Source organism: Burkholderia sp. LA-2-3-30-S1-D2, from assembly GCF_001523915.2.
In the GTDB taxonomy this organism is placed as follows: Bacteria; Pseudomonadota; Gammaproteobacteria; order Burkholderiales; family Burkholderiaceae; genus Burkholderia; species Burkholderia diffusa.
Genome location: NZ_CP013383.1, coordinates 1 through 115,040, shown reverse-complemented (window position 1 = coordinate 115,040; position 115,040 = coordinate 1). Strand labels below are relative to the sequence as shown.

General features: G+C 66.5%; 105 protein-coding genes and 2 pseudogenes (1 of these 107 running past the window's edge). 43 read left to right on the top strand and 64 right to left on the bottom strand.

Features of this window, described 5'->3' with window-relative positions; genetic code table 11:
* Positions 1-71, top strand: the 3' portion of a protein-coding gene (gene ispH / locus WS66_RS00535; RefSeq protein ID WP_059598904.1) for a 4-hydroxy-3-methylbut-2-enyl diphosphate reductase. 871 nt of this gene lie to the left of the window's left edge; the window shows 71 of its 942 coding nt (coding positions 872-942); its start codon lies beyond the left edge, outside the window; it ends in the stop codon at positions 69-71.
* A 12-nt stretch (positions 72-83) separates the two neighbouring features.
* A complete protein-coding gene (gene hpnH, locus WS66_RS00530) occupies positions 84-1,244 on the top strand; it encodes an adenosyl-hopene transferase HpnH (RefSeq protein WP_044844979.1) in 1,161 nt (386 codons plus the stop codon).
* A 150-nt stretch (positions 1,245-1,394) separates the two neighbouring features.
* On the opposite strand, the gene WS66_RS00525 is transcribed toward hpnH, so the two are convergent.
* The 4 genes from WS66_RS00525 to WS66_RS00510 all read right to left on the bottom strand — a co-directional run bounded on the left by WS66_RS00525 (position 1,395) and on the right by WS66_RS00510 (position 2,920).
* Entirely contained in the window at positions 1,395-1,655 is a 261-nt protein-coding gene (locus WS66_RS00525) for a hypothetical protein (protein WP_059598903.1), read from the bottom strand.
* A 181-nt stretch (positions 1,656-1,836) separates the two neighbouring features.
* Positions 1,837-2,316 (bottom strand): hypothetical protein, encoded by a 480-nt coding sequence (locus tag WS66_RS00520; protein WP_059598902.1) that lies wholly within the window; start codon positions 2,314-2,316, stop codon positions 1,837-1,839.
* Complete coding sequence (locus WS66_RS00515) at positions 2,313-2,528, bottom strand: hypothetical protein (RefSeq protein WP_059598960.1); 216 nt, start codon at positions 2,526-2,528, stop codon at positions 2,313-2,315. Before WS66_RS00515 ends, WS66_RS00520 begins: the two co-directional genes overlap by 4 nt.
* Before the next feature lie 14 nt (positions 2,529-2,542).
* Complete coding sequence (locus tag WS66_RS00510; RefSeq protein WP_059598959.1) at positions 2,543-2,920, bottom strand: hypothetical protein; 378 nt, start codon at positions 2,918-2,920, stop codon at positions 2,543-2,545.
* A gap of 492 nt (positions 2,921-3,412) precedes the next feature.
* On the opposite strand from WS66_RS00510, the gene WS66_RS00505 reads away from it, so the two are divergent.
* The gene (locus WS66_RS00505; RefSeq protein ID WP_059598901.1) at positions 3,413-3,766 is read left to right on the top strand and encodes a DOPA 4,5-dioxygenase family protein; all 354 of its coding nucleotides are present in this window, start codon (positions 3,413-3,415) and stop codon (positions 3,764-3,766) included.
* A 118-nt stretch (positions 3,767-3,884) separates the two neighbouring features.
* Entirely contained in the window at positions 3,885-4,316 is a 432-nt protein-coding gene (locus tag WS66_RS00500) for a nuclear transport factor 2 family protein (RefSeq protein WP_059598900.1), read from the top strand.
* 33 nt (positions 4,317-4,349) lie between these two features.
* Here WS66_RS00500 and trhA read toward each other — a convergent pair whose 3' ends face one another.
* The 5 genes from trhA to cblR all read right to left on the bottom strand — a co-directional run bounded on the left by trhA (position 4,350) and on the right by cblR (position 9,245).
* Positions 4,350-4,970 carry a PAQR family membrane homeostasis protein TrhA gene (gene trhA, locus WS66_RS00495; protein ID WP_059448906.1) on the bottom strand — a complete coding sequence of 207 codons (621 nt, stop codon included), beginning with the start codon at positions 4,968-4,970 and terminating at the stop codon, positions 4,350-4,352.
* A gap of 217 nt (positions 4,971-5,187) precedes the next feature.
* A complete protein-coding gene (locus WS66_RS00490) occupies positions 5,188-5,394 on the bottom strand; it encodes a YbdD/YjiX family protein (protein ID WP_059598899.1) in 207 nt (68 codons plus the stop codon).
* Between the two features lie 12 nt (positions 5,395-5,406).
* Positions 5,407-7,485, bottom strand: coding sequence for a carbon starvation CstA family protein (locus WS66_RS00485; protein ID WP_059598898.1), 2,079 nt, complete (start codon positions 7,483-7,485; stop codon positions 5,407-5,409).
* Between the two features lie 283 nt (positions 7,486-7,768).
* Positions 7,769-8,197, bottom strand: coding sequence for a PRC-barrel domain-containing protein (locus WS66_RS00480; protein ID WP_059598897.1), 429 nt, complete (start codon positions 8,195-8,197; stop codon positions 7,769-7,771).
* 292 nt (positions 8,198-8,489) lie between these two features.
* A complete protein-coding gene (cblR, locus tag WS66_RS00475; RefSeq protein WP_311767583.1) occupies positions 8,490-9,245 on the bottom strand; it encodes a cable pilus system response regulator transcription factor CblR in 756 nt (251 codons plus the stop codon).
* A 235-nt stretch (positions 9,246-9,480) separates the two neighbouring features.
* Here cblR and WS66_RS33990 point away from each other — a divergent pair, with 235 nt between their 5' ends.
* The gene (locus WS66_RS33990) at positions 9,481-10,215 is read left to right on the top strand and encodes a hypothetical protein (protein ID WP_179955244.1); all 735 of its coding nucleotides are present in this window, start codon (positions 9,481-9,483) and stop codon (positions 10,213-10,215) included.
* Complete coding sequence (locus tag WS66_RS34725) at positions 10,215-10,418, top strand: ATP-binding protein (RefSeq protein ID WP_059598894.1); 204 nt, start codon at positions 10,215-10,217, stop codon at positions 10,416-10,418. Before WS66_RS33990 ends, WS66_RS34725 begins: the two co-directional genes overlap by 1 nt.
* Here WS66_RS34725 and WS66_RS00465 read toward each other — a convergent pair.
* The 12 genes and pseudogenes from WS66_RS00465 to WS66_RS34805 form a co-directional block, all read right to left on the bottom strand.
* Complete coding sequence (locus tag WS66_RS00465) at positions 10,393-12,771, bottom strand: ATP-binding protein (RefSeq protein ID WP_082728797.1); 2,379 nt, start codon at positions 12,769-12,771, stop codon at positions 10,393-10,395. The two genes, WS66_RS34725 and WS66_RS00465, sit on opposite strands and share 26 nt — an antisense overlap.
* A 493-nt stretch (positions 12,772-13,264) precedes the next feature.
* A complete protein-coding gene (locus tag WS66_RS00460; RefSeq protein ID WP_059528867.1) occupies positions 13,265-14,395 on the bottom strand; it encodes a 3-deoxy-7-phosphoheptulonate synthase in 1,131 nt (376 codons plus the stop codon).
* 141 nt (positions 14,396-14,536) lie between these two features.
* A protein-coding gene (locus WS66_RS00455; protein ID WP_108064600.1) for an IS3 family transposase occupies positions 14,537-15,759 on the bottom strand; the annotation gives its coding sequence in 2 pieces (ribosomal slippage) (positions 14,537-15,391 and positions 15,394-15,759; 1,221 coding nt in all).
* Between the two features lie 116 nt (positions 15,760-15,875).
* A pseudogene (locus tag WS66_RS00450) lies at positions 15,876-16,745 on the bottom strand (lipase family protein); the annotation flags it as partial.
* Entirely contained in the window at positions 16,724-16,888 is a 165-nt protein-coding gene (locus WS66_RS34810) for a DUF6531 domain-containing protein (protein ID WP_442859289.1), read from the bottom strand. The pseudogene WS66_RS00450 and the gene WS66_RS34810, both read right to left, overlap by 22 nt.
* Positions 16,878-17,396: a hypothetical protein gene (locus tag WS66_RS00440; protein WP_159086497.1), complete on the bottom strand. Its 519-nt coding sequence runs from the start codon at positions 17,394-17,396 to the stop codon at positions 16,878-16,880. The genes WS66_RS34810 and WS66_RS00440 overlap by 11 nt, the downstream gene beginning before the upstream one ends.
* Positions 17,397-17,422: 26 nt before the next feature.
* Positions 17,423-17,674, bottom strand: coding sequence for an RHS domain-containing protein (locus WS66_RS00435; protein ID WP_236872938.1), 252 nt, complete (start codon positions 17,672-17,674; stop codon positions 17,423-17,425).
* A gap of 164 nt (positions 17,675-17,838) precedes the next feature.
* On the bottom strand, positions 17,839-18,930 hold the full coding sequence (locus tag WS66_RS00430) for an IS5 family transposase (protein ID WP_108064599.1): 1,092 nt from the start codon (positions 18,928-18,930) through the stop codon (positions 17,839-17,841).
* 370 nt (positions 18,931-19,300) lie between these two features.
* Positions 19,301-19,630 (bottom strand): hypothetical protein, encoded by a 330-nt coding sequence (locus WS66_RS33490; RefSeq protein ID WP_159086496.1) that lies wholly within the window; start codon positions 19,628-19,630, stop codon positions 19,301-19,303.
* A 566-nt stretch (positions 19,631-20,196) separates the two neighbouring features.
* The gene (locus WS66_RS33485; RefSeq protein ID WP_159086495.1) at positions 20,197-20,610 is read right to left on the bottom strand and encodes a hypothetical protein; all 414 of its coding nucleotides are present in this window, start codon (positions 20,608-20,610) and stop codon (positions 20,197-20,199) included.
* A 4-nt stretch (positions 20,611-20,614) separates the two neighbouring features.
* Positions 20,615-25,288 (bottom strand): RHS repeat-associated core domain-containing protein, encoded by a 4,674-nt coding sequence (locus tag WS66_RS00420; protein ID WP_159086494.1) that lies wholly within the window; start codon positions 25,286-25,288, stop codon positions 20,615-20,617.
* Positions 25,289-25,714: 426 nt separating this feature from the next.
* A complete protein-coding gene (locus WS66_RS34805; protein ID WP_442859288.1) occupies positions 25,715-25,903 on the bottom strand; it encodes a hypothetical protein in 189 nt (62 codons plus the stop codon).
* Between the two features lie 121 nt (positions 25,904-26,024).
* Between WS66_RS34805 and WS66_RS00410 the strand changes: the two genes are divergently transcribed.
* Together WS66_RS00410 and WS66_RS00405 are read left to right on the top strand one after the other, a co-directional pair.
* Positions 26,025-26,558 (top strand): IS110 family transposase, encoded by a 534-nt coding sequence (locus WS66_RS00410; RefSeq protein WP_059604808.1) that lies wholly within the window; start codon positions 26,025-26,027, stop codon positions 26,556-26,558.
* A gap of 220 nt (positions 26,559-26,778) precedes the next feature.
* Positions 26,779-26,994 carry a hypothetical protein gene (locus tag WS66_RS00405; protein WP_236872907.1) on the top strand — a complete coding sequence of 72 codons (216 nt, stop codon included), beginning with the start codon at positions 26,779-26,781 and terminating at the stop codon, positions 26,992-26,994.
* An 85-nt stretch (positions 26,995-27,079) separates the two neighbouring features.
* Here the strand turns inward: WS66_RS00405 and WS66_RS00400 are convergent, their stop codons facing one another.
* A complete protein-coding gene (locus WS66_RS00400) occupies positions 27,080-27,790 on the bottom strand; it encodes a YceH family protein (protein ID WP_059604805.1) in 711 nt (236 codons plus the stop codon).
* 410 nt (positions 27,791-28,200) lie between these two features.
* Between WS66_RS00400 and WS66_RS00395 the strand changes: the two genes are divergently transcribed.
* Positions 28,201-28,965 (top strand): SDR family oxidoreductase, encoded by a 765-nt coding sequence (locus WS66_RS00395; protein WP_059604802.1) that lies wholly within the window; start codon positions 28,201-28,203, stop codon positions 28,963-28,965.
* 44 nt (positions 28,966-29,009) lie between these two features.
* Entirely contained in the window at positions 29,010-29,747 is a 738-nt protein-coding gene (gene hutC, locus WS66_RS00390; RefSeq protein WP_059604799.1) for a histidine utilization repressor, read from the top strand.
* 106 nt (positions 29,748-29,853) lie between these two features.
* Here the strand turns inward: hutC and WS66_RS00385 are convergent, their stop codons facing one another.
* Both WS66_RS00385 and WS66_RS00380 read right to left on the bottom strand, forming a co-directional pair.
* On the bottom strand, positions 29,854-30,702 hold the full coding sequence (locus WS66_RS00385; RefSeq protein WP_059604797.1) for a phytanoyl-CoA dioxygenase family protein: 849 nt from the start codon (positions 30,700-30,702) through the stop codon (positions 29,854-29,856).
* 45 nt (positions 30,703-30,747) lie between these two features.
* Entirely contained in the window at positions 30,748-31,533 is a 786-nt protein-coding gene (locus tag WS66_RS00380; RefSeq protein ID WP_059604796.1) for an ABC transporter substrate-binding protein, read from the bottom strand.
* Between the two features lie 592 nt (positions 31,534-32,125).
* Here WS66_RS00380 and WS66_RS00375 point away from each other — a divergent pair.
* On the top strand, positions 32,126-32,992 hold the full coding sequence (locus WS66_RS00375; RefSeq protein WP_059604793.1) for a LysR family transcriptional regulator: 867 nt from the start codon (positions 32,126-32,128) through the stop codon (positions 32,990-32,992).
* A gap of 67 nt (positions 32,993-33,059) precedes the next feature.
* Here the strand turns inward: WS66_RS00375 and WS66_RS00370 are convergent, their stop codons facing one another.
* The 3 genes from WS66_RS00370 to WS66_RS00360 all read right to left on the bottom strand — a co-directional run bounded on the left by WS66_RS00370 (position 33,060) and on the right by WS66_RS00360 (position 36,053).
* A complete protein-coding gene (locus tag WS66_RS00370) occupies positions 33,060-33,533 on the bottom strand; it encodes a nuclear transport factor 2 family protein (RefSeq protein ID WP_059604790.1) in 474 nt (157 codons plus the stop codon).
* A 67-nt stretch (positions 33,534-33,600) separates the two neighbouring features.
* Positions 33,601-34,785: an amidohydrolase family protein gene (locus WS66_RS00365; RefSeq protein ID WP_059604787.1), complete on the bottom strand. Its 1,185-nt coding sequence runs from the start codon at positions 34,783-34,785 to the stop codon at positions 33,601-33,603.
* 68 nt (positions 34,786-34,853) lie between these two features.
* Positions 34,854-36,053 (bottom strand): amidohydrolase family protein, encoded by a 1,200-nt coding sequence (locus tag WS66_RS00360; protein ID WP_059604784.1) that lies wholly within the window; start codon positions 36,051-36,053, stop codon positions 34,854-34,856.
* 430 nt (positions 36,054-36,483) lie between these two features.
* On the opposite strand from WS66_RS00360, the gene WS66_RS00350 reads away from it, so the two are divergent.
* Positions 36,484-37,098: a glycine zipper 2TM domain-containing protein gene (locus tag WS66_RS00350; RefSeq protein WP_059604781.1), complete on the top strand. Its 615-nt coding sequence runs from the start codon at positions 36,484-36,486 to the stop codon at positions 37,096-37,098.
* Between the two features lie 492 nt (positions 37,099-37,590).
* Positions 37,591-38,097 carry a GNAT family N-acetyltransferase gene (locus tag WS66_RS00345; protein WP_059604778.1) on the top strand — a complete coding sequence of 169 codons (507 nt, stop codon included), beginning with the start codon at positions 37,591-37,593 and terminating at the stop codon, positions 38,095-38,097.
* 59 nt (positions 38,098-38,156) lie between these two features.
* Here the strand turns inward: WS66_RS00345 and WS66_RS00340 are convergent, their stop codons facing one another.
* Positions 38,157-38,336, bottom strand: a complete 180-nt coding sequence (locus WS66_RS00340) for a twin-arginine translocation signal domain-containing protein (protein WP_059604775.1) — start codon at positions 38,334-38,336, stop codon at positions 38,157-38,159.
* 365 nt (positions 38,337-38,701) lie between these two features.
* Here WS66_RS00340 and WS66_RS00335 point away from each other — a divergent pair, with 365 nt between their 5' ends.
* The gene (locus WS66_RS00335) at positions 38,702-40,060 is read left to right on the top strand and encodes an aspartate aminotransferase family protein (protein ID WP_059604772.1); all 1,359 of its coding nucleotides are present in this window, start codon (positions 38,702-38,704) and stop codon (positions 40,058-40,060) included.
* Positions 40,061-40,327: 267 nt separating this feature from the next.
* Here the strand turns inward: WS66_RS00335 and hydA are convergent, their stop codons facing one another.
* The 3 genes from hydA to WS66_RS00320 are packed head-to-tail and all read right to left on the bottom strand — an operon-like array spanning position 40,328 to position 43,832.
* Entirely contained in the window at positions 40,328-41,743 is a 1,416-nt protein-coding gene (gene hydA, locus WS66_RS00330) for a dihydropyrimidinase (RefSeq protein WP_059604766.1), read from the bottom strand.
* 10 nt (positions 41,744-41,753) lie between these two features.
* Complete coding sequence (locus tag WS66_RS00325; RefSeq protein ID WP_059604763.1) at positions 41,754-42,482, bottom strand: maleate cis-trans isomerase family protein; 729 nt, start codon at positions 42,480-42,482, stop codon at positions 41,754-41,756.
* A gap of 51 nt (positions 42,483-42,533) precedes the next feature.
* Positions 42,534-43,832, bottom strand: coding sequence for an MFS transporter (locus tag WS66_RS00320; protein WP_059604761.1), 1,299 nt, complete (start codon positions 43,830-43,832; stop codon positions 42,534-42,536).
* A gap of 172 nt (positions 43,833-44,004) precedes the next feature.
* On the opposite strand from WS66_RS00320, the gene WS66_RS00315 reads away from it, so the two are divergent.
* Positions 44,005-44,718 carry a GntR family transcriptional regulator gene (locus WS66_RS00315; RefSeq protein WP_059604759.1) on the top strand — a complete coding sequence of 238 codons (714 nt, stop codon included), beginning with the start codon at positions 44,005-44,007 and terminating at the stop codon, positions 44,716-44,718.
* 103 nt (positions 44,719-44,821) lie between these two features.
* A pseudogene (locus WS66_RS34245) lies at positions 44,822-44,944 on the top strand (AsnC family transcriptional regulator); the annotation flags it as partial.
* A 9-nt stretch (positions 44,945-44,953) separates the two neighbouring features.
* On the opposite strand, the gene WS66_RS00305 reads toward WS66_RS34245, so the two are convergent.
* The 16 genes from WS66_RS00305 to WS66_RS00230 form a co-directional block, all read right to left on the bottom strand.
* Positions 44,954-45,571 (bottom strand): 3'-5' exonuclease, encoded by a 618-nt coding sequence (locus WS66_RS00305; protein WP_059604755.1) that lies wholly within the window; start codon positions 45,569-45,571, stop codon positions 44,954-44,956.
* A gap of 227 nt (positions 45,572-45,798) precedes the next feature.
* A complete protein-coding gene (locus tag WS66_RS00300) occupies positions 45,799-47,523 on the bottom strand; it encodes a tannase/feruloyl esterase family alpha/beta hydrolase (RefSeq protein ID WP_059604752.1) in 1,725 nt (574 codons plus the stop codon).
* 28 nt (positions 47,524-47,551) lie between these two features.
* Positions 47,552-48,700, bottom strand: coding sequence for a porin (locus WS66_RS00295; RefSeq protein WP_059604750.1), 1,149 nt, complete (start codon positions 48,698-48,700; stop codon positions 47,552-47,554).
* A 66-nt stretch (positions 48,701-48,766) separates the two neighbouring features.
* The gene (gene mhpT, locus WS66_RS00290) at positions 48,767-49,972 is read right to left on the bottom strand and encodes a 3-(3-hydroxy-phenyl)propionate transporter MhpT (RefSeq protein WP_059604748.1); all 1,206 of its coding nucleotides are present in this window, start codon (positions 49,970-49,972) and stop codon (positions 48,767-48,769) included.
* A 142-nt stretch (positions 49,973-50,114) separates the two neighbouring features.
* A complete protein-coding gene (locus WS66_RS00285) occupies positions 50,115-52,022 on the bottom strand; it encodes a feruloyl-CoA synthase (RefSeq protein WP_059604745.1) in 1,908 nt (635 codons plus the stop codon).
* Positions 52,019-53,467: an aldehyde dehydrogenase gene (locus tag WS66_RS00280; RefSeq protein WP_059604742.1), complete on the bottom strand. Its 1,449-nt coding sequence runs from the start codon at positions 53,465-53,467 to the stop codon at positions 52,019-52,021. The genes WS66_RS00285 and WS66_RS00280 overlap by 4 nt, the downstream gene beginning before the upstream one ends.
* Before the next feature lie 47 nt (positions 53,468-53,514).
* Positions 53,515-54,345, bottom strand: coding sequence for a p-hydroxycinnamoyl CoA hydratase/lyase (locus WS66_RS00275; RefSeq protein ID WP_050013424.1), 831 nt, complete (start codon positions 54,343-54,345; stop codon positions 53,515-53,517).
* A gap of 232 nt (positions 54,346-54,577) precedes the next feature.
* Positions 54,578-55,093: a MarR family winged helix-turn-helix transcriptional regulator gene (locus tag WS66_RS00270; RefSeq protein ID WP_059604738.1), complete on the bottom strand. Its 516-nt coding sequence runs from the start codon at positions 55,091-55,093 to the stop codon at positions 54,578-54,580.
* 171 nt (positions 55,094-55,264) lie between these two features.
* Positions 55,265-56,164, bottom strand: coding sequence for an SMP-30/gluconolactonase/LRE family protein (locus tag WS66_RS00265; protein ID WP_059604735.1), 900 nt, complete (start codon positions 56,162-56,164; stop codon positions 55,265-55,267).
* A 51-nt stretch (positions 56,165-56,215) separates the two neighbouring features.
* The gene (gene araH, locus WS66_RS00260; protein WP_059604732.1) at positions 56,216-57,235 is read right to left on the bottom strand and encodes an L-arabinose ABC transporter permease AraH; all 1,020 of its coding nucleotides are present in this window, start codon (positions 57,233-57,235) and stop codon (positions 56,216-56,218) included.
* 32 nt (positions 57,236-57,267) lie between these two features.
* Entirely contained in the window at positions 57,268-58,809 is a 1,542-nt protein-coding gene (araG, locus tag WS66_RS00255; RefSeq protein WP_059604820.1) for an L-arabinose ABC transporter ATP-binding protein AraG, read from the bottom strand.
* 20 nt (positions 58,810-58,829) lie between these two features.
* A complete protein-coding gene (locus WS66_RS00250) occupies positions 58,830-59,843 on the bottom strand; it encodes an arabinose ABC transporter substrate-binding protein (protein WP_059604729.1) in 1,014 nt (337 codons plus the stop codon).
* 83 nt (positions 59,844-59,926) lie between these two features.
* Positions 59,927-60,856, bottom strand: a complete 930-nt coding sequence (locus tag WS66_RS00245; protein WP_059604726.1) for a Gfo/Idh/MocA family protein — start codon at positions 60,854-60,856, stop codon at positions 59,927-59,929.
* A 24-nt stretch (positions 60,857-60,880) separates the two neighbouring features.
* Entirely contained in the window at positions 60,881-61,810 is a 930-nt protein-coding gene (locus WS66_RS00240) for a dihydrodipicolinate synthase family protein (RefSeq protein WP_059604723.1), read from the bottom strand.
* A 50-nt stretch (positions 61,811-61,860) separates the two neighbouring features.
* Positions 61,861-63,219: an MFS transporter gene (locus WS66_RS00235; RefSeq protein ID WP_059604721.1), complete on the bottom strand. Its 1,359-nt coding sequence runs from the start codon at positions 63,217-63,219 to the stop codon at positions 61,861-61,863.
* Positions 63,220-63,403: 184 nt separating this feature from the next.
* A complete protein-coding gene (locus WS66_RS00230) occupies positions 63,404-65,155 on the bottom strand; it encodes an IlvD/Edd family dehydratase (RefSeq protein ID WP_059604718.1) in 1,752 nt (583 codons plus the stop codon).
* Between the two features lie 114 nt (positions 65,156-65,269).
* Between WS66_RS00230 and WS66_RS00225 the strand changes: the two genes are divergently transcribed.
* On the top strand, positions 65,270-66,220 hold the full coding sequence (locus WS66_RS00225; RefSeq protein ID WP_059604715.1) for a LysR family transcriptional regulator: 951 nt from the start codon (positions 65,270-65,272) through the stop codon (positions 66,218-66,220).
* A 117-nt stretch (positions 66,221-66,337) separates the two neighbouring features.
* Here the strand turns inward: WS66_RS00225 and WS66_RS00220 are convergent, their stop codons facing one another.
* Positions 66,338-66,814, bottom strand: a complete 477-nt coding sequence (locus tag WS66_RS00220) for an OsmC family protein (protein WP_059604712.1) — start codon at positions 66,812-66,814, stop codon at positions 66,338-66,340.
* Positions 66,815-66,949: 135 nt separating this feature from the next.
* On the opposite strand from WS66_RS00220, the gene WS66_RS00215 reads away from it, so the two are divergent.
* Entirely contained in the window at positions 66,950-67,591 is a 642-nt protein-coding gene (locus WS66_RS00215; protein ID WP_059604709.1) for a GntR family transcriptional regulator, read from the top strand.
* Positions 67,592-67,696: 105 nt separating this feature from the next.
* Here the strand turns inward: WS66_RS00215 and WS66_RS00210 are convergent, their stop codons facing one another.
* Complete coding sequence (locus tag WS66_RS00210; protein ID WP_059604706.1) at positions 67,697-68,731, bottom strand: LacI family DNA-binding transcriptional regulator; 1,035 nt, start codon at positions 68,729-68,731, stop codon at positions 67,697-67,699.
* A gap of 191 nt (positions 68,732-68,922) precedes the next feature.
* On the opposite strand from WS66_RS00210, the gene WS66_RS00205 reads away from it, so the two are divergent.
* From WS66_RS00205 to WS66_RS00170, 8 genes are all read left to right on the top strand, one after another.
* Entirely contained in the window at positions 68,923-70,071 is a 1,149-nt protein-coding gene (locus tag WS66_RS00205; RefSeq protein ID WP_059604703.1) for an ABC transporter ATP-binding protein, read from the top strand.
* 9 nt (positions 70,072-70,080) lie between these two features.
* Positions 70,081-72,072, top strand: coding sequence for a beta-galactosidase (locus WS66_RS00200; protein ID WP_059604700.1), 1,992 nt, complete (start codon positions 70,081-70,083; stop codon positions 72,070-72,072).
* Between the two features lie 63 nt (positions 72,073-72,135).
* The gene (locus WS66_RS00195) at positions 72,136-73,395 is read left to right on the top strand and encodes an ABC transporter substrate-binding protein (RefSeq protein WP_059604697.1); all 1,260 of its coding nucleotides are present in this window, start codon (positions 72,136-72,138) and stop codon (positions 73,393-73,395) included.
* Positions 73,396-73,449: 54 nt separating this feature from the next.
* On the top strand, positions 73,450-74,394 hold the full coding sequence (locus WS66_RS00190) for a carbohydrate ABC transporter permease (protein ID WP_059604694.1): 945 nt from the start codon (positions 73,450-73,452) through the stop codon (positions 74,392-74,394).
* A 17-nt stretch (positions 74,395-74,411) separates the two neighbouring features.
* Positions 74,412-75,263, top strand: a complete 852-nt coding sequence (locus WS66_RS00185) for a carbohydrate ABC transporter permease (protein WP_059604691.1) — start codon at positions 74,412-74,414, stop codon at positions 75,261-75,263.
* A gap of 341 nt (positions 75,264-75,604) precedes the next feature.
* Positions 75,605-76,351 carry an SDR family oxidoreductase gene (locus WS66_RS00180; RefSeq protein ID WP_059604688.1) on the top strand — a complete coding sequence of 249 codons (747 nt, stop codon included), beginning with the start codon at positions 75,605-75,607 and terminating at the stop codon, positions 76,349-76,351.
* A 152-nt stretch (positions 76,352-76,503) separates the two neighbouring features.
* Positions 76,504-77,358, top strand: a complete 855-nt coding sequence (locus tag WS66_RS00175) for a DJ-1/PfpI family protein (protein WP_059604685.1) — start codon at positions 76,504-76,506, stop codon at positions 77,356-77,358.
* Positions 77,359-77,480: 122 nt separating this feature from the next.
* Positions 77,481-77,963 carry a YybH family protein gene (locus WS66_RS00170; protein ID WP_059604682.1) on the top strand — a complete coding sequence of 161 codons (483 nt, stop codon included), beginning with the start codon at positions 77,481-77,483 and terminating at the stop codon, positions 77,961-77,963.
* A 92-nt stretch (positions 77,964-78,055) separates the two neighbouring features.
* On the opposite strand, the gene WS66_RS00165 is transcribed toward WS66_RS00170, so the two are convergent.
* The 3 genes from WS66_RS00165 to glcC form a co-directional block, all read right to left on the bottom strand.
* Positions 78,056-79,003, bottom strand: coding sequence for a GlxA family transcriptional regulator (locus WS66_RS00165; RefSeq protein ID WP_059604679.1), 948 nt, complete (start codon positions 79,001-79,003; stop codon positions 78,056-78,058).
* Positions 79,004-79,147: 144 nt separating this feature from the next.
* Entirely contained in the window at positions 79,148-80,623 is a 1,476-nt protein-coding gene (locus tag WS66_RS00160; RefSeq protein ID WP_059604677.1) for a nitronate monooxygenase, read from the bottom strand.
* A 196-nt stretch (positions 80,624-80,819) separates the two neighbouring features.
* Positions 80,820-81,590: a transcriptional regulator GlcC gene (gene glcC / locus WS66_RS00155; RefSeq protein WP_059604673.1), complete on the bottom strand. Its 771-nt coding sequence runs from the start codon at positions 81,588-81,590 to the stop codon at positions 80,820-80,822.
* Positions 81,591-81,822: 232 nt separating this feature from the next.
* On the opposite strand from glcC, the gene glcD reads away from it, so the two are divergent.
* The 8 genes from glcD to WS66_RS00115 all read left to right on the top strand — a co-directional run bounded on the left by glcD (position 81,823) and on the right by WS66_RS00115 (position 92,564).
* Positions 81,823-83,322, top strand: a complete 1,500-nt coding sequence (glcD, locus tag WS66_RS00150; protein ID WP_059604671.1) for a glycolate oxidase subunit GlcD — start codon at positions 81,823-81,825, stop codon at positions 83,320-83,322.
* The gene (gene glcE / locus WS66_RS00145; protein WP_059604667.1) at positions 83,322-84,404 is read left to right on the top strand and encodes a glycolate oxidase subunit GlcE; all 1,083 of its coding nucleotides are present in this window, start codon (positions 83,322-83,324) and stop codon (positions 84,402-84,404) included. Before glcD ends, glcE begins: the two co-directional genes overlap by 1 nt.
* Before the next feature lie 24 nt (positions 84,405-84,428).
* A complete protein-coding gene (glcF, locus tag WS66_RS00140) occupies positions 84,429-85,649 on the top strand; it encodes a glycolate oxidase subunit GlcF (protein WP_059604665.1) in 1,221 nt (406 codons plus the stop codon).
* 22 nt (positions 85,650-85,671) lie between these two features.
* Positions 85,672-86,076, top strand: a complete 405-nt coding sequence (locus WS66_RS00135) for a GlcG/HbpS family heme-binding protein (RefSeq protein ID WP_059604661.1) — start codon at positions 85,672-85,674, stop codon at positions 86,074-86,076.
* A gap of 36 nt (positions 86,077-86,112) precedes the next feature.
* Positions 86,113-88,287, top strand: coding sequence for a malate synthase G (locus WS66_RS00130; protein WP_059604658.1), 2,175 nt, complete (start codon positions 86,113-86,115; stop codon positions 88,285-88,287).
* 551 nt (positions 88,288-88,838) lie between these two features.
* On the top strand, positions 88,839-90,401 hold the full coding sequence (locus WS66_RS00125; protein WP_059604655.1) for a sensor domain-containing diguanylate cyclase: 1,563 nt from the start codon (positions 88,839-88,841) through the stop codon (positions 90,399-90,401).
* Between the two features lie 107 nt (positions 90,402-90,508).
* Positions 90,509-91,888: a cache domain-containing protein gene (locus WS66_RS00120; protein WP_059604652.1), complete on the top strand. Its 1,380-nt coding sequence runs from the start codon at positions 90,509-90,511 to the stop codon at positions 91,886-91,888.
* 31 nt (positions 91,889-91,919) lie between these two features.
* Positions 91,920-92,564 carry a response regulator gene (locus tag WS66_RS00115; protein WP_059604649.1) on the top strand — a complete coding sequence of 215 codons (645 nt, stop codon included), beginning with the start codon at positions 91,920-91,922 and terminating at the stop codon, positions 92,562-92,564.
* A gap of 127 nt (positions 92,565-92,691) precedes the next feature.
* On the opposite strand, the gene WS66_RS00110 is transcribed toward WS66_RS00115, so the two are convergent.
* The gene (locus WS66_RS00110; protein WP_059467381.1) at positions 92,692-93,288 is read right to left on the bottom strand and encodes an MlaC/ttg2D family ABC transporter substrate-binding protein; all 597 of its coding nucleotides are present in this window, start codon (positions 93,286-93,288) and stop codon (positions 92,692-92,694) included.
* A gap of 327 nt (positions 93,289-93,615) precedes the next feature.
* Here WS66_RS00110 and WS66_RS00105 point away from each other — a divergent pair, with 327 nt between their 5' ends.
* Both WS66_RS00105 and WS66_RS00100 read left to right on the top strand, forming a co-directional pair.
* Complete coding sequence (locus WS66_RS00105) at positions 93,616-96,249, top strand: MMPL family transporter (RefSeq protein ID WP_059604646.1); 2,634 nt, start codon at positions 93,616-93,618, stop codon at positions 96,247-96,249.
* Positions 96,242-97,243 (top strand): MlaA family lipoprotein, encoded by a 1,002-nt coding sequence (locus WS66_RS00100; protein WP_059604643.1) that lies wholly within the window; start codon positions 96,242-96,244, stop codon positions 97,241-97,243. The genes WS66_RS00105 and WS66_RS00100 overlap by 8 nt, the downstream gene beginning before the upstream one ends.
* Positions 97,244-97,363: 120 nt before the next feature.
* Here the strand turns inward: WS66_RS00100 and WS66_RS00095 are convergent, their stop codons facing one another.
* From WS66_RS00095 to WS66_RS00075, 5 genes are all read right to left on the bottom strand, one after another.
* On the bottom strand, positions 97,364-98,020 hold the full coding sequence (locus WS66_RS00095; RefSeq protein WP_059604817.1) for a phosphorylase: 657 nt from the start codon (positions 98,018-98,020) through the stop codon (positions 97,364-97,366).
* 54 nt (positions 98,021-98,074) lie between these two features.
* Complete coding sequence (gene shc / locus WS66_RS00090) at positions 98,075-100,048, bottom strand: squalene--hopene cyclase (protein WP_059604640.1); 1,974 nt, start codon at positions 100,046-100,048, stop codon at positions 98,075-98,077.
* 11 nt (positions 100,049-100,059) lie between these two features.
* Entirely contained in the window at positions 100,060-101,313 is a 1,254-nt protein-coding gene (gene hpnE, locus WS66_RS00085; protein ID WP_059604637.1) for a hydroxysqualene dehydroxylase HpnE, read from the bottom strand.
* Positions 101,314-101,317: 4 nt separating this feature from the next.
* Entirely contained in the window at positions 101,318-102,166 is an 849-nt protein-coding gene (hpnD, locus tag WS66_RS00080; RefSeq protein ID WP_059529130.1) for a presqualene diphosphate synthase HpnD, read from the bottom strand.
* A 257-nt stretch (positions 102,167-102,423) separates the two neighbouring features.
* Positions 102,424-102,756, bottom strand: a complete 333-nt coding sequence (locus WS66_RS00075) for a hypothetical protein (RefSeq protein WP_059604635.1) — start codon at positions 102,754-102,756, stop codon at positions 102,424-102,426.
* A gap of 206 nt (positions 102,757-102,962) precedes the next feature.
* Between WS66_RS00075 and WS66_RS00070 the strand changes: the two genes are divergently transcribed.
* The gene (locus WS66_RS00070) at positions 102,963-103,847 is read left to right on the top strand and encodes an alpha/beta fold hydrolase (RefSeq protein WP_059604632.1); all 885 of its coding nucleotides are present in this window, start codon (positions 102,963-102,965) and stop codon (positions 103,845-103,847) included.
* Positions 103,848-103,885: 38 nt separating this feature from the next.
* Here the strand turns inward: WS66_RS00070 and WS66_RS00065 are convergent, their stop codons facing one another.
* From WS66_RS00065 to WS66_RS00055, 3 genes are read right to left on the bottom strand one after another with little or no spacing between them, the layout of a single operon-like run.
* A complete protein-coding gene (locus WS66_RS00065; protein ID WP_059604628.1) occupies positions 103,886-104,836 on the bottom strand; it encodes a GGDEF domain-containing protein in 951 nt (316 codons plus the stop codon).
* Positions 104,833-105,459 (bottom strand): chemotaxis protein CheC, encoded by a 627-nt coding sequence (locus WS66_RS00060; protein ID WP_059604625.1) that lies wholly within the window; start codon positions 105,457-105,459, stop codon positions 104,833-104,835. Before WS66_RS00060 ends, WS66_RS00065 begins: the two co-directional genes overlap by 4 nt.
* Entirely contained in the window at positions 105,452-105,820 is a 369-nt protein-coding gene (locus tag WS66_RS00055; RefSeq protein ID WP_040138947.1) for a response regulator, read from the bottom strand. Before WS66_RS00055 ends, WS66_RS00060 begins: the two co-directional genes overlap by 8 nt.
* Positions 105,821-106,287: 467 nt before the next feature.
* Here WS66_RS00055 and WS66_RS00045 point away from each other — a divergent pair, with 467 nt between their 5' ends.
* Positions 106,288-108,531, top strand: a complete 2,244-nt coding sequence (locus WS66_RS00045; RefSeq protein ID WP_059604621.1) for a hybrid sensor histidine kinase/response regulator — start codon at positions 106,288-106,290, stop codon at positions 108,529-108,531.
* 45 nt (positions 108,532-108,576) lie between these two features.
* On the opposite strand, the gene WS66_RS00040 is transcribed toward WS66_RS00045, so the two are convergent.
* A complete protein-coding gene (locus tag WS66_RS00040) occupies positions 108,577-109,131 on the bottom strand; it encodes an NADPH-dependent FMN reductase (protein WP_059604618.1) in 555 nt (184 codons plus the stop codon).
* A 373-nt stretch (positions 109,132-109,504) separates the two neighbouring features.
* Between WS66_RS00040 and WS66_RS00035 the strand changes: the two genes are divergently transcribed.
* Together WS66_RS00035 and WS66_RS00030 are read left to right on the top strand one after the other, a co-directional pair.
* On the top strand, positions 109,505-110,101 hold the full coding sequence (locus tag WS66_RS00035; protein WP_059604613.1) for an RNA polymerase factor sigma-70: 597 nt from the start codon (positions 109,505-109,507) through the stop codon (positions 110,099-110,101).
* The gene (locus tag WS66_RS00030; RefSeq protein ID WP_082728993.1) at positions 110,082-110,321 is read left to right on the top strand and encodes a zf-HC2 domain-containing protein; all 240 of its coding nucleotides are present in this window, start codon (positions 110,082-110,084) and stop codon (positions 110,319-110,321) included. Before WS66_RS00035 ends, WS66_RS00030 begins: the two co-directional genes overlap by 20 nt.
* A gap of 215 nt (positions 110,322-110,536) precedes the next feature.
* Here the strand turns inward: WS66_RS00030 and arsC are convergent, their stop codons facing one another.
* Positions 110,537-110,893: an arsenate reductase (glutaredoxin) gene (arsC, locus tag WS66_RS00025; RefSeq protein ID WP_059604814.1), complete on the bottom strand. Its 357-nt coding sequence runs from the start codon at positions 110,891-110,893 to the stop codon at positions 110,537-110,539.
* Between the two features lie 362 nt (positions 110,894-111,255).
* On the opposite strand from arsC, the gene WS66_RS00020 reads away from it, so the two are divergent.
* From WS66_RS00020 to WS66_RS00010, 3 genes are all read left to right on the top strand, one after another.
* Entirely contained in the window at positions 111,256-111,612 is a 357-nt protein-coding gene (locus WS66_RS00020; RefSeq protein WP_159086493.1) for a hypothetical protein, read from the top strand.
* A 225-nt stretch (positions 111,613-111,837) separates the two neighbouring features.
* On the top strand, positions 111,838-112,500 hold the full coding sequence (gene parA / locus WS66_RS00015) for a ParA family partition ATPase (protein ID WP_040138954.1): 663 nt from the start codon (positions 111,838-111,840) through the stop codon (positions 112,498-112,500).
* Positions 112,501-112,523: 23 nt separating this feature from the next.
* Positions 112,524-113,585 (top strand): ParB/RepB/Spo0J family partition protein, encoded by a 1,062-nt coding sequence (locus tag WS66_RS00010; RefSeq protein WP_059604607.1) that lies wholly within the window; start codon positions 112,524-112,526, stop codon positions 113,583-113,585.
* A 90-nt stretch (positions 113,586-113,675) separates the two neighbouring features.
* Here WS66_RS00010 and WS66_RS00005 read toward each other — a convergent pair whose 3' ends face one another.
* The gene (locus tag WS66_RS00005; protein WP_059604605.1) at positions 113,676-115,040 is read right to left on the bottom strand and encodes a replication initiation protein; all 1,365 of its coding nucleotides are present in this window, start codon (positions 115,038-115,040) and stop codon (positions 113,676-113,678) included.

Sequence of the window (115,040 nt, the reverse complement as noted above, 5' to 3'; positions counted from 1 at the left end):
CGGGCCGTGAGGAAAAAGTCGAATTCAAGTTGCCGGCGAAGCTTACGCAAGCTGTCGCCCGCGAAGTTTAAGGAGGACAACTCTTGTCTATTCCGCTGCTCCAGCAAGTCCGCGTCGGCGCATACATCATGCGCCAACACCTGTCCGGCAACAAACGCTATCCGCTCGCGCTGATGCTCGAGCCGCTGTTCCGCTGCAACCTCGCCTGTAACGGCTGCGGCAAGATCGACTATCCGGACCCGATCCTGAACCAGCGCCTGTCCGTCGAGGAATGCCTGGAAGCCGTCGACGAATGCGGCGCGCCCATCGTGTCGATCGCCGGCGGCGAGCCGCTGCTCCACAAGGAGATGCCGGAGATCGTCAAGGGCATCATGAAGCGCAAGAAATTCGTGTACCTGTGCACGAACGCGCTGCTGATGGAAAAGAAGATGGACGACTACCAGCCGAATCCGTATTTCGTCTGGTCGGTCCACCTCGACGGCGACAAGGAGATGCACGATCACTCCGTGTCGCAGGACGGCGTGTACGACAAGGCCGTCGCCGCGATCAAGGAAGCGAAGCGCCGCGGCTTCCGCGTGAACATCAACTGCACGCTGTTCAACGATGCGATCCCCGAGCGCGTCGCGAAGTTCTTCGACACGCTGGGTCCGATCGGCGTCGACGGCATCACCGTGTCGCCGGGCTATGCGTACGAGCGCGCGCCGGATCAGCAGCACTTCCTGAACCGCGACAAGACGAAGAACCTGTTCCGCGAAATCCTGAAGCGCGGCGAAGGCGGCAAGCGCTGGTCGTTCAGCCAGTCGTCGCTGTTCCTCGACTTCCTGGCCGGCAACCAGACGTACAAGTGCACGCCGTGGGGCAACCCGGCGCGTACGGTGTTCGGCTGGCAGAAGCCGTGCTATCTGGTCGGCGAAGGTTACGTGAAGACCTTCAAGGAACTGATGGAAGACACGAACTGGGACAACTACGGCGTCGGCAACTACGAGAAGTGCGCGGACTGCATGGTCCACTGCGGCTTCGAAGCCACCGCCGTGATGGACACGATCGCGCATCCGCTGAAGGCGTTCGCCGTGAGCCGCAAGGGCATCAAGACCGAAGGCGCGTTCGCGCCGGATATCTCGATCGCGAAGCAGCGCCCGGCCGAGTACGTGTTCTCGCGCCACGTCGAGATCAAGCTCGAGGAAATCCAGCGCGCCGGCAAGGGCAAGCTGCAGAAGCCGGCGAAGCCGGCAACGGCGGCTTAAGCGCGTATCGCCTCACGGAGGTTCGCGCCTCCGCTGCGGCCCGCATCGAAGAAGCGCCACGGAGTTCGCTCCGTGGCGCTTTTGTTTGTCGGGCGTCGTCGCAAGGCCGCGCGCATTCGTGCGCGCATGAGCCTGCGAACGCCCGCACGCCTAGTGTTTCGACTCCGCCGCCGCGATCAGTTGCCACGCGGTCGGCCCGCGATCGAGCAGCGGGTCGGACGGCGGATCGAGATCGTGCCGATGCGCGTCGTCGGACGGCAGCGCTTGCGACTTCGCGATGCCGATCTCGTCGCCGCATACGGTGCATCGATAGATGCCCGCAACCGTCGTCTCGCTTCCCGGCGGCAGGTTCTCGCTGAATGCGCGGCCGCTTCCGCACGTGAAGTAGCCACCGATCCTGTATAGCGCCATCGCGCCTCCTGACTGAAACGGATGCATTCGCGGCGACACGCACGATCGCCGCGAACGCGCGGATGGATCGTCATCGACCGAACCCGTTCGGTTCGTGTCGTGACATTGGCCGGCGAGCGTCAGCCCCGGGGACCGGAACACGCATGAAACGCAGCCAGGGTGCCGGTCGCGTTGCCACCGCTCAATGCAGGACGGCCGGTTCCCGCATTCGGGCCGCCGCCTGCGCGACCAGCCCCGCCTGCTCGCTGGACGCGAACGCGCACACGTGGCGCCACAGCTCGGCGAGCCGGTGCCGCGTGAGCGTCGCGACGCACGCGTCGTTCGCGGCGAGCACACGCTCGAGTGCCGCGCACTCGTCGTCGTGCAGCGTCCATGCGCCGCTTTGCGCCGCGCGCGCCATGCTCGCGTCGAGCACGCGCTCCGCGTCGACGCACAGGTCGATGCTCGCATCCGGGGATACCGCGTCGTCGAGCGCGAGGAACACCAGGTAGACGCTCGTGCGCAGCCGCATCAGCAACGTTTCGCTGCCGTGCTCGCCGCGCAGCGCGACGAGCGCCATGTGGCATTTCAGCGAGATGTCGCGCACATGCGCGGGCGGCAGCGGCAGCAGCCACTCGCGCGTCAACGGTCGGTGGCGACGGCCTTTTCGAGCGGCCTTCATGATCCGCCCTCGGCTGCCGCGTCGTCGTCCACGTCGAATACCGGCCACGCGGTGCGGCACGCGACGGTGCCGCGGCTCGCGTCGCGATGGCCGTTCGCGCGGCGTCGCGCGCCGCCGCACACGTCGCCCCGCCGCCGCGTCGCGCACGCCTGGGGCAGCCGGCGCATCGCGGATGCGCGCAACACGTCGGGGAGTCGGTCAAGGCATGCCATGCTCTGCTCCTGCATCAGAACGTGTTCTCGCCCTTCAGGTAATACGCGGTCTTCACGAAGAACGCCTTCACCGGATGGCCGCTCTGCGCTGCGCTGGCCGCGCGCGCTTCCATCGCGGCCTTCTCCTCGCGCGAGCGGTCGGGCACCGGGTACCTCACGCGTTCGAGCGCACGCTGCATCGCGAGCGGATAGTTCTGGTTGCCGGCTGTCGTCGCACGATAGCCGGCGCGCGTCATCTGCCTCAGTTGCACATCGGTTTCGGCACGCGCCGCCGACCAGGTCAAAGGCGCGACGTTCGACTGCCACTCGGTATCGACGGACTGCGCGAAGCTCGCGACGGGCAGCACGGCAAGCGCGCCGGACAGGACAGCAAGGGAAACAACGGATCGCATCATGGCCTCCAGATGGTTGTTTCCGCATCGATCGTCGTCGATGCGGTGCAATCATCGTATGTCGCGTGACCACGCGCTTGAATAGCCGATTCCGCAATGGATATTTTCAGCACCGACGGACGGGGTGCGATCCACGCGATTCGCCAATGCTGCCTGAGCGGAATTTCTTTATTTCATTCAACTACCTGATCGCGTTTTTGCAGACGAATCGACGAGGCACGTCAATCGCTTTTGCAGTTTTTGAAATGACGTATTGCAGATGCGATTTCGGCGCAAGCCCTGCCTGGCGCGGCTTTCGGCACGATGCCGCACATGCCGGCACAACCGGGAAACGATTCGACGAATGCATCGGATTTCCTGACACGCGACAAATCCACCGCGCCGATTGACCGCTTCGCGACGAGACGTGTCCCGCGAGGACGCGAGATAATTGCGCATCGCGCCGTCAGGCACGGCTCTTATCCGTTCCCTATTCTTCTCTCGAGTTCCACCATGGCTGCCATCGACACCACCTCCATCGACAGTTGGCACGCACACGTCTACTTCGACGCCGCGAGCCGCGACGCAGCATGGGCGTTCCGCCTCGTCGTCGAAGAACGATTCGGCGCGATCATCGAGCTCGGCCGCTTTCACGAGCGTCTCGTCGGCCCGCATCCGGCCTGGTCCTACCAGATCGCGTTCGACGCCGCGCAGTTCGACACCATCGTGCCGTGGCTCGTGCTGAATCACGGCGCGCTCGACGTCTTCCTGCATCCGAATACCGGCGACGATCTGCGCGACCACCGCGACAGCGCGGTGTGGATCGGCAAGTCACATGACCTGAATCTCGGCGCGCTGGCCGGCTGACGGGCGGCACGCGGTCGCGTCCGGCATACGCGACATCCACGTTTTGGCCTGGGCTGAAACGTCCGGCGGCACGGCGTCGATACAGTGGTTCCGTTACCCACGTTTGCCGGAAGCTGCCATGACACAAGCCGACACCGATGCGCAACGCGTCCATCAAGACTGGCACGTCGCCGTCGTCGCGCGCGACCTCGACGCATTGATGTCGCTGTACGCGGACGACGCGATACTCGAAACGCCGCTGATCGTCGTCACGCTGCCCGATCACGGCTCCGGCGTGCTGCACGGCAAGGCCGCGATCGGCGCGTTCTTCGCGGCTGGCCTGCGCAATTCCGGGAACAAGCTCGGACGCTGGTATCGAACCGGGCTGTTCTTCTCGAACGGCCGGCAACTCACGTGGGAATATCCGCGCGAAACGCCGGAAGGCGATCAGGTCGATCTCGTCGAGGTGATGGATCTGCGCGACGGGCTGATCGCGCATCACCGCGTCTACTGGGGGTGGGTCGGGTTCATGGCGCTGCGCGGCGCGGCACAGGCGGCCGGGCACGCATGACGCGCGCCGCGCCGCCCGCGTTCACGCTCACGCTCACGCGACATACATCGCCACGCTGACGAACTGGCACAGGCTGCCGGCCAGCACGAAAAGATGCCAGATACCGTGCCCGTGGCGGATGCGTTCGTCGTTGATGAAGAAGTAGATCCCCGCGCTGTAGATGACGCCGCCGGCCACGAGCCATGCGGCACCCACCGGCGGCAGCGCGTGAATCAGCGGGCGGATCGCGACGAGCGCGAGCCAGCCCATCAGCACGTACAGCACCATCGACACGATGCGCGTGCGCCGTCCGAGCGTGAGTTCCTGCGCAATCCCGAATGCGGCGAGCCCCCAGCTGACACCGAACAGCGACCAGCCCCACGGACCGCGCAGCGTGACGAGCGTGAACGGAGTGTAGCTGCCCGCAATCAGCAAATAGATGGCCGAATGGTCGCACTTCTGCAGGATCGCCTTCAGGCGCGGGTTGCGCACGCTGTGATACGCCGTCGAAATCCCGTAGAGCAGGATCAGCATCGCACCGTACACGCTGAAGCTCACGATCTTGTAGGGATCGCGGTCGAGCGCGCCCATCGTCACCAGCGCGACCAGCCCTGCCACCGACAACACCGCGCCGACGAGATGGGAAATGCTGTTGAATCGCTCACCGACATGCACGACGGGTTCTCCTGCGCAGATTCTTCTGGGGAAAAAATGATGCCTCATATGATACCGGCGCCCGGACTTTGCCGCGCTGAACGACGTCAAACGCCGCCGTGACGCGCGCCTCGCGCGTACCGCACCGGCCCGCCAAAGAAAAAGCGCCGCGAATGCCTTCGCGGCGCTTCCCGGTCCGTCACCGGACCGCCTCACGGGCCGGCTGCGCCGGCTCAATTCAGCAGCACTTCCCTGCCCCCGACCCGTACCGCGCATTCTGACGCTCGCGGAAGAACGCCTCGTACGTCATCGGCTCGCGGTCCGGATGGGTTTCGCGCATGTGCGCGACATAGGTGTCGTAGTCGGGCAGGCCGACCATCAGCCGCAACGCCTGCCCGAGGTAACGCCCCGCACTGCGCAGGTCGCTGCCGAGATCGGTGAACATCGCGGCCTCCCGTTATCGTCCGCTGCCGAGCGCCTGCGCGGTCGGCATCGCTTCGTACGGCGTCTCGCGCACGGTCGGCTTCGACTCGCGACGCGCGCGCAGCACGGCGAGCAGGCCATACCCCGCGATCGCCACGACGACGAAGATGAACAGGCCGGCCAGCGCCGCATCGATGTAGTCGTTGAAGATGATCCGCTGCATCTGCGCGATCGACTTCGCCGGCGCGAGCACCTTGCCTTCGTCCACCGCGGCCTGCAGCTTCGCCGCGTGCGCGAGGAAGCTGACCTTCGGATTCGAGTCGAAGATCTTCTGCCAGCCGGCCGTCAGCGTGCAGACCAAGAGCCATGCGGTCGGCACGATCGTCACCCATGCGTAGCGCTCGCGCTTCATCTTGAACAGCACGACGGTGCCGAGCACCAGCGCGATCGCGGCGAGCATCTGGTTCGAGATCCCGAACAACGGCCACAGCGTGTTGATGCCGCCGAGCGGATCGACCACGCCCTGATACAGGAAATAGCCCCACGCGGCCACGCACAGCGCCGTGGCGACGAGGTTTGCCGGCAGCGACTCGGTGCGCTTGAGCGCCGGGTGGAACGTGCCGAGCAGGTCCTGCAGCATGAAGCGGCCCGCGCGCGTGCCGGCGTCGACGGCCGTCAGGATGAACAGCGCCTCGAACAGGATCGCGAAGTGATACCAGAACGCCATCATCGCTTCGCCGCCGATCACCTGGTGCAGAATGTGTGCCATGCCGACGGCCAGCGTCGGTGCGCCGCCCGCGCGCGCGATGATCGTCGTTTCGCCGACGGCCTTCGCGGTCTGCGTGAGCATGTCGGGCGTCAGCACGAAGCCCCATTGCGTGACCGTGTTCGCGACAGCTTCGGGCGTCGAGCCGAGCACGGCGGCCGGCGCGTTCATCGCGAAGTAGATGCCCGGCTCGATCACGCAAGCGGCCACCAGCGCCATGATCGCGACGAACGATTCCATCAGCATCGCGCCGTAACCGATGAAGCGCGCGTTGGTTTCGTTGTCGATCAGCTTCGGCGTCGTGCCCGACGAGATCAGCGCGTGGAAGCCCGACACCGCGCCGCATGCGATCGTGATGAACAGGAACGGGAACAGGTTGCCCGACCACACGGGGCCCGTGCCGTCGACGAACTTCGTCAGCGCGGGCATCTTCAGTTCCGGCGCGACGACCAGGATGCCGATCGCGAGGCCGAGGATCGTACCGATCTTCAGGAACGTCGACAGGTAATCGCGCGGCGCGAGCAGCAGCCACACCGGCAGCACCGATGCGACGAAGCCGTAGCCGATCAGGATCCACGTAAGCTGCGTGCCGCTGAACGTGAACCATGCGGCGAGCGCCGGCGAATCGTGCACGGTCTGGCCGAACGCGATCGACGCCATCAGCAGCACGAAGCCGATGATCGACACTTCGCCGATGCGGCCCGGACGGATGTAGCGCGTGTAGACGCCCATGAACAGCGCGATCGGAATCGTCGCGGCGACGGTGAACGTGCCCCACGGCGAATTCGTCAGCGCCTTCACGACGATCAGCGCGAGCACCGCGAGGATGATCACCATGATCAGGAATGCGCCGAAAAGCGCGATCACGCCGGGCACCGTGCCGAGCTCCATCTTGACGAGGTCGCCGAGCGAGCGACCGTCGCGGCGCGTCGAGATGAACAGCACGATGAAGTCCTGCACCGCGCCGGCGAACACGACGCCGGCCAGGATCCACAGCATGCCGGGCGTGTAGCCCATCTGCGCGGCGAGCACCGGTCCGACGAGCGGCCCGGCGCCGGCGATCGCGGCGAAGTGATGGCCGAACAGCACGTACTTGTTGGTCGGCACGTAGTCGAGGCCGTCGTTGTGCCGGACGGCCGGCGTCATCCGCAGCCCGTCGAGTTGCATGACCTTGCTGGCGATGAAACGGCTGTAGAAGCGATATGCGATCAGATATACGCAGACTGCGGCGATCACGATCCAGAGCGCGCTGACGCGTTCGCCGTGCGCAAGTGCGATCGTCCCGAACGCGAACGCGCCGAGCAGCGCGACCGCAATCCAGAGCAGGGTACTGGAAGCCCGATTCATGGCGTCTCCTGGTCTCCAATGTGTTTTTGAGTGGATCCGGCGAGGCGCCGGACCCGCGTGACGTCGATGCGTCGTGCCGCGTCTCGCGGAAGACACGGCGGTGGGCCGTAGTATTCCGCGCGACGGGGGAGGCTTACAAGCGCACAACTACGTATGCGTGGCTACGTAGAATTACGTAGCCGCGGGGGCGAGAACTCGGGTTGAGGCCGTGATTGACCGACGCGCGACCGAACACGCCCCGCGGTTGGCCATGCCCGGCGCATTGCGCGCCGGGCCGCATGCATCAGTGCTTGTCGTCGAGCTTCTTCGGCTTCGGCGGCGACGGCACCTTCGCGTACTGGAACGCCGGCGTCGCCTTCAGCGCGGCCTTCGTCGCGCCCGGCAGGTAGATGTTGCCATTGCGCACGTCGAGCGATGCGATCGGCACCGCGACGTCATGCGCCGCGACGCCCAGGAAACCGCCGGCCGACACGATCGCGGCCGACACCGAGCCGTCAGGCGCGACGATCAGGTCGCGCACCGTGCCGACTTTCTGGTTCTGGTCGTTGTACACGGCCTTGCCGAGCACGCTCTTCTTCACGCTCCAGCCTTCGAGCAGCGCCTGCGATTGCTCGACGGTGACGCTGAGTGGCTGGGCGCCCGCGATCTGCGCATGAACGTTGATGCTCGATACGAGAACGGCGGCTGCGACGATTGTCTTGGTGAAAGCCATGCTGATTGCACTCCGGTTAGGTTGTAGTTGGTGCCGGGAGCGAAGCGGCGCAGGTGCGGTGGTGAATCGGTGAGCACCCCGCGCTTCGTCGATGCAGCAGCGGCCGGCCGCGCCGCCGCTGCGTGTGCGCGCAACGGGCCCGGACGGGCGCGTCGGGTAACGCAACACGGGTCATGGTATCGCCAGTCGAGAAGTGCTGCCATCAGGCTGCATTACACAGCGGCGTGCGGAAATGAACGAAGATCAATGTCGGCGTAGAAAATGCCGAGCGAGATTCGGAATCAGACGACATTCACTGCTTCTCGAGCAGCTTGCGGGACGCGAACAATTCGGCATCGCTGCGGATGCCGAGCTTGCGATACGCCGATTGCTTTTGCGCGCTGATCGTCTTGCGGCTGCGGGAAAATTTCAGTGCGATATCGGATACCGACATGCCCGCCAGATAACAGCGCAGCACCTCGTGCTCGCGCGGGCTCAGGCGCAGGTCGGCGGATGATTCCGATTCGGCCGCCGGTGCGTCTTCGCTGACCGCCGGTTTCGGTGCCGCCACACTCTGGACAGGCGTCGCACTCGCCATCACCCTGCCTGCCAATTCGGTGCTGATATACGAGCGTCCCTCTGCGACCACACGGATTGCATGTACCAGTTCGCGAAGATTTTCGCTCTTGCCGAAGAAACCGAGCGCGCCTGCGCGCATGGTCATGTTGACGGTTGCGGGCGTATCGCTGCTCGACGTCATCAGGATCCTGCAATCCGGGAAGCGCGTACTCACCAGCTTGACGAGATTGAGGCCGTCGATTTCGTCCGGGCCCAGCGTGTAGTCGAGCAGCACGACGTCCGCGTGATTCGACTCGAGCCAGCTGATCAGGTCGCGCGACCTTGCAAAGCTCGCCGCCACTTCGATGCCGGTCCTCTCCGTCAAATAACTGGCGATCCCGTGCTGAACGACGGCATGGTCGTCCAGGATCACGACGCGGATCGGTTGGAGCTCTGGTCTCATTGCTACCCCTTTTCTTTCTGGCGATACGGCCATCAACGGTTGGCGCATTCTTGCCATCGCAAACCGGAGCGGATTATTCGAATTAGCTTACCGGCTTTCTGGATAATTTTTAACCCCGCCAGCTAAACAGCCTATGTGCGAGCAGTCGTGGCGGGCACCATGCAATCTGATTCGGCATTCGCGGTAGCGATAGCATGGGGAACGGCCCGCGCGCCCCGTCTCCGCCGCCAGAACGGCGTATGGCGCCGGGCGCTGGCCCGACCCGCAACGAATCGCCTAGACCTTGGCGCTCGCGTCGTCGAAAGGCACTGTTGACGCCGTTGCTCTCGTCCGCACCGCGTTGCGTCGACGCAACAGACCATCTGTGATGACGCCCTCGCGCTGCGCATTTCTCACGCCACTGCAGCGCCTGATACAGATCATCCCACGTGCAAAGTTGACGCCTGAGGAGAAAGCATGGATCGCCGCGCATCCGGTCGTGTACACCTATGCCGACACGCATTGGCGTCCGTTCGAATTTCGCAAACGCGGGAAGGTCGTTGGCGTCGTGCCGTCATGTCTCGATGCGATTTCGCGAATCGACGGACTGCGCTTCGAGTATGTCGACAACGTATCACGGGCCAATTCATACCAGGCTCTCATGTCGGGGAAGAGCGACATGGCGCCGGGCGCGTCAAGAAGCGCCGACATCTCGCAATACCGCAGCGGCACCATTTGCCAGCCTGCCGTACTTCGTCGGCACATTGGTGGTGGCCACACCGGAGCGCTTGAATCCCTTTCCAGCCACGGGATCCGCGCGCTGATCGTACGGTCCGGTCGTCGCTCGAGCTTGCTACAGCGCTCGCAACTGGCACCGAAACAGGCTGGCCGTGCGGATGCGGCGGTTGCTGCTTCGGAATCGCTGCTGATGCTGCTCGACGACGTCCTCGAATATTCGCGTCTCGAGTCTCGAAACGTGACGCTCGCGCCCGAGTCTGACGGCACATCCACGCATGGACGTAGCGCAGCGCCGACATAGTGCGCTGGCGCGTCGACGAGAAAAACCTGAGCCTGGCGCTCCAACTCGCGTGCCAGACCGAGCTGTGCGTGCTGATCGATCCGGTGCGCACGCGGCAGATCGTGCTGAACCTGCTTGTCAACGCCATCAAGTCCACGTCCGCCGGCTCGCCACCGCGTGAACGGCAGTGGACTGGGTCTATTGATCTGTCGCGAACGGGTTGACTTGATGAACGCCGTGGAGTTCGCGAAGCCGCGTTTCGGCTTGCAACGCGACATCTGCGATATCGCCCAGTTTGGTCAGATGCGACGCCCCCGCAATCCGGTGCGCGGCCCGTGCGGCTGCGGCGAAATCGCGCGATAGCAATCCGTTGACAAGGGCATCGAGATCCTTCGCCACTTCGCGGTCATAGACCGCGCTGAGATCGGCGGCATGCGGCGCCGCCGGTTTGGTCTCGGCATACGCTGGGCACCACATTGCGATCAACTCCCGCAATGTTTCGAGCCGCAGCGGCTTGCCCAGCACGCCGTCCATGCCGCTGTCGAAGCAGCGCTCGCGATGCGCGTCGCCGGACACCGCCGAAATCGCGATGATCGGAACATGTCTGGCTTCGCGTGCCGACTCATCCTGACGGATCATCTTCGCGAGCGCATAACCGTCGAAGTCCGGCAGATCGCCGTCGAGCAGCACGAGGTCGACACGGTCGTGCGCCAGTTGACGCAGCGCGTCCTCGCCGGTGCCGGCGACGATGCCGACGCAGCCGAGCTCGTCGCATTGCTGCTGCAGCGCCAACTGCACGGTTTCGTGATCGTCGACAATCAGGATACGCGGCGAGTCGGGATGAGCGTGTCCAGGCTGTGCGTCGACCGGCACGGGCATCGACGCGGCAGGCCGCACCGGCAACGGCTCGTCCACTGCCGTGACGGGCAATCGCACCGTCATCGTCGTTTCGACGTGCGGCAGGCTTTGGACGGTGATCGTGCCATGCATCAATGCGACCAGTTCACGGCAGATCGCGAGGCCAAGCCCGCTGCCGTTGACGTCCTGGTGAAGCGAGGCAGGCCCCTGCCAGTATGCGTCGAAGATGTGTTCGAGCCGCTCGGGCGCAATGCCGATGCCGGTATCGCGCACTTCGAGGGTCAGCGTGCCATTTTGCCCGTGGCGGCTCGACACATACTCGACGCGCAGCGTCACCGAGCCTGCGGATGTGAACTTGATGGCGTTGACGAGCAGATTCAGCACGATCTGGCGCACACGGACCGGATCGATTGAAACACGCACCGCCGGCGGACAAGCAAAGTCGAGCACCAGCTCCACCATCTTCTCGTCGGCGCGCCAGCGCACCATGTCGACCGTATGTCGCGCCCACGACTCAAGCTCGACTGCCTGCGCGGCAAGCTGGACCTTGCGCGATTCGAGGCGAGAATATTCGAGGATATCGTCGAGCAGCGTCAGAAGCGTCTCGGATGCCGAAATCGCCGCATCCGCGCGATTCGCCTGTTGCTCGGTCAACCGCGAGCGCTGCAGCAATTCCAGTGACGACAGGATCGTGTGCATCGGCGTGCGGATTTCGTGACTGACGAACGCGAGAAACGTCGCCTTGTCGCGCTCGCTACGGATCGCGGCCAGGCGCGACTTCCACGACAGGAATGCGAGCATCGCGAACGCCAGCAGCGCGGCGACAATCGCGACCACCTGGGGCGCCCGGTAATGCAGGATCGAACGGATCGTCGGCTTGCCGTAATCGGCCATCTCGACCCAGTCGCGGGTGAGCTCCGCCGTCTTGCTCACGGGAATGGCCGCGAGAGACTTGTCGATGATCGATGCGAGGATCGGCAGGTCTGCCCGCGTGAGCATCGCCAGCGATACGGGACGGTCTGCAAGCATCCCCGACATATAAAGCTGCCCGGGAAACTGCCGCTGCACGATCGGCAGAACCGTGACGTCGACGCCGAGCGCGGCATCAGCCTCGCCGTTGGCAACCGCGGCGAGCGCGAGTTCCTCGGTGTCGAACGTAAGCACGTCGAGCATCACGCCGCTGTTGCGCGTGAAATACTCGACCGCGCCTCGCCCCTTGATCGCGACGCGCCGGCCTTCGAGCCGCTTCAGGTTGAAGATCATCGCGGAGTCGTTGCGCGTGACGGCGGTCAGCCGCCCGACCAGGTAGGGCGCACTGACGAGAGCACCGGTGCCGGCGCGGTCCGGCACCAGTTCGCGCCACACGCCCGGCAGCAGATCGACCTTGTGCGCCGCAAGCGCAGCGTACGCGTGACCCCATTCCGTGCCCGGCACTGTCTCGAACGTCAGCCCGGTCATTTTCGAGATTGCGTTCAGGTACCCCGCGACAAGGCCGGCGTGGTTGCCGTTGCGCATGTATTCGATCGGATGCCAGTTCGCCTCGACTGCGATATTGACAACCGGGTGCGCGCGCATCCACTGCAGCTCCTCGTCAGTGAAAGTGGGCTTCCAGCAGGCGGTCGCGCCGTTCGCAGGGAGCGACGAGGCAACGAGCAAAAGGAACATTGCGCGCAGGAGCAGGCGCGGTGCGGTGCGATACGCGATAGGACGTCCTTCCATGTACGATGGGGCGGCCGGAGCAGGTGCATCGGAGACCATGCACGGCATGCGCCGTCGGTTGAGGTTTGCAGATGTGTCGACTCTATCCGACGATTCGCAAATCAACCGTCCATCCAATCCTATTTCAGACAGATGCCTTAAGAATTGGCCTAAATTTTGCCGCCGGCAATCGGGTTCGTATCAGCAGGATCGCCCACAGCGCGGCCGCACGCGGCACGGCGGCTCGGGCGCACGCGCCTGGCAATTTGCACCGCGTCGGTGAGCGGTCGGCGCAACGGTCACGGCACGACTGGACGTATGTCTCGCCAGCGTCGCCGCGATTCAAGTAGTTCGGATGGATACCGCCGATATGCGACGTGCCGCGGGCAGAACACGCGCGCGCGAGGTTTCCGCGTGGCGCGGCACACGGGAAAAATGAAACAACTTGCTCGGCACCCGTCTTCGTCGATGGGCCAACTATGACGGCGGCAGGCCTCAACCCGCCGCCGTGACCTCACGCATTGCGCGAATACACGCGCCGATGCCGCACCGCTTCCGCCAGCACGTCCAGCACCGGCTCCGTCTGCGTCCAGCTCAAACATGCATCCGTAATCGACACGCCATACTGCAACGGCACGCCGGGCTTCAGATCCTGACGCCCGGCCTCGAGATGACTCTCCACCATCACGCCGACGATCCGGTGCTCGCCCTGCGACAGTTGCCGCGCAAGATCCTGCGCGACTTCGATCTGCCGCTCATGCGACTTGTTCGAGTTCGCGTGCGAGCAATCGACCATCACCTGCTCGCGCAACCCGCTCTTGCGCAGCACCGCGCAGCTCGCCTCGACGTGCTCCGCATCGTAGTTCGGCCCGTTCTTGCCACCGCGCAGGATCACGTGCGCGTCGTCGTTGCCGCGCGTCTCGAAGATCGCGGCCATGCCCATCTTCGTCATCCCCATGAACGCGTGGCTCGCGCGCGCGGCGACGATCGCGTCCGACGCGACCTGCACGCCGCCGTCGGTGCCGTTCTTGAAGCCGATCGGGCAGCTGAGCCCCGACGCGAGCTGGCGATGACTCTGGCTCTCGGTCGTGCGCGCGCCGATCGCGCCCCACGCGATCAGGTCGGCGATGTACTGCGGGCTCAGCAGGTCGAGGAATTCGGTCGACGCGGGGAGGCCGAGCGCATTGATGTCGAGCAGCAGTTGCCGCGCCGCGCGCAGCCCTTCGTTGATGCGGAAGCTGCCGTCCAGGCGCGGATCGTTGATGTAGCCCTTCCAGCCGACGGTCGTGCGCGGCTTCTCGAAGTACACGCGCATCGTGATCAGCAGGTCGTCCTTCAGCGCATCGGCGGCGGCCTTCAGGCGACGTGCGTAGTCGAGCGCCTGGTCGTGGTCGTGGATCGAGCACGGGCCGACGACGAGCAGCAGCCGGTCGTCGCGGCCGTGCAGGATGTCGCCGATCGCGCGGCGCGTGTCCTCGACGAGCGTCTGCGTGGCGGCCGGCACCGGCAGTTCATCCTGCAGCAGCGCGGGCGAGATCAGCGGGCGCACGGCGCCGATGCGGACGTCGTCGATGCGCGTGGTGTCCTGCGTCGCGTCGGCGCTGCCTACCTCGCGATCGTGGGAAGGATTGTCGAGGTTCTGCATGGGGATTCTCCGGGGACGTCTGGAATGATGTGCAGGCTCGATTATGGCACTCGCGCGTGGCGGCAGCGAGGCGCGGCGGGGGACGGCGACCGGCGTCAAGGCGCCTGTCAAGTCCTGGAATAGGTTGACAGTATCCAGGCGCTAGAACGCCCGATGCACCGCATCGGGCGTTTTATATTTCAGCGCGGCATGTGGCCGTTCATAGTTGTAGATGTGTACCGACTGTTCGACCATCTTGGCGGCCTGTTCAAGGTCAGCAGGACGTTGCAACAGGAACTCCCCCTTGAGAATGCCGTTGACCCGCTCAGCCAGCGCATTCTGATAGCAGTCGTAGCCGTCCGTCATTGAACAGCGCAGGCCGTGATGCCGATGGATGTCCTGATAGTAGGTCGAACAGTACTGGACCCCGCGATCGGAGTGATGGATCAACGGCTGCCGGCTCCGGCGCTTGCGCAACGCCTTCTTGAGCGCCTGACTGACCTGCTCGGTTTGCAGGCTGTCGTGAACGTGATGACCGACGATCTTGCGCGAGAACGCATCCGTGACGAGACTCAAATACACAAACGGGCCAGCCGTCGGCAGATACGTGATGTCGGCCACCCACACTTGTTCGGGGCCGGTCGGCACGATTTGATCCGGCCCGGGTTTCAGTAGATTCGGATGACGCCGGAAGCGGTGATGGCTATGGGTGGTCTTGTGATACGCCCGGTGCGGTACGACCAGTAGGCGCGCGGCACGCAGCACGTCGAACAGCCGATCTCGCCCCAGCTTGATGCCGCGCTCGACCAACGCTGGCCCGAGCAGATGATGGAGCTTGCGTGTGCCCAGCCTCGGCTGGCGAAGCCGCACGTCTCGCACCAGCGCAGTGACGGTCTCGCTCTGCGAGCAACGGTGTTCCTCGCTGCGGCATCGCTTGTAATACGCTTGGCGGCTGATACCCATGTATCGGCAGGCCCGCTCGACGCTCAGCTTTTCGATCCGCTTTTGCGCGACGACCTGCCTGAAGGCTTTTTTACGGTGATCCCGTAATCCTTGCGCATCACGTCGATCACGGCTTCGAATAGCGCGGCTTTCTCCTGCGCCTGTCGCAACTGCGTCTCCAACTCCTTGATGCGCTGCTCCGGTGTGAGCGGCTTTGAGTCTTGCTTTGACATGGTGGAACCCGATCGCGCACGGCCGGATGGATCGGCCCAATCCTGCAAGCCGTGCTTACGTAACCATACCAGCACGGTCGAGCGCCCCTGGATGCCGTAGCGTCGCTGTGCCTCTTTGTACGTCAGTTCGCCTTTTTCGACCTCCGCCACCACCGACAGTTTAAAAGCCAGGCTGTAGTCCCGCTGCGTCCGCTTGATCCCTTGCTCCATTTGGCACCTCTTCGTTTCGGCGAAAAAGTGTCAACCTATTTCAGGACGGGTCAGCCGAATGAAAAAAGGCGATCCGCGAAGGATCGCCCGGCGATCGATGTCGATGCGCGTGGCGGCTAGTGCAGCGTCTCGGGCGCGAGCGAATTGCTCGGCAACAATGCCGTCAGCGCGCAATTGCTCGGCGCGGCCTTGCCGCCGAAGCGGTCGTAGAGCCAGGGCAGCATCCCGGCCACCCAAGGCGCGATCGCGCCCGCATGTTCGAGCGGATATTCGGTGTACACGACCGGTACGCCGCTGGCACAGAATTTCTGCGCCAGCGCGCGTACATCGTACGCAAGCATCACGCCGTCGCCCACCTGGCTGCCGAAGGTGCCGTCGAGCACGCCGGCCGTGCCCTGACCGATATACATCGGAATCGTCGGCGACGCGGCCAGCCCGGCATTCACCTTGTTCGCGTAGGTCACGTACGCCGGAATGCCGTTGATGTCGTTCGCGTATCGCGGCTTGAACAGCGTCGCCCAATGGAGCCCCGTATACTTCGGCAGGATATAGGCGAGCGACTGGTTCTGGATGTCGCTGAACACGGCGATGCCGCTGTCGCTCAGATACGGCGTCAGATCGAAGCCGAAGCCGCGCGACAGCCCGGCGAGCGCAGCCGCCGCGACGCCGCCCCAGACGATGCTGCCGTCGACGTAGCGCAGGTTGTGCGCGGGATCGACCAGCACGCCGCCCTCGGCCGCGCCGACGAGTTGCTTGTTGATGTCCGGCGCATAACTCGGCGCGAGTTGCGCGGCCCAGTTCGTCGCAATCGCACCGCCGGAATAGCCGATCATCGCGACCTTGCTGGTCGGCGCGAGGCCCGTCGACGGTGTGTTGAGCGCCGCGCGGATCGAATCGAGCGTCGTCATCCCGTATTCGGGGCCGGCGGCGAAGTCCGCCGTCTGGCCTTCCGTATCGGGCACGATCACGTTGTAGCCGAGCAGCAGCCCGATGCATCGTGATACAGGAGTTCATCGCCCTTCGCCTCGAACGCAACGTGATACGGCGTCGTCCAGCGCGGCACGAGCGGCCCCTGCCCGTCATGCGCGCCGAAGTTCGAGCGATATGTGCGCGCCCATTCAACCGGCACGATGCCCGGCAGCACGAAATCCGTGTGAGTGAAGGACTCCTCGCCAAGCGCGAAGCCGATCGAGCCGACGGTGCCTTCGGCCCAATCTCGCAGCCCATGCACCGCGACGTGCCGGCTTTTGGGCCTTCGCCTCGTCCGCACGCACTTCGACCTCGCCGCCGCCGTGCTTGAGTTTCGCCTGATTGGGGGTGGAGGAACTGACAGTCGCCTGCACGACATGCTTCCTGTGCTCGTAGACCTGCATCGCGCGAATCAGGAGATTGAGCATGTCCATCAGCGTGGCCGGGTCACTACGCGACAGGCTGTGCAGTTTCTCTTTCATGACCGGAATGAAGCCGCGCAGCGTTGTCGCCAACTCGCAAATCTTCTCGCGCGCTTCCTGCGTCGTCAGCAGCGCCGCAGCAGCGTTCAGATGCGCGTTCACGCCGGCCTTGCTCACTTCCTCCATCGCGCCATACAGGTTGACGACCACTTGGAACGGGCTATGCACGAGGGCGCTGACCAACACCTGCGAGGCCTTCCTCCCCGCTGCCTTCAGGTTGGCACGCGGAGCCGTGAACTGGCCCGCGGCAAGCTTACGATGACCTCGTTCGCGTCACCCCACGCACGATAGCGTGCCGACCACGCAATCTCCCCCGCCTCGTCCGTCAATTCCTGCGGCGTACCGATCTGATCGCAATGATAGTACGCGATGCTCGCAAGCACGGCACGTCGCCACCGGCGTCGTTCAACACGGCCGCCCCCTTCGCCTGCGCCAGCGGCGTAACTCAAGCAGGGCAGGCTCATCATTACCGCCGCTTAACAGGCCGTTGAAATACCCATCGACCGGATTCAGACCACTCTCGCAAATGACATGAATTCGCTCAACGGCTCGGCAATTTTTGTTGCGTCACGCCGGGTTCAGCGGTAGAGCCCGGCCGGCGAAGGTATTTCCCGCCAGATTTCCTGCATTACGCGCCCTGCGGACGCACGAATCCCAGCGTTCTCAGCCGCGTCAGGTTGTAGGCCGCCATCGTCAGCGTGAGCAACTGATCAACTTTCTCCAAGCCTCTCACCATCACCTGCCGGATCGGCCCGATCCGTTTGCCCCAGCCGAAGCACTGTTCGATGCATTTCCGTTTGCGCTGGCTCAGCGCGTAACCGAGATGCCGCGTCGTCCGACCATCGATTGCACTTCCGCCGGTGCGCTTCGTGTTGCGTGCGACGTGCGGCGTCACGTTGTATTCGCGGCAGGCCTTCACAAATCCACGCGTGTCGTACGCCTTGTCTGCGCCCACCGTAATACGCACGTCCGAACCCGACACATCGCGCAGCATGTCCGTCGCCACTTTGCGTTCCGCTCGGCCATTCGCCTCGCTGGCCTGAACGTTCACGACCAGACCGTGCCGGTTATCCGTCAGCACATGGCCCAGGGAACTCGGCAAGGCTGGCGCGGCATTGCTCTTGCGATAGAGCCGGCTCTCACCGTCGCTCTTCGATTCGTGCGTTTCATTACTGCGCGATTCGCCATGCCAATTGTCAGGCGGACGATCATCGTCCCCGCCATCCTTGCGCCGGATGCTCTTGTGGCTGGCCCACGCATGGATCAAGGTGCCGTCCACACTGAAGTGCTCGCCCGACAGCAAGCCGCGTTTATGCGCCGTTTCCACCGTCGCGTTGAACAGGTCAGTCACTGCGTCGAACTCGATCAGTCGATCCCGGTTCTTGCTGAACACCGAGTGATTCCACACCGCGTCTTCGATCGACAGGCCGACGAACCAACGGAACAAAAGGTTGTACGAGATCTGCTCGACCAGTTGCCGCTCGCTGCGAATGCTGTATAGCACCTGAAGTAGCATCGCCCGCATCAACTTCTCCGGCGCAATGCTCGGCCGACCGCCTTTGATGTCCGCTTCGTACATCGCCGAGAACTTGGCATCCATATTCGACAGCGCCTCGTTCATCCAAGTCCGGATCGGGCGCAGCGGATGCGTTTGCGGTACGAACTCCTCCAGTCTGACTGTACTGAACAGGGATTCGTTGTAGCTGTCGGTGCCTCGCATGCTGCCTTCGTGCCTTGGGATCGGGTTCGCTACATCGTGACGGATCGGCGGGGGTATTTCAACGGCCTGCTAACGATTGCCCATAATCTCGTGCGCTGACGCTGAGTGCACTCGTCGTCGTAACGCTATCGAGTGTTGACCGACTCTCCGCCTCGCCTTGTGCTACGTAGCATATCGGCGTCGCTCGGCAGTATGCAGAAGTTGGTCCGCTACTCAATCGTAGTCGTGCCACAACCAAGTACAGCGGATTCACGACCTCGGCCTTGCGAGCCACATCGCTGATCGCCTCCTCCGCGTCATCCCAAGCGCCGAAGCCGGGAAGACCCGCTCATTAGCAGCCCTTCGGGTTAGTGACGCACATCCAGCCCACTTATATGGTTGTCGCGTGCAGATTCATATAGAAATCCCAATGAATAATGAGCTTGCCAGATTTCGATAAAAATATCGTATCTACAAAATCCAGCTCACTCACAAACCTCAGCCATTCTGACAAGCTTGTCTTAAGTGCCGGGACAGCATCGTCCAAATTGAAGACATAAAAAACATCAGTTATCGCCGCCCCCATAGAAGTCGAAATAACTTTCAGCTCGTTACTTAACCGCGCTCGAACAACATCATTTACCTCTTTCTTCTTAATAATGCGACTCCAGTCGATAGACGACGAACTCGCAGGAAGAGATTTCCTGAGCATATCAAGCATCTGCCTTTCTTCACCCTGAGCACATGAGTGGGCGGCAATATAATTAGCACATTCACTAGAGAAAATCATCTATTGAACCTCTTGACTATCTTGGCAACCGTCTTTCCAGATGCATTAAAGCAGATCGTTTTTTCGTTCCCTTTCCCGTTGAAGACGTTGATGTGAGCACCATGCCTTTCATCGTGCTCAACACGAAATCCTCGATATTCATCGGGAGCACGCCTTCCGTTAAAGCGCTGAGAGCCGAATTTGGCTGGATTTTGAATAGCTCTCTTTGCTGTAATCTTCGTAAAATCAAGGGCACTATTCATCGCTTGATTGTAGTCATCGTGCACTTCATCGCATTGGCGGTCATCCTTACCCGGACACGAATTACACTTTCTCGCTAAACCAAGAGGATCGGTCCAGAGCGTCGGATTCGGCGCGTACTGGAAAACGTTGATGCCGCCGGCGAGTCCGATCAGGTTTCGTACGAATCTGCCGCTCTGCAGGTCGCAGTGCCGATGCCGACAGCGCAGCCCCGTCTCAGGGAGGCAGTGTCCGCACTGCCATCGGCACTGCTTCCATCAGATCGACGTTCGCCATGCCTCCATCAAGCCCACTGCAAGGGTCCGGTTGGCCTTCCCGTCCTCGATTGTTCCTACATACGTACCATCAAGCTCGACCTCAAATTCCAATACATGGTCTTGACTGTAGCGTTCCAGAAGACCTATCAGCGAAGATACGTCAGCATACGAGGCCTGTTCAACACTGCGATCGCGTTCATCGTTGGCCGGAAAGTTAAGAACACATCCAACTGACCTCACCGGAATGTCCTCCGGTCGGTAGCAACCTTCCTCATCAACTTCGTCGAAGAACAGCGGTGCACCATGATGCCACTGCTGGTTATGGAGCGATTCAATGAACGCCTGAAAGCTCGATGCTGAATCGTCATCGAAATCGCTACTGATAACTGCTACTAGTTGTTTGCACGAGTCCATGACGTCACCCACAGGAGCCTGGCCCACCCGGATTGTTTCTAAAGCCCCCGGGCATATGGGCCTCTAAATGCCGCGATTCTGGTAACGGGACCGTTACCGGTGCGCCGCCAATATGGTGCATTGGAATCTTTTCACCTCTCAACTGCTCGTCACCGGGGAAAGCACTGATCCAAGCGTCGTCGACAACTGGCGTCTTCCCCTGAGCAATTTTGTCCCGATTCCCCGGGCTGAGAATATTGTCGTATCCAAGGTCATCCCACAAATCACGCAGCCTACGCCAATCGCGGGGATTGTTCCGCTTCACACCGAGACGCGTTGTACAGCTGAGACCGAGAGGGTCCACCCACCCAGTTGGAGCTGGAACATACTGATAGGCGTTGACCCCGCCCGCCAGCCCGATCGGATCCTTCGATACGAACCGCCCCGTAGCCGGATCATAGTACCGATGCCGGTTGTAGTGCAGCCCCGACTCATGGTCATGGTACTGCCCCTGGAAGCGGATGGGGTTGGCGATCGGTGCCTTCTCCGAGGCCTTTCTGATTGCCTCCTGCGCGACGCCCCACGCGCGGTACTCCGCGCTCCACGCAATCTCGCTGTGCTCGTCAGTCAGCTCCTGCGGCGTGCCGAGGTGATCGCACTGGTACCACGCCAGGCTGTCGATGGCTGGTGCGGGCGGCGGCGGCAACCACAGCGGGTCTTCGTCCTGCCGGTAGTAATCGCCGTACTCGGGCTGGTCCAGCAATTCGATGGCGTCGTCGCGCACCGCCTGCGCCACCGGCACAAAGCTGCCGGGCTCGTACACATAGTGCGTGGTGCGCGCACCGAAGCCATCCTCGTCGGCGATCTTGCTCTCCCACGCCAGCGTATCGCCGTCCCAGCCATACAACGTGAAGCCGCATTGCAGCTCGCGGTTACGCTTGACCCGCTCGGCGCGGTTCCAGTGTGGCCCCGCTTCGCTTCTTTCCTCGTAGTGCGCCTGGCTGTGCTTGGACAGGCGCCGGCCGAGGGCGTCGTAGGTGTAGTCGACCTTCAGACGCTCGTCTTCGTAGTGCGTGAGGCGGTCGAACAGATCCCAGGTGAAGCGGCCTTCCTTGCCGTTGTGCCAGCGCTGCGTGAGGTTGCCCCGCGCGTCGTACTGGTAATGGGTGTCGGCGTATTGTTTGAGCAGGTTGTCCAGCGCCTTGATGCGCGGCATGCGCTGGCGCTCGGCTTCGCGCTGCTCGGCCGGGGCGATCAGGTTGCTCGCCGGGTCGAAGTCAAACGTCTCGTGGCCGAGCCGGCTTTGCGCTTCGAGCAAACGGCCCACCGGATCGTAGCGGTAGGCGAGCTGCCCGCGCCGCGTGTCGTTGATGTCGGTGAGCTGGCCGCTGGCGTCGTAGCGGTAGCGACGTACCAGCAGACGGTTACCGCCTGCGGTGTGTGTGGGCGCAGGCGTGTCGCGCGTCAGCACCTGCTCGCTCAAGCGCCCCATGGCGTCCCACTGCTGCGTTTGCAGCAGGCGGTTGCCTTGCAGGCGCGCGACCTCGCGGTGCAGGTCGTCGCGCTCGTAGCTGACGAGCTCGCGCTCATCGAGCTGCAGCGCCAGCAGGTGGCCGCTGCCGTAGGTGAGCCAGCTGACGCGGTGACCATCCGGGCGCACGGTAGCGATGCGCTGGTTCAGCGCATCGTATTCGTGCTGCCACACGCCCACCAGCGGCTGGCCCAGGCGGGTGTAGTGCTGGTGCTCGCGCACCAGGTTACCGGCCGGGTCGTGGAACCATTGCAGGCGACTGTCGGCATTGCTGGCCAGCGCCAGGTTGCCGTTGAGGTCGTAGGCGAAGGTCTCGATCTGCCAGTCGGCCTTGCGCGGGGCTGCGTCGCCGGTTTGCAGCGCAGCGCGCCGCTCGGTGAGGCGACCCGTCGGGTCGAAGGCGTAGGCGGTGATGCGCTGCCCGTCGATGGCGCGCGCCAGTTTGCCGGTCTCCTCCTCGTACTCGTAGCGCGTGATGGCACCGTCGAAGCCGGTTTCCGCCAGCAGGCGGCCCACCGGGTCGTAGTGGAACTCGGCATCGCGGCCGTTCTCGTTGCGCAGCGCGGTGAGCTGGCCGAGCTTGTCCCACTGATAGCGCAGGGACTGGCCGGCGGCGTCCACCCGCTTGGCCAGCAGCCCGGCTTCGGTGTAGTCCCATTCGGTGCGCCGGCCCAGCGCATCGATGTGAGTCAGCAGCCGGCCCTCTGCGTCGCGCTCGAAGTGCTCTTCGGTATCGTCCGGGTAGCGGACGGCGGCGAGCCGGCCGGCCTCGTGGCGGTAGCAGGTGACCTGGCCCGCTGCGTCGGTGAACTGGATGAGCTGGCCGCGCGCGTCGTAGGCCCATTCGCTGGCCTTGGCCGAGCAGTCCACGTAGCGGGTGAGCTGGCCGCTGCTGTTGTACTCGAGCTGCCTGGTCTTGCCGCTGGCATCGGTGATGCCGATCGGCAGGCCCATCAAGTTGTACGCATACTCCGTCTTGTTGCCCAGCGGGTCGATGGCCTCCGTCAGGCGGCCGCGGGTATCGTAGTCGCGCAGCCAGAGGCCGCCTTCGGCGTCGCTGATCTTGATGAGCTGGTCTTTGCTATCCCACGCGTAATGCACGGTGGTGCCGTCCGCGCGGATGTGCTCCAGCAGGTTGCCGTTCTCGTCATAGGCGTAGCAGTCCTCGCTGCCGTCCGGGTGGATATGCTGGACGACGTTCTTCGCCTCATCGCGGAACAGCCATTCCTCACGCTGATCGGGATGGATGATGCGGTACGTGTAGCCCAGGTGATCGTAGTAGTGCCAGGTCTCCTGGCCATGGGCATCGGTGACGTAGGTGAGGCGGATGTTCTCGTCCCACTCCAGGCGGGTGTCGAAGCTGCCGTCGTCGGCCCATTCGCGCACGGCCTTGGCGTCCGGCCCGTCGCCGTGCCATTGCAGGTTCATGCCGCGGCCGGTGCGGTCCGTGTAACGGGTGATCAGGTGGTGCTGGTACTGGTAGGTCCACGCGGCGGCATTCTCGTCCTGGGCCAGCGTGAGGTCGCCCGCTTCGTCATAACGGTACAGGCTCAGGCGGCGCAGGGGTTCGTCCTCGCCCATCAGCCACAGGCCGGTGATGCGGCCAGCCTCGTCCACCAGCGTGCCCAGGTGGGTATGCGGCTGACTGGGATCGTCCTGGTAGGTGATCAGGTCCGACAGCACCGCGCGATTGCCAACGCGGTGGTCGTAGCCGAGCAGCAGCCCGGCACCGCCGCGCAGTTCGATCCGCACCAGCAGGTAGCGGTCGCCGTGGCGCTGGTAGGTCTCGCGGCGTTCGTAGCCACGACACAGCACCAACTCGTGATCGCGTACACGAACCAGCGTGAGGTCTTCGATGCGATCTTCATGGAACTGTCCGACCTTGGGCAGCGGGTAGTCGTGGCTGCGCCCGTCGGCGCCATGGTAGCGCAGGCCTTCGCCCCGCACGTCGAAGCGCGTGGTGTATGGCGTGATCCAGCGCGCGCCCAGCTCGCCATCATCGAAAGCGCCCTGGCTGGAGCGGTAGGTGCGGGTCCATTCAATGGGGAACGGACCCGGCAAGGCGAAGTCGGTATGCGCGATGGTCTCGCTGCCCATGGCGAAGCTGATGCTGCCGCAACTGCCGACACACGTGCCGTTTTTCTGGGGCTTGGCATCGCCCTGGGCCCTAAGTTCGACGGGGCGCGGCTCCAGCGGCTGCCCCGGGTGGCTGGCCTTGCTGATGCTGGTGGTGCCCGACTTGACGTTGGCGCCATGTCCCCGGCCGGGTCTGCGCGCGAGGACGGCGCGGGCCAGGCCCGCGATGATCCAGCCGATGCTCTGCTCAATGTTTTCGTCGGCCAGACGGCGAATCTGCCGACCGAGTTCGGGCGACAGCCGACGAAGTGCTGCGGTCTCCCGCAGCACTGCTTCGCAGGCGCGCTTCGGTATCGCCATTGTCGCCAGGTTGAGGCTGGCCTTGGCCACGCTCGCCTGGAATTGCGTGGCGGCGCCATACACATTGGTGAATACGCCGAGCGGGTCACGCCAGAGTTTACCCGTGGCCTCGAACAGTTCCGCCTTCGCCGCCTTGAGATTGCCCTCGGCATCCAGCTCGCTCAGCACGATCGCGTCCAGGCCGTTGGCCAGGTCAACGATCAGCGCCTCTCCATACTGGGCGGCCGCTTCGATGAAACCGGACAACTCGGCCCTTGCCCTCGTCACGAAGTCTTCCAGGCTGCCCTTGATGCTGGCGTTCAAACTGGTAGCGAGCACCGTGAGCATCGCCTCGCCGACCAGTTGCTTGCCGCTCTTGCGCAACTCCTGACGCACCAGGAACAAGCCTGGGCGCAAACTCATGCGGGCAGCCGCTGTGCCGGGCAAGGGCACCACGCCCATCAGGTTGATGCCCAGGCTCACCCAATCGAGCGTATGGCGCTCTTTACTCTTCGCGAGGGTGACGATATCGCCGAACACGTCCGCCAGTGCGAGGATGTTGCCCAACACCGGCAGCGCACCGGCCATGGTGGAGATACGTTCCAGCGAGATCGTGCCGTCGCTGATGCTGATCAGCCAGTCGTCGAAGGCACTGATGCTCTGCCCCACGTCGGCGGGTTGGATCAGATTCACCGGGACGACGGCTACTTGCTTTGCTCGAGGTACTGCGGCGTTGCTGTTGTTGCTATCCATCGCGGGTTAATCGGAATGTGAAATTGGAATCGATGAGCCGCAATCCGATGCGGCTTCTTGTGATGGGAGCGCTGCGTCCGGGACCGAGCCTTGTTTAGGGGGCAAAGGCGCCCCTCTGTCGCGCCCGGTGCCTCTTGACGCTCGCTAAGGCGTCAGTTGTACGGGGGCCAGCACGCGGAGATCGAGTCCACTCGCCTCGAATCGCTGCATGACTTCTCTTAAAAGGCCGTCATCGCTGGTCAGGATAGAAGTGCACGGCAAGCACGTCCTCCACTGCTCCGCCCTTGGCCTTTGCCGCGGGAAATTTGACCTCGGTTTTCGTATGGATCTTCTTGATCGGCGCATACGGATTTTCTACGAATTCGTCTTGGTCATATATCTCCCAGTCGACCGTGAAATCCGTTCCCTTCAACTTGTAGCAACAGCTCAACCTTCCAGCGCCAGCGCCCGGCGGTGAGTCGCCCCTCCGCTCGCTCGGTTGCCGTATTTGTCACGAATCGTGAAATCGCTCAGATTGAACGGTGTGTAGTTGAGCCCCATGATGCTGACACCACGGTAGGTCGGTTCGGAAGAAAACGCGTCGCAGCCGGCTAACGTCACTACGACGGCAAGCAAGGTGACAAACCGCTTTATGATTGATGAATCACATCAAACTCAACAACCCAAGGCTTCAGCGCTAATAGGATGGCCCGCCCCTCCCTGAAGGGGGATACTGAAGCCCCGAAACCGTCGGAGAATGATGCGTATCGTTCCTCACAGCTGCGCCGTCTACGGTGTTGACCTGGGCAAGACGACGATTCACATCGCCGGTGCCGACCAGCACGGACAGCCCACACTGAGAATCAGGCTTCGTCGCGACGCCTTGCTACAGTTCTTTGCGACGGCGTCTCCCGCGCGCATGGGCATGGAAGTTTGTCCAGGAGCGCATTGGCTGGCAAGGAAACTGATCGCATTCGGCCACGACGTAAAGTTGATACCAGCCCAATTCGTCAAGCCCTACCTGAAGTCGAACAAGAAAGACACGCTCGACGCCTCGGCAATCGCCGAAGCTGTAACGCGACCAATGATGCGTTTCATCCCTGTCAAACGCCACGAGCAACTTGACATGCAAGCGCTACATCGCGTGCGAGCCCGATTCATTCACCAGCGCACGGCTCTCGTGAGCAGTTTCGCTGCTTTCTGCTCGAATACGGCATCGCAATCCACGCCGGCGTCGGCATGTTCCGATACGATGCCACTCGCATTCTCGCGGATGATTCCAACGATTTGACGCCGACCATGCGACAGCTGCTGACGGATCTGCGGTCGGACTTCCTGCGCATAGACGAGCGCGTCACTGCACTTTCCGGTCAGATCGACGCGTCCGCCAAGCATGATGACGTTGTACAGCGGTAATCCCCCCGAAAAACCGGTGTGATCAGAGGAAGTGGCAAGGTGGTGTCGTCCGCTACGCGAAATCGAAGGCGGCGATTCCGCTGCTGTTCAAGCACGTGGATCAGGAAGAACTCGCGGAAGGCCGCCCGTACCAGTTCACGACGACGTGGTGGGAAATGGTCGACGGCAAGATCAACGGTGAATACGAAATGATGAGCCAGGGTGCGATCGTCTATTCGATGACGTACACCAATGCGCGCACCGGCAAGAAGACCGACTTCGCGTGGGCGCAGGACGTCGATGCGTCCGAGAAGACGGGGTGCCGCTGGTAGCGCGGATTCGAGCGGTGCCGGGAGGCGCGTTCGTCACCCGGCGCGCCCTCGGCCGCGCCGGTGTCGAGTTGGCTCGGGCGGGCGGTCAGCCGGCGTCGCCTGGGGTGTCGACGTCGATCCCGAGTTCGGTCGCCATGCGCTGAACGAGCGCGTTCAGCCGCGCCACCTCATCCGCAAGCCGCTTCTGTTCGGCCTTCAGCGCCTCGAACTCGGACGGCGGAACGGAGTCCGCGCCGCCGCCCGCATCCGAACCGGCGAATTCGGCGATGTTCACCTCGCCGCACATCAGGTGCATCCAGCGATTCTCGCGCGCACCGGGCGCGCGCGGCAGCCGGATGACGAGCGGCTGCGCACGCGCCGCGAGTTCGTCGAGGAACGCCTCGACCGACGAGATGTCCGCGAAGCCATGCAGGCGTGCGCTGTTCAGGCGCAGTTCGGCGGCCGTCTGCGGGCCGCGCAGCAGCAGGATCGTCAGCAGCGCGATCGCCTGACTCGGAATCCCGAGCACACGGTTCATGTTGTGCTCGAAACGCGGCACGCGGCTGCTGCTCCCTTCCATCACGAGGCTCAGATGCTTGAGCCCGTCGAGCGCGGTCGTGACTTCGTCCTCGCTGACGTTCATCACCGGCGAGCGCGCGGTTTTCTGGTTGCAGCCCGAGGTCAGCGCATTCAGCGAGAGCGGATAGGTGTCGGGCACGGTGTGCTGCTTCTCGACGAGCACCCCGAGAATGCGGGCCTCGAGAGGCGTAAGTTCGCGCAGGGCGCGTGGCGTGGGCATGTCCGGCGTGGTGTTCATGGATGCGTCGCAGCGTGCAGCAAGTGAAGGGAAACGGTCGCGCCCCGTCCGGCGTCGCGATCGGGCGAGCCATATGATAGCTCGCGACGTGGGGCCCGGCGCCACTCGCCGCCATGGCGTGCGGACTTGCCGCAGCCCGGTTTCGTCCAACGTATCGGCCACGCGGCGGTGCGCGGCGGCGCATGCGTTCGACGTCCCGAATTCACGCACCGCGCCTGCGCGCGGCGTCGCCCCGCGTTTGCGCGTCGCGCGGGCCGGCGGTACGATACGCGTTCACTTGGGGATGCGGTGCCGCACGCGGCCGATTTCGCACGCCACGCCAGCACCGCGCATCGCCCGTCCCGCCCGCCGTGCCGCCGCGCATGCGCGCTACGCGTCGACACGGTTCATCCGTTCACTCGTTCACCGCCATGACTGCATCCATCTCAGCGCCGCCCGTGCGCGCCATCGTCACCGGACACACGCGCGGCCTCGGCGCGTCGCTCGCCGAACAATTGCTGCAGGAAGGCATTGCCGTGCTCGGTGTGTCGCGCAGCCGTCATCCGTCGCTCGCCGCGCAGGCCGGCGGCCGTTTCGCCGAAATCGAGCTCGACCTGTCGGACACGTCGGCCATCGCGACGTGGCTCGCCGGCGACACGCTGCGCCGCTTCGTCGACGGCGCGTCGATCGTGCTGCTCTTCAACAACGTGGGCATCGTCGATCCGATCGGCCCGCTCGACGCGCAGGACCCGGCGCTCGTCGCGCGCGCGGTCGGCGTGAACGTCGCGGCGCCGCTGATGCTGTCGGCCGCGCTCGTACAGGCGGCAGCGGCGCCGACCGAATGCCGGATCCTGCACGTGTCGAGCGGCGCCGCGCGCAACGCGTATGCGGGCTGGAGCGTCTACTGCGCTACAAAGGCGGCGCTCGATCATCACGCGCGCGCCGTCGCGCTCGACGCGAACCGCGCGCTGCGGATCTGCAGCGTCGCGCCGGGCGTCGTCGATACGGGCATGCAGGCGACGATCCGCTCGACCAGCGAAGCGAACTTCCCGATGCGCGAGAAATTCGACCAGTTGAAGTCGAGCGGCGCGCTGTCGACGCCCGAAGCGGCCGCGCGGCAATTGATCGGCCATGCACTGAGCGACGCGTTCGGTTCGGCGCCGACGGCCGACGTTCGCGAACTGTCCGCGACCTGATCCGGGATAGAATTTCGCGGTTGCCTTTCCCCGAGGATCCCCCGATGGTCACGAAGACCACCGCACCGTTCCAGCAGATCAAGACACTCGTCCGCCAGCATGTCGATGCGGGCGACTGGCGCCCGGGGGACCGCATTCCGTCCGAACTCGATCTTGCCGCGCAGTTCGGCGTCGCGCGCATGACGGTCAACCGCGCGCTGCGCGAGCTGACCGAGGAAGGCGTGCTGAAGCGCATCGCGGGCGTCGGCACCTTCGTCGCCGAGGTGAAGCCGCAGTCGAACTTGCTGATGATCGCGCATATCCGCGACGAGATCCGCGCGCGCGGCCACGAGTACCGCTGCCGCGTGCTCAGCCAGTCGCGCGAGCCTGCATCATTCGACGTCGCGGCCGCGTTCGGGCTCGCGGTCAACACGCCGGTCTTTCACGTGGTGTGCGTGCACGAGGAAAACGGCCGCCCGATTCAGCTCGAGGATCGCTACGTGAACCCGGCCGCCGCGCCCGAATTCATCGATCAGGATTTCCAGGCCGAGCCGCCGTCCGAATACCTGTTCAACAACGTGTCGCACTACGAACTGGAGATCGAGCACGTGGTCGACGCGTCGCTGCCGACCGGCGAACAGGCGCGGCTGCTCGACATGCGCGCCGACGAGCCGTGCCTCACGCTCACGCGCCGCACCTGGACGAACGGACTGCCAGTCACGTTCGTGCACTTCCTGCATCCGGGCAACCGCTACCGGCTCGGCTCGCGCTTCAAGCCGGGCGCCGGGCGGCACCAGACCTGAACCTTCCCCGACACTCGAAAACGACCACGCGCGGCGGCCGCTTCATCGCAAAACGGACGCCGCACGCGTGATCTCACCCGATGGCGTCGCTCTGCGTCGCTCACGCTCAGATCGCCCCGACCTGCCCCGCGCCACGCGACCACACGACCGGAAACAGCGCATGCTCGAGCGGCGCGCCGTCCGGCAGTTCGTCCGCGAGCCCCGGGAAATCGGGCGACGTCTTCCAGCGGCGCGGCGCGTGACGGATGTCGTCGCCGACGAAGCGGATCGAGAACGCGCGCCGGCGATTCTGCGTGCCGCCCGATGCATGCAGCGTGAGCATCCGGAAGCACACCATGTCGCCAGGCTCGAGCGCCCAGTGGCGAATCGGGAACGCCGCGCGGTCGGCTTCGATGTCGGGCAGGTCGGCGAGGCTGCCTTCCGGGAACCACTTCGCCTCCTTGTCCATGAACGTGCGCGGCATCAGCCACGGCCCCTGGTGCGAACCCGCGACGAATTCCAGCGTCGATTCGAGCGGCACCGGATCGACCGGAATCCACATGCTGACGTTGTCGTCGCCTTCGATGTTGTAGTACGGCTGGTCCTGATGCCACGGCGTGCGCTGCCGCGTGCCGGGCTCCTTCACGAGCAGGTGGTCGTGATGCAGCCGCACCGTCTGCGTGCCCATCAGCGCGGCGGCCACCGACGGCGCGGGCGAGCGCACGATGAAGTCGCGGTACGCGTCGTTGTGCTGCCAGTTGCAGAAGTCCTCGAAGAACCAGCCCGGGTCGTCGGGCCGGCTCGCGACCTTCGCGCGCGCGCTGGGCTGCGCGAGGTTCGCGTCGATGCCGGCACGCAGCGCGGCCACTTCGTCGGGCGAGAAGATGCCCTTGATGCAGACCGCGCCTTCCTCACGGAAGGCGGCGATCAGCTCGGGCGTCACGGCTTGCGCGACGCGCTCCTGGATACTCGTCATGGTTTGCCTGTCGATGGAATGAATCACGGAGTCACGGTGCGACGCTCACTGCTTCGCACCGTAGATGTCGAAGTCGAAGTATTTCGCGGCGATCTTCTGGTACGTGCCGTTCGCGCGGATCGCGACGATCGCGTCGTTCAGCCGCTTCTTCATCTCGGCGTCGCCCTTGCGCACGCCCATCGCGACGCCGTAGCCGGTGATGCGCACGTCGGTCACGTCGGGGCCCGCGAACGCATAGCCCTTGCCGCGCGGCGTCTTCAGGAACGAGTAGCCGGCCTGCGTCTTGTCCTGGAAGGTCGCGTCGAGGCGGCCGTTCACCAGATCCTGATACACCTGGTCCTGGTTCTGGTACGACACGATCGTCACGCCCTTGGTCGCCCATTCGGCCTTCGCGTACGCCTCCTGCGTCGTGCCCTGGTCGATCCCGATGCGCTTGCCGGCGAGCGACACGGCGGTCGGCAGCAGCTTCGAACCGGCCGGCGCGACGAGCGCACCCGGCGACGCGTACAGCTTGTTCGAGAAGTCGATTTGCTTGAGTCGCTCGTCGGTGGCCGTCATCGCGGACATGATCACGTCGAACTTGCGCGCGCGCAGCGCCGGAATCATCCCGTCGAAGCCCTGCTCGACCCACACGCATTTCGCGCGCAACTGCTCGCAGATCGCGTTGCGCAGGTCGATGTCGAAACCGGCGAGCGAGCCGTCGGGCTGCTTCGCCTCGAACGGCGGATAGGTGGGATCGATGCCCCAGCGAATCGTCGCCGTGTCCTGCGCGAACGCGACGAGCGGCGCGAACGCCAGCGCGGAAACGACGAGCTTTGCAGTGCGGTTCATGGTGTGTCCTTGTGGTCTCGACGCGGCGGGCGAGCGCCGGGCGTCCGTTGGGGAGCGTCGTGCCGGCAGGCCCGGCACGGTGCGCGAAAGACTGGGACTTCGATGAAACTGCGATGCAGTCTAGACCGCGAAATTTTGGAGCGCAAGCCGAGCGAATGAACGTGGAGCCCACGGGCGGGAATTGCATGGAGAATTCGCGCTGAAAGAGCGATGTAACATGCAAAGTATAAAAATTTACCTGAAATTCACGGGCGTTCACGCGTTTACCCGGTAATGCGCACAGTCGGCGGAGAGTGTATTTGATTGAATATCCACAAGCCGGGACGATCGGGAATCACCCCTCGCGATTTACCCGGTCCAGGTTCTGACCTATACCGCATTGATGCTACGGTCGAACCGATTCATGTGATCGGCGTCCATGTCCGCGCGCGCCGCCTCCACATGATTGCCGTGCACCGCGATCGGCCGCGCCGCGCAGCAGCGCCTCCGGCGCCGGGTCCGGCGAAACCGCGATTGCCCATGGGCTCGGGCCATGTTAAAAGTCGTCGCATGTATTTGTGAATGAAATGCTCGACGCCGGAAAAGTGCAGAAATGAATAGACCTTTGTTCGACCTCGACCTGTTGCGCGCGCTCGTGATGGTCGCCGACTGCGGCAGCTTCACGACCGCGTCCGCGCGCCTGCATTCAACGCAGTCGACGGTCAGCCAGAAGGTGCGGCGGCTGGAGGAGATCGCCGGGCATCGCCTGCTCGACCGCGGCACGCGCGACGTGCGGCCGACCGACGCCGGCGTGACGGTGCTCAGCTACGCACGGCGCATGATCGCGCTGAACGACGAGATGCTGGAAGCGCTGTCGGGCGCGACCGTCGCGCTGACGATCCGGCTCGGCGTGCCCGACGATTTCGCGGCGGGCCGCACGACCCATGCGCTCGCCGCCTTCAAGCGCGATCATCCGCAGGTGAAGCTTGAGGTGATGTGCGGGTTGAGCCGCGATATCTGCGCGGCCTACGATCGCGGCGAGCTCGATCTGGTGCTGATCAAGCAACGGCGCGACAGTCGCGAGGCGGTGGTGCGCTGGCCGGAGAAGCTGCGCTGGATCGACAGCGCACAACATCCGACGATCGAGCTCGATCCGGTGCCGATCGTCGTGTTCCCGCCGCGCGGGCTCTATCGCGACGACATGATCAAGGCGATCGAGGAACGCGGCCGCCGCTGGCGGATCAGCTTCACGACGTCGAGCCTGAGCGGCATCCAGGCGGCCGTCGCGGACGGGCTCGGCATCAGCGTGCTGCCCGCGCGCGTGGTGACCGACGAGCACGTGGTGCTGACCGAGGAACACGGCGGCTTCGCGCCGATCGAGAACATGGACATCGCGATCCTGCATCGGCCGACGGCCGATCCGATGGTCAGCGAACTGACGAAGGCGCTCGCGGCGATGCTGGAGCAGGAGGAGGAATGAGCGCGGCGATGCCGGTCGGCATCAGCCGAGCAACCGCGTGACCACGTAACCGGGGAATGCACGCGCGTCAGAACATCGTGTTCCCGTTCGCCGCCTGCTCCGGCACCGGCTGGTTCACGTCCCAGTGCTCGACGATCTTGCCATGCTCCAGCCGGAAGATGTCGATGATCGCGCTGCCGCGCGTGCCGGGTTCGCGCACCGCGTGCACGTGCAGGATCACGTAGTCGCCGTCGACGAACGACCGCTCGATCTCGCTGTGCGACTGCGGATACTTGTCGCGCAGGAACGCGACGAACTTGCGGAAGCCGTCGCGTCCGTCGGCCGCGTTCGGGTTGTGCTGCACGTATCGGTCGCCGACATACGCGAGCGCGGCATCCGCATCCTTCTCGTTCAGGCCTTTTTCGTAGAACGCGAGCACCGTCCGCCGGTTGGCTTCCTGCTGCGCGTCGGTCGGGCCGGCCGCCACCGCATGCGCGGCGCTCGCGGCGACCAGAGCCGCCGTCATCCATCGTGCGGCCCGTGCCGCTGTCGTGCGTCGCATCGTCGTCTCCCGGGAAATCCGGCTGAAAACCGGATCATACCGGGGCGACGCCGCGCTCACGCTTCACTCAGACCAGCGCGCCGTTGCGCGCGACGATCTTCCCCGACGACACGACAAGCCGCCGCGTCGGCCGCGCGACGACGGCCTCGGCGAACGTCAGCGCATCGACGAGCACGACGTCCGCACGCTTGCCCACCTCCAGACCGTAGTCGGCGAAGCCGCAACCGCGTGCCGCGCCGTGCGTCACGCAATCGAGCGCGACTTCGAGTGCGTCGTCACGGCGGAAATCGTTGCGCATGCCGATCAGCATCGCGCGTTCGAGCATGTCGGGCGACCCGTACGGCGTCCACGTATCGCGCACGCCGTCGTTGCCGCCGATCACGGTCACGCCGGCCGCACGGCACGCGGCGACCGGCGGCACCGGCACCGCGGCCGGCGCGGTCGTGACGATCGCGACGCCGAGTTCGGCCATCCGCGCGAGCAGCGCGTCGCGCTCGCGTTCGGTGATATCGCCGAGACAGAACCCGTGACTGATCGTGACCTTGCCCTGCATGCCAAGCGCGGCAGTGCGCTGCAGGATGAGGTCGAGCGAGTACGCGCCCATCGACCCGCGCTCGTGCAGGTGCAGGTCGAGCCCGCGACCGTGACGCTCGGCGATCCCGAACAGCACGTCCACCGCCTCGACCGGATCGCCTTCGATCGCGCACGGGTCGAGCCCGCCGAGCAGGTCGGCACCGGCGGCGAGGGCTTCGGACAACAGCGCATCGGTGCCCGGCCGCTTCAGCACGCCCGACTGCGGAAATGCGACGATCTGGATCTCCACCTGGCCGCGCAGCGTCTCGCGCGTCGCGAGCACGCCGTGCAGATGCCGCAGCCCGGCTTCGGTGTCGACATCCACGTGCGTCCGGATGCGCGTCGTGCCGGCCGCGAGGAACGCGCGCGACAGCGCGAGCGACGCGGCGCCTGCATCGTGGCCGCTCGTCGCGCGGTAGTTGCGTTCGTTCTCGATGCGGTCGACCAGGCGCGGCCCCACCGCGTTGCGATACCACGGCATCCCCCAGTGGGTCTTGTCGAGGTGCGTGTGGCCTTCGACGAGGCCGGGCAGCGCGAGCGCGCGCGCACCGTCCTCGATCGCGCAACCGGCGGGCGCGTCGAGCGACGGGCCGACGCGCGCGATGCGCTCGCCTTCGATCAGGATGTCGAGCGCTTCGTCTGCATGCGTGCGGACGTTGCGGATCAGCAGGTTCGTCATGTCGGTTCCTGTGTGGTCGGTCAGTGCAGGGCCTTCACGATGCACGCACCGCGACGGCGGTCAGGTCGTTATCGCGTGAAACGTTGTGCCGGCGCGAACGGCGCACCGGTATCGCTTTCGCCGCGGCGGAACACCCAGCGTTCGGCCGGCACGCCGGCGACGGCGGCGGCCGCATTCGGCGCGCGCACCGCGACGAAGCTCGCTTCGCAGCCAACCGCGATGCCGTAGTCGGCCTTGCCGATCGCGCGCGCGCCGGCATGCGTCGCCATGTCGAGCGCGATGGCGAGCGCGTCGTCGGTGTAGAAACCCGAGCGGTAGCCGACCATCATCGCGCGCTGCAGCATGTCGCCGTTGCCGTACGGCCACCAGGCATCGCGAATGTTGTCGTTGCCGGCGAACACGTGCACGCCCGCGTCGCGCAGCTGCCGCACCGGCGGGAATGCGCAGTCGCCCGGCGCATTGGTCAGGATCGACACGCCGGCGCCGGCGAGGGCCGCGGCCGCACGCTCGACCTCGCCATGATCGACCTGGCCGAGCGCATACGCGTGGCTCACGTTCACGCGGCCACCGAGGCCCGCCGCGCGCGTGCGCGCCGCGATCCGCAACAGTTGCGCGATGCCGGTCTCGCCCGGTTCGTGCAGGTGGATGTCGATCTTCGCGCCGCGCTTCTCGGCGATGCCGAACACGATGTCGAGTTGGCCGTCCGCGTCGCCGTCGAGCGTCGTCGGGTCGATCCCGCCGACCACGTCGGCGCCCTCGCGCACGGCCGCATCGAGGATCTCGGCGGTGCCCGGGCACGTCACCACGCCGGCCTGCGGGAACGCGACCAGTTCGATGTCGACGACCCCGCGCCATTGTTCGCGCGCGGCCATCACGGCCTGCAGGTTCGACAGGCCGGTCGTCGCGTCGACGTCGACATGGCTGCGCATCGCGATCGTGCCGAACGCGGCGGCCTGCGCGATCAGCGCATTCGCGCGCTCGACGATCGGCGGAGCGGCCGCGAGCTGGCGCTTCTCGACCGCGAGCCGTTCGCGCAGCGAGCCGACCGGTTCGTGCGGCACCCAGCGGTCGCCGACGAAGCTCTTGTCGAGATGGATGTGGCCGTCGACGAAGCCGGGCAGCACGACGCGCCCGCCGAGGTCGATCGTTTCCGCGCCGGGCGCGGCGGTGCAATCGGCCCCGATCGCGACGAAGCGGCCGTCATGGACGGCAAGGTTGACGGGCTGGCCGCCGGCATCGACGGCGTTGGTGAAGAAGCGATCGGTCATGACTCGGAACGTGTGGGGCGGTCGCTGCGCGACGCCGGCTCGGATGGCCGAAAGGACCGCGGCCGGCACGGCTCGGCCGTTGGCAGGGAATGCGGTCACGATATCGGACGCGTTGGCCAGTGGCCAATTAAATGTCGCGATGCCGCGCATTCGATTTCGCGATATACGGACGGGCCGCCCCGTCGGGCCTGGCGCGGCGATCGGGTGCGATCGCCGGGACGGTGCCCGCATTGCCGACAAGCGTGCCCCGGCACGGTCGCGGCCGGGCGTCGCGCGCCGCCTCGCCCGGCCGCGATTTGCGCGGCAACAGACTTTACACGTTGTTACCCGGCCGCACCGGACGCGCATCCGCCCTTTCCTTATACTCACGCCGAGTTCGCCACCCGTCCCGGAATTCGTCGGCGAACACGTTGCCGATGCAGGAAACATCATGATGCGCATGCCTTCCACGAAGACCGTTCTGTTCGCCTCGCTCGTCGCCGTGGCGGCGCTTCCGCTGACCGCCTGTGTCGCGCCGGGATACTACGGCGCGCAACCGGGCTATCCGCAGCAACAGTACGCGACGCCCGGTTACGCGCAGCCCGCGTATTCGCAACCCGGCTACGTGCAGTCGCAGCAGCCGGCATATCCGAGCCAGGCCCCGCAGTACGACCAATACGGCAACCCGCAGCCTTACGCCGGGCAATACGGCAACGGCTACGGCACGCAATACGGCACCGTCACGAACATCCAGCCGGTCAGCGGCTCGATCGGCACGTCGGGCGTCGCCGGCACCGTCGTCGGTGCGCTGGTCGGCGGCCTGGTGGGCAACCAGTTCGGCCGCGGCCACGGCCGCGATGCTGCCACCGTGATCGGCGCGCTCGGCGGCGCCGTCGCCGGCAACCAGATCGGCCAGCAGATGGGCGCGGCCCAACCGCCGAGCAGCTACCGGATCGACGTGCAGGTCAGCGACGGCTCGACGCGCTCGTTCGACGTGCAGTCGCCAGGCAACCTGCGCCCGGGCGATCGCGTCCAGATCAACGGCAATCAGCTGTCGCGTTATTGATCTGGGTCGCGTGCACCTGAGCTGATCGGGTGCATCGAGGACACCTCACGTCGCGTCCGCATTTCACGCGTCCGACGCCGTGCGCCGCTTCGGCGCAACGCACGGGCGCGCATTGCTTCATCCCCGCTCCTTCCATCAGCGCGGCACGCTTGTCGCGTACGGCACTGCGCCGTCACGCGCCTCACGTCGCGCACAGGCCGCGGTCGGGCTCGCATCGAACGCTGCGGCCGGCATGTCCGCATCCGGTTCGTTTCCGCTTGCATCCCTTCGACGCCGAGTGCGCGATTGCCCGCAGACATCGCGAACGCTCATCCATTCTCCACGCGTCATCTCCATCGCCCTTCGCGCATCGGCGCCCTTCATCTCGCGTGCCGATCGGGCACGCCGATCGGGCAAACGAGTGCATGCGTTTCCGCTTAGCATTGTCGATGCCCTGCCGCGCATCGCGCCGCAGATTCCGATGTCACGGCACACCAACGACAATCCCGACCGATGATCACGATCCGCCTGCTCGACGCCGCCGACGCGGCGCAATTCCAGTCCGTCCGCCTCCGCGCGGTCGACACGTCGCCGACCTCGTTCCTGCCGACCCGCGACGAAGAAGCACGCGTCCCGGTCGATGAATTCGCGACGCGCATCACCCCAACCCACGAGCGCGCCGTGTTCGGCGCGTTCGACGACGCAACGCTCGTCGGCATCACGGGCGTGCGCCGCGATGCGCGTGCCAAGGTCGCGCACAAGGCGACGATCTGGGGCGTGTTCGTCGACCCCGCGTATCGCGGGCGCGGCATCGCGCAATCGCTGCTCGACAACGCGACCGCGCACGCAGCGCAAGCGTGGCAGTGCATGCAACTGGTCCTGTGCGTGAATGAAATCAACGGCGCCGCGGAACGGGTGTACGCGTCGCGGGGGTTCGTCCGGTTCGGCACGGAACCGCGTTCGCTGTTCGTCGACGGCCGCTTCTACGACGAACACCACATGGTCAAAACGCTGGCATGACGCGTCGCGTTCGCGCGCCCTTGGCCGGTCGCACGCGAACGCCTCTCCACGCCGTTACGTCATCGCTTGTCGGTGATCGTCGTGTTGACAGCCTGCCCGGCGATCGTCACGTTCGTCAGGTCAACCGCCGCGTTGGGCACGGTGCCGGCAGCAAATGCTCGTGTGGCCGCGAACAGTCCGCCGAGCACAGCACCGCCTGCGAGTGCGCCGGTCCAGCCGATGAAATCGCGGCGCGACACCTCTGCTGCGGCGAAGGCGAACGGCAGCGGTTTGCGGCCATGGGCATTCCTTCAATGGTTGGGGTATCGACACGCCAGGCGGCGGCCCTCTATTCATACGTCGTCGCACCACGAGGCAAAGCCTCGCCGTGATCGAAATCGAGGATGCATCTGTCGCTCACCTCGTTTCAAAGCTGCCTTCGCCGGAATGTGTGCGCACACTCACTTCTCAGTAACAGAGAAAAGACATATGTCGTCGTATCTTTATGCGCAGAAACTCGATGTCTGATGGATACGCGGTCAGGCCCGAATCGACCGCGCGCATGGAATATGACAAGCTCTCGGAGGCATCACCCGTCCATGCAAACCCGTCACAGGAGCCCCAATTGCAGACCCGCCACGGAGTCGACCTCATCCGCGCCCGCGCGCTGTTCGATCGCGAGCGCCGTGCATTCACCGAAGCCATGCCGATCTCCCGCGCGTTGTCCGCGGAAGCGTCCGAGCATTTGCTGTTCGGCGTGCCGTTGCACTGGATGCAGGACTGGTCGACGCCGTTCTCGCTAGTCGTGAAGGAGGCGCGCGGCGCGACGTTCACCGACGTCGACGGTCATCGCTACGCGGACTTCTGTCTCGGCGACACCGGCGCGATGTTCGGCCATGCGCCCGAGCCGGTCGCGCGCGCACTTGCCGAACAGGCGACGCGCGGCTACACGACGATGCTGCCGAGCGAGGACGCCGCGTGGGTCTCGCGAGAACTCGCGCGCCGCTTCAAGCTACCCGTCTGGCAATTCGCGTTGAGCGCGAGCGATGCGAACCGCTTCGTGCTGCGCTGGGCGCGCGCGGCCACCGGCCGCAACACGATCGTCGTGTTCAACGGCTGCTATCACGGCACGGTCGACGACGTGTTCGTCGACCTCGTGGACGGCCGCCCGGTGCAGCGCGACAGCCTGCTCGGGCAGTCCTACGATCTGCTCGCGAACACGCGCGTCGTCGAGTTCAACGATCTCGACGCGCTCGAGGCGGCGCTGAAGGACGGCGACGTCGCGTGCGTGCTCGCCGAGCCGGCGATGACGAACATTGGGATGGTGCTGCCCGATCCGGGCTTCTGGGAGGCCGCACGCGAACTGACGCGCCGCTACGGCACGCTGCTCGTGATCGACGAAACGCACACGATCAGCAGCGGCCCCGGCGGCTACGCGGCCGCGCACGGCCTCGAACCGGACGCGCTGGTGGTCGGCAAGCCGATCGCGGGCGGCGTGCCGTGCGCGGTCTACGGGTTCAGCGCCGAATTCGCGGAGCGCGCGAAAGAGGCGAAGCTGACCGCGCCGCCCGGCCATTCCGGGATCGGCACGACGCTCACCGCGAACATGCTGGCCATGCACGCGATGCGCGCGACGCTCGCCGAAGTCGCGACCGATGCCGCGTATGCGCACATGTTCGAACTGGCCGCGCGGCTCGCGACCGGGCTCGAACGGGCGATCGCGAAACACGGGCTGCCATGGTGCGTGACGCGCATCGGCGCGCGCACCGAGTTCCAGTTCACACCCGTGCCGCCACGCAACGGCACGATCGCGGGCGAGCAGCTCGACAGCGAGCTCGAGCACATCGTGCATCTGTACCTGCTGAACCGCGGCGTGCTCATCACACCGTTCCACAACATGATGCTCGTGTGCCCGCAGACGACGACCGACGACGTCGATACGCTCGTCGCGCGGTTCGACGCATGCCTGGGCGAACTGGCGTGACGTGATGCGGCGGCCGTTCGGCTCGCCCGCAGCGGCAAGCTGAACGCACGCCCGGCGCTACTTCGGCAAATCCGTCGGATCGACCTGCGTGCCGGGCACGCCTGCGGTGCGCGCGCTCGCTTCAAGCTCGTCGCGCAGCGCCGCACGCCCCGGCGACGATCGCGGCGGCCGCGATGCCGCGCATTGCGTGGGAAACGCTCATGCTTGCTCCTGTGGAAATGCGCAACCGCCGTTGCCGGCGGAGCGTCACATCAAATTGCCGTGAAGTCAGTCGAGACACGGTTTGCCGGCCGGCAGGAACTGCCCGCGCCCCGGCTCTGCGGCGAGCAGCCGGCCATCCTCGACGAGCAGTTCGCCGCGCGACAGGCAATGACGCGGCCAGCCCGTCACCTCGATCCCTTCATAAGGCGTGTAGTCGACCGCATGATGCAGCGACGCATTCGCGATCCGCACGCGCTTGTCCGGGTCCCACACGACGATATCCGCATCGGCGCCGACCGCGATCGTCCCCTTGCGCGGATACAGCCCGTACAGCTTCGCGGGCCGCAGCGACGTCAGCTCGACGAACTGGTGCAGCGACAGGTGACCCTTGCGCACGCCGTCGAACAGCAGCGGCAAGCGGGTCTCGAGCCCCGGAATTCCGTTCGGGATATGGTCGAACGACACGGCATGCCCACCCGGATGCTTGCCGCACGGATCGTCGTAGTTGAACGGCGCGTGATCGGACGAGAATACCGAAAACACGCCCTGCTTCAACGCCTTCCACACGGCCTGCTGGTTCGCCGGATCGCGCGGCGGCGGGCTGCACACGCACTTCGCGCCTTCGTACCCGTCGTGACCGACATGGCCGAGATCGGCTGCCGTCAGGTACAGGTACTGCGGGCAGGTTTCGGCCAGGATCGGCAATCCGCGCGATTGCCCCCAGCGGATCTGCTCGATCGCCTCGGCACCCGACACATGCACGATCAGGATCGGCACGTCGACGAGTTCCGCGAACGCGATCGCACGATGCGTCGCCTCGCGCTCGACCACCGCCGGCCGCGCATGCGCGTGGAAATGCGGCGCGACGTGGCCGTCGCCGAGCAGCCGCTCGGTCAGCCAGCCGATGCAGTCCGAGTTCTCCGCATGCACCATCACGAGCGCGCCGTGCTCGCGCGCGACCGACAGCACGTCGAGCATCTGCCGGTCGTTCAGCTTCAGGTCGTCGTAGGTCATGTACACCTTGAACGACGTGTAGCCGTTCGCGATCAGCCGCGGCAGTTCCTCGGCCAGCACGTGCGGCGTCGGATCGGCGACGATCAGGTGAAAGCCGTAGTCGATCAGCGCGCGCCCTTGCGCGCGCCGGTGATAGTCGTCGACGGCCGCCTGCAGCGACTGCCCCTTCGCCTGCGCGGCGAACGGCACCACGGTGGTCGTGCCGCCGCACAGCGCGGAGCGCGTGCCGGACAGGAAGTCGTCGGCCATCTTCAGCCCGTCGGGCATCGGCTGGTCGAGATGGCAATGCGCATCGACGCCGCCCGGCATCACCAGCATCCCGGTCGCGTCGAGCTCGCGCGGCGCGCGCGGGAGCCCGTGGCCGAGCATGGCCACGCGCCCCGCGCGGATGCCAATGTCGCACGAGAACCGGTCCGCCGCCGTCACGACGTCCGCGTGACGGATCACGAAATCGAGATCGTTCGACATGACGCGCGCCTCAGATCACGTCGCTGAAGAGACGCCCCCAGCCCTTCACCTGCCGCGTGTCGTAATCGGCGAGCTGCAGCGACTTCCACACGACGGTCGAGATCGTGTCGTAGATCGGAATGCCCGTCTCTTCCTCGAGCGCCGGCACCAGGTGCGCGGCGTTCAGGTTCGTGCAGAAGATCGAGATCGCGCGCGGGCCGGCCTTCGCGACTTCGCGCACCATCCCGCCGATCTGGTCGCCCGTCACTTCGGAGAACGAGAAATTGACCTTGAGGTTCAGGTGGCGCTCGGCGATACAGTTCAGCCCCGAGCGGCGGTAGTTGTCGACGATCTTCGTCTGCACGTCGTCGAGGTACGGCGTAACGAGGCCGAACTCGTGCGCGTGGGTCTTCTTCAGGATCTCGTTGAGCGCGAGCACGGAGGTCGTGGCGGGAATCCCCGTCGCCTCGGTGATGCGCTGGCACAGCCGCTCGTCGGCCTCGAAGCCGAGCCAGCCGGACGACGTGCCGTTCCACGCGATCACGTCGACCTTCGCGTCGGCGAGCAGCATCGCGGCCTGGATGATCTTGTCGTCGTCGAACTGGCCGAGCGCCTGGCCCGTCAGCGAGATCTCGGTGACGGGGAAGCGCGCGAAGTGCGCGGACACGCCCGGCAGGCCGGCGACCATCGCGCTCGTCAGCGGTTCGAGCGACGTGTTGGACGACGGGGTGAGCATGCCGAGCAGGGTACGTTTCTTCATGATGGATTTCTCTCTACCAGTGAATGCAGTCGATGCAGTGAAAGCGGTCGGTCAGACCGGGAGCTTGTTTTCGTAGTCGATCGCGCTGGAGCACACGAGCAGGCCGACGCCGGCCGCCGCGAACACCATCAGCGCAAGGAAATAGGAACCGGTGAACTGCACGATCGTGCCGACGACGATCGGCACGGTGATGCCGCCGATGTTGCCGCCGAGGTTCATGAAGCCGCCGAGGAAGCCGATCTTGTTGCGCGTGCCGAGCGACGACGGAATGCACCAGTACAGCCCGCACCAACGCAGGAAGAACAGGGTCGACGACAGCAGCGCGACGCACACGACCGGGCTCTTCACGTAGGCGACCGAAAAGATCGACACGGTCGCGATCACGGCCGCGATGCCGAACAGCGTGCGCATCACGACGTTCGGACGGCCGCCCGCGGCCTTCCACTTGTCGGCGATCCAGCCGCCGAGCAGCTCGCCGACGAAGCCGCAGAAAAAGATGATGAAGGTCGAGCCGCCCATCTGCTTGATGTCGAAGCCGTGCACCTTGTGCAGGTAGTTCGGCATCCACGTGAGCAGCCCGTAGAACACGCTGTTGAAGCACATCCAGCCGAAGAACATGCACCACACCGAGCGGTACTTGAAGAAGTCGCGCGAGCGGCCCGACGCATCGGCCGGCTCGGCCGCGAGATCACTCGCGTGCGACGCCTCGATGTAGTCGGCTTCGAGATCGTTGACGCCCGGATGCTCGCGCGGCGTATTGCGGATGTAGTACCACGCGAGGAAACCGGCCAGCACGGTGCCGACACCGGCGACCGCAAACGCGAGCCGCCACGAGCCGAGCAGCGCGATCAGCCCGGCGATCAGCACCGCGCCCAGGGCCGCGCCAAGCGGCGCGCCGCCGTCGAGCAGCGTGGCGCCGCGACCGCGTTCGGTCTGCGTCATCCAGATCGCGTTGAGCTTGCCGCCGGCCGGATAGATCGGCGCTTCGGACGCGCCGAGGCCGAGGCGCGTGAGCAACAGCGACGGCGCGTTCGTGCTCAGCGCGGCGATCGCCTGGAAGAAGCCCCAGAACACGGTTGCCGTCGCGATCACGATGCGCGGCTTGAACCGGTCGGCCAGCATCCCGCCCGGGATCTGCATCACCGCATAGGTCCAGAAGAACGAACTGAGGATCAGACCCTCCATCGCCGGCCCGATGTTGAACTCTTGCGAGATGTAAGGCATGGCGACGGACAGCGACGCGCGATCGACGTAGTTGATCGCGATGAGGCTCAGCATGACGACGAATATCTTCCAGCGGACGGCGGATTTGCCGACCGTCATGGCGGCGACACCGGAGGTTGAAGACATGGACGGACTCCAGGAGTGAACGAGGATGGTCAGGACGTCGCGCAACGTGGAGCCGAGTATAGGATTAGAAATTTATAATTACCGTTAGCGTAAACACTTGGTTTAATTGAATTTGTTGTATCACTAAGATGGTGCAGGGTAAGCCCCGATATCGTGATAAGCTTGCCCCATCATGAGCCAGACACCCCGCAATCCCCTGCTTCTGCGCACCCGCGGCATGGCCGCGGAGATCGCCGCGCGCCTGCGCGTGATGATCGACGAAGGCGAATTGCCGCCCGGCGCGCGGATCGACGAAAAGGAACTGAGCCTCGCGTTCGACGTGTCGAAGACGCCGCTGCGCGAAGCGCTGAAGGTCCTCGTCGCGGAAGGCGCCGTCACGCATCGCCAGTACATCGGCTATCGCGTTGCACCGATCGACGTCGACGATCTTGTGTCGACGTTCGAGCTGCTGCACGGGCTCGAGGCGATGGCGGGAGAGTTACTGCGCAAGCGCATCGCCGCGTCGACGCTCACCGCGTTGCAGGCGAAGCACCGGCGGATGGTGGAGTGCCACGAGGCCGGCAAGCGTGTCGAATATTTCCGGCTGAACCAGCAGATTCATCAGATGATCGTCGACGCGGCGGGCAACCCGGTGTTGTCGGGCATCTATGCGTCGCTGATGTCGAAGGTGCACCGCGCACGCGGCGCCGCGAACGCGGACACGCTGCGCTGGGCCGAATCGCTGCACGAGCACGAAGCCATCATGGCCGCGCTCGCCGATCCCGACCACACGCAGCTGCCGCAGGTGCTGCGCAGCCATTCGGAAAACACCGCGCGCGAAGTGCTGGCGATCCTCGATCGCACGAGCACGGCCGACGCGCCGGGCAAGCGGGCGGCCGAAGCGTAACCGCTTCGTGACAGCCGCCCTGTTCCGGCGGCCTGACGCCCGTTACACCGCCTTCAACGCGCGCCGCGCCACTTCGTCAAAATAGCACGCACCGACCGGCCATCGGCACCACGCGCTCACGCGCGAGCTGTTCTTCGCGAACAACAAAGTGAAGCGGTTCAAGACGCTGGTGAGCATGAGCCGCGTGAAGGTCGGGCTCGAGGTGCCGGTGGAGATCGGCGAGTGACGATCGACGTCAGCGCCGGTCGGCGGCCAGTGATCCGAAAAACGTCGCGACCTTGGCCTTGCTCGTCGCCTGCAATCGCGACATGAGCCCGTGATCGACTTGTCGCAGCCCGTAAGTCTCGCCGATGTCGCGCTGCATCCGGCACCACAGATGGCTCGCGATCTCCGCGTCGACCATCGCGCGGTGAGCACGGCCTGCCTTCGGCAGCCGCAGCATGTCGGCGAGGCTCGACAGCCGGTGACTTTGCGCGTGCGGGTAGATGCGCCGCGCGACGAGCATCGTGCACGCGAACGCATGCTCGGCCGCCATGCCGAGCATGCCGAGCTCGGCCTGCCAGAATCGCTTGTCGAAGCCGGCGTTGTGCGCGACGACGGGGTGGCTTCCGACGAATGCGGCGGCTTCCTTCATGACCTTCGACACCGGCGGCGCCGACGCAATCATCTCGTTCGTGATGCCGGTGAGCGCGACGACGTCGGACGGAATGCGGCGCCCCGCGTTCATCAGGCTCTGGTAGCGGTCGACGATCTCGCCGTCGCGCAGAAGAATCACGGCGATCTCGGTCGCCCTGTCTCCCATGTTCGGGGAAAGCCCGGTTGTTTCGAAGTCGAGTACCGCAACGGTTTGCATGGTCGAATCAGAGGAAGGATACCTGGCGAGCAACGTCGATCAGGACGCGTCGCGCCGATGGAAAAGCGCCATAGTATCCCCGGATGCGGCGTCCGGCGGCAAACGCCATCGTCGTGCGCGGCGCATCGCCGCTTCCGTTCAGGCCGGCACGATCGCCACTTCCCCTGCAAAACGACGGTGAATGCACCGATGCACCCGCGCATCGGTACATTCACACGCCCGCTACGTCAGCGACAACTGAAGCTCGCCGCCGAGTTCACGTCGCCCGACCCGTTGTAGCGCGCGACCTGCGGATACGGACACAGCGGACGCGTGCGCCCCGTTCCCCACGACGTCGGCACGTCCGCATTCGGCACCGCGTTCGTCGTGTCGCGCGCCGCGGCGACGATCGCCTTGGGCGCCTGCCCCTGCTCGACCCACGCGACGAGCGGCGTCAGCATGTCGAACTGGTCGGCTGCCGGCCCGCCGGAGCAGTGGTTCATGCCCGGCACGGGATAGAAGCGCGCGAAGTCTGACGCGTCGCCGCCGTTCACCTGCGCGAGCCGCCTGTACCAGTCGCTCGTGTCGTTGTACGAGAAGACCGGGTCGCCGGTGCCGTGATAGACCAGCAGCTTCGCGCCGCGCGACTTCAGCGCGGACAGGTTGGTCTCGTCGGGCGGCGTCATGAACGACCACGCGGATTGCGTGTATGGGCCGTTCGTCGCGAAGATCGCCGGCGCGTCGTTGTCCATGTCGAAGCCGAGCGCGAAGCCGGCGAGGTTCGCGAGCGTCGCGGCGGTTTTCGGCGGCGTCATGAACGTGAACGCCATCGCGGCCGGGTCGAGCGTGATCGAATTCGACTGCTTCCACGCGGCCCAGCCGCCGCCGGCAATGCCCGGATCGTACGGAAAGCTCGCATAGAGCGCCGTGCCCGCGCTGTTGCGCGCGCCCGCGAACACGTTCTCGAGCGCGCTCTTCTGCGCGACCGTCAGGCAGGTGCCGGTACGCGTGCCGTTCGCGCAGGTCGGGATGTCCGTCTCGACGCTGAAATGCGCCTGGCATGCGGCGACGTCCTGCACCATCCCGTCGGCCACGCCGTCGAGCGCATCGCACTTGTCGAGAATCGTCGCGCCGACGAACCGGCGCTCCGCGTCGTTGAAGCCGCTACGGATGTCCGGCAGCCCGTTCGAGCCGGTCGCCGACGCGATCTTCGCGAACTGCTGCGCGCCGTACATCTCGCCGATCGCCGCCTTCGGCAGATGGAAGCCCGGGTCGCCCGCGATGATGCCGTCGTAATCGGCCGGGTTGCGCACCGCCGTGACCATCGCATGACGGCCGCCGTTCGAGCAGCCGCCGAAATAGCTGCGGTCTGGCGCCTTGCCGTATGCAAGCCGGATCACCTGCTTCGCCATCGGCGTGAGCGCGTCGACCGCGCCGTAGCCGTAGTCGATGCGCGCCTGCGGATCGACGCCGAACAGCGGGTTCTGCGCGGCGCTGTGCCCGGAATCCGAGCTGATCACCGCGAAGCCCATGTTCAGCGCATCGGTCAGCGGCCCGCCGCCGCCGATCTCGCCGGTCGCGGTCACGACGTTGCCGTCGAGCCCGCCGTTCGCCTGGTAGAAGAAGCGGCCGTTCCACGCTTTCGGCAAGCGCATCTCGAAACCGATCGCATAGTTCTTGCCGTCGACCGCGCTCACGCGCTCGTTCATCTTCCCGTCGATCACGCAGTGTTCGGCGATCGGCTTGCCGGCCACCGTCAGCGCGCCGGCGGCCGCGGTCGTCACCGACGTGAACGACGTGTTCGCATACGACAGCTTCGCGGCAAGCGCGTCGCAGGTCTGCGTCATCGCGGCCGGCGTCGCGGCGCTCAGGTGCGTCGGCGTGGCGCTGACCGAATCGTCGTCGCCGCACCCGGCGAGCATGGCCGCCGCCGACAGCGGTGCAATGCAAAGGAATGCAGATTTTCTGTTCAAGATAGCTCCCGTTCGTCAGGCTGCCGGATCAGAACATGTGCCGCACGCCGACCATCGCGCCGAGCTGCCCCATCCCCGCGCCGGGCGTCGTGCCGGGCCCGCCGCCGCTGACCGCGTAGCGTGCATGCGCGCTGTTCCACAGATACGACGACTGCGCGTAGACAGCCGTGCGCTTCGTCAGCAGATAGGTCGCGCGCAGCGTGGCCATCGTCGCGCGCGTGTCGTGCGCGCTGTTGACGATCCGGTAACCCTCGCCATCGACGACGAAGTCGGGCTTGATCGCATACGACGCACCGACGAAGAACAGGTCCGAATGCGCGCCGGGCGCAGCCGGCGAACCGGTCGACACGCGCCGCCCGATCCAGCCCGCGCCGATCTTCGCGCCGGCCGCCTGCGCATACGCGCTCACGTGCGTGCGCGCGTCCTTGCCGCCGCTGCTGGTGAAGGGGACGGGCGCCACGCCGTCGAAGAAATTCGCGGCCGCGCCGGTGCCGCCGCGCTGCTCCTCGTACGACGCCGCCGCACCGAAATACGCGCTGTCGTACTTGAGCATCACCGACCAGTTGCGGCACTGGACGGCATCGCCCGGCACCTGCCCCGCGCACGTGCCCTGCCCCGGCGAGTTGCCGGTGCCGGCGCCGTCGCGGCCGAACGAATACGCGGCGCCGAGCGTCACTCCGCGATACGTGCCGACGTAGGTCACCGCGTTGTCGGCGCGGCCGTTCGGCACGTATGCGTCGAACGAGCCGAGCCCGTAGATGTCGGGGCCGATGATGTCCGCGCCCTGCAGCGCGAGATAGGTCATCGTGTACTGGCGGCCGAACGCGAGCGTGCCGAAGCCGCTCTTCAGCCCGACGAACGCCTGCCGCCCGAACAGCCGGCCGCCCTGCCCGAGATCGCCGCCGCGCACGTTGAAGCCGCTTTCGAGCGTGAATACCGCCTGGTAGCCGCCGCCGAGATCCTCGGTGCCGCGCAGGCCCCAGCGCGACGGCAGCTCGCCCGTCACGCCCGGCATGCGCACGACGTGGTCGCCGGCAGCGTTTGCGTGCGACACGAACTCGACGCCGGTGTCGATGATCCCGTACAGCGTCACGCTCGACTGCGCGTGCGCAACCGGCGCGGCCAGCGCGCAGCACGCGCCGGCGGCCAGCAGGCCGTTCCTTGTCTTCGTCTTCATTTCGTTGCGTCTCCAGACCTTGATGAATTGCGCGCTCTGTCGGCGTGCATGGATAAAAACGAAACGTCAGTCGCTCGCTTGCGGGCGGCGAATCAGCACCAGCGCGGCGACGGCCGCGACGAGCGTGACGGGGATGCTCGCGCCGATCACGACGGGCGCGCTGCGGCCGGCGGCCAGCAGCGTCGCGGCCGCGAGCGGCCCGACGACGGAACCGAGCCGGCCGACTGCCACCGCCGCGCCGACGCCGGTGCCGCGCATCGCGGTCGGGTAATAGATCGCCGCGAGCGCATACAGCACCGACTGCCCGCCGACCACGAACATCCCCGCCGCGAACGCGGCCGCCGCGAGCGACGCGAAACCGGGCGCGGCCGCGAGCGCGGTGAGCGACAGCACGATCCCGACATACATGCCGCCAACCACGCGCGACGCGCGCATCCGGTCGAGCGCCGCGCCGATGCCGAGCGCGCCGAGCCCCGCGCCGACGTTGAACGCGATCTGCACGAGGCCGACGTGCGCGCGATCGAGCCCGCGCGAGGCCATTAGCGACGGCAGCCAGTTCAACAGGAAGTAGAGGACGATCAGCGTGCAGAAGTAGCTGACCCACAGCGCGACCGTCGATGTCGTGCGGCCGTCGCCGAACAGCGTGCGCGCGACGCTGGTGCGCGCGGCCGGCGTGCCGGCGACGTCGAGATACGCACGCGATTCCGGCAGGAACAACGCCAGCAGCGGCACGAGCAGCAGCGGCCCCACGCCGCCGACGTAGAAGATGTGCCGCCATTCGGTGTCGCCGGCGAGCAGCACGCCGATCAGCGACGCGATCACGCCGCCGAACGGGATGCCGCAGTACATCGTCGCCACCGCGCTGCTGCGCGAGCGCGGCTCGACCGCCTCGGACGACAACGCGATCAGGTTCGGCATCGCGCCGCCAAGGCCGATGCCGGTCAGCACGCGCACGACGACGAGCATCGCGAAGGTCGATACCTGCGCGGTGGCGATCGACAGCAGTCCGAACAGCACGGTCGACGCGATCAGCACGCGCTTGCGTCCGATCCGGTCGGCGAGCCACCCGCCGAGCATCGCGCCCGGCAGCAGCCCGAAGGTGCCCGCGCTGAACGCGATGCCCATCTCCGACACGGAAAGCCCGAATTCGCGCGCCATGCGGGGCGCAGCGACGCCGACCGACTGCAGGTCGAGCCCTTCGAGGAGTGCGATCGCGAAACACAGCGCGAGCGTGGTCGCGACCGTGGGTTTTTCGGCAACGTAAGTGTTCATCGTGTCTCCAGTCCCATGTCTTGTAGTCGGTCGGCCCGTACCGGCCGACCTTATCAGGCAGCCTGATTCACTGGCCGCAAGAATGCCTGCCGATATCGTGGCCGGCGGGTCGTTGTTCCTGCTTGCTTCGGTTTGCTTCTGCTTACGCGTAGATCACGTCGGGATCGCGTCGCGCCGGGTCGTACAGCGCGTCGATCGTCGCCGCACGATGCTTCTGCACGGCCGCCTGGTTCAGCGAACCCTTGTCGGTCAATTCACCGAGATCGAGCGACGGCGGCGTGTCGATCAGCCGGATGCGCGCGACGAACGTCGAACCGCCGCTTGCATGCCGGTTCAACCCGGCGAGCCATGCTGCGAACGCCGCGCGCACGGCCGGCGCGCGCAGCACGTCGGAAACCGTTGCATCGGCTGCGAGCCCCGCCAGCGCACGGCACGCGTCGATGCGCGGAAACACCAGCAGCCCGATGTCGTCGCGATTGATCCCGGTGACGACCACGTCCTGCACGTACGGCGCACCGCTCGACACCGCGTTCGCCCGCAACGGCCCGACGCTGACGAACGTGCCGCTGCTCAGCTTGAAATCCTCGGTCAGCCGGCCGTCGAACAGCAGCCCGAGTTCCGGCCGCGCCGGATCGGCAAAGACGCCCGCGTCGCCGCTGCGGTAATAACCCTCTTCGTCGAACACGTCGCGCGGATCGACGTCGGCATGCCAGTAGCCGCGCATCACGTTCGGCCCCTTGAAGCGCAGTTCGAGCTTGCCGCCGCACGGCACGAGCTTCGCGTCGCAGCCGGGCGCGGGCAGGCCGATATAGCCGGCGCGCATCAGCGGCCCGGTCGTGAACAGGCACGACGGCGACGCCTCCGTCATCCCGAGGCCGGCCATGATCCGGATGCGCTCGCCGCAATGCGCGTCGGTCACGCGGTCGAGCCGGTCCCACGCGGCCTGCGACAGCCCCGCGCCGCCGAAGAAATACAGCTTCACGCGCGAGAAAAACGTGTCGCGCAGCACGGCATCGCGCTCGAGCGCGGCCGTCAACTCTTCCCAGCCCTTCGGCACGTTGAAGTAGATCGTCGGCGCGATCTCGCGCAGGTTGCGCACGGTTTCGTCGAAGCGGCCCGGCATCGGGCGGCCGTCGTCGATGTACAGCGTGCCGCCGTTGTACAGCGCGATGCCGAGGTTGTGACTGCCGCCGAACGTGTGATTCCACGGCAGCCAGTCGACCAGCACCGGCGGTTCGCGCGTCAGCTCGGGCATCGTCTGGCGCAGCATCTGCTGGTTGCTGCACAGCATCCGGTGCGTGGTCGGCACCGCCTTCGGCAGCTTCGTCGAACCCGACGTGAACAGGATCTTCGCGAGATGATCGGGGCCGATCGCTTCATGGATCGCGTCGATCGTACGCGGGACGGTCGCGAGCAGGCGCGACAGCGGCACGACGCCGCCCACCGCGCCGGGCTCCGCATCCGCATCGTTCGCGACGATCAGCGCCGCATCGGCCGGCAGCGTCGCGTCGAGCGCACGCGCAAACGGCGCGCGTTCGGCGACGAACACCGCGCCCGGCCGCAGCACGCCGAGCGTGTGACGCAGCTTGCCGTAGTCGGTCGACACCAGCGAATACGCGGGCGAGATCGGCGCATAGGGCACGCCGGCCAGCATCGCCGCGAACATCAGCTGCAGATGCTCGAGATCGTTGCCGGACAGCACCGCGAGCGGCCGCTCGACCGACAGCCCGAGATCGACGAGGCCCTGGCCGAGCGCGCGGGCGCGTTCGAGCATCTGCGCGTAAGTGATCTCGATCCAGCGGCCGTCGGCGCCGCGCCGCGCGGCGAGCACGCGGTCGGGATGCGCGTGCTCGCCGCGTACGAGGCAGTCGGTCAGGCGCGTCGGGTAGTCGCCGAGCGGTTCGCGCGAGCGCAGGTACCACGTGCCGTTCTCCGCGCGACGAATTTCGGCCGAGCCGACCGCGACGGCCGCCGCGCGATAGCGCACGCCGCCCGTGTCGTTCGCCGGCCCGCTCGCGGGCATCGCAACATTCATCGTCGGCTCGCTCATATCGGGTAGTGACGCGGTGTGGTCTGCACGGTGATCCAGCGCAGCTCGGTGAATTCGGCGATCGACGCGCGGCTGCCGAAGCGGCCGTAGCCGCTCGCCTTCGTGCCGCCGAACGGCATCTGCGCCTCGTCGTGCACGGTCGGCCCGTTGACGTGGCAGATCCCCGATTCGATCCGGCGCGCGACCGTCATCGCGCGTGCGATATCGCGGCTGAACACGCTCGCCGACAGCCCGAACTCGCTGTCGTTCGCGAGCGCGACCGCTTCGTCGTCGCTGTCCGCGCGCAGGATCGCCACCACCGGCGCGAACGATTCCTCGCGATAAAGCCGCATGTCGCGCGTGACGCCGTCGACGATCGCGGGCTGCATCGTCGCGCCCTCGATCCGGCAGCCGAGCGGCAGGCGCGCGCCGTGCGCACGCGCATCCTCGACGAGCGACGCGGCACGCGCGGCCGCGGCCGCATCGACCATCGTGCCGAGCGCATGGCCCGCCAGCGGATCGCCGGCGACCAGCGTGCGCGCCTTGTCGGTCAGCCGTTCGACGAGCGCATCGGCGACCGGCCGCGCGGCGATCACGCGTTCGGTCGACATGCAGATCTGCCCCTGGTTGAAGAACGCGCCGAACGCGATCGCGTCGACGGCCGCATCGAGATCGGCATCGTCGAGCACGAGCACCGGCGCCTTGCCGCCGAGTTCCAGCAGCACGGGTTTCAGGTGCGCGGCCGCATGGCGCGCGATGATGCGCCCGACGTGCGTGGATCCGGTGAAGTTGATCCGCTTCACGTGCGGATGCGCGATCAGCCGCTCGACGAGTTCGGGTGCGTCGGCCGCCGCGTGCGTGATCACGTTGACCACACCCGCGCCGAGCCCGGCGTCATCCAGCACCGCGCCGATCAGCGCGTGCACGCCCGGGCACGCTTCGGACGCCTTCAGCACGACCGTATTGCCGCATGCGAGCGGCATCGCCAGCGCGCGTGTGCCGAGGATCACCGGCGCGTTCCACGGCGCGATGCCGAGCACGACGCCGCACGGCACGCGCATCGCGAGCGCGAGATTGCCGGGCACGTCGGACGGGATCACGTCGCCGTCGATCTGCGTCGTCATCGACGCGGCCTCGCGCAGCATGTTCGCCGCGAGCGTCACGTTGAAGCCGAGCCAGCCGGGTGTCGCGCCGGTTTCGGCCACGCCGGTCGCGATGAACGCGTCGATGCGCGCGTCCATCAGGTCGGCCGCCTTCAGCAGCCGGCGGCGCCGCTCGGTCGGCGCGAGCGCCGCCCATGCGGGGAACGCGCGGTGCGCGGCATCGATCGCCGCGTCGGCGTCGGCCAGGCCGGCCGCCGGCGCGCGCGACGCGAGCGCGCCCGTCGCGGGGTTGAATCGGTCGAAGGTTCGGCCGTCGCGGGCGGTACACCACTCGCCGGCGATCAGCATCCGTCTGTCGGTCATGTCGTCTCCTGCCTTGCCTGTCTCTGTCGATTGCGTCGGCGCTTGTATCAGCGCTTGTATGCCTGCAGGCCCGGCTTGATCGTCTTGTCGTCGAGGAACTGCTTCAGCCCCTGCTCGCGGCCGCGCTCCGGATCGCGCAGCTGCGCCTGGTCGAGCTTCGCATACAGGTAATCCTCGCACTGTTCCCACGTGAGTTCGCGCGAACGCTTGAAGCCGTGCTTCGCCGCGCGCAGCACGACCGGGTTCTTGTCCATCAGCCGCGCCGCGAGCGCGATCGTCGCGTCGCGCAGGCCGGCCAGCGGGACGCTGCTGTTCACGAGGCCCATTTCAGCGGCCTCCGCACCGGTGAACGTGTCGCCGGTCATGATGTAGTGCAGCGCGCGGCGATGCCCGACCGTGTCCGCCATCGCCTTGCTGACGAGGTTGCCCGGCGGGATGCCCCAGTTGATTTCCGACAGGCCGAACACCGCTTCGTCCGCCGCGATCGCAAGGTCGCACGCGACGAGCGGCGAGAATCCGCCGCCGAAGCACCAGCCGTTCACCATCGCGATCGTCGGCTTGTTGTACATCCGCAGGCGGCGCCACTGCCACTCCGACGCGTCGCGCCGCACCTTTTCCTGCAGCGCGTCGGAGCCGCCGTCGATCTCGCGGAAATATTCCTTCAGATCCATGCCGGCCGTCCACGCGGCGCCCGCGCCGGTCAACACCAGCACCTTTGCCTCGTCGTCGAATTCGACCGCGTCGAGGACTTCGAGCATCTCCCGGTTCAGCGTCGGGCTCATTGCGTTGCGCTTCTCGGGGCGGTTCAGCGTGACCCACGCGATGCCGGCCTCCACCTTCACTTCAACGGTCTGCCAGCGGTTGTCGTACTTGCTCATGTCTGTTCCTGTCGTTCGTTCCTGTGCGATTCGGTGCGCGGCATTCCTGCTGCGGACGGCTTCATTTAATATCAGGCTACCTGATATTGCAAGCGGCACGAGCGCCGGTGTAAACCCGGAGCGGAAAGCGGCGGCAACGATGGAATCGGGGAACGGTCAGGCGACCGGCGAGCAGGCGGGAAAAGCAAACACGGGCCGCACGGGCCCGTGTCGTGGAGGTTCGGGGAAAGGGTCAGCCGCGCAGGTTGCGCGCGAACAGTTCGAGCGCGCGCTGCACGTGCGTGGCGTCGTCGATGGAGACGTCGCCGAGCATCCGCGTCTCGAGCGGACGCAGCACGGCTTCGCATTCGCGCAGCATCGCCGCGCCTTCGTCGGTCAGCGTCAGCAGGATGATGCGGCCATGCGACGGGTCGGCTTCGCGCGTGACGAAACCGCGGGCGGCCATCACGCTCATGACCTCGTTCGCCGATTGCGGCGTGATGAACGAGCGCTCCGCCAGCTGCGCGTTCGACGACGCGCCGCGCGCCTCGAGCACCGACAGCGCCGTGTATTGCGCGAGCGTGATGCCGAGCGGTGCGAGCGCGTCGGTCATGTGGCGGCGCAGCAGCCGTTCGAGACTGCCGACCACGTAGGTCAGGCGCTGCGGCACGCGGGCCTTCGGCTTGTCGCCCGTCGCACGGGCGGCGTTCTTCGCGGCGTTCTTTGCGGCGTTTTTCGGGTTCGCGGGCTTGGTCGGTGCGGAACTCATGGTGCGGGCGGGATGGAATTGCGGGCCATCTTACCAGCACGTCGGGGCGCGAACGGCGTGTTCCGGCAAGCCGGACTGCCACCGCGCGTTCGTGCATGCGCGGCAGACCGCGCGCCTGATCGCCTGGCTCGCCGCGTCAGACGAATCCCATGAACGGGATCCGATACGCGGTCAGCCGCGCGGCGCCCCCGCGAATCGCGCCGTCGGCAGCCCCATGTAGCGCGTCCGGGCGACGAATACGCCGCCGGCGTGCGCATCGCTCGCCAGCGCGTCGTCGCTCAACCCGACACGGGCGCTCGTCACATAAATCCGGCCTTCGCCGTCGAGCGTCACGCAGCTCGGCTGCGCAGTCGGCACGCTAACGCGGTCCGTCTCGACGCCGTCCGGCCCGTAGCGTACCACCCGCCGGCCGCCCCACTGCGCGTTCCACAGGCCGCCGTCGCGATCCATCGTCGAGCCGTCCGGGTCGCCGTCCGCATCGGTCAGTCGCGCGAACGGCCGCACATTGGCCACGTCGCCGCCCGCGCCGTAATCGCAGACGAGAATCTCGCGCACCATCGAATCGCAGAAGGTCATCTTCGTGCCGTCCGGCGAGAACGCGATGCTGTTCGCGATCGCCGCCGCCGGCAACGCAAGCCGGTCGAGCGTGAGGTCCGGATTGAGCCGGTAGAAGCCGCCGACCGCGCGCGGCGGGTCGCCGCCTTCGTCCTTCATCCCGAACACGAACGCGCCGAACGGATCGCAGCGGCCGTCGTTCAGGCGCGTCGGCAGATCGGGTTCGACGCCGACGATCCGCGTGAATTCGCCGCTGCGCAGATCGAAGAACGCAAGATGCGTCGCGAGCCCGACGAGCAGCACATTCGGCTCGTTCGTCAGCGCGAAGCACGCGAGCCGTTCAGGCATCGGCCACTGCGCGAGGTCCGAGCCGTCCGCGCGGCAGCGCCACAGCCGCGCGCCTTCGATGTCCGTCCAGTACAGCGCGTGCGTCGCGTCGCACCACGTCGCGCCTTCGCCGAGCGTATTGCGGCTGTCGACCAGCAGCGCCGCCGCGCCCGGATGAATCTGTTGCATGCCGTCTCCCGATGTCTGTCGCCTTCGCGGGCGGCCACGCGTTCGTCAGGATCAGATCTTCATCGCGCGCCGCTGGTTGCGACGATACTGGTCGAACAGCACCGCGAGCAACAGAATTCCGCCGCGTATCAGATATTGGTAAAAGGTCGGCACGTTCAGCAGGCTCATCGCGTCCTGCACGGAACCCATGATCAGCACGCCGACCAGCACGCCGGAAATCGTCGCGACGCCGCCCGTCAGCGACACGCCGCCGAGCACGCACGCGGAGATCACGCCGAGCTCGAGGCCGACGGACGTTTTCGGATCGCCGAGGCTCATCCGCGACGCAAGCATCACGCCGGCGAAGCCGGTCACGAGCCCCTGCAGCACGAACACCGCGATCTTGATGCGCATCACCGGCAGCCCCGCGAGCAGCGCGGCCTCGCCGTTGCCGCCGACGGCCAGCACGTTCTTGCCGAACACCGTCTTGCGCAAGAGGAAGCCGAACACGACGAAGCCGACGATGTTGCTCCAGATCGGATACGAGATGCCGAGGAACGACCCGCCGCCGAGCTCGAAGAAGCGCTCCTCCGAAATCATCACCGCGTCGCCGTTCGACGTGATGAACGCGAGCCCGCGCACGACTTCCATCATCGCGAGCGTGACGATCAGGGAATTGATCCGCCAGCGCGCGATCAGCACGCCGTTGACGAGCCCGACCGCACCGCCCGCGAGCACGCCGGCCGCGATGCCGAGCACGACGCTGTGCGTCGCGGTGATCAGCGTCGACGCGACGACACCCGAGAACGCGACGATCGACGCGACCGACAGGTCGACCTCGCCGAGCGCGAGCACGAACATCATCGTCACCGCGATCGAGCCGATCAGCGTGACCGACAGCAGCAGGCCCTGGATGTTGCGCGGCGTGAAGAAGTCCGGCACGGTCAGCGACAGCGTCGCGAACAGCACGAAAAACACCATCACGATGCCGGAACGGTTGATCAGCTGCCACACGCCGCCGCGCGCGCGTGCGGGCACGGCGGCGGCATCGGGGGACGGGGAAGTGCGTTGGGGTTGCATTGCCTGGCTCATTTCATTTGCATCCGGTTGATCATTGCGGGGCGCTAGCGCGGCAGCGCGAGCTTGATCAGCGCGTCGGGCGTCGCCTGCGCCTTCGCGACCTCGCCCGCGATCCGTCCTTCCTTCATCACGACGATCCGGTCCGACACGCCGATCACCTCGGCCAGGTCGCTCGACACGATGATCACCGTGCGGCCCGCTTCCGCGAGCTCGTAGAACAGGTTGTAGATTTCCGCGCGCGCGCCGACATCGATGCCGCGCGTCGGTTCGTCCATCAGGAACACGTCGATGCGCTCGGCCAGCCAGCGCGCGAGGACGACTTTCTGCTGGTTGCCGCCCGACAGCGCGCCGATCGGCGTCTCGCCGTCGCGGGTCTTGATCGCCAGCCGCTCGATGTAGCGTTGCGCGAGCTCGCGCTCACGCCGTGCGTCGAGCAGCACGCGCGCCGGGCTGAAATGCCGGCGCGCGCTGATGTTCAGGTTGTCGGCCACCGACGCGATCGCGACGATGCCCTCCTGCTTGCGGTCTTCCGGGCACAGCGCGATGCCGGCACGCACCGCGTCGCGCGGGCTTGCGAACGCGACGCGACGCCCGTTCAGCTCGACGTGCCCCGCACTCGGGCGCGCGGCGCCGTACAGCAGCTTCATCAGCTCCGAACGGCCCGCGCCGACGAGCCCGAAGAAGCCGACGATCTCGCCGCGCCGCGCGGCGAACGACACGGGCTCGGATAACCCGGGCCCCGCCAGCCCTTTCGCCTCGATCAGCACGTCGCCGGCGGTGCGCGGCCGGTAGCCGTACACGTCCTCGATCGAGCGGCCGACCATGCAGCCGATCAGCCGGTCGCGATCGAGATCGGCGACGGATTCGAACGTGTCGATGCGGCGGCCGTCGCGAAACACGGTCACGCGGTCGCACAGTTCATACACTTCCTCCATCCGGTGCGTGACGTAGATGATCGCGCGGCCTTCCGCGCGCAGCGCGCGGATGATGCGGAACAGCTGCTTGGTTTCGCGCGCGGACAGCGAGCTGGTCGGTTCGTCGAACGCGATCACGCGCGCGTCGCGCATCAGCGCCTTGCCGATCTCGATCATCTGGCGCTGGCCGATCGACAGATACTTCACCGGAATGCCCGGATCGATGTGCTCGCCGAGCCGCTCCAGCGCATCGAGCGCGCGTACGGCAAGCGCACGTTCGTCGACCACGCCGAGCCGGCTCGGCAACTGGCCGAGCATCAGGTTCTCCGCGACCGTCAGCTCGGGCACCAGATGCAGCTCCTGGTAGATGATCGCGATGCCGGCCTCGAGCGCCGCGCGCGTCGACGCGAAGCGCTGCACGGTGCCGTTCAGCGTCAGCGTGCCGGCCTGCGGCTGGTTCACGCCGGACAGCACCTTCAGCAGCGTCGACTTGCCCGCGCCGTTCTCGCCCATCAGCCCGTGCACTTCGCCCGCGCGCACCGACAGCGACACGCCATCGAGCGCGCGCACGCCCGGGAACGTCACCGTGATGCCGTCGAGCGCGAGCAGTGCGCCGCCGGAGGTGGCCGCGTCGTCGTTGTCGGACACGGCCGTCATCGTCTGCATCGTCATCGCGTCGTCGCCCCGCACGCTCAGATGCCGAGCTCGGCGCGCACGGCCTTCCAGTTCGCGCGCGTCATCAGCTTGCCGCTCGTCTGCGTGTCGGCGGGCGGCGTCTTGCCGTTACGGATCCAGTCGACGAGGTTCTGCGTGCTGTCCTTGCCGTGGTTCGTCGAGCTGACCGCGATCGTCCCGTAGAAGCCTGTCGGCTCCTTTTTCTGGAATTCGGCGAACGCCTCGCCCGCGCCGTTGATGCCGACGCCGATCACGTCGGCCGCCGGGATGTGCAGCTGTTCGGTCGCGCGCACCGCGCCGAGCACGGTTTCCTCGTTCAGCGCGAAGACGACCCATTTCTTCACGTTGGGATGGCGTGAGAGCACCGGGAAGGCCGCCTCGAGGCCGCCGCTGTCGTCGGTCGTCTTCTGCGGCGCGTCGAAGATATTCTCCTTGCGGAAGCCGTTCGCGAGCAACGCCTGCGTCGCGCCGTCGGTGCGCAGCTTCGCCGTCGGCAGCTCGTAGTTGGTGATGCGCAACGCGCCGACTTCCTCGGGCTTCCAGCCGCGTCGCTTCATCTCGTCGGCGATCGCCTGGCCGACCTGGTTGCCGATCTTGGTCGCCGACATCCCGAGGTGCGGCACATTCGTGAGCGGCTTGCCGGTCGAGTCGACGAGCTGGTCGTCAACGGTCACGAACTTCATGTTGTAGCGCTTCGCGCGCGCGGCGATCGCCGGCCCGAGGCGCACGTCGGGTGCGCAGATCACGAAACCCTGCGCGCCTTGCGAGTTGAGGTTGTCGATCGCGGCCAGCACCTTCTCGCCATCCGGCGTGCCGATCTTCACGACCGAGAAGTTTTCCTTCTGGCCCAGCGCGGACGCCGCGTTCTGCTCGTTGATGAACCATGCCTGCTCTGGCATCTTCACCAGGAAGCCGATCTTCAGCGGCGCGTCGGCATGCGCGGCGCCGTGCATGCCGAGCGGCGCGATGCAAAGCGCGGCCAGCAGCGCGCGCAGGGTGTGCCGGCGAATCGTTCGGTTGGTTCGGTTCATGCGGTGTCTCCTTGTCTATTGGCTGGGGTCTTCAATACTCATCGCGCCGGGTCGCGCTCGCTGTGGCGTGCGCCGGCACGGTGTCAGCGGCCGAACGCGTCGGTCCCGACGCGCCGCCCGAACAGAAACGCGTCGGCGACGAGCCGCAATGGCCGTACGTCGACGTCGCTTTCGCCGCGCGCGATCAGCGCGCGGAAATGCGCATACAGCGCCGGATACTCGCGCTCCGGCCCGATCTCGACCGGCGCGCCGTCGATCGACAACTGCGCGCCGCCGCGGCTGATCGCGAGCACGCCGTCCGACGTGTCGACCGCGATCTCCCACTGCTCGACCGGGCCGTGGCGCCAGTCGAATTCCGCACGCACCGGCACGCCGTCCGTATCCGCGCAATCGAGTTCGGCCGCGATCGGCATCTGCGCGTCGCTCGGCACATAGAGCGTCGCTTCGCGCAGCACGAGTTCGCGCGGCAGGATCCGCGTGACGATCGACAGCGCGTTGATGCCTGGATCGAACACACCGAGGCCGCCCGGCTCCCAGATCCACTGCTGCCCCGGATGCCAGCGTCGCACGTCTTCCTTCCAGCGCACCTGCACCGCGCGGATCGTGCGCGTCGCGAGCCATGCCCGCGCCGGTTCGACCGCGCTCGCGCAGCGCGAATGCCAGGTCGCGAACAGCGTGAGGCCGCGTTCGCGCGCGAGCGCGTCCAGCGCAGCCACTTCGCCGAGCGTCGCGCCCGGCGGCTTCTCGAGCATCACGTGCTTGCCGGCTTCGAGCGCGGCGCGTGCCTGCGCGTAGCGCACCTGTGGCGGCGCGCACAGCGACACGGCGTCGAGCTCGCGCTCGGCGGCCAGCAGCGCGGTCAGATCCGGATAATTGCGTACCCCGTTGACCTCCGCGTGACGGCTCGCGCAGGCGGTCAACACGAAGCCCGGCTCGGCGGCGATCGCCGGCAGATGCTGGTCGCGCGCGATCTTGCCGATCCCGATCACGCCCAGCGAAATCACCTTGCTCATTTGCGTTTCTCCTTCGCCATTCGCTCAGCGCGCCCAGCGCAGCACGAGCGGATCGAGCCGGCGTGCGATCGCGATCAGCTCCGCACGCGTGTCAGGGTGCAGTTCCGGCATCGGATGCCGCGGCCGCTCGCACGCGATCACGCCGCCTTCGCGCATCAGCGCCTTCGCGGTCAGGATCCCGGACTGGCGGTTCTCGTGATTGATCAGCGGCAGCCACGCCTGGTAGCGCGCGAACGCATCGTCGTGCCGCCCTTCGCGGAACGCTTCGAGGATCGGCCGGATGCCGTCCGGAAACCCGCCGCCCGTCATTGCGCCGGTCGCGCCCGCATGCAGGTCGGCGAGCAGCGTGATCGCTTCCTCGCCGTCCCACGGCCCTTCGATCGCGTCGCCGCCGAGCCGGATCAGCTCGCGCAGCTTGTTCGCCGCACCGGGCGTCTCGATCTTGAAATACGCGACCTGCTCGATCTCGCGCGCCATCCGCGCAAGGAACGGCGCGGACAGCGCGGTGCCGCTCGCGGGCGCGTCCTGGATCATGATCGGGATGTCGATCGCATCCGACACGCGCGCATAGAAATCGAAGATCTGCGCTTCGGGCACGCGGAACGTCGCGCCGTGGTACGGCGGCATCGCCATCACCATCGCCGCGCCGAGCTGCTGTGCGCGCAGGCTGCGCGCCGCGCAGACCTGCGTGCTGTAATGCGATGTCGTGACGATCACCGGCACGCGGCCGGCGACGTGCTCGAGGATCGTGCGCGTGAGCACGTCGCGCTCGTCGTCGGTGACCGCGAATTGCTCGGAGAAGTTCGCGAGAATGCACAGGCCGTCCGAGCCGGCGTCGATCATGAAATCGACCGCGCGCTTCTGGCTCGCGAGGTCGAGCTCGCCGGTGTCGGTAAACGTCGTCGGGACGACGGGGAAGATGCCGCGATAGCGCGGTGTGCTGCTCGATGTCATGGTTCGGTCCTGCGTCAGTCGAAACGGCGTTCAGCCGGAAAACAATGCGTTCAGGATTCGCCGGCGAACGCGCCCGCGGCCGGCTCGGGCGTGCGCAGCGCGGCGCGGACCACGAACGTCATCAGCACCGCGAACAGCAGCGTGGCCGCGAGAAAATACAGGCCGGCCGCGAGGCTGCCGGTCGATGCCTTGATCAGCCCGATCCCGTAAGGTCCGAAGTAGCCGCCGAGATTCGCGAGCGAATTGATCGCCGCGATACCGACCGCCGCGCTCGTGCCGGTCAGGAATTCGCCGGGCAGCGCCCACACGACGGCCTGGATCGAATAGAGCGAGAACGCGGTCAGGCAGATGAACATGAACTGCAGCGCCGGTTGCCGCACCCACGCGCTCGCGGCCATCGTCACCGCGGCGGCAGCCGACACGACGACGATGTGCCAGTAGCGCTCGCGCTTGCGATCCGAATGGCGCGGCACGACGAGCAAGCCGACCACCGCGAACAGGTACGGCACCGCGGACAGCAGCCCGGTCGCCGCATCGCCGGTGCCGAATGCGTGGATGATCGTCGGCAGCCACAGCGAGAGCCCGTAGATGCACAGCGGAAACGGCAGGAACAGCGCGGCGAGCAGCAGCACGCGGCGGTCGCGCAATGCGGCGAGCGGATTGCCGTGCGAATCGGGGCGATACGTGTCGCGGTCGGCGGCGAGCTGCCGTGCGATCCAGCGGCGTTCGTCGTCGTTCAGCCAGCGCGCATGCGCGGGCGACTCCGGAAGCAACCGCAGCGTGGGCCATGCGAGCAGCACGGCCGGCAGGCCGCTCACGACGAACAGCGTCTGCCAGTCCGACAGGCCGAACAGCCCGTGCGTGGATAGCAGCCAGCCGGCGAGCGGGCCCGTCACGATGCCGGCGAGCGGCTGCGCGAGCACGAGCAGGCCGATCACGCGGGCACGGTCGCGCATCGGGAACCATTGCGTGAGGAAGTACAGGATGCCGGGATAGAGGCCGGCTTCGGCAGCACCAAGCAGAAAGCGCAGCACGTAGAAGCTGGTCGGCCCCTGCACGAGCGCCATCGCCATCGTGATCACGCCCCACGTCGCGAGGATGCGCGCGAACCACACGCGCGCGCCGAAGCGTCCGAGCGCGAGGTTGCTCGGCACCTCGCACAGGAAGTAGCCGATGAAGAACAGGCCGGCGCCGAGTCCGTACGCGGCATCGCCGAGGCCGATCGCCGCGTTCATGTGCAGCTTCGCGAAGCCGACGACGGTACGGTCGACGTAGGCGACCACGTAGATCAGCGCGAGGAACGGCACCAGTTTGCGCGTGAGCAGGCGCGTCAGTTGCCGTTCGTCGACGGCTGCCGGCGAATCGGACTGTTCCGCCGCGATGTGCGCGGGCGTGTACTGCGTCGTCATCTTGTCTCCTGTCGGTCTGCGTTAGCGCTCTGGCGCTTGCGTACGTCCCATGCTTCGCGGTCGGTCTGCGTTTGCGCCTTAGCCCTTACGCTGCGCCTTCCTGAGCGCTCGACCACATCCAGCGCATCACCCTGCTTCCCTCAGGCCCCGCCGCCGTCCGTGTCGGTATGCACCTGCCCGCCGCTCAATGCGAATGGCTCGGCACGTCCGCGCCGCGCGTGCCGACCAGGAAGTCGAGGTCGCACCCCTCGTCGGCCTGCAGCACGTGATCGATATACAGCCGTGCGTAACCGCCCTTGCCGAGCTGCCCGGCCACGCCCGGTGCCGCGGTCGGATCGACGTCCGACAGGCGGCGCTGCAGTTCGTCATCCGTAATATCCAGGTGCAGCGTGCCGGCCTCGCAGTCGAGCTCGATCCAGTCGCCGTTGCGCACGGCGGCGAGCGGCCCGCCGGCAGCCGCTTCCGGCGCCACGTGCAGCACGACCGTGCCGTACGCGGTCCCGCTCATCCGCGCATCCGAGATCCGCACCATGTCCTTCACGCCCTGGCGCAGCAGCTTCGGCGGCAGCCCCATGTTGCCGACCTCGGCCATCCCCGGATACCCGCGCGGCCCGCAGTTCTTCAGCACCATCACCGAGCTCGCATCGATGTCGAGCGCTTCGTCGTTGATCGTCGCCTTGTAGTGCTCGAGGTTCTCGAACACCACCGCGCGGCCGCGATGCTTCAGCAGCTCGGGGCTCGCCGCCGACGGCTTCAGCACCGCACCGCGCGGCGCGAGATTGCCGCGCAGGATGCAGATTCCGCCGTCCGCGATCAGCGGCCGGTCGAGCGGGCGGATCACTTCGTCGTCGTAGTTCGGCGCTTCGCGCACGTTGTCCCACAGCGACTTGCCGTTGACCGTCAGCGCGTCCGGATGCGGCAGCAGCCCGCCTTCGCCGAGCCGGCGCAGCACGGCCGGCAGCCCGCCCGCGTAATAGAACTCCTCCATCAGGAAGCGTCCCGACGGCATCAGGTCGACGATCGTCGGCGTGCCGCGGCCGATGCGCATCCAGTCTTCCAGTTCCAGCGGCACGCCGATGCGGCCCGCGATCGCCTTCAGGTGGATCACCGCGTTGGTCGAGCCGCCGATCGCCGCGTTCGCGCGGATCGCGTTCTCGAACGCGGCGCGCGTCAGCACCTTCGACAGCACGAGCCCTTCGAGGGCCATCTCGACGATGCGAATGCCGGACATGTGCGCGAGCACGTAGCGGCGCGAATCGACGGCCGGAATCGCCGCGTTGTGCGGCAGCGCGACGCCGAGCGCCTCGGCCATGCACGCCATCGTCGACGCGGTGCCCATCGTGTTGCAGGTGCCGGCCGAGCGCGACATGCCGGCTTCGGCCGACAGGAAGTGATGCAGGTCGATCTCGCCGGCCTTCAGCGCTTCATGCAGCTGCCACACGGCCGTGCCCGAGCCGATGTTCTTGCCTTCGAGCTTGCCGTTCAGCATCGGGCCGCCCGATACGACGATCGCCGGCACGTCGCAGCTCGCCGCGCCCATCAGCAGCGCGGGTGTCGTCTTGTCGCAGCCGGCGAGCAGCACGACTGCGTCGATCGGGTTGCCGCGGATCGCTTCCTCGACGTCCATCGAGGCAAGATTGCGCGTGAGCATCGCGGACGGCCGCAGGTTCGATTCGCCGTTCGAGAACACCGGGAACTCGACCGGGAAGCCACCGGCTTCCGAGATCCCGCGCTTCACGTGCTCGGCGAGCTTGCGAAAGTGTGCGTTGCACGGCGTCAGTTCGGACCACGTGTTGCAGATGCCGATGATCGGCCGGCCGTCGAATTCGTGATCGGGAATGCCCTGGTTCTTCATCCAGCTCCGGTACATGAAGCCGTTCTTGTCGTTCGTGCCGAACCATTGGGTGGAGCGCAGCCTGGGTTTTGTTGCCGACATCGTCAGTCCTGTGGTGACGGGATACCGGCGCAGTCTAGGCAGAATTTTGATAACTCGCTAATGACGTTTTAGGCGATTACGATATCGATTCCGATATCGATATAAACCCGTACGATGACCGAAGCCAGCCCGTGGGGAAACCGCAATCGCCTGAAGACGCGCCAGTTGCTGCTGGTCGTCGCGCTCGCCGACGAAGGCAGCATTCACCGCGCGGCGGCCGCGCTGAACATGACGCAGCCGGCCGCGTCGAAGCTGCTGCGCGAGCTCGAGGAGTCGATCGGCGCCGTGCTGTTCGAGCGGCTGCCGCGCGGGATGCGGCCGACGCTGTACGGCGACGCGCTGATCCGCCACGCGCGCGCGGCGCTCGGCAGCCTCGACCAGGCGCGCGAGGAACTGGCCGCGCTGAAGGCCGGCCATCTCGGGCACGTGGCGGTGGGCGCGATCACGTCGCCGGGATTGCGGCTCGTGCCGCCGGCCGTCGCGGCCGTGAAGGGGACACATGCGAACGTGCGCGTGTCCGTCGCGATCGACACGAGCAACGCGCTGCTCGAACACCTCGCGCAGGACAAGCTCGACATCGTGCTCGGCCGGCTGTCCGCCGAACACGACAAGCTGCACCTGCGCTACGAGCCGCTGACCGGCGAGCCGGTCGCTGCGGTGGTGCGGCCCGGCCATCCGCTGCTCGCGCAGGCGCCGCTGTCGCTCGCCGACGTGCAGCGCGCCGCGTGGGTGATGCCGCCGGCCGGCAGCGTGCTGCGCCATCGGTTCGAGCTCGTGTTCCAGCGCGCGAGCCTCGCGCCGCCGGCGAACGTCGTCGAGACGGCCGCGCTGCTGTTCATCACGCAATTGATCGAGCAGAGCGACATGATCGCGGTGCTCGCGGAGGATGTCGCGCGGTACTACGCGCGACACGGGATCGTCACGGTGCTGCCGCTGGAGATGGACTGCCGGATGGACGATTTCGGAATCATCACGCGCACCGACCGGCTGCATTCGCCGGCCGTCGAGGTGATGGCCGACGCGATTCGGGTGGCTGCGCGGGAGGTTTACGGCGTCGCGCTGTGACGCGGCGACGGGGTGTGTGGCCCGCCCGCGTTGACTTCTTCGAGCACGAAGTGCTGCGCCATGCGGTCATTGCTTGAGTCGTAGAAAAGCTTCATCGTGCTTTCCATCGCCAACGCGTCACGCGGCTGCAAACTCGATCACCGGTTCGCAGCGGAACGGGAAGTTGACCGAATTCGCGATATAGCACTTCGCGTGCGCATCGTGATGCAGGTGTTCCGCCCGCTCGCGATCGTCACCGGCCTGGATGGTCACGTGCGGGCGCAGCACGATTTCGGTGAAGCGCCCCTGCTCGGGGCTATCGAGCATCGTCCCTTCCGCGTTGTCGACATACGCGAGCACGCGGATGCCGGCCTCGGCGCACAGATGCAGATACCAGAGCTTGTGGCACGCCGATGCCGACGCCAGCAGCAGGTCTTCCGGGTTCCAGCGCGACGCGTCGCCGCGGAAGGCTGCATCCGACGAACCGGGAATGTCGGGCTTCGAACCGGCACGGATCACATGATCGCGGCCATACTCGCGATACCCCGACGTGCCGGTGCCGCGATTGCCCGTCCACTGCACTGCAACTCGATATTTGTGTTCGCCAGACGCCATCTCGCTCTCCAGTGATGTCGGTTGTTTGGACCAGGCCCGATTTCATTTCATGAAGCCCGCCAATGGCCGCCATTTTGGCACCGGAATTCCATTTGGTATACCATTATTCCAAAATGAAATGAGGAACACGCAGGCATGGAAGCCAAACTCGACTCCACGGCGGACGCGGTGGCCGCATCGCTGCGGGACATGATCGTCAACGGCGAGCTGGAAGCCGGCGAACGGCTCGTCGAACGCGACCTGGCCGACCGGTTCGGCATCAGCCGGATTCCGATGCGCGAGGCCATCCAGCGTCTGGAACGCGAAGGATTGCTGGATATCTTCAGGAATCGCGGCGCCGTCGTGCGCATGCTGAGCCCGTCGGACGTGCAGGAAATCTACGATCTGCGCGCGCTGCTCGAAGGCGATGCGATCTACCGGAGCGTAAAACGGCTCGACGACGAGACGCTCGCGCGCGCCGAACTCGTTCATCGCCTGCTCGGCGACGCGACCGTGCCGCGCCGGCAGGGAGAACTGAACCGCGAATTCCACGCGTTGCTGTATTCGTGCTGCGGCAACGCGCGGCAGTTGAAGTCGATCGGGGAGCTGCGCAGCCAGGTCGAACGCTACGAGCGCTTGCAGACCACGCTGCTCGCGGATACGCCGTCGTTCCAGGTCGAGCACGAGGAGATCCTGCAGGCGTGCCGCGAGCGCAATGCGCGCGCCGCCCGTTCGATGACGGTCGCGCACCTCGAATCGGCCAGAGGCATCGTGATGCGGCTCGTCGAAGGCGGTTGAGGCCGGCGCCGCGTCTGCCGTGTTCCACACCGCACGCGGCTGCGCGCCGGGCCGCGCCGGTTGCGGCGGGAACCTCGAAGTGCTCCACGCCGCCCCGCGCGACATCTACCGCGTCGCGCTCTCACTCGATACACGGCCTGTCGTACCGCGCACCACCAGCCGCGGGGCCGACGCCGTTCGCACGCGCGACGCATCGTCGATCTGCCCGCCCGCCTCGCGCAATGCATTGAGCAGTTCGACCGCGAGCCCCGCCGCCTCGCCGGTCGGGATCGCGACCGTCGTCAACGTAGGCCGCGTATCGCTCGCCAGATGAATATCGGTAATGCCGACGATCGACAGGTCGTCAGGCACGCGCCTGCCGCGATCGGCCGCTGCGTGCAGCGCGCCGATCGCGGGCAGGTCGTTGGTCGCGACCAGCGCGGTCAGCCCGGGATGCGCGTCCAGCAACTGCCCCGCCGCGTGCACGCCGCCTTCGATCGAATCGTGCCCGGCGCCGACGCGTGACGCGTCCAGCCCGGCTTCGCGCATCACATCGACGAAGCCGTCGTAGCGCGCGGCCTGCACGCCGTTTGCCGACCCGCCGACGATCACGCCGATCTCGCGATGCCCGAGTTCGACCAGATGCCGCGTCGCGATCCGCCCCGCCTCGCGGAAATCCACCGCGACGCACGGCAACCCTTCCGGCGGCGCATCGGGCCGCTCCCACAGACACAGCACGACCGGCACGCCGCGCCGCGCAACGTCGGCGAGATCCGGCAGGTGCAGGTTCGCGTTCGTCACGAGGATGCCTTCGGAGATCGTACCGGCGATCTGGTCGAGATACGCGCGCCCCTGCAGCGGGTCTTCATTCGTATTGCAGACGATCAGGAACTGCCCGTTGCGGCGCACCGCGCGCTCGACCGCGAGCGCGAACTCCGGATAAAACGGGTTCGCGATGCTCGACACCATCAGCGCGACCGTCGGCGCGCGCCCTTCCGCCAGCGCCCGCGCGGCCAGATGCGGCCGGTAGCCGAGCGCCTGCACCGCTTCGAGCACCCGCGCGCGGGTCTCATCGCCAACCCGGCCGCGATTGCGCAGCACGTTCGACACCGTCGCGGCCGTTACGCCAGCGCGGCGGGCCACTTCATCGAGTGTCGCCATCCATTGCTCACTATATGAGACGTTGATCCAGTATTTGCTTCGCTCATCGAAGCGGCGCATCATCGCCGCACACCTTGCCGCCCCCCTGACGGGCGCGACTCGGCCGCGATCGCTATCGGCTCTTTTTTTTGATCGCGATGATTAAGCGCTTAAGCATCGACGAAAGCGCATTAAAACATGGAGCGGAGACAATGGCGAGCATCTCGATGCGGCGCGTGCAGAAAGCCTATGGCGAGCACGCGCCGGTCATTCGCGACGTCGATCTGGAGATCGGCGCGCACGAGTTCTGCGTGTTCCTCGGTCCGTCTGGCTGCGGCAAGTCGACCCTGCTGCGGATGATCGCGGGCCTCGAGGACCTGAGCGACGGCGAGCTCTCGATCGACGGCCGCCGCGTCGACGACGTGCCGGCCGCCGAACGCGGCGTCGCGATGGTGTTCCAGAGCTACGCGCTGTTTCCGCACATGACGGTCTACGAGAACATGGCGTTCGGGCTGAAGCTCGCGCGCGTGCCGAAGGCCGAGATCGACCGGAAGGTGCGCGACGCCGCGCGGATCCTGCAGCTCGATACGCTGCTCGAGCGCAAGCCGAAGGCGCTGTCGGGCGGCCAGCGGCAGCGCGTCGCGATCGGCCGTGCAATCGTGCGCGAGCCCGGCGTGTTCCTGTTCGACGAGCCGCTGTCGAACCTCGACGCGGCGCTGCGCGGTCAGACCCGCGTCGAGATCGCGAAACTGCACCGGCAGTTCGAACGCGCGAGCGTCGTGTACGTGACGCACGACCAGACCGAAGCGATGACGCTCGCCGACAAGATCGTGCTGCTGCACGCCGGCGCGGACACCGCGCAGCACGGCAGCATCGCCCAGGTCGGCGCGCCGCTCGAGCTCTATCACCATCCGGTGAGCCGCTTCGTCGCCGGCTTCATCGGCTCGCCGCGAATGAACTTCCTGCCGGCCGTCGTCGCCGCATGCGACGCGCGGCGCACGACCGTCACCGTCGTGCCGTCCGGCGAAACCTTCACGCTGCCGCGCGACGGCTCCGCGCTCGCGCCCGGTGCCGCCGTCACGCTCGGCATTCGCCCCGAACACCTGACGCTCGGCGCCGCGCTAGACGCGACGACGCTCGCGCGCGACGTCGTGCTCGTCGAACGCCTCGGCGAGCAGACCTACGTGCACCTCGATCAGCCCGGCGGCACGCCGCTGATCGCGAAAGTGCCCGGCGACGCGGCCGTGCGCAGCGGCGAGCGCGTGCACGCGCATGCGCCGGCCGCGGCCTGCCATCTCTTCACCGAAGACGGCCGCGCGGTGCCCGCGTGCGCCGAACTTCCCGTCCACCACTACGCATAAGGATCGGGCATGCGCCTTGGAGTCTGTTACTACCCGGAACACTGGCCGGAATCGATGTGGGGCGGCGACGCCCGCCGGATGAAGGCACTCGGCATCGCGCAGGTGCGGATCGCCGAATTCGCGTGGAGCCGCATCGAGCCGTCGCCCGGCGAATACGACTGGGGCTGGCTCGATCGCGCGGTCGACGTGCTCGGCGCGGCCGGGCTCGAGATCGTGATGTGCACGCCCACCGCGACGCCGCCGAAGTGGCTCGTCGACCGTCATCCCGAGATCCTCGCGATCGGCGCGGACGGCCTGCCGCGCAAGTTCGGCTCGCGCCGCCATTACGACTTCTCGTCGCCGACCTATCTGGAAGCGTCGCGCCGGATCTGCACCGCGGTGGCCGAACGCTACGGCCGCCATCCGGCCGTGCGCTACTGGCAGACCGACAACGAGCTCGGCTGCCACCAGACGGTCGTCAGCTACTCGCCGGCCGCGCTCCTGCGCTTCCGCGAATGGCTGAAGGCGCGCTACGGGACGATCGACGCGCTGAACCGCGCGTGGGGCACCGTGTTCTGGAGCATGGAATACAGGCATTTCGACGAAGTCGACGCGCCGGTCGGCACCGTGACCGAAGCGCATCCGTCGCACCGCCTCGACTACCGGCGCTTCGCGTCGGACGAAGTCGCGCGCTATCACCGGATGCAGGTCGACGTGATCCGCGCGCATTCGCCGGGCCGCGCCGTCGCGCACAACTTCATGCAGCTCTTCACCGAGTTCGACCACTACGAAGTCGCGCGCGACCTCGACGTCGCGACGTGGGACAGCTACCCGCTCGGCGCGCTCGAGGAGCAATGGTTCGCGCCCGACGTGAAGGCGCGCTGGCTGCGCACCGGCCACCCGGATTTCGCGTCGTTCAATCACGACCTCTATCGCGGCATGTCGAAGCTGCCGTTCTGGGTGATGGAGCAGCAACCGGGGCCCGTGAACTGGGCGCATTGGAACCCCGCGCCGCTGCCGGGCATGGTGCGCCTGTGGAGCTGGGAGGCGTTCGCGCACGGCGCCGGCTGCGTGTCGTACTTCCGCTGGCGCCAGGCGCCGTTCGCGCAGGAGCAGATGCATGCGGGCCTGCACACGCCCGACGACAAGCTCGACGAAGGCGGCCGCGAGGCGCAACGGGTCGCGCATGAAATCGCCGCGATGCTCGACGCCGGCGCGGATGCCGATGCGAACGGCGCCGTGCGTGCGCCCGTCGCGCTCGTGTTCGACTACGAAGCGAAGTGGCTGCTCGAAGTGCAGCCGCAAGGCGCCGATTTCCACTACCCGCGTTTCGCATTCGAGTACTACTCGGCGCTGCGCTCGCTCGGCCTCGATGTCGACATCGTGTCGGCGCACGCGCCGCTCGACGGCTACCGGCTTGTCGTCGTGCCGCCGCTGCCGATCGTGCCGGACGACTTCGCGGCGCGGCTCGCCGCGTCGGGCGCGCACGCGGTGTTCGGCCCCCGCACCGGTTCGAAGACCATCGACCTGCAGATTCCGCCGACGCTGCCGCCCGGCCCGCTCGCCTCGATCCTGCCAATGCGCGTATGGCGCGTCGAATCGCTGCGGCCGAACGTGACCGAGCGGATCGACGGCACGCTGCGCGACGGCTCGCCGCTCGCTGGCGAGGCACGCCACTGGCGTGACTTCGTCGAGCTTCACGACAACACGCGCAGCGTCGTGCGTACGCGCTTCGCCGACGGCCATCCGGCCTGCGTGTCGCACGGCACGCTGCACTACTGGGCCACGCGGTTCGACGATGCGACCACCGTCCGGCTTTTCGCCGATGTCGCGGCCGAAGCCGGCCTGACACCGACGCCGCTCGGCGACGGCGTGCGCGTGAGCCGGCGCGGCGGCCTGACCTACGTTTTCAACTATGGCGACGCGCCGCACACGATCGACGCGGTGCCGCCGTCCGCGTTCGTGCTCGGCACGGCGCACGTCGGGCCGCAGGACGTGGCCGCGTATCGAAGCCGTTCGTAACAACCGTCACCGGCGTCACGATGCGCCGGTGACGCACAACGACACCCAGAACAGGAGACACGTATGACACATCGCCCCCTTCGCGTCGCCACCCGGCTCGCCACGGCCGCCGCTGTCGCACTGGCATCGCTCGGCACGACGGCGCCGGCCGATGCCGGCACGCTGACGATCAACATCGCGTTCAAGGGCGCCAGCCAGCGTGCGGTCTGGCAGTCGACGCTCGAGGCGTTCCACAAGGCCCATCCTGACATCGAGGTGAAGCCCACCTTCGTCGACGAGGAAGCGTACAAGGTGCAGCTTCCCGCGTGGCTCACGACCGTCGCACCCGACGTCGTGAACTGGCACGCGGGCGAGCGGATGGCGTACTACGCGAAGCGCGGGCTGTTCGAGGACCTGAGCGGCGACTGGGCGAAGAACGGCTGGGGCGCGATGTACGCGTCGACGCGCGACGCATCGTCGTACAACGGCAAGCAGTACGCGGCGCCGACCGTCTATTACTCGTGGGGGCTGTTCTACCGCAAGGACCTGTTCCGCAAGGTCGGCATCGCCGACGAGCCGAAGACGTGGGACCAGTTTCTCGATGCGTGCAAGAAGCTGAAGGCGGCCGGCATCACGCCGATCGCGGTCGGCGGCCGCGACGCATGGACCCTCGCCGGCTGGTTCGACTATCTCGACCTGCGCCTGAACGGCAACGCGTTCCACCAGCAGTTGATGGCCGGCGACGTGCCGTACACCGACCCGCGCGTGAAGAAGGTCTACACGACGTGGAAATCGCTGATCGATTCGGGTTATTTCATCGACAACGCGCTGTCCTACGATCTCGACGGCGCGCAGCCGTTCCTGTTCCAGGGCAAGGCCGCGATGATGCTGATGGGCACCTTCATCGCCGCGGGCTTTCCGCCGAACGTGAAGCAGGAAATGGGCTATTACCGCTTCCCGATCATCGACCCGAAGGTGCCGACCGCCGAGGATGGCCCGGTCGAATCGCTGCACATCCCGACCAAGGCGAAGAACAAGGCCGACGCGCACACGTTCCTCGCGTTCGTCGAAACGCCTGAAATGGGCGCGAAGCTCGCGGAAGGGCTCGGCTCGCTGTCGGCCAACAGCAAGTCGCCGGAGCCGGCCGATCCGATCTCGCGGATCGGCTTCCGGATCCTCGCCGACACCCGGGGCGGCGTCGCGCAGTTCTACGACCGCGACATGACGAAGGAAATGGCCGACGAAGGGATGAAGGGGATGCAGCAGTTCCTTGCCAATCCCGCGCAGCTCGATACCGTGCTCGCGCAGCTCGAGCAGACCCGCAAGCGGATCTACAAGAAGTAACCGCGTGACCCCTGCGGCGGCCCCGTGCCGCCGCGTCCGCCCAGGAGGCTTGCCGTGTCCAGTCCGATCACGTCCAGACCCGTCGAAACGCCTGCCGCGCCGCCGGCCGGCAGGTCGCCCGCCGCACTGCGCGCGCGCCGGCCGTCGCCAACCGCGCGGCGGCAACGGCGCGCCGCGTGGCTCTTTCTGGCGCCCGCGTGCGCAATGGTTGCCGTCTATGTGGTCTGGCCGATCCTGTCCACGCTGTGGCTGAGCCTCTGCAACTGGGACGGGATGACCGAGCGCACGTTCGTGGGTCTCGCGAACTACGCCGAGCTGCTGCACGCGCCGACGTTCTACACCGCGCTGCGCAACAACGTGATCTGGCTCGCGCTGTTCATGCTCGCGCCGCCGCTCGGCCTCGCGCTCGCGCTGTACCTGAACCAGGCGGTCGCCGGCATCCGGCTCGTGAAGTCGCTGTTCTTCGCACCGTTCGTGTTGTCCGGCGTGGTCGTCGGCCTGATCTTCTCGTGGTTCTACGATCCGACCTTCGGGCTGCTCGCGCTGATCGCCGGACACGGCATCCCGGTGCTCGGCGACGCGCGCTATGCGACGTTCGGCATCGTGTTCGCCGCGCTGTGGCCGCAAACCGCGTACTGCATGATCCTGTACCTCACCGGCCTCACGTCGGTGAACCCGGAGCAGATCGAAGCCGCGCGGATGGAAGGCGCGCGCGGCTTCGCGTTGTTGTGGCACGTGGTGCTGCCGCAGTTGCGGCCGACCACGTTCATGGCGATCGTCGTCACGGTGATCGGCGCGCTGCGCAGCTTCGACCTGATCTCGGTGATGACGAGCGGGGGCCCGTTCGAGAGCTCGACCGTGCTCGCGTATTACATGTACGACCAGGCGATCAAGTACTACCGGCTCGGCTATTCCGCGGCGATCGCGGTCGTGCTGTTCGCGATCATGCTCGTCTACATCGTGTTCCAGTTGCGCCGCATGCTGCGCAACGAGCAATAACCTGACCGGTGGCCATCATGTTTCCGACTCCCGTTGCTCAATGGAAGCCTGTCTCGCGCAGGCTGTACAAGTTGTCGCTGCCCGTTGCGCTGCTGATCTGGCTGCTGCCGATGATCGCGGTGTTCGTCACGTCGGTGCGCTCGACCGAGGAACTGGTCGAAGGTCACTACTGGGGCTGGCCGCGGCACTTCTCGATGATCGAAAACTATCGCGACGCGCTGACCACGTCGCCGATGCTGCATTACTTCTGGAACAGCGTGCAGATCACGGTGCCGTCGGTGCTCGGGTCGATCGCGCTTGCCGCGATGGCAGGGTTCGCGCTGGCGACTTACCGGTTTCGCGGGAATACCGCGTTGTTCGGGACGTTCGTCGCGGGGAATTTCGTGCCCGTGCAGGTGTTGATGATTCCCGTGCGTGATTTGTCGCTCAGGCTTGGAGTATTCAATACGGTCGAGGCGTTGATTCTCTTTCACGTCGCGTTTCAGACGGGGTTCTGCACGCTGTTTCTGCGGAATTTCATCAAGCAGTTGCCGTTCGAGCTGATCGAGGCGGCACGGATCGAAGGGGCCGGTGAGTGGACGGTGTTCTGGCGGATCGTGTTGCCGTTGATCCGGCCGGCGTTGGCCGCGCTTGCGATTCTCGTGTTCACGTTCGTGTGGAACGATTACTTCTGGGCGCTGTGTCTCACGCAAGGCGACGAGGCCGCGCCGATCACGGCGGGGGTAGCGGCGCTGAAGGGGCAATGGACGACGTCGTGGAACCTTGTCTCGGCCGGGTCGATTCTCGCTGCGTTGCCGTCGGTCGCGATGTTCTTCGCGATGCAGAAGCATTTCGTCGCGGGGCTGACGTTCGGGGCGACCAAAGGTTGAACGCGCCCTGACCGCCGATCGCGGATTCGGATCTCCCCCTCTTCATCGAGAGGATTGCCCGCTTCGGCGGGCTTTTTTATTGTTGGCGGAGCCGGGCGGAATATCGGTTATCGACTCGCTTCAGTCCAGCTGTGTCTGCCTGACACTGGCGTGACTGAACGCCGGATACGTTTTCATCAGTTCGGATGCGGTGGCGCTTTTTGAGGGTTATACGGCCTTTGCGCCATTGACCTCACGTTCCATACTTCCCTCGGACGATCAAGCCGGGAAAGGCGCACGAACGCGATTGCGTTTCGCGCTTGCGGCCTGATCAATCACACGACCATGGAAAGGAATGGAAGATGAGGCTCAAGAACAAGTCAGCTCTGATCACCGGTGGAACCAGTGGCATCGGTCTTGCAACCGCGAAGCTGTTCATTGCCGAAGGCGCCCGAGTCGCGGTTACGGGTCGCGATGACGCCGTGTTCGAGCGTGTGCAGGCTGAGCTTGGCGAGAATGCGATCGTTCTCAAGGGTGACGTGCGCTCGATCAAGGACATGCGCGCGATTGCCGCCGAGGTAAAAGAGAAGTTCGGCGGTCTCGATATCGTGTTCGCCAATGCCGGCTGGGCTTTCCCGTCAGCAGTCGACGACATCGACGACAAACTCTACAACGAGATCATGGACGTCAACGTCAAGGGTGTGGTGTTCACGCTTCAAGCGGTGCTTCCTGACTTGCGGGAAGGTTCCTCAGTGATCCTCAATACGTCGTTCGTGGCGCAGACCGGTAAGCACGGCATCTCGCTGACTGCGGCGGCGAAAGCCGCGGTGCGATCGCTTGCCCGCAGCTGGTCCTATGAGTTTCTCGACCGGAGGATCCGCTTCAACGCGATCGCGCCCGGCGCAATGAACACGCCGCTGATCACAAAGTGGGGCATGTCCGACGAATGGGTTCGCGACCGTCGGGCCGAGTTCGCTGCAGCGATTCCGGTGGGCCACCTGGGCACGGCCGAGGACATCGCCTACGCGGCGCTCTATCTCGCGAGCGACGAGTCCGCCTACGTCGTTGGCGCCGAACTGGTCGTCGATGGCGGTGCCTCGCAGCTTTGAGCCTGCGGTTCACGATTCCGGAGCCAGACGCGCAACGCCGGCTCATCCACATCCCGATCTCGCGTCCGCCACACCTTTCGTCGTGGCGGTCATTCAATCCGGCCCAGCCTGGTAGCGTTCGCAGAGGGGCCGCAGTGCAAGGAGAAGTCATCTTGACCGACAGTAGCGAAAACAATGCTTCCGTAACGCAACTCACCCGAGCAGGCAGTTCGCGCCGCAATATGCTCAAGCTTGGCAGCGCCGCCACGCTCGGCGCCGTCCTGGGTGGTGGCGCCTTGCTCGGGCACGTCACGCCTGCTCTCGCACAGGCGGGCAGCGAAGGGCGACTTGCGCCGAATGCACCCCTCGATATTCTGATCGTCAACTACGACGGCGGTACGCTGCTCGATTTTGCCGGCCCCAGCGAGATTTTCCACCGGTTACCCAATACGAACGTTCGCTACGCGAGCCTCAATGGCGGCAACGTGACGCTCGAATTCGGCGTCGTATATGGCAAGACCGAACGACTGGCCGACATCGAGAAGACCGATGTGATCCTGGTCCCCGGCGGATCCGATCTGACGGCCCCGATGCGACCGGAGTATCAGGCGCAGATCCGGCGTCTGGCGGAAAGCGCCAAACACGTGACGTCGGTTTGCAACGGATCGCTCGTGCTCGCCGCAACAGGCATTCTCAACGGCAAGCGAAGCGCATGCCACTGGGCCTTCGTCAACAAGCTGTCCGAGTATGGCGCCATTCCCGTTCCCGATCGCTTCGTGGAAGACGACAACGGCAGGTTCATGAGCGGCGGCGGCGTGACGGCAGGCATCGACTTCGCACTTCGCGTGGCAGCGAAGCTGCGCGGCCGACAGGCCGCCGAATTCACGCAGCTCGTGATCGAATACGACCCCGCTCCGCCGTTCCACTCCGGTCATCCGAGGGACGCGCGGCCGGAAGTCATCGCGATGGTCGACAAGGAACTGCCCGGCGCATCCAGGGGGCTCGCACGAATCCCCGGTGTGCGCTGAAACGCCTGCCTGCAATGCGTGCATGGCCGCCGCCTGGCGCGCTGGAGGCCGAGGCCGACGTTGCCGGCCCGCCCGCCCACGTGGCGCCGCCCTTTCAACTCAAGTTAGTTCGACATCACTCGATGAAACAGATACGTTCTTGCACCGCTGCGCTTGCAGCCTGCGCTTCCTTTTTTGCATTCACCGCGCCCGCCATCGCCGACGGTTCGCAACGCCCGCCCGAAGCGGCCATCAAGGCCGAGAACGCGCGATGGGCGGATGCCTTTGCGCGAGGAGACTACGAGGCGATTGGCCGCCTTTATACCGATGACGGCACGCTCCTGCCGCCCGGAGGCGACAAGGTCACGGGAAGCCGTGCGATCACCGAGTACTTCGCCAAGGGGTACGCCGGATCGAAACCCGGCACCGTATCGTTCAGTCATGACGAGTTCTACGGTGACGACCGGACCGTGACGGAAGTTTCGGATGCGGAAGTCCGCGACCACGACGGCAAGCTCCGGATCCGCGCCAAGCAGATTCTCGTCTTCGTGAAACAGGCCGGCGTGTGGAAGCTGCACCGCGACATGTGGAATGACTACGGTCCGGTAAGAAGCGCCGCACAGTGAGCGCCCGTCGAACTGGTGCGTCACGTTCCCACGCGTCGATAGAACGCCAGCGGGACATTGACCACGCAGCACGCTGATCGGCCGGCAGTCGATCAGCGCGCACCGTTCGATCTGCTCTCGCGCCGAATCGCCTGCGGTGGGTGCCCATGCAGCTTGATGAAGGCCCGCCGCATCCGTTCCGGATCGGTGAATCCCACAGCCAGGGCAATCTGTTCGATCGGTTCGCTGCCTCCCTGCAGGCGCAGCCGCGCAGCTTCGACTCGCAAGCGCTCGACCGCCCTGGCAGGCGTTTCACCGGTTTCCCGGCGAAAAGCGCGTCCGAACTGCCGCAAACTCAATCTTGCGGCATCAGCGAGCCGCTCGACAGGCAAGGCTTCAGCGAGATGTTCCCGCGCAAAATTCAGTGCGATGCGGATGCGATCCGATTCCGGCTCCATCCGCGACATGGCGGAGAATTGGGACTGCCCTCCTGGTCGACGATACGGAACCACCAGAAGCCTGGACACGGCGCGCGCAATCTCCGCGCCCATGTCGCGTTCAATGATGCCGAGCGCCAGGTCTATCCCGGAGGCGATGCCCGCCGACGTCCAGACGCGGCCATCCTCGATATAGATGCTGTCGCCGTCGACCCGGATGCGAGGGAAGCGCGACTGCAATTGCGTAGCGTATCGCCAGTGGGTCGCCGCTCTCAAGCCGTCCAGCAAGCCGGTTTCCGCAAGCAGAAAGGCGCCCGTACACACGCTCGCCACGCGCGAGGCCTTGGCGGCCAATTTCCCGGCCGCGGCAATATTCTCCGATGTCTGCATCGGATCGATATCACCACCCACGAAAATGACGGTATCGAACGCGCGCCTTCCGATCGGCATCGTCTCGATCGAAAGGCCCGTATTGCCATGAACCAGGCCTCCGGATCGCGAGATGACATGAAGCTCGTATGGCGTATGGCCGGCAGCTGTGGCCACCTGATTGAAAGCCGACAACGGCCCGCCAAGATCAAGCGCATCGTAGCCACGGCAAACGAAGAATCCGATTCTATGCATGACGAAGCAATGACTGAAATCCCAGAAGGCGTATTTTACCGATAAACCTCGAATAGCGTCATCTGGCCTGAAACGAGGGAAAAACGTCGTTGACGCCGGCATCGCTTGCCCATGGAGGTGCTCGTCAGCGCGACGCGGGCCAAATCATTGCCCCTCCCCCCTCTCCCTCAACCGCGCATCCACCGCGCCCACATTCTTCTCGTGCGCGACCAGCATCAACGACAGCGCGTGATGAATATCCGGATCGGCCAGCGTCGGCAGCAGCGTCTGCAGTTTGCGCACGACCCAGCGTTGCCCGCGGTTCAGAAACGCCATCCGCTCGGCCAGATCATCGATCGCCATCGCCTTTTCATAGAACGACCCGGTCGCGCGCGTCGGCGTCGCACCGAGCGTCCGAATCGCGTCGACCAGCACGCTGCACCAGTGCGCCTCGTCCTGCCGAATATGCGCGATCAGCCGGTGGAGTTCGGCATCTTCAGTCACCGCTGCCGCCGTCTCGGATGCAACGCGCGCCCCCGCCCGCTCCGCCTCCAGCAATTCATCGAGCGCCGTGAGCAACGTCGCACGCCCCTCATCCACTTCACCAGCCGATGAAGCCGCGCTTGTCTCGACGATCGCCGCCGCATCGCACACGATCCGGCGCAGCACCTCGCCGGCCGACTCGATCGCTCGAATTCGCCCGGCCCCCGTGCCCGCATACAACGCCATCGCCTCGAAATCACCGGTCATCGTACGCAACGGCGAGTCGGTACTGAACAGATAAATGGGCCGCCCTTCCTCGTCGCCGATCACCACGCGCTCATCACTGAACGGATCACCGCGCTCGCCACGCGTGACACTCGACGGCAGCACGCGCACCCGCGCGCCGCGCGGCCAGTTGATGTGAAAGACATCGGTCAACAGCGTGTCGCCTTCACGCGCATCGACGATCCGCTGCTGGTGATACGCATGCGCGAACGATTCGTGCGTCGCGATGAACGCCGTACCCATCACCGCCCCCTGCGCACCGAGCGCCATCGCGGCGGCCACGTCGGGGCCGTCGACGATCCCGCCGGCCGCGAGCACCGGCAACCGCGTCGCGCGAATCACTTCAGGCAACAACTCGGCCAACGGCCGATCACCACGCACGTGGCCGCCAGCCTCGCGCCCCTGGGCGATCAGCGCCTGCGCCCCGGCCGCCTCGGCCGCGCGCGCATCGTCGAGCGAGCCCACCTGATGAACCACCCGCACGCCCGCATCGCGCAGACGCTGCACGACGCCCGGCATCACATCCCAGAACAACGCAACCACGGGCACACGCAACTCGATACACGCATCGATCTGCGCATTGAGCAACTCGGTCGGCGTCGACGCGGGAATCAGGTTGACGCCGAATGACCGCTCGGTGGCCGCGCGCACCTTTTCGACCTCGCGCCGGATCAGCGCGACCGGCTCGCGCACCATCCCGAGAAAACCGAACCCGCCGGCAGCGCTCACCGCACTCGCGAGCTCCGCCCGCGCGACGCCGCCCATGCCCGCGAGCACGATCGGCCATGCACAGCCGAGCAGGTCGCAGACGGGGCGATGCAGGATCTGGACGGCGCGGGCCTCCGGCCCGTCGCCACGCGTCGGAATCGACATGCAGCGTCCTCCTTCAAGGATTGGCGGCGCGTCACGGTCAACCGCGAAGGCGCGTGTCGCGCAAGGGCGAAACGGGTCGTGTCGGGCCACGCATCAAATGGGTCACATTGTGACATATTGATCCATGAGACCGCGCGACCAGTGCAATATGCCTGATGCACGTCACGGCGCCAACGGCCACGCCGGTTCGAGCGGCTCAGGTCCATCCTTCGAGGCGCAGCGTCGAGCGCACGAGCCGCTGCTCCTCCGCTTCGATCTCGCGCAGATAATCGACGCACTGCCGGATATGCTCGCTCGCGGCCTTGCGCGCCTGGTCGGGCAACCGCCCGGTCACCGCGTTGTAGAGCCGCGCGTGCTGACGGTCGATCTGCTTCTTCAGCGGCTCACGGTGATAGAGGTTGTTCACCGATGCAAACACCGAGCTCAGCAGCAGATCGGTCAGCGACTGCAGCGTGTTGACGAGCACCGGATTGTGCGACGCCTCGCAGATCGCGAGATGGAACGCATGGTCGAGCTTCGCGCGCGCGGCCGGATCGAGATCCTGCGCGTCGGCCGCGGTCATTTCCTCGTATCGGCGCTTGATCAGGATGAAGTCGGCGGGCGTGCCGCGCAGCGCGGCGAGCCGCGCGGCTTCGGTCTCGAGCATCCCGCGCACTTCGAACAGGTCGTACAGCGTGCGCGGCTGCGAGCCGAGCAGATGCATCATCGGCGAAACCTCGCGCTGCGGGGTCAGGCTCGCGACGAACGAGCCCTTGCCGTGCGTCGTGTCGATGATCCCGCGCGCGCGCAGCAGCTTCATCCCTTCGCGCACGGCCGTTCGCGACACGCCGAGCTTCTCGGTGAGCCGCCGCTCGGACGGCAGCGCCTGCCCGGCCTTGAGCACGCCGTCGACGATCAGTTGCTCGATCCGCTCGGCGACGACGTCGGCGACATTGCGCGCCGGCGCTTGTCGATCCTGCTTTTCCATACTGGTATGACCACTTTGGGCGAATGTCGTCGATTTTCTCACAATCCCTTGTTTGGATTGAGTTTTTCCCCTCGATCGATGCCCCTCGACAGGCACGCCTCGAAAAACTGGTATGACCACGCTGGCGACGTCTGGACATGCGCCCTCCGCCCGCCAAGAATGCCGTCCATCCGGTGCGCCGCGCATCCCGCGGCCGCCTGCATGATGAAGAGGGTGGAGACGGAGACACACGATGAGTTTCACCTACGACGAACGGATCGACGGCCCGCTGGCGACCGTCGACCGCGACACACTCGTTGCCGCACTGCACGCGGCTGCGCCCGGCCTCGACGTGCTGCACGAGCGCGAGGCGCTCAAGCCGTTCGAATGCGACGGCCTCGCCGCATACCGCACGGTGCCGCTCGCGGTCGTGCTGCCCGACACGGTCGAGCAGGTGCGCGCGGTGCTGCGCGTCGCGGCCGCGCACGGCGTGCCGGTGGTCGCGCGCGGCGCGGGCACGGGCCTGTCGGGCGGCGCGATGCCGCTCGAAAAGGGCCTCCTGCTCGTCATGTCGAAGTTCAACAAGATTCTCGACATCGACCCCGATGCCGGCATCGCGCGCGTGCAGCCCGGCGTGCGCAACCTTGCGATCTCGCAAGCGGCCGCGCCATACGGCCTCTACTACGCGCCCGATCCGTCGTCGCAGATCGCCTGCTCGATCGGCGGCAACGTCGCCGAAAACGCGGGCGGCGTGCATTGCCTCAAATACGGGCTGACGGTGCACAACATCCTGAAGGTCGAGATCCTGACGATCGACGGCGACACGCTGACGCTCGGCGCCGACGCGCTCGACGCCCCCGGCTTCGACCTGCTCGCGCTGTTCACCGGCTCGGAGGGGATGCTGGGCATCGTCACCGAGGTGACGGTCAAGCTGCTGCCGAAGCCGCCGAGCGTGAAGGTGTTGATGGCGAGCTTCGACGACGTCGCCGAAGCCGGCGCGGCGGTCGCGCGGATCATCGGCGCGGGCGTGATCCCCGGCGGGCTCGAGATGATGGACAACCTCGCGATCCGTGCGGCCGAAGACTTCATCCACGCGGGCTATCCGGTCGACGCGCAGGCGATCCTGCTGTGCGAACTCGACGGCGCGGCGACCGATGTCGACGAAGACGCCGAACGCGTCGCCGCGCTGCTGCGTGACGCCGGCGCGTCGGAAATCCGCGTCGCGCGCGACGAAGCGGAGCGTCAGCGTTTCTGGGCCGGCCGCAAGAACGCGTTCCCGGCGGTCGGCCGCATGTCGCCCGACTACTACTGCATGGACGGTACGATCCCGCGCCGCGAACTGCCGCGCGTGCTCGAAGGGATCGCCGCGCTCTCGGCCGAATACGCGCTGCCGGTCGCGAACGTGTTCCATGCGGGCGACGGCAACATGCATCCGCTGATCCTGTTCGACGCGAACCGTCCCGGCGAGCTCGACCGCGCGGAGGCGCTCGGCGGCAAGATCCTCGAGCTGTGCGTCGCCGTGGGCGGCAGCATCACCGGCGAACACGGCGTCGGGCGCGAGAAGATCAACCAGATGTGCGTGCAGTTCAACGCCGACGAAATCACGTTCTTCCACGCGGTGAAGGCCGCGTTCGATCCGCAGCGCCTGCTCAATCCCGGCAAGAACATCCCGACGCTGCATCGCTGCGCCGAGTTCGGCGCGATGCACGTCCATCACGGCAAGCTGCCGTTTCCCGAACTGGAGCGCTTCTGATGCGACGCGAACGCGAATCCGAATCGATCGACGATAGCGCGGCGCTCGTCGCACAGGTCGACGCCGCGATCCACGATCGCCAGCCGCTGCACATTCGCGGCGCGGGCACGAAGGCATTCGTCGGCCGCGCCGTCGAAGGCCGCACGCTCGACGTGCGCACGCATCGCGGCATCGTCGCGTACGACCCGACCGAACTCGTCATCACCGCGCGCGCGGGCACGCCGCTCGCCGAACTCGACGCGATGCTCGACGCGGCGGGCCAGATGCTGCCGTGCGAGCCGCCGACGTTCGGCGGCGCGGCCACCGTCGGCGGGATGTTCGCGGCCGCGCTGTCGGGGCCGCGCCGCCCGTGGGCCGGCGCGGTGCGCGACTTTGTGCTCGGCTGCCGCGTGATCACCGGCCACGCGAAACATCTGCGTTTCGGCGGCGAGGTGATGAAGAACGTCGCGGGCTACGACGTGTCGCGGCTGCTCGCGGGCAGTTTCGGCTGCCTCGGCGTCGTGACGGAGGTGTCGCTGAAGGTGCTGCCGAAGCCGCGCGCGACCGGCGATCTCGCGTTGCCGCTCACTGCGGGCGAAGCCGTTCAACGCGTCGCCGGGTGGCGGCGCGCGGGGCTGCCGCTCGCGGGCGCCTGCCACGCGGACGGCGTGCTGCGCGTGCGCCTCGAAGGCGGCGAGGGCTCGGTGAAGGCCGCGCGCGACACGATCGGCGGCGAGCGCATGGACGATCGCGACGACGGGTTCTGGGCGCGGCTGCGCGACCTGTCGCTGCCGTTCTTCGACGATCCCCGCCCGCTGTGGCGCGTGTCGGTGCCGGCCGCCGCGCCGCTCGATGCGCTCGCCGGCGCGGTGCTCGTCGACTGGGGCGGCGCGCAGCGCTGGCTGAAAACCGACGCCGCACCGGCCGACGTGCAGCGGTTCGCCGCGCAGTGGGGCGGCCACGCGACCTGCTTCACGGCCGGCACGACGTCCGAGCCGTTCCAGCCGTTGCCGCCCGCGCTGCTGCGCGTGCATCGCCAGCTGAAGGCGCAGCTCGATCCGCATGCGATTTTCAATCCCGGCCGCCTGTACGCGGACGTCTGACGCCAACCCGACTTCGAACCGCCGATGCAAACCAATCTCAGCGAAGCCAGCAAGGCCCTCGACCGGGCCGACGAAGCGGAAGCGATCCTGCGCGCGTGCGTGCACTGCGGCTTCTGCAATGCGACCTGCCCGACCTACCAGGTGCTCGGCAACGAGCTCGACGGGCCGCGCGGACGCATCTACCTGATCAAGCAAATGCTCGAAGGCGAACCGTGCGGCGAGCGCACGCAGCAGCATCTCGACCGCTGCCTGACCTGCCGCAACTGCGAAACGACCTGTCCGTCCGGCGTGCGCTATCACACGCTGCTCGACATCGGCCGCGCGGAAGCCGAGAAACGCGCGCGGCGTCCGGCGCGCGAGCGCCTGCTGCGCGCCGGCCTGCGTCACGTCGTGCCGCGGCCGGCGACCTTCGCCGCGCTGCTGAAGGCCGGCCGCGCGCTGCGCCCGCTGCTGCCCGGCACGCTGCAGGACAAGATCCCGGCCACCGTGCCCGCCGCCATGCCGCGCCCGCCCGTGCGCCACGCCCGGCGCGTGCTGATGCTGGAAGGCTGCGTGCAGCCTTCGCTGTCGCCGAACACGAACGCGGCCGCCGCGCGCGTGCTCGACCGGCTCGGCATCAGCGTGACGCCCGCGCGCGAGGCCGGCTGCTGCGGCGCGACCGAATATCACCTGAACGCGCAGGATGCCGGGCTCGCACGCGCACGCCGCAACATCGATGCATGGTGGCCCGCGATTGCGGCCGGCGCGGAAGCGATCGTGCTGACGGCGAGCGGCTGCGGCGCGTTCGTGAAGGAATACGGCGACCTGCTGCGCTCCGACCCCGTCTATGCCGACAAGGCGCGGCGCGTCAGCGCGCTCGCGCGCGACCTCGCGGAAGTGATCGCGGCCGAGCCGCTCGACGCGCTGGCCGATGCGACGCAGCGCCGCGTCGCGGTTCATTGCCCGTGCACGCTGCAGCACGCGCAGCGGCTCGGCGGCGCCGTGGAGAGCATCCTGACGCGGCTCGGCTTCGATCTGACGAATGCCGCCGACGGCCACCTGTGCTGCGGCTCCGCCGGCACCTATGCGCTGACGCAGCCCGAACTCGCCACCAGGCTGCGCGACAACAAGCTCGACGCGCTCGAAGCCGCACGGCCGGACCTGATTGTCACGGCCAACATCGGCTGCCAGACTCACCTGAACGGCGCGGGCCGCACGCGCGTGCGCCACTGGATCGAGCTCGTCGACAACCGACTCGTCAACTGACCGCTGATTCCGGAGGAACGCCATGAAAACGAAGCCCGAACTCGAACTCGCCGACGTCGACCGCATGCTCGCCGCCGCCCGCGCGGAAGCCGAACGTCACGGCTGGGCCGTGTCGATCGCCATCGTCGACGACGGCGGGCACCTGCTCGCGTTCGCACGCCTCGACGGTGCATCGGCGGCCAGCGCCTGCATCGCGCAGGACAAGGCGCGCGCGGCGGCGCTCGGCCGTCGCGAGACGAAGGCGTATGAGGATATGATCAACGGTGGCCGCACGGCGTTTCTGAGCGTGCCGCTGACGGGGTTGCTCGAAGGCGGCGTGCCGGTGACGGTGGATGGCCGCATTGCGGGCGCGATCGGTGTGTCTGGCGTAAAGTCCGAACAGGATGCGCAGATCGCCCGCGCCGGCACACAAAGCGTCGCGGCCTGATCCGCGCGCGTTTTTCATTCCCCGGGAGGAATCACGATGATCGACCAAGCAGGACTGCAAGTCGCGCCAGCGCTGAGCCAGTTCATTGAAAACGAAGCACTGCCGGGCACCGGTATCGACAAGACCGCATTCTGGAGCGGTTTCTCGGCCCTGGTGCACGACCTCGCGCCGCGCAACCGCGAACTGCTCGCGGAACGCGACCGCCTGCAGCAGGAACTCGACGCGTGGCATCGCGCGCACCCCGGCCCGGTGCGCGACCATGCCGCGTATCGCGCGTTCCTCGAACAGATCGGCTACCTCGTGCCGGTCCCGTCGAACGTCGCGGCAGCCACCGCGAACGTCGACAGCGAGATCGCGACGCAGGCCGGCCCGCAGCTCGTCGTGCCGCTGTCGAACGCGCGCTATGCGCTGAACGCCGCGAACGCACGCTGGGGCAGCCTGTACGACGCGCTGTACGGCACCGACGCGCTGCCGGAGGACGGCGGCGCCGAACGCACCACGGCCTACAACCCGACGCGCGGCCAGCGCGTGATCGACTACGCGCGTGAAGTGCTCGACAACGCGGCGCCGCTCGCGAGCGGCTCGCACCGCGACGCACTGCGCTATCGCGTGGAGGACGGCCAGCTCGCCGTCGAAACCGGCAAGGGCGTCGTGCATCTCGCACAGCCGGCGCAGTTCGTCGGCTATCAGGGCGCGGCAGGCGCACCGTCCGCGATCCTGCTGAAGCACAACGGCCTGCACCTCGAGATCCAGATCGATGCGTCGACCCCCATCGGCCGCGCCGATCTCGCGAACGTGAAGGACGTCGTGCTCGAAGCCGCGGTCAGCACGATCATCGACTGCGAGGATTCAGTCGCGGCGGTCGACGCCGACGACAAGGTCCAGCTGTATCGCAACTGGCTCGGCCTGATGCAGGGCACGCTGGTCGAGGAAGTCGCGAAGGGCGGCAAGACCTTCACGCGCCGCCTGAACGCCGATCGCGAATACACGACGCCGGCCGGCGGCACGCTGACGCTGCACGGCCGCTCGCTGCTGTTCGTGCGCAACGTGGGCCACCTGATGACCAACGGCGCGGTGCTCGACCGCGACGGCAACGAGATTCCGGAAGGCATCCTCGACGGCGTCGTCACGGTGCTGTGCTCGCTGCATGACCTGAAGGCGAAGCGCAACTCGCGCACGGGCTCGATCTACATCGTGAAGCCGAAGATGCACGGCCCGGTCGAAGTCGCGTTCGCCGACACGCTGTTCGCGCGCATCGAGGACCTGTACGGCCTGCCGCGCAACACGCTGAAGATGGGCATCATGGACGAGGAGCGCCGCACCAGCGTGAACCTCGCCGCCTGTATCGCGGCGGCCGCCGCGCGCGTCGCGTTCATCAACACCGGCTTCCTCGATCGCACCGGCGACGAGATGCACACCGCGATGGAAGCCGGCCCGATGATCCGCAAGGGCGACATGAAGTCGTCGGCATGGATCCAGTCGTACGAGCGCAACAACGTGCTCGCGGGCCTGTCGGCCGGCCTGCGCGGCCGCGCGCAGATCGGCAAGGGCATGTGGGCGATGCCGGACCTGATGCATGCGATGCTCGAGCAGAAGATCGCGCATCCGCGCGCCGGCGCGAACACCGCGTGGGTGCCATCCCCGACCGCCGCGACGCTGCACGCGCTGCACTACCACCTTGTCGACGTGCAGGCCGTCCAGCAGGAACTCGAGAAGACGCCGTATGCGAGCGAACGCGACGCGCTGCTCGAAGGCCTGCTGACCGTGCCGGTCGTCGAACGCGCCGAGTGGAGCGAGGCCGAGATCCTGAGCGAAGTCGAGAACAACGCGCAGGGCATTCTCGGCTACGTCGTGCGCTGGGTCGAACAGGGCGTCGGTTGCTCGAAGGTACCGGACATTCACGACGTCGGCCTGATGGAAGACCGCGCGACGCTGCGCATCTCGAGCCAGCACATCGCGAACTGGCTGCGCCACGGCGTGATCACCGAGGCGTTCGTGCTCGACGTGTTCAAGCGGATGGCGCGCGTCGTCGATCAGCAGAATGCCGGCGACCCGAACTATCGCCCGATGGCGCCCGGTTATGACCAGTCGACGGCATTCAAGGCCGCGTGCGCGCTGGCGCTGCAGGGCACGTCGCAGCCGAGCGGCTATACCGAGCCGCTGCTGCATCGGTTCCGGCTCGCGTACAAGGCGCAGCAGCACGGCGCGTAAACCCTTGGCATGCGGGCTTTCCCGCATGCGGTTTCGCGAAACGGGCGGCCATCGTGGCCGCCCGTTTTTCATCTGCGAATTCATGCGGATACCGAAATGGATAATCGGTCCGTATCGCATGACCTCAAGTTCCTGCTTCACCGGCCGTTAAAGCAGTAAAACCGGCCAGCGTGGAATTCGCGCCGCTCCTGCCCCTGGCGCAAAGCCTTGCGCCGCAACGCTCCACGCGCGATTGGCAAGTGTCGGCCACGGCGATAAGTTGATCCGGATCAACGGTCCGCAACATTCTCCGCGCATACGAATACGCGCGTTATACTCGGATCAATCCGCGCCGCCCGATTCGTCGGATCGTCGGATCGCGGCCAATCCTCCCGGTGAAAGGAGTGATTTTTGCGGTTTATCTGGCCGCAATCATCGATGATCGGCTCCCGTTCTCCGGTCGATCGGGCGGCACGCGCATCGGAGACCGCATACCGGATCGCCGCCGGCAAATCATACGAACAATCGCATCGGCCCGCCGCCTGGCGCAGATGCCCATCGATCCACGAACCATGGCAGAAACCGACTACGCAATGCCCAGCGAATCCGGCCTGACGGGCCGCATCGCCGCGCAATTTCGCCGGTTCCTGCTGCCGCACCTGATCTTCTATTCAGGGCTGCTGATCGCGCTGCTCCTGTTGCTGCTGTGCGCCATCGTGCTGTACGAAGGCCGTATCGACGCACGCGATATCGCGCGCACCACCCAGCAGAACATCGCGCTGATGGCGTCGTGGGACATCGAGCGCAACATCGAGATCTATTCGCTGTCGCTGCAGGCGGTCGTCGACGGCTCGAACGATCCCGAAGTCGCCAGGCTGCCGCTGTCGCTGCGCCGCCAGGTGCTGTTCGACCGCGCGACGACGGCCAAATATCTCGGCGGCATCTACGTGCTCGACGCGAACGGCGACATCGCGGTCGACGGCATGAGCGATGTGCCACGCAAGGCCAACTTCGCCAACGAATCGTATTTCACGGTGCACCGCGACCACCCGGACGTCGGCCTGTACATCAGCGATCCGTACCATTCCCGACTGCGCGGCGGCTCGCTGAGCATCGCGCTCAGCCGGCGTATCACGCGGCCCGACGGGTCATTCGGCGGCGTCGCCGTGATGTCGATCCGGCTCGAATATTTCCAGAACCTGTTCTCGCGCCTGGCGCTCGGCGATCGCGGCTCCGTCGCGCTGATCAACACCGACGGCCGGATGGTCGCGCGCAAGCCGTACGATCCGGCGATCGTCGGCCGCGACATCAGCAAGGCCAGCACGTTCCGGCACTTCATGACCGCGAACGAGGGCAGCTTCGCCGATACCGCGTCGATCGACGGCGTGCGGCGCCTGTACGTGTTCCGGCATCTCGAAAACGTGCCGCTGATCATCATGGTCGCGCGCTCGGAAGCCGACACTTACGCAGCGTGGTACGACCGTGCGATCCCGATCGGTTCGGCGATGGTCATGCTCGCGCTCGGCTTCGCCGGCTTGTCGCTGCTGCTCGACGTGCAGCTGCGCAAGCGGCACCGTGCGGAAACCGAACTGCAGGCGCTCGCGCGCACCGACGGCCTCACCGGCCTCGACAACCGCCGGATGCTCGACGTCACGCTCGCGCGCGAATGGCGCCGCGCGGCACGCTCGCAACACGCGCTGTCGCTGCTGTTCGTCGACGTCGATCACTTCAAGCGCTACAACGACACGCAAGGCCACCAGGCCGGCGACGACGCGCTCGCCGCGGTCGGCCGCTGCATCGCGGGCTGCCTGCGGCGCCCGGCCGACTATGCGGCCCGGTACGGCGGCGAGGAATTCGTCGTCGTGCTGCCCGACGTCGACACGCCCGGCGCCGTGACGATCGCCGAAGCGATCCGCACCGGCATCCTCGATCTCGGCATCCGGCACGCCACGGGCTCGTCCGACCGCCTGACCGCGAGCATCGGCGTGACGACCTGCTACCCGGAACGCGACGACAGCATCCATGCCGCGCTGAAGCTCGCCGACGACGCGCTGTACCGGGCCAAGGAACGCGGGCGCAACCGGGTCGTCGTGCAGACGGCCGAGAGCCTGGATCGCACGCCGCGGCGCGCCTGAGCCACGGCGGGCCGCCGCCCCGCCGACCCCGGGCGAAATCGCCGACAATGTCGGCTCGCCGCCGCGCGACACATGTGCCGGCCGGCCCGCGCCCGCTTCAAACCACCATGAGACTCAAGGCAAAGATTTTCCTCCTGGCCATCGTGCCATTCCTGCTCGCGATCGCCGGCATCGGCTTCGGCGTGCGCCAGCAGGCGACGTCGCTGGCGCGCACGCAGCACGCGACGATCCAGGCCGCCTACCTGTCGAGCAAGGAAGTGGAGCTGAAGCATTACGTCGAGCTCGCGACGAGCGCAATCATGCCGCTGTACGACGCGAGCGGCCGCAATGCGCGCGACGACGCGTTGCTGCGCACCCAGGCGCTCGCGATGCTGCAGAAGATGGATTTCGGCCCCGACGGCTATTTCTTCGTATACGACCTGCACGGCAATGCGCTGATGCACCCGCGCGAGCCCGAGCGCGTCGGCCACAACTACTGGTCGATGCGCGACCCGCAGGGCGCGCTGACAATCCAGCAGCTGATCGGCGCCGCGTCGCACGGCGGCGGCTACGTGCGCTACACGTGGCAGCGGCCGTCGACGGGCAAGCTCGCGCCGAAGCTCGGCTACGTCGTCGCGCTCGAACGCTGGGGCTGGATGGTCGGCACCGGCATCTATCTCGACGACGTCGACAACGCGTTGCAACGCATCGACGCGCGCGCGTCCGCGAACATCGAGCGGACGATGAGCTGGCTCACCGCGATCGCGCTGACCGGCGCGGCGGCGATCGCCGTCTGCGCGCTGGTGCTGAACGTCAGCGAGTCGCGCAGCGCCGACGCGAAGCTCAAGCAGCTCGCGCAGCGTGTCGTCGAATCGCAGGAGCAGGAGCGCGAGCGGCTGTCGCGCGAACTGCATGACGGGATCAGCCAGATGATGGTGTCCGCGAAGCTGATGCTCGAATCCGCGCTCGCGCGCTTCGAGCGCGGTGCGACGCGCATGCCCGAAGCCGAGCAGGCGCTCGCGTCGGGCGTCGGACGTCTCGGCGAGACGCTGCGCGAAGTGCGGCGCATCTCGCATGCGCTGCGCCCGGCGATGCTCGACGATCTCGGCCTCGCGGCCGCGCTCGAGCAGCTCGTGCGCGAACTCGGCGCGGAAAGCGGCATCGACATCGGCTATACGCAGGTGGCGCACAGCGGCGCGCGGCCGTTGCCCGCGCCGGTCAATACGGCGCTGTTCCGGATCGCGCAGGAAGCGCTCAGCAACATCGTGCATCATGCGCAGGCGTCGCGCGCGGCCGTCACGCTCGACGTCGGCGCGCATTCCGCCACGCTGACCATCGCCGACAACGGCTGCGGCTTCGATGCCGAGCGGTCGCAGACCGACGCGCGCCGCGGCATCGGGCTGCGCAACATGCGCGAGCGCCTCGACGCGCTCGGCGGCACATTGACGATCACGTCGCAGGTCGGCCACACCGTCGTGGCCGCGCGCGTGCCGCTGCGCGCCGCCTGACCACGCGCCCCATAACCGGAGACCTTTGCCCATGAGCGCCCCCGACATTGCCCGGCCCGCCGCCCGACTGCTGCTTGTCGACGATCACCCGCTGGTGCGCGACGGCCTGCGGATGCGGCTCGAGGCGGCCGACCTGTCCGTGGTCGGCGAAGCCGGCAACGCGGACGAGGCGCTCGCGCTCGCCGCGTCGCTCGAGCCCGATCTAGCGCTGATGGACGTCGGCATGAACGGGATGAACGGCATCACGCTCGCCGGCGTCTTTCACGAGCGCTTTCCGGGAATTCGCGTGCTGATGCTGTCGATGCACGACAACGTCGAATATGTGACGCAGGCCGTGCGCGCCGGCGCGAGCGGCTATCTGCTGAAGGATTCACCCGCGAGCGAGATCGTACGCGCGATCGGCGCGGTGCTCACGGGGCAGACGTTCTTCAGCGAAGGGCTCGCCGCGCGGATGATCCAGGCGAGCGCGACCGCGTCGCCGCTCGACCGCCTGACACCGCGCGAACGCGACATCCTCGATGCGCTGGCCGAGGGGCTGTCGAGCAAGCAGATCGCGCAGCAAACGGGGCTCTCGGTGCGCACGGTGGAAACGCACCGGCTCAATCTGAAGCGCAAGCTCGAGATCGAGGGGCAGGCGGAGCTGATCAAGTTCGCGGTCGAGCATCGGCGGCGGTAGCCCCCCCGACACCGGCGTTGCGTCGTGCCGAACATGACGCCGCCACCGCGAACCCGCAACGAAAAGGGCGCCCGAGGGCGCCCTTGATGCATGCCGACATGCTGAACAGCCGGCCGACTGGCGGCGATCAGTTCGTCCGCGAGTTGTGCTTCTGCAGATACGCGATCAGGCCGTCGATGCCGCCCGACGCGAGCTGGCTCTTGAACTGGCCCTGGTAGACCTGGATCAGCCACGCGCCCGACATGTCGATGTCGTAGATTTTCCAGTCGCTACCGACCTTGCCGAGGCGATAGCCGACCGACTGGCTGTCGCCCGGCGTCGTGACCGTCGACTGCACCAGCGCATCGGCGCCCGACGCGCCGCCGGCCTTGAACGAGAACTTCGCGTCCTGGCCGCCGAGCTGCGCGAGCGACGCGGCATAGGTGCGCGTCATCAGCAGCTTGAACTGCTTGTAAAGCTCCTGCTGCTGTTGCGGCGTCGCCTGCTTCCAGGCATCGCCGACCGCGATGCGGGTCGTGCGTTCGAAGTTCGTCGCGGGCAGGAAGCGCTGCTCGACGACTTGCGTGACTTTCGCCATGTCGCCGCCGCGCGCGCCCGGATCGGCCTTCATCGCGTTGACGGTGCCTTCGACCGCATTGCGGACGATGTCGACGGGCGCGCTCTGCGCGAAAGCGGAAACCGACACGGCGGCCGCCGCGACGAAAGCAAAGAGATGACGTTTCATACGGATATCGCACTCGATGAGAAAAAACGGCCGGCGGATTGCATCGGTGGCATTGGCCGGTGGGTCGAAGTATAGCGGCCCGGCGCCCGGCCTGCCGCGCGGTGACCGACTGTTACCTTTCAACCCCTTTTGTCACAGGCCCCGTCGCGGCGCGACGCCAGACGATTATGTAAGCATCCCCATACAAATCGCCGGGCCCCGCGCGCCGATTCCTGCGCTGCGGAGCAAATATCCTTCCCGCCCCTTTACGCTCCAACGTCGCGACCGACGCCACGTTGCGCCGGTATACTCGTTGTTTTGTCCTTGCCAGCCCCTCCCCGCCGCCACATGGTGACATCTCTCATCGTCCGACTCGTCGCATGGTCGGTACGCCGCCCCGTCTGGGTCGTCGTGCTGTCGCTCGTCGTCGCCGTCTTCAGCGGCGTCTACGTCGCGCAGCACTTCAAGATCAACACGGACATCAGCAAGCTCGTCGATGCCGAACCCCAGTGGGCCGCGCTCGGCCAGGCCGTCGACAAGGCCTTCCCGCAACGCAACGGCACGATCCTCGCGGTGGTCGAGGCCCCGGCACCCGAATTCGCAACCGCCGCCGCGCATACGCTCACCGAAGCCCTGCAGAAGCAGGCCGACGCCGGCCGCATCGGCCAGGTCGCCGAACCCGGTGGCGGCCCGTTCTTCGAGCACAACGGGCTGCTGTTCCTGTCGCCGCAGGAAGTGTCGGACACGACGACACAGCTCGCGAGCGCGCGGCCGCTCGTCAACGAACTCGCGAAGAACCCGAGCCTGACCGGGCTCGCGACCACGCTGTCCACCACGCTCGGCCAGCCGCTCCTGACCGGCCAGGTGAAGCTGCCCGCGATGGCGAAGCTGCTCGCGCGCAGTGCCGCGACGGTCGACGACGTGCTGGCCGGCAAGCCCGCCGCGTTCTCGTGGCGCGGGCTGGTCGACAGCGATGCCGCGCGCCAGCCGGCCCGCGCGTTCGTCACGGTGCAGCCGGTCGTCAACTACGGTGCGCTGAAGGCCGGTGCCGAGACGACCCAGGTGATCCGCGACACGGCGAAAGCGCTCGGCCTCGAGCAACGCTACGGCGCGGTCGTGCGGCTGACCGGCGAACAACCGCTCGCCGACGACGAATTCGCGTCGGTCGAAGACGGCGCCGCGCTCAACGGCGCGCTCACGCTCCTCGCCGTGCTCGTGATCCTGTGGCTCGCGCTGCGCTCGAAGCGGATGATCGGCTCGGTGCTCGTCACGCTGTTCGTCGGCCTCGTCGTGACCGCGGCGCTCGGCCTCGCGATGGTCGGTTCGCTGAACATGATCTCGGTCGCGTTCATGGTGCTGTTCGTCGGCCTCGGCGTCGATTTCTCGATCCAGTACGGTGTGAAGTACCGCGAGGAACGCTTCCGCGATCCGCGCATCGATCACGCGCTGATCGGCGCCGCGCACTCGATGGGCACGCCGCTCGCGCTGGCCACCGCGGCCGTCGCGGCGAGCTTCTTCTCGTTCATCCCCACCGCCTATCGCGGCGTATCCGAACTCGGCCTGATCGCAGGCGTCGGGATGTTCGTCGCGCTGCTCACCACGCTCACGCTGCTGCCCGCGCTGCTGCGCCTGTTCGCGCCGCCGGGCGAATCGAAGACGCCGGGCTTCCCGTGGCTCGCGCCGGTCGACGACTACCTCGATCGCCATCGCAAGCCGATCCTGATCGGCACGCTCGTGGTCGTGATCGGCGCGCTGCCGCTGCTCGCGTTCCTGCACTTCGACTTCAATCCGCTGCATCTGAAGGATCCGAACAGCGAATCGATGGCGACGCTGCTCGCGCTGAAGGATTCGCCGGAAGCGGCCGTCAACGACGTCACGCTGCTCGCGCCGTCGCTCGCCGAGGCCGACGCGGCCGCGAAGCGCCTCGACGCGCTGCCGGAAGTCGGCCGCACGACGACGCTGTCGACCTTCGTGCCGGCCGACCAGCCGGCCAAGCGTGCGGCGATCGCCGCCGCCGCGAGTGACCTGCTGCCCGCGCTGACGCAGCCGCCCGCGCCGCCCGCGACCGACGCGCAGCGCGTCGCCGCGCTCAAGCGCGTGTCGGACCTGCTGAGCTACGCGGCCGAAGATCACCCGGGCCCGGGCGCGGCCGCCGCGCAGCATCTGTCGGCATCGCTCGCGAAGCTCGCCGCCGCCGATGCCGCGACGCGCGACCGCGCCGAACGCGCGTTCTCCGACACGCTGCGCATCGCGCTCAATCAGCTCGCGACGCTGCTGCAACCGCAGGACATCACGCGCGAATCGCTGCCGCCGCAGCTCGTGCGCGACTGGATCGCGCCGGACGGCCACGCGCTCGTGCAGATTTCGCCGAAGGTGCCGACGGGCGTCGATCCGAACGACGACACGATGCTGCGCCGCTTCGCGAAGGCGGTGAAGGCCGCCGAGCCGGGCGCGATCGGCGGCCCGATCTCGATCCTGCATTCGGCCGACACGATCATCAACGCGTTCCTGCATGCGGCGCTATGGTCGATCCTGTCGATCACGATCCTGCTGTGGATCACGCTGCGACGCTTCGGCGACGTGCTGCGCACGCTGGTGCCGCTGCTCGTGTCGGGGCTCGTCACGCTCGAGATGTGCGTCGTGCTCGGCATGTCGCTGAACTTCGCGAACATCATCGCGCTGCCGCTGATGCTCGGCGTCGGCGTCGCGTTCAAGGTGTACTTCGTGATGGCATGGCGCGGGGGCCAGACAGGCCTGCTGCATTCGAGCCTCACGCACGCGGTGCTGTTCAGCGCCGCGACGACGGCAACCGCCTTTGGCAGCCTGTGGCTGTCGCATCATCCGGGCACGTCGAGCATGGGCAAGCTGCTCGCGCTGGCGTTGACCTGCACGCTGATCGGCGCCGTGGTGTTCCAGCCCGTCCTGATGGGCAAACCGCGCGTCAAAAGCGCCAAGAACCAATCGCAAGGAATCAATGAATAAGGTGCGAATCATTGCGGCGACCGTTGCCGCCACCGCAGTGCTGTCCGGCTGCGCGACGGGACCGAACCGCAACCCCAATGACCCGCTCGAGCCGATGAACCGGGCGATGTACAAGTTCAACGACACCGTCGACACGAACATCGCCCAGCCGATCGCGAAGGGGTACCAGAAGGTCACGCCGACACCCGTGCGCACCGCGATCAGCAACTTCTTCTCGAACCTCGGCGATCTCGGCAACATCGCGAACAACCTGCTGCAGCTCCGCATCACCGATGCAACCGAGGATCTGATGCGCGTGGCGATGAACTCGGTGTTCGGCGTCGGCGGCCTGATCGACATCGCGACACCGGCCGGGCTGCCGAAGCATCATCAGGATTTCGGGCTGACGATGGCGCGCTGGGGCGTGCCGTCCGGCCCGTACCTCGTGCTGCCCGTGTTCGGGCCGAGCACGATCCGCGATGGCGTCGGCCGCGCGGTGGACGTTCGCTTCAACCTGCTCAACTACATCGAGCCGGCCGTGCGCAATCCGATGTACATCGCGCAGTTCATCAGCGCGCGTTCGGACCTGCTCGGCGCAACCGACCTGCTGAAGCAGGCCGCGCTCGATCCGTATTCGTTCGTGCGCGACGCATACCTGCAGCAGCGCAAGTCGCTGACGTATCGCAGCCAGTCGGCATCGGGCACGCTGCCGACTTACAACGAACCGGGTGAATCGGGCGCCGTGCCGGCGGCCACGCCGGCCGTGCCGGGGTTGCCGAACTACGAGGATCCGGGCGAGGGTGCCGCACCGAACAACGCGCCGGCTGCGCCGGGGTTGCCGCAGTATGACGATCCGGGTGCGGACGGCGCGACGCCTGCGAGTGCGCCTGCGAGTGCGCCTGCGAGTGCGCCTGCGGCTGCGTCGGCCGGGGCGACGACCGCGCCGGCCGCCAACGGCGCGCCGATCGCGCCGGCGATGCCGACGGTGCCCGCGAGCGGTCCGGCCGCGCAGTAACGCGCACGGCATCCGCCCGCAAGCCGAAGAGCGCTGCATCATGCAGCGCTCTTTTTTTTGCGTGTCCGGAAAACGAAAAAGGGGAGGGGGAGAGGAGAAGCCGAACGCGGCGAGCGCCGCTCAGACGATCCGCATCGCGCCCGCACGTTCGAACGCGTGTCGCGCCTGGATCAGCGTCGTTCGCGCCGCGCGCGCATCGCCCGCGACCTGCAGCAACGGGCCAAGCTGCGACGGCTGCTTCAGCAGCTCGCGCAGGATCGGCAGAATGGCCGTGCTGCCGTCGTCGCGCAGGCCGGCCGTCGCCGCGCGTGGCAGCGTGCGCCACGCAGGGTCGACGATCGCGCGGCACACCGCGAACGGCACGCCGCGCGACGCCGCGAAGGCCGCGGCGATATGCGATTCCATGTCGACGGCAAGCGCGCCCTTCGTGCGATGCAGCGACGCCTTTTCCTGCTCGCTGACCACCGGCGCGCCGACTGCCGCCATCGTGCCGCGCGTGACGCGCGCCCACACCGGCGTGTCGTGCAGCGCGGCGACGAGCCGCGCGCTCCAGCCCGGATCGGTCTGCACGCGGCCGAACGGCCCGTCGATCGCGTCCGCGATCACGAGCGCGCCCGGCGCGAGATCGGGTGCGAGCCCGCCCGCCGTGCCGAAGCTCACGATGCCCGCGCAACCGCGCGCGGTCGCCTCTGCCAGCGCGCGCTCGAGCCGGTCGGCCCGCGCCGCGAACACGGCCTCGACGCCGTGACCGCGCGCGATGCGTGCCTCGAATGCCATCCCCGTGACGGCGATGACGGGCAACGTGCCGTTGTGCTGCGCCGGTGCCACGCGTTACATCCCGACCGTCACGCGCGTCGCATTGGCGCGCTTCAGGTTGCGATAGCGCGCGAGCGCCCACAGCGGGAAGAACTTGCGATAGCCGTGATAGCGCAGGTAGAACACGCGCGGGAAGCCGGTCGCCGTGAAGCGCGTCTCGTCCCACAGGCCTTCTTCGTTCTGCTGCGCGATCAGGTAGTCGACGCCGCGTGCAACGGCCGGGTTGTTCACCTCGCCCGCCGCCATCAGGCCGAGCAGCGCCCAGGCCGTCTGCGACGCGGTGCTCGGCGCCTGCTCGAAGCCGCGGTAATTCAGCTTGTAGCTGTCGCCGTCCTCGCCCCAACCGCCGTCCTTGTTCTGGATCGACAGCAGCCACTGCGCGCCGCGCTTCACGCGCGGATCGTCCGGCGTCAGGCCGGCCGCGTTCAGCGAGCACAGGGCCGTCCACGTGCCGTACACGTAGTTCATCCCCCAGCGGCCGTACCAGCTGCCGTCCGGTTCCTGCTCCTTCAGCATGTAGTCGAGCGCGCGACGGGCCGGCTCGCTGTTCAGCGCACTCTCGCCAAGTTGCGACAGCATCGACAGGCAGCGGCCCGATACGTCCGAGGTCGGCGGATCGAGCAGCGCGCCGTGATCCGAGAACGGGATGTTGTTCAGGTAGTACTGCGTGTTTTCCGGTTCGAACGCGCCCCAGCCGCCGTCGCTGCTCTGCATGCCGACGACCCATTCGCGCGCGCGCGCCATCGATTCGCGATACGTATCCGTCTGCTTGAGCTTCTGCGCACGGTCCATCGCCATCACGACCACCGCCGTGTCGTCGACGTCCGGATAGTGCGCGTTCGCATACTGGAACGCCCAGCCGCCCGGCCGCACGTTCGGGCGGCGCGAGATCCAGTCGCCGCGCACGTCGAGGATCTGCAGCGGGCGCAGCCAGTCGAGGCCGCGCAGCACGGCTTCCTCGGCACGCGCGTCACCGGTTTCGAGCAGCGCATGCGCGACAAGCGACGTGTCCCACACCGGCGACAGGCACGGCTGGCAATACGCTTCGTCCTCGTGCACGACGAGCAGCTTCTCGATCGACTTGCGCGCAATCGCGCGGTTCGGATGATCTTCCGCATAGCCGAGCACGTCGTACATCATCACCGCGTTGGCCATCGCCGGATAGATCGCGCCAAGGCCGTCCTCGCCGTTCAGGCGCTCGTCGACGAACGACACGGCTTGGCGGATCGCGCGTTCGCGCGTGTAGCTCGGGAACAGGCCGTCGACCGCGCGCAGCGCGTGGTCGACCACGCGGAAGAACGCGAACCAGCCAGGGCTCTGGTGGCCCTGGCGCGGCAGCAGGCCGGCGTTGACGGGCGGGTCGATGAACAACTCGTCGATGCGCACGCCGCGCGGGTTCTTCGCGATCGGACGCTTCGCGTTCAGCACCAGCAGCGGCACGATCACGGTCCGTGCCCAGTACGACACCTTCGACAGGTGGAACGGGAACCATTGCGGCAGCAGCATGATTTCGACCGGCATCATCGGCACCGCGCGCCACGGAATCGCACCGTACAGCGCGAGCTGGATCCGCGTGAACACGTTCGACATCTCGGCGCCGCCCATCGCGTGGATCGCGCGGCGCGCACGCTGCATGTGCTCGGCGTTCTCGTCGTCGCCAATCACCTTCAGCGCGAAATACGCCTTCACGCTCGCGCTGATGTTCGGCGCGCCGTCGGTGAACAGCGGCCAGCCGCCGTCGGCCTGCTGGATGCGACGCAGATAGCGGCCGATCTTCTGTTCGAGCTCGAGGTTCGGCGTCTCGCCGAGATAGTGGACGAGCAGTATGTATTCGGCGGGAATCGTCGAATCGGCTTCGAGTTCGTAGACCCAGTGTCCGTCCGCGTTCTGCGCGGCCAGCAGCGCGTCGGTCGCGCTGGCGACAGCCGCGTCGAGTCCGGCCGGCACGGTGCCGGCGGACAGGTTAGCCATATCGGTGAGATCGTTCATCGGTCCCTCTCTTATTGTGTCTGGAGCACGTCCGCGGCCAGTTGGCCGGAACGGATCGCGCCCTCGATCGTGGCGGGCAAGCCGGTGGCAATCCAGTCACCCGCCAGCACGAGATTGGTCCAGCGCGTACGCACGGCCGGACGTTTCATTTCCTGCGACGGCACCGCCGCAAACCCCGCGCGCGGCTCGACGACGAGCTGCCACGCGGGGAGGGTTTCCGGGTTCGCGCCGGTCACGCGCGCGACGTCTTCCCAGATGCGCCGCGCGAGCGCATCGCGCGGCATGTCGAGCCAGCGGCCCGCGTCGCGGATCGTCGCCGCGAGCGGACCATCGCCTGCGCGCACCGCGTCGACGATGCCGTTGACGACGGCCGTCTGCAGCGGGCTGCCCGCCGGTGTATCAACCGCGAAATACGCGGTCACGACCGCGCTGAACGTGTCGGGCGCGGTGAGATCCGGGACGAGCGGCTGCGCGACCTCGGGCGGCACAGCCAGCACGACCGCGTCGCCCGGCGCGAGATCGACACGCTCGCCGCCGATCGCCACCGCATCGACCGCGTTGCCGTGCGCGCCGAATTCGAACGCATCGAGCCGCGAGTTCAGGCGGATCTGCGCGCCGCCGTGCTGCAGCATCCGCAGCGCCGGTTCGACGAATGCGCTGCCGAGGCCGTGGCGCGCGACGAGCGGGCGCCAACCGGGGCCGCCCGCGGCAAACATGCCGCACAGTGCCGCGCGCGCGAGCTCGGCGCTCGCGTGGCGTGGTTCGACGTTCAACGCCCCGAGAAAATACGGCCGCAGCCAACGATCCCACAGCACGCCGTCGCATCGCATCGCCTGTGCGAGTGAGCGCCCGGTGCGCGCGAACGCGAGCGACGCCAGCGCGAGGTAGTCGAGCGGCGTGGTGCCCGGCGCACGCGACGCGGCATCGAACAGCCACGACGGCCAGCGCCCGTTGCCGAAGCGCAGCGTCCAGCGCTGCTGCGACGCGACGTCGATCACCGGATATTCAGGCAGTGCGGGCCCCGTGAGCTGATCGGCCGCGCCGATCGCGCGCAGGTAGCGCTGCGTCGCGGACTGCCCCGCGAAGACCTGGTGCAGCCCGCCGTCGAGCGTCGTGTTCAGCGTCTCGTCGAACCACGAGCGGCAGCGGCCGCCAGCATGCGCATGCGCGTCGTGCAGCACGATGCGCCGCCCGCGGCGTTGCAGCTCGACGGCGGCCGACAGGCCCGCGAGTCCTGCACCGATCACGTGGACGGTTCTGGGCATTGGCTCAGAACAGCGCGTAGCGCGCGGCGATCATCAGCATGCGCGCCTTCGGCTTGCGCAGCGGCACGCGCGGGGCGGCGAAGCCACGCGCAATCGCGGCTTCCAGAATGCAGCGGTACGCGCCTGACATGATGCGCGGCGCCTTGACCTGCGCGCGCGTGCAGCGATCCATCACGGCGTCCGCCGCGCGGAAATGCTCGAGCGCACGCTCGACGAGCGTTGCGCACACGCGCGGCAGCGCCGGGTCGCGCACGATCGTCGCCGGATCGGTGATCGCGATGCCTTCGCGCGCGAGCAGCTCGCGCGGCAGGTAGCAGCGGTTGATCGCCGCGTCGTCGTCGATGTCGCGCAGGATGTTCGTCAGCTGCAGCGCGCGGCCGAGGTGGTGCGACAGCTCGATGCCTTCCGCCTCCGGGATCCCGAAAATCCTTACCGACAGACGGCCGGCCGCACTCGCCACGCGATCGCAGAACAGGTCGAGCGTCGGTTCGTCCGGCGCGCAGATGTCCTCGGCGGCGTCCATCGCCATCCCGTCGATCATCGCGTGGAAGTCCTCGCGCTTCAGGTCGAATGCGCGGATCTCGCGCTCGAGCGCGACCAGATGGCGCGGCGGCTGGCCGGCGAAGCACGCGTCGATGTCCGCGCGCCAGCGATCGAGGCCCGCGTTGCGCTCGGCGCGCGGCAAGTCGCTGTCGGCGATGTCGTCGACCGCGCGGCAGAACGCGTAGACCTGGAACATCGCGTCGCGCTGCACCGCCGGCAGGATGCGCATCGCCAGATAGAAAGAACTGCCCGATGTGACGGCAGCGGCGTCGGTTTCTTGTTCGTCCACGACGAGATTGGAAACGGCCAAGACGAGCTCCACGGAGACACCCACGCGGGGCGATTGAAGAAGCCATGCCCGGCTGGGTTGGTCAGGGCGTCAAATGCGTGCGAGATATGCGAACGATCGACGCAGACAGGCACAAATTACCGGCCGGATGCCGGAATTGGGCGAAAGTATAGCAATCTTTGAAGTTCGAAGGGCGGAGACGCGCCGCGCCCGGCAGGCCGTCAGGGGGCTCGGGCCTGCGTGGCCGGGCGCGCCCGAGAGCGGCGTCGCGCCGCCCGTCAGCCGTAGACGATGTCGCGCTGCAGATCGAGCGCAATGAGCCCCATTTCACGGGTCAGCTGCAGCATCGAGCGGCGTTCGAGGCGCGAGCCCATGAAGCTCGTCACGCGCCCGTCGGGGTCCGCCGTAAACTGGAACGACGGGCCGCCGGTGCCGAACCACGCGCCCGGCACGTCGGGCGACTCCTGCCAGTCGATCTGCTCGAACACGCGCGCGATCCCCGCGCGCACCACGTCGCCAGGGCCGATCGGCGGCGCGATCTCGCCCAGGTCGTCGAGCGAATAGGGGCCAGGCTTGTCCGGCCGCCGGTAGAAGAGGTAGTCGACGTTCATGGGGCGCAATCGGAAGCAAAGCGTCAAATTAGCGCGCTTCGGCGCAAATTCAAATCAGATCAGGACGAATTGTGGCCTGAACGAGACAAAAGGGCCTCATCGCGGCAGCCGATCCGGGCACGCGCACGGTCGGGCCGCGCGTTCATGCTTGGACGCGCGCGGCTTCGTCTAAGATGAACACCTCTCTCGAAAAAGACACGGACACCATGGAGACGAATGTAACCGCTGCCGCGCAATCCGGCCATCCCGTTTTCGTGCTTGTGCACGGCGCGTGGCATGGTGCGTGGTGCTACGCGCACGTCGCGGCCGCGCTGGCCGCGCGCGGCTACCTGTCGATCGCGCGCGACCTGCCTGCGCACGGCATCAACGCCCGCTTTCCCGCGTCGTATCTCGAACGGCCGCTCGACGAGGACGCATTCGGCGCCGAGCCGTCGCCGGTGGCGAATACCACGCTCGACGATTACGCGACACAGGTGATGCAGGCGGTCGACGACGCATACGCGCTCGGGCACGGCAAGGTCGTGCTCGTCGGCCACAGCATGGGCGGCCTCGCGATCACGGCCGCGGCGGAGCGCGCGCCGGAGAAAATCGCGAAGGTCGTCTATCTCGCGGCGTTCATGCCCGCGTCGGGCGTGCCGGGCCTCGACTACGTGCGTGCGCCCGAAAACAAGGGCGAAATGCTGGGCGCGCTGATGCTCGCGAGCCCACGCGTCGCGGGCGCGCTGCGGATCGATCCGCGCAGCGGCGATGCCGCGTATCGCGCGCTCGCGAAGCGCGCGCTGTACGACGACGTCCCGCAGGCCGACTTCGAGGCGGTGGCGAACCTGATGACCTGCGACGTGCCGGCCGCGCCGTTCGCGACCGCGATCCCGACGACCACCGCGCGCTGGGGCGCGATCGATCGTCACTACATCAAGTGCCTGGCGGATCGCGTGATCCTGCCCGCGCTGCAGCAGCGCTTCATCGACGAAGCCGACGCGTTCGTGCCCGGTAATCCGACGCACGTGCACCAGCTCGACAGCAGCCATTCGCCGTTCATGTCGCAGCCGGCCGTACTGGCCGGCGTGCTCGTGGATATCGCGAAAAGCTGAACGGCGCGGATCGCACGCGTGAAGCGGCGGCGCGGCGGTTACGCGTAGGCGACCGACCGATCGCGCCCGAGCCGCTTCGCGCGATAGAGCGCGGTGTCGGCCTCGTTGACGAGCGTGTCGAACGCCAACGCGCCCGCCGTCGCGCACGCGCAGCCGACGCTCGCCGTCACCGGCACGCTGACGCCTTCCGCGTCGACCGGCGTGCTGCCGATCGCGTCGCGCACCTTGTCGGCCACCCGCATCGCCTCGTCGAGATTCGTGCACGGCAGCAGCAGCGCGAATTCCTCGCCGCCGAAGCGGCCGAACGTATCCTGCGCGCGCACGATCGACGCGACGCGGCGCGCCGTCTCGCGCAATACCGCATCGCCGGCCGCATGCCCGAACCGGTCGTTGATCGTCTTGAAGTGGTCGAGGTCGAATAGCAGCACCGACAGGTCACCGCCGTAGCGCTGCCAGCGCGCGAACTCGTCGCCGAGCCGCGCCTCGAAGAAGCGCCGGTTCGCGATGCCGGTAAGGCCGTCGCGATTCGCATGCTCGCGCAGCTTCGCGACCGCCTCCTCGCGCTCGCGCTGCATCACGCTCACGTGCGTGACGTCCGAGATCGTCACGCACACGGCCTCGACTTCGCGGCCACGCGTGAGCGGCATGAACGTGCAGTCCTGCTGCATGTAGTCGACGCCGCCGGTGATCGGCCGGTCGTGTTCGAAGCGAAACAGGTAGGGCCGCTGCTCCCACGAGCTGAATGCGAAACTGCCGAGCTGGAACACGCTCTCGAGCTTGCGTTCGAGCCATGCGCGCGGCAGTTCCGGAAAGCGGTCGAACAGGTTGCGGCCGATCACGTCGGCAGCCGGGATACCGCTGTGGTCCTGCATGAAGCGATTCCACATCAGCACGTTCATCGTGCGGTCGAGCACGAACAGGCCGAAGCCGACCCGTTCGATCACGAGGTCGCTCAGCGACGCGGCGGTGGTGATCGGGGTAGCGGTCATAGCGCGGACAGCAACGCGTCGAGCGCGTCGCCCATCAGCCGGATCGAATCCTCGGCCATCAGCATCACGAAATGTGCGCGGAATGCGTGATCCTCGAGGCCGAAGTTCACTTCGAGCAGCAGCGCGACGCTCCATGCGAGCGCGGTCGGCTGGAACACGTCGTCGAACGACACGTTCGCGCCGAGCAGCCCCGGCGGGAAGAACACGGGCTTGCGGCCGAGTTCGTCGAGAATCGACGCGACGCACGCGCTCATTAGCACGTTCGCGACATCGAACACGAGTTCGTCCTGCGTGGCCATGCCGGCGTACACGCCGTCGCCGAACGTGCGGTCCATCAGCGACATGAGCCGCGCGACGCCCGCGCTGCGGCACAGCACGATCGCCTCGCCCTTGATGTCGGAACGGAATCCCTGGCGCACGGCCGTCACGTTCTCGTGGATGCCCGTCATCTCGCGCAGCGCGTCGCCCGCATCGGCAGCCTTCACGACGCGCACGCGCGGTACCGAGAGCTCGATGAAATGCCCGAGCAGGAGCGCGAGCCGTGCAGCGGCGCGGCCCATCGCGAGGTTGGCGATCTCCTGCAACGCGTCGCGTTGCTCCGCCGTGAACACCGATTCAGGCATACAACCCATACTCCTTGAGAATGGGCAGCAACGCCTCCGACGTCACGGGCTTGGCAACGAATGCGATCGCGCCCAGCTCGCGCACGCGTGCTTGCGCCTGCGGCTGAATATCGGCGGATACCACGATCACGAACGTGTTCAGATCTTCGTGGCGCAGTGTCTCGAGCACCTGATAGCCGTTCATGTCGGGCATCGTCAGGTCCAGAAACATCACGGAAGCTTTGCCGTCACGATAGAGCGCCAGAGCCTCGCGACCATTCGCCGCATACGCGACGTCGACGTCCCAGTCTCCCGGCAGTGCCTTTGTCAGAAGTTTGCGAGCGAGCAAGGAGTCGTCGGCGATCACGATCGGCAAAGGCATGGCGGCGAAGCGGTATACGGAATGGTCTCTCTCGCGTTAACGACTGCGCGGCGCACTTCTTGAGGCGCCATGCAATCAAGCGTGGGCCCCACCGTGCGGCCGCGCGTGGGCGTCGCGGCGCGAGGCACGCGACACACCGCGCCGCGAACGCCGGCGGGCGCATATATCTGTCATAGGGAAAGCAAGGCGCGATTCTCTGAGTAAACCGAGGGCAGTGCAACTCGCCATTTTCACCATTTCGAACAGAATTGGTTCGATCGCGCGGCATTCCGAAAACAGTCGCGGCCATTTTCAGGATAAGCACGCAAAATTTTTCTTTGTGTACGTTTGCGCTGCCGGATTCATAGCGTTTTCAAACTTTCATTTCGCACCTGTCGGAATCATCAGGTTGCACATCCGTGCGCCGGTACGGAGAGCAAGCGCAACTCGTTTATGATTGAACATCTCAGCCTGGCCCGCCTTCCTCAATGACGTCCGAACGTCCCGCCGACTCCCGCACACCCGCCTCCCCGCCCGCCGACGACTGGCAGGACGACGGCAGCTATGCGTCCGGCGCACCCGAGCACGATTTCGCTGTCCGGCGCGTGACGCTGATCGTGCTGCTGGTCGCGGCGATCGTGCTGCCGTGCATCTACGTGTCGGTCATGGCGTACAACGACCTGACGGCACGCGAGGCCGCGGCGAGCGACGTGACGATGCGCACCGTGCGCGTCGCCGAGGAGCATGCGCTCAAGGTGTTCGACCTGAGCGAGACGCTCGATGCGCGCATCGTCGACCTCGTGCAGGACATGGACGACGCCACCGTGCGCCGCCACGAATCCGACATCCACGAAGCGCTGAATACGATCGGCGGCGGCTATCCGCAGGTGGCCGCGGTGTCGATCTTCGGTGCGAGCGGGATGCTGCTCGCGAACAGCCTCTACTATCCGGCGCCCTATGCGTCGATCGCGTACCGCGACGACTTCGCCGGCATCCGCGACGGCAAGGTGATCGAGCACATCTCGAAGCTGATGATGGGGCCGCTCAAGCTCGAGAACATCCCCGTGTTCAACACGGGCGTGGCGCGACGCCACAGCGACGGTTCGTTCGCCGGGATGGTCTCGATCGCGCTGAAGTCGTCGTATTTCAATGCGTTCTACCGCAACCTGCTCGGCGGCGCGGCCACGCCGATGACGATGGCGCTCGCGCGCTCCGACGGCGCGGTGATCGCGTCGTATCCACCGCCGCCATCGCTCGCGCATACCGATCTCACGGCCACGTTCGGCAACGCGCGCAACGATCCGCGCGCGGGCGTCGTGCGCGTGCGCCACGACGGCGCCAGCAGCGAGATCGTCGCGTACCGCCAGGTCGGCAGCTACCCCGTGTACGTGACGTGTGCGTACCGCACCTCCGCGATCTGGCATGAATGGTACGAACACCTGAGCGTGCTGTTCATCTCGATGTTCGCGCCGTCGATCGCGCTGTGGTCGGTGATCTGGCTGTCGCTGAAGCGGTTGAAGGCGGAAGAGGAAGCCTGGGACCGCTGGCAGGCCGAAGCGTCGATGCGGCGCTCGATCGAATCGGCATACCGGCAGTCGCGCAAGATGCAGGCGCTCGGCAACCTGGTCGGCAGCGTCGCGCATGACTTCAACAACCTGCTGATGATCATCTCGAGCAACGTGCAGATCGCGCGGCGACGCGGCGTCCAGCATCTCGACAAGGAACTCGGCGCGATCGAACGCGCGCTGAAGAACGGCCAGTCGCTCACGCGCCAGTTGCTCGGCGTCGCGCGCAAGCAGCCGCTGCACAACGAAACGATCGACGTCGGCCAGTGGCTCGGCACGTGCCGCGAACTGCTGAAGACGTCGCTCGGTTCGAAGTCGTCGCTGGTCGTCGCGATCGAGCCCGGCATCTGGCCGATCCGGGTCGATGTCGCGGAGCTCGAGCTCGCGGTGATCAATCTCGCCGTCAACGCGCGCGATGCGATGACGGTCGGCGGCCGCTTCACGGTCGGCGCGCGCAACGTGACGCTGCGCCGCGAGGACGGCTTTCCGCTGATCGGCGACTTCGTTCAGATCTCGCTCGACGATACGGGCTCGGGCATGGCGCCCGACGTGCTCGCGCGCGCGTTCGAGCCGCTGTTCACGACGAAGGCGCAGGGAATGGGAACGGGGCTCGGGCTGCCGCAAGTGTTCGCGTTCTGCGAGCGCTCGGGCGGCCTCGCGACGATCGACAGCGCGGTCGGCGCCGGGACGTCGGTGCGCCTTTACCTGCCGCGCGCACGCGTCGAGGACATCGTCCCGCGGTCACAGCCCGTCTCGCACGACGCCGGCGCGCTGGCGGGCCTGCATGTGCTGCTGGTGGAGGACAACAGTGAAGTCGCAGCCGGCACCGAAGCGCTGCTGACGCTACTCGGGCACCGCGTCACCTACGCACCCACCGCCGACGACGCGTTGCGCCTGATCGAGGGCGCGGCCGCGAACGACGCATTCGATCTGGTGATCTCGGATATCCACATGCCGGGCCGCCTGAACGGCATCGATCTCGCCGAAGCGATTGACAAGCGGCCGGGGAAGCTGCCCGTGATCCTGGTCACGGGATACGCGGAGGAACTCGACCGCACGCGTACCGTCAACGTGCGCGTGCTGTCGAAGCCGTTCGACATCGCGCTGCTCGACGAGATCCTGCTCGGCATTCGCGAAGCACGCGATGCGCGGCACGCCGGCGCCTGACCCGCGGCATGCGGGCCGGTGCCGGCAGTGGGAAGGGAACAGCGATCAGGCCGCCTTCAGCACGCGCACCCAGTCGACGTAGCGATCGACGAAACCCTGCAGGAACTTGCGGGTGTCCTCGCTGACGATCTGCCCCTCGTCGTCGATGCGCGCCGGGTCATGCTTGATGAACATTTCCGGCTGCCCGAGCATCTTCACGTCGAGATACGCGAGCACGTTGCGCAGGTGCTGCTGCGCGAGCGCGGTACCGACCGCGCCCGGCGACGTGCCCAGCACGGCGCCCGGCTTGCCGGACCACGAGTTGTGACCCCACGGGCGCGAGCCCCAGTCAAGCGCGTTCTTCAGCACGCCCGGGATCGAGCGGTTGTATTCGGGTGTGACGAACAGCACCGCGTCGGCCGCTTCGATCGACTGCTTGAAGCGCTTCGCGACTTCCGGAAAATCCGTGTCGTAGTCCTGGCTGTACAGCGGCAGTTCGCCGATCTCGACGAATTCGAAAGAGAAATCGGCGGGGGCGAGCGAGATTGCGGCATGCGCGAGCGCGCGGTTCCAGGAACCGCGACGCAGGCTGCCGACGACGACTGCAACACGATAGGACATGGCTTTCTCCTTCCGGTGAGTGAGGAATCGGATCGATTGATTCCGAACAGGCAAAAAAGGTCTGTTTATAGGCAAGCCAGCCCGCGAGCCGTCCCACGGGGCAAACCAGCCGACTTTCCACAAGGTTTTCCACAGAAATTGTGGATAACTTGACCGTTATGATCTGATGTTACAGAACGCCCGCGTCGCGATTTCACAACGCGCGACGCGGGGCTCCGGAAAGCATAGCGCAGCGCGCCGACCGGCTTCATGAATTCGTGACGGAACATCCATTGCGGCGCGGCGTCTCGCCCAGTAAGCTGCTCGCACCGCGATGCGCCCGCCCGGTGGCGCGCACACGATCGCCTCCGCTTCGTAAGGCTCCCGATCCGCCATGCCGTCCGCATACGACGACCCTGCCTATCTCGCGCAACTGCGCCGCGACCTGTTGCGCTTCGCACGACTCCAGCTACGCGATGCCGATGCGGCCGAGGATGCCGTGCAGGAAGCGCTGACCGCTGCGTGGACGCATGCGGGCGAGTTCGCGGGACGGTCGGCCCACAAGACCTGGGTATTTGGCATCCTGCGCAACAAGCTGATCGACATTCTGCGTTTACGGCAGCGGACGGTGAGTCTGTCCGCACTCGATGCGGAGCTCGATGGCGAATCCGGGCTCGATCGCGAGTTGTTCAAGGAAAACGGGCACTGGGCCGCGCACACGAAGCCGCGACCGTGGGCGGGCCCCGAGACGCTGTTGCGGCAACAGCAGTTCTGGACGCTGTTCCAGGCCTGCCTCGACCATCTGCCGGAACACATCGGACGCGTGTTCATGATGCGCGAATTCCTCGACGTCGAGATTGACGACATCTGCAGCGAACTTACGTTGACGACGAATCATTGCAGCGTGCTGCTGTATCGGGCGCGCACGCGCCTGCGCACCTGCCTGAGCGAAAAAGGACTGACGACCGAAGATGCTGCTGGGGAAATGTAAAGACGTGACGCGACTGCTCTCGGATGCGCTCGACCGAGCGTTGACGCTCCATGAGCGCATGCAGGTGCACGTGCATCTGCCGGCTTGCAGTGGATGCCGCGCATATCGCGAGCAGATCGCGCTGCTGCGAACGGCAGCGCATGCGGCGGCGGGGCGGGGGACAGGGGATGAAGCGGGGGGTGATCGGGATGAATCGTCGGGCGACGGGCGAGAGGGCTAGGTTGCCGATGTCGATCCGTGGTGACGCGTTGCAGTTGGCGATGTCGTTGTTGACGTCGTAGGGTCGACGCTTGAGGCAGCTCGCGGGGCGCGCGCGTCGAATACGGGCTGTCCGCTGCGCGGCGTCGGAGGTGGTTGGCGGTTGCGAATTTTGTCGGTCGATCCCCGCGCAGTCGCGCAGGGATGATTCGATAAGAAAAATACGTCGAACTAAAATTATTCGAACAGCGCCCGCACCGACTCGGGCGGGCGGCCGATGGCTGCCTTGCCTCGATACACGACGATCGGACGCTGCAGCAAAATCGGATGCGCCGCAATCGCTTCGTAGGCCTCCGCGTCCGTCAGATTCGCACGGGCCAGATCCAGCGTCTTGTACGGCTCCTCGCCTTCGCGAAGCATGTCGCGCACCGGGCGCCCAAGCTGACGATGCAGCGCTTCCAGTTCCTCGACCGTCGGCGGCGTCTTCAGGTACTCGACGACGTTCACCGGCGTGCCAGTGGTGTTCAGCGTCTCGATCAGTGCAAGTGTCTCGCGGGACTTCGAGCAGCGGGGGTTGTGGTAGATCGTGATCATCGTTCGGGCCTGCATGAGAAAGGCCCGTATTGTAGCCAGTCTGGTTGCGGGTGTTTCGGCGGGATGTCTGCACACGGGAGGAAGGGGGATTGGAGTCTCGGTGTGGCGTGCAGAGAGCGTGCATTGCGCCGATGAGCGCGCAGCCGGCTTGATGCGTTTATGCGCATAAAGTGCGTTGCATGGGAAATTTCCGAGGCCTTCTTCGTCGGCGAATAGCCCGGGGGATAAGCTCATCGTCACGCCGTGTTGCCGGCGCCGACATTGAGCCACCTCATGTATCCGTCGCTGGGTTTATGCGCAGAAAGCTATCGCGTCCCTGGGTGGAGACGACCGCTGATATCGCGGTCGGCCCGGACACTTCGATGCCCCGAACGATCATCAGCGCAATATGCGATGGCGTCCGTGGCATCGCCATACGGTCGTCTTTATGCATGTCTGCCGACCGTGCGACCGTTGATATCGGCCGAGCCGCTCGATCGTTTATGCGCATAAACACAGCGGGGGACGGCCAGCACGCTTCGTCACTGAACATGGCACGTATGCACCGCATCGGCCTGAGCCGCGCGGCGTTCGTCATCGGAGTGGGGCGCGCGAGCGAGGACTCAGACTCGCCGATGCTCTCCAATACCGCCGAAGTTTATGCGCACAAACTCCCCGACACCAAGGCAGCAGCCCCCTTCAATGATCGAAAGGGCAGCACCGATACATTGCGTGGATAAGCGTGCCGAACGTGAGACCGAAGCCGCCCGCCGTCACGACTATCTCCGTTCATCCTCCAACGCAGTAACCTCGCGTCCACCGGTGCCGGCCATCCGGCATCACCCGCTCGTTTATGCGCATAAACCAATAGCCCGAATGGCTAACGCGTAGTTGGCGAACGACAATTTCATTGAAATATAAATATCGTCCTGTAGAATTCCAACGACCAAAAACAGGAGTGAAAATTGGCCGCGGAAATCATTGCAGTCACTCAACAAAAAGGTGGCGTCGGCAAAAGCACGATTGCCATGCACCTCGGCGCGGCATTCCATGAGAAAGGGAAGCGCGTCCTCGTCATCGACGCAGACGGTCAAAACACTTTGGTTCACTGGTCGAGCGCATCCGGTGATAGCGACGCCGGCATCCCGTTCCCGGTCGTCAACCTCGCCGAAGCCGGCGGCCAGATCCATCGCGAAATCAAGAAGTTCATCAACGACTACGACATCATCGTCGTCGATTGCCCGCCGTCGATCACCGAGAAGGTCTCCGGCGTCGTGCTGCTGGCCGCATCGATCGCCGTGATCCCGACTTCCTCGTCGCCGGCCGATTACTGGTCGAGCGTTGGGCTGGTCAAGCTGATCCAGCAGGCGCAGGTGATGAACGAGGACCTCCGCGCCGTCTTCCTGCTGAACAAGACGGAGGAGAAGCGCATGCTGACCCGCGAGCTCAAGCGCGCACTCGAGGAACTCGGCTTCCCGTTGCTGAAGACGCAAATCCCGACCCGGGAAGCGTACAAGCAGGCGATGGCGCTCGGTCAGACCGTGCTGCAGATGAACGATCGCGGCGCCAAGCTGGCCGCTGCGGAAATCCGCGCATGTGCCGACGAAATCGTCGCCATGCTGCCCTGACTTTATGCGCATAAAGGAGTCGCATGAAACCCTCCCAATTTGCAAAAGGATTCCAGGCGCGCCCGGATATCACGACGAGCGAGAAGCGCACGGCGCTTGATCGGCTGAATGCCATCGATGGCATCGTCAAATCCGAGACGGCCACGCCGGCCCCGACGAAGTCCGCCAAGAAGGACATCGCGCCGCCGCCGGCACCGGACGTCCTGCTCGATCCGCCGACCGACGAGTCACCGCAATATCGCGCGTGGCGCCTCGAGAATCGTTATGCGCCCGGCCAGGTGATCGAGCTGTCGCTGAAGGCGATCAAGCATAGCCCGTTCAACCCGCGGCACTTCTATCTGAAGTCGTCGATTGCCGAACTCGCGGTCAACCTCGCGAAGCAAGGGCAGCAGCAGGCGATCCACGTGATTCCGGACTACGACAATCCGGGTTCGTATTTCGTCAGCGACGGCGGCCGTCGTGTGCGTGCGTTGAAGGAAGCGAACAAGGAGTCGGTGAAGGCGATCGTGATCGACGTGCCGATCGGAATCCAGAGCTACAAGCTCGGCTACGACCTGAACGTGCAACGCGATTCGCAGACGGTGTTCGACAACGCCGTCGTATGGCGCCGCTTCCTCGACGACAAACATTTCCAGAGTCAGAAGGAACTGTCCGAGCATCTCGGCCTCGACGAATCGACGGTCGCGGTTGCGCTGTCGATCGGCAAGCTGCCGGAAAGCGTGATGCAGGAGATGGTCGCACGCCCCGATCGCTTCGGTTCGAACATGGCGTATCAGGTCGGCCGTTATCACAATGCGCGCGGCACCGAGGCGACGCTGCGGCTGATCAACAAGATCGTATCCGACGATCTCAGCACGCGCCAAGTGTCGGACATCGTCAAGGGCCGCGTCGCGGCACAGGAAACGCCGAAGCCGGCGGGCCGCCAGCGCTATGCGCAGCGTCTCGAGATCAAGCTCGGCGGCAAGTCGGTTGGCGACCTGAAGTCGTATGGCGAAGACCGCATCGAATTGCGCCTGCGCGGCCTCCCGAAGGACAAGCGCGACGCGATCCTCGAGCAGCTCGAGCGGATGCTGTTGTCGGACTGATGGAAATGGCCGCCAGGGCCTGGCGAGGCGCCGGGCCCGCCGGACGGGCGGGCGGCCGGCGACGGCCCGTCAGAGGGGCCTGAACGGGCCTCAGGCGGCCCGGGATTGATTCAGCGTGAACGACAGCAGGTCGCCGTCGGTCGGCTCGCCCCAGGTTTTCTGGGCAAGCCAGTCGAAAAAGGCCGTCTCGGCCAGCTTCGAATCGAGGCCGCGCTTGCGCCAGTCGTCGCGCAGGTGCGAGCCCATCGTCGGCAACACTTCCGACTCGAACGACTCGCGCGCCACTTCGCGCTCCGCGTCGCCCTGCTCCTCGTACAACACCTTCGCTTCCTTGCGGCGGAACGCCGCGAATTCGCTCAACAGACGTGCCTTCAGATCGTCCGGCTGCGCCGAAACGGCCTTCGCGGCAGGCGCGCCGGAAGGCAGCGCGTCGACGGACTCGACCGGCGGCGCATAACCCTTCTTCAGCGCGTCCTTGAACAACGCGGGCGCACTGCGCACCGGCGGCAGCGTCGTGCTGCGCATCCGCTGCTCGGTCATCTGTAGCGCGGCGCGAATCCGGTTTTCCTCGCTGTCCGCGTAGAGCGTCTGCGCTTCCTTGAGCGGAATCCCGAGCTTCACCATCCGGTCGACCAGCGTGCTGTCGAACACGTTCGGATGCTCGTCGAGCGCGAGCATCGGCTGCTTGCGCTCGGTCACGCGGAACTGGATCTCCGCGACCCGCCGCCCTTCCCGATGCTCGATCAGCTCGACGAAAATGTTGGTGACCGCATTGACCTCGGCGATCGCCGGACGCAGGTAGTCCCGCTTGAAGTACTTGTACTCGCGCTTCGCCTCGTCGCCGGCTTCCGTATCGGGCGTGCCCGACAGGATCGGACGCCACCATTCCCACGGCTCGCGCATCGTCAGATGGCTCGGGTTCGTCAGGTAACGCACGCAGATTTCGTAGAGCGCAAGACCAGCGCTGCTGCGCAGCTGGCTCTGGAACTGCAGGCTCAGACGCGCGTACTGGACCGGGTCGAGCAGCTTCTTCTTGATCTTCGGTGCAAATGAAAATTCGACCCACACGCGGCGCGTGGCCGGATCCTCAAGAATTTCGGCATCGGCGATCAGTGTCGAGATCCCCCACTTGCGGCCCGGCTTCTGGCTCGACGTCCCCGAGCTCCATTCGACCTGCACCGACACCATACGGCGCAGGTGTTCCTTCACCAGCGCGGTGTCGTTCGAATCGAAGGCGGAGTTGGCGACGATGTCCGACAGCAGCGCGCGATAGGTATCGCCCGAGTCGTCGGCCTGCTGCGCGACGGCGAGCAGGACGTTGAACAGCTTGCGGGTCAGGAGCGTGATCTTGCCGCTCTTCGGCTGAATTGCGATCGCCTCGACGGCCTTACGCAATTCGGCTGAACTGGCACTCACCACATCCACATCGGTTTTCTTGGCGCGCTTCGTGGCCAT

Bases quoted from the DNA above. Each gene is read 5' to 3' on its own strand.
- WS66_RS00525 (WP_059598903.1), bottom strand. From the start codon at position 1,655: ATGGCGCTATACAGGATCGGTGGCTACTTCACGTGCGGAAGCGGCCGC.
- WS66_RS00520 (WP_059598902.1), bottom strand. From the start codon at position 2,316: ATGAAGGCCGCTCGAAAAGGCCGTCGCCACCGACCGTTGACGCGCGAG.
- WS66_RS00515 (WP_059598960.1), bottom strand. From the start codon at position 2,528: ATGGCATGCCTTGACCGACTCCCCGACGTGTTGCGCGCATCCGCGATG.
- WS66_RS00510 (WP_059598959.1), bottom strand. From the start codon at position 2,920: ATGCGATCCGTTGTTTCCCTTGCTGTCCTGTCCGGCGCGCTTGCCGTG.
- WS66_RS00505 (WP_059598901.1), top strand. From the start codon at position 3,413: ATGGCTGCCATCGACACCACCTCCATCGACAGTTGGCACGCACACGTC.
- WS66_RS00500 (WP_059598900.1), top strand. From the start codon at position 3,885: ATGACACAAGCCGACACCGATGCGCAACGCGTCCATCAAGACTGGCAC.
- WS66_RS00490 (WP_059598899.1), bottom strand. From the start codon at position 5,394: ATGTTCACCGATCTCGGCAGCGACCTGCGCAGTGCGGGGCGTTACCTC.
- WS66_RS00485 (WP_059598898.1), bottom strand. From the start codon at position 7,485: ATGAATCGGGCTTCCAGTACCCTGCTCTGGATTGCGGTCGCGCTGCTC.
- WS66_RS00480 (WP_059598897.1), bottom strand. From the start codon at position 8,197: ATGGCTTTCACCAAGACAATCGTCGCAGCCGCCGTTCTCGTATCGAGC.
- cblR (WP_311767583.1), bottom strand. From the start codon at position 9,245: ATGCGCCAACCGTTGATGGCCGTATCGCCAGAAAGAAAAGGGGTAGCA.
- WS66_RS00465 (WP_082728797.1), bottom strand. From the start codon at position 12,771: ATGGAAGGACGTCCTATCGCGTATCGCACCGCACCGCGCCTGCTCCTG.
- WS66_RS00460 (WP_059528867.1), bottom strand. From the start codon at position 14,395: ATGCAGAACCTCGACAATCCTTCCCACGATCGCGAGGTAGGCAGCGCC.
- WS66_RS00435 (WP_236872938.1), bottom strand. From the start codon at position 17,674: ATGAGCCTGCCCTGCTTGAGTTACGCCGCTGGCGCAGGCGAAGGGGGC.
- WS66_RS00430 (WP_108064599.1), bottom strand. From the start codon at position 18,930: ATGCGAGGCACCGACAGCTACAACGAATCCCTGTTCAGTACAGTCAGA.
- WS66_RS33490 (WP_159086496.1), bottom strand. From the start codon at position 19,630: ATGCTTGATATGCTCAGGAAATCTCTTCCTGCGAGTTCGTCGTCTATC.
- WS66_RS33485 (WP_159086495.1), bottom strand. From the start codon at position 20,610: ATGGACTCGTGCAAACAACTAGTAGCAGTTATCAGTAGCGATTTCGAT.
- WS66_RS00420 (WP_159086494.1), bottom strand. From the start codon at position 25,288: ATGGATAGCAACAACAGCAACGCCGCAGTACCTCGAGCAAAGCAAGTA.
- WS66_RS00410 (WP_059604808.1), top strand. From the start codon at position 26,025: ATGATGCGTATCGTTCCTCACAGCTGCGCCGTCTACGGTGTTGACCTG.
- WS66_RS00400 (WP_059604805.1), bottom strand. From the start codon at position 27,790: ATGAACACCACGCCGGACATGCCCACGCCACGCGCCCTGCGCGAACTT.
- WS66_RS00395 (WP_059604802.1), top strand. From the start codon at position 28,201: ATGACTGCATCCATCTCAGCGCCGCCCGTGCGCGCCATCGTCACCGGA.
- hutC (WP_059604799.1), top strand. From the start codon at position 29,010: ATGGTCACGAAGACCACCGCACCGTTCCAGCAGATCAAGACACTCGTC.
- WS66_RS00385 (WP_059604797.1), bottom strand. From the start codon at position 30,702: ATGACGAGTATCCAGGAGCGCGTCGCGCAAGCCGTGACGCCCGAGCTG.
- WS66_RS00380 (WP_059604796.1), bottom strand. From the start codon at position 31,533: ATGAACCGCACTGCAAAGCTCGTCGTTTCCGCGCTGGCGTTCGCGCCG.
- WS66_RS00375 (WP_059604793.1), top strand. From the start codon at position 32,126: ATGAATAGACCTTTGTTCGACCTCGACCTGTTGCGCGCGCTCGTGATG.
- WS66_RS00370 (WP_059604790.1), bottom strand. From the start codon at position 33,533: ATGCGACGCACGACAGCGGCACGGGCCGCACGATGGATGACGGCGGCT.
- WS66_RS00365 (WP_059604787.1), bottom strand. From the start codon at position 34,785: ATGACGAACCTGCTGATCCGCAACGTCCGCACGCATGCAGACGAAGCG.
- WS66_RS00360 (WP_059604784.1), bottom strand. From the start codon at position 36,053: ATGACCGATCGCTTCTTCACCAACGCCGTCGATGCCGGCGGCCAGCCC.
- WS66_RS00350 (WP_059604781.1), top strand. From the start codon at position 36,484: ATGATGCGCATGCCTTCCACGAAGACCGTTCTGTTCGCCTCGCTCGTC.
- WS66_RS00345 (WP_059604778.1), top strand. From the start codon at position 37,591: ATGATCACGATCCGCCTGCTCGACGCCGCCGACGCGGCGCAATTCCAG.
- hydA (WP_059604766.1), bottom strand. From the start codon at position 41,743: ATGTCGAACGATCTCGATTTCGTGATCCGTCACGCGGACGTCGTGACG.
- WS66_RS00325 (WP_059604763.1), bottom strand. From the start codon at position 42,482: ATGAAGAAACGTACCCTGCTCGGCATGCTCACCCCGTCGTCCAACACG.
- WS66_RS00320 (WP_059604761.1), bottom strand. From the start codon at position 43,832: ATGTCTTCAACCTCCGGTGTCGCCGCCATGACGGTCGGCAAATCCGCC.
- WS66_RS00315 (WP_059604759.1), top strand. From the start codon at position 44,005: ATGAGCCAGACACCCCGCAATCCCCTGCTTCTGCGCACCCGCGGCATG.
- WS66_RS00305 (WP_059604755.1), bottom strand. From the start codon at position 45,571: ATGCAAACCGTTGCGGTACTCGACTTCGAAACAACCGGGCTTTCCCCG.
- WS66_RS00295 (WP_059604750.1), bottom strand. From the start codon at position 48,700: ATGAAGACGAAGACAAGGAACGGCCTGCTGGCCGCCGGCGCGTGCTGC.
- mhpT (WP_059604748.1), bottom strand. From the start codon at position 49,972: ATGAACACTTACGTTGCCGAAAAACCCACGGTCGCGACCACGCTCGCG.
- WS66_RS00285 (WP_059604745.1), bottom strand. From the start codon at position 52,022: ATGAGCGAGCCGACGATGAATGTTGCGATGCCCGCGAGCGGGCCGGCG.
- WS66_RS00280 (WP_059604742.1), bottom strand. From the start codon at position 53,467: ATGACCGACAGACGGATGCTGATCGCCGGCGAGTGGTGTACCGCCCGC.
- WS66_RS00275 (WP_050013424.1), bottom strand. From the start codon at position 54,345: ATGAGCAAGTACGACAACCGCTGGCAGACCGTTGAAGTGAAGGTGGAG.
- WS66_RS00270 (WP_059604738.1), bottom strand. From the start codon at position 55,093: ATGAGTTCCGCACCGACCAAGCCCGCGAACCCGAAAAACGCCGCAAAG.
- WS66_RS00265 (WP_059604735.1), bottom strand. From the start codon at position 56,164: ATGCAACAGATTCATCCGGGCGCGGCGGCGCTGCTGGTCGACAGCCGC.
- araH (WP_059604732.1), bottom strand. From the start codon at position 57,235: ATGAGCCAGGCAATGCAACCCCAACGCACTTCCCCGTCCCCCGATGCC.
- araG (WP_059604820.1), bottom strand. From the start codon at position 58,809: ATGACGATGCAGACGATGACGGCCGTGTCCGACAACGACGACGCGGCC.
- WS66_RS00250 (WP_059604729.1), bottom strand. From the start codon at position 59,843: ATGAACCGAACCAACCGAACGATTCGCCGGCACACCCTGCGCGCGCTG.
- WS66_RS00245 (WP_059604726.1), bottom strand. From the start codon at position 60,856: ATGAGCAAGGTGATTTCGCTGGGCGTGATCGGGATCGGCAAGATCGCG.
- WS66_RS00240 (WP_059604723.1), bottom strand. From the start codon at position 61,810: ATGACATCGAGCAGCACACCGCGCTATCGCGGCATCTTCCCCGTCGTC.
- WS66_RS00235 (WP_059604721.1), bottom strand. From the start codon at position 63,219: ATGACGACGCAGTACACGCCCGCGCACATCGCGGCGGAACAGTCCGAT.
- WS66_RS00230 (WP_059604718.1), bottom strand. From the start codon at position 65,155: ATGTCGGCAACAAAACCCAGGCTGCGCTCCACCCAATGGTTCGGCACG.
- WS66_RS00225 (WP_059604715.1), top strand. From the start codon at position 65,270: ATGACCGAAGCCAGCCCGTGGGGAAACCGCAATCGCCTGAAGACGCGC.
- WS66_RS00220 (WP_059604712.1), bottom strand. From the start codon at position 66,814: ATGGCGTCTGGCGAACACAAATATCGAGTTGCAGTGCAGTGGACGGGC.
- WS66_RS00215 (WP_059604709.1), top strand. From the start codon at position 66,950: ATGGAAGCCAAACTCGACTCCACGGCGGACGCGGTGGCCGCATCGCTG.
- WS66_RS00210 (WP_059604706.1), bottom strand. From the start codon at position 68,731: ATGGCGACACTCGATGAAGTGGCCCGCCGCGCTGGCGTAACGGCCGCG.
- WS66_RS00205 (WP_059604703.1), top strand. From the start codon at position 68,923: ATGGCGAGCATCTCGATGCGGCGCGTGCAGAAAGCCTATGGCGAGCAC.
- WS66_RS00200 (WP_059604700.1), top strand. From the start codon at position 70,081: ATGCGCCTTGGAGTCTGTTACTACCCGGAACACTGGCCGGAATCGATG.
- WS66_RS00195 (WP_059604697.1), top strand. From the start codon at position 72,136: ATGACACATCGCCCCCTTCGCGTCGCCACCCGGCTCGCCACGGCCGCC.
- WS66_RS00185 (WP_059604691.1), top strand. From the start codon at position 74,412: ATGTTTCCGACTCCCGTTGCTCAATGGAAGCCTGTCTCGCGCAGGCTG.
- WS66_RS00180 (WP_059604688.1), top strand. From the start codon at position 75,605: ATGAGGCTCAAGAACAAGTCAGCTCTGATCACCGGTGGAACCAGTGGC.
- WS66_RS00170 (WP_059604682.1), top strand. From the start codon at position 77,481: ATGAAACAGATACGTTCTTGCACCGCTGCGCTTGCAGCCTGCGCTTCC.
- WS66_RS00165 (WP_059604679.1), bottom strand. From the start codon at position 79,003: ATGCATAGAATCGGATTCTTCGTTTGCCGTGGCTACGATGCGCTTGAT.
- WS66_RS00160 (WP_059604677.1), bottom strand. From the start codon at position 80,623: ATGTCGATTCCGACGCGTGGCGACGGGCCGGAGGCCCGCGCCGTCCAG.
- glcC (WP_059604673.1), bottom strand. From the start codon at position 81,590: ATGGAAAAGCAGGATCGACAAGCGCCGGCGCGCAATGTCGCCGACGTC.
- glcD (WP_059604671.1), top strand. From the start codon at position 81,823: ATGAGTTTCACCTACGACGAACGGATCGACGGCCCGCTGGCGACCGTC.
- glcE (WP_059604667.1), top strand. From the start codon at position 83,322: ATGCGACGCGAACGCGAATCCGAATCGATCGACGATAGCGCGGCGCTC.
- glcF (WP_059604665.1), top strand. From the start codon at position 84,429: ATGCAAACCAATCTCAGCGAAGCCAGCAAGGCCCTCGACCGGGCCGAC.
- WS66_RS00135 (WP_059604661.1), top strand. From the start codon at position 85,672: ATGAAAACGAAGCCCGAACTCGAACTCGCCGACGTCGACCGCATGCTC.
- WS66_RS00130 (WP_059604658.1), top strand. From the start codon at position 86,113: ATGATCGACCAAGCAGGACTGCAAGTCGCGCCAGCGCTGAGCCAGTTC.
- WS66_RS00125 (WP_059604655.1), top strand. From the start codon at position 88,839: ATGGCAGAAACCGACTACGCAATGCCCAGCGAATCCGGCCTGACGGGC.
- WS66_RS00120 (WP_059604652.1), top strand. From the start codon at position 90,509: ATGAGACTCAAGGCAAAGATTTTCCTCCTGGCCATCGTGCCATTCCTG.
- WS66_RS00115 (WP_059604649.1), top strand. From the start codon at position 91,920: ATGAGCGCCCCCGACATTGCCCGGCCCGCCGCCCGACTGCTGCTTGTC.
- WS66_RS00110 (WP_059467381.1), bottom strand. From the start codon at position 93,288: ATGAAACGTCATCTCTTTGCTTTCGTCGCGGCGGCCGCCGTGTCGGTT.
- WS66_RS00105 (WP_059604646.1), top strand. From the start codon at position 93,616: ATGGTGACATCTCTCATCGTCCGACTCGTCGCATGGTCGGTACGCCGC.
- WS66_RS00100 (WP_059604643.1), top strand. From the start codon at position 96,242: ATGAATAAGGTGCGAATCATTGCGGCGACCGTTGCCGCCACCGCAGTG.
- WS66_RS00095 (WP_059604817.1), bottom strand. From the start codon at position 98,020: ATGGCATTCGAGGCACGCATCGCGCGCGGTCACGGCGTCGAGGCCGTG.
- shc (WP_059604640.1), bottom strand. From the start codon at position 100,048: ATGAACGATCTCACCGATATGGCTAACCTGTCCGCCGGCACCGTGCCG.
- hpnE (WP_059604637.1), bottom strand. From the start codon at position 101,313: ATGCCCAGAACCGTCCACGTGATCGGTGCAGGACTCGCGGGCCTGTCG.
- WS66_RS00075 (WP_059604635.1), bottom strand. From the start codon at position 102,756: ATGAACGTCGACTACCTCTTCTACCGGCGGCCGGACAAGCCTGGCCCC.
- WS66_RS00070 (WP_059604632.1), top strand. From the start codon at position 102,963: ATGGAGACGAATGTAACCGCTGCCGCGCAATCCGGCCATCCCGTTTTC.
- WS66_RS00065 (WP_059604628.1), bottom strand. From the start codon at position 104,836: ATGACCGCTACCCCGATCACCACCGCCGCGTCGCTGAGCGACCTCGTG.
- WS66_RS00060 (WP_059604625.1), bottom strand. From the start codon at position 105,459: ATGCCTGAATCGGTGTTCACGGCGGAGCAACGCGACGCGTTGCAGGAG.
- WS66_RS00055 (WP_040138947.1), bottom strand. From the start codon at position 105,820: ATGCCTTTGCCGATCGTGATCGCCGACGACTCCTTGCTCGCTCGCAAA.
- WS66_RS00045 (WP_059604621.1), top strand. From the start codon at position 106,288: ATGACGTCCGAACGTCCCGCCGACTCCCGCACACCCGCCTCCCCGCCC.
- WS66_RS00040 (WP_059604618.1), bottom strand. From the start codon at position 109,131: ATGTCCTATCGTGTTGCAGTCGTCGTCGGCAGCCTGCGTCGCGGTTCC.
- WS66_RS00035 (WP_059604613.1), top strand. From the start codon at position 109,505: ATGCCGTCCGCATACGACGACCCTGCCTATCTCGCGCAACTGCGCCGC.
- WS66_RS00030 (WP_082728993.1), top strand. From the start codon at position 110,082: ATGCTGCTGGGGAAATGTAAAGACGTGACGCGACTGCTCTCGGATGCG.
- arsC (WP_059604814.1), bottom strand. From the start codon at position 110,893: ATGATCACGATCTACCACAACCCCCGCTGCTCGAAGTCCCGCGAGACA.
- WS66_RS00020 (WP_159086493.1), top strand. From the start codon at position 111,256: ATGCCCCGAACGATCATCAGCGCAATATGCGATGGCGTCCGTGGCATC.
- WS66_RS00010 (WP_059604607.1), top strand. From the start codon at position 112,524: ATGAAACCCTCCCAATTTGCAAAAGGATTCCAGGCGCGCCCGGATATC.
- WS66_RS00005 (WP_059604605.1), bottom strand. From the start codon at position 115,040: ATGGCCACGAAGCGCGCCAAGAAAACCGATGTGGATGTGGTGAGTGCC.